We start from the raw sequence: 115,343 nt of genomic DNA, 5'->3' as shown, positions 1-115,343 counted from the left end.
GCACAATGAACTTAAAAGGCGTGTTACCTGGCGATGAAATGTACATGTCTGGTCGTGCACTATTTCCATTATCAATTAATGTTGCTTTAGAGCTTTCTCGTGAATTTAATGGAACTTTACCTATCTCTTACTCAGGTGGTGCCGCAAAATTCAATATCAAAGAGATTTTTGAAACCGGTATTCGTCCAATCACAATGGCGACAGATTTATTGAAGCCTGGCGGTTATTTACGTCTTGTTGATTGTGCTGAAGAGTTAGATAGCAGTGATGATTGGGCTAATAATAAGATTGATTTAGTGAAGCTTGAAGCATTAGCAGCTAAATCACTTTCAATGGAATATACCCAGAAAGAGTGGCGCGGTCCTGAAGAGATTACCGTTAAAGAGAGTGTGCCATTAACAGATTGTTATGTTGCACCTTGTGTCACGGCATGTCCAATTAGTCAGGATATCCCTGAGTATATTCGTTTGATGGGTGAACAGAAGTATGTTCAAGCATTAGAGCTAATCTATGCACGTAACGCATTACCAGCAATTACCGGTGAGATCTGTGACCATCAGTGCCAGTACAACTGTACTCGTCGAGATTATGATGGTGCATTGAATATTCGTGAAATGAAGAAAATTGCTCTTGAAAAAGGTTGGGATGAGTATCAAGCGAAATGGCATCAACCAGCAATAAATGACAAACAACCCGTTGCTGTTATCGGTGCAGGGCCCGCTGGATTATCAGCAGCCTATTTTATGGCTCGCGCAGGTTACCCTGTCACGTTGTTTGAGAAGGAACAAAATGCAGGTGGTGTGGTTAAAAATATCATTCCTCAGTTCCGTATTCCTGCTGAATCGATTGAACATGATATTGAGTTTGTTGCCAATCACGGTGTTCAATTTGAATATGGCTGCAAAGATGACATTACCGTTGATGCATTAAAAGCGAGTGGCTATAAGTATGTTTGCTTAGGTATAGGTGCAAACAAAGGTAATCCAATCCAAATCAGTGGTGAAAACCAGAACATCCATAAATCATTAGAGTTCTTACGTGAATTCAATGATGGAGAAGTGGCATCATTAGGTCGTCATGTTGCGGTTGTTGGTGCGGGTAATACTGCGATGGACAGTGCTCGTGCGGCGCTTAAAGTGCCAGGTGTGGAAGAGGTGACAGTAATTTATCGTCGTACACTAGCTGAAATGCCTGCTTATAAAGAAGAGTATGAAGAAGCGGTTGAAGATGGCGTTAAGTTCATGTTCTTAACTAACCCTGAAAGCTTCGAAACCAATGGCAAGTTAACCGCTCGTGTTATGGAGTTAGGTGAACCCGATCAAGGTGGTCGTCGTCGTCCTGTTGCAACGGATAAGACAGTTGAATTACAAATTGATGCAATGATTACCGCTGTTGGTGAGCAAGCTAACCGTGATGTGTTAACCAAGATGGGTATCCCAATGGGGACTGATGGTTGGCCTGAAGTCAATGCAGAAACCTGTGAAACTGGTGTTGAGAATGTGTTCCTAATGGGGGATGCCGCGACAGGTCCATCATCAATTGTTAGCGCAATTTCAGGTGGTCGTAAAGCCGCTGATACTATTTTAGCGCGCGAGCAAAAAGTGTTTGATCAATTTGATGTGACGTCAGAAGTTAAAGTAGCCGAAGTTTATGCTCGTAAAGGTCAAATCCCAGTGCAACTTATTGCTGCTGATGATAAAGATGCCTTTATTGCACAAGAAGCGGAGCGTTGCTTAGAGTGTTCATATGTATGTAGCAAGTGTGTGGATGTTTGTCCTAACCGCGCTAACATCTCTTTACCAATTCCTGGCTTCCGTGACCCGTATCAAACATTACATTTAGATGCTTACTGTAATGAGTGTGGTAACTGTGCTCGCTTCTGTCCTTGGGATAGCAAGCCTTATAAAGATAAGGTAACTATCTACAGCCTACGTGGTGATTTTGCAGATAGCACAAACCCAGGCTTCTACGTTGAGGATAAAGAGTTATTGGTTCGTCTTGAAGGTGAAACTTATACTTTATCTATTGATAACCAAGGAAAAGTTGCCAATGCGCCAACAGCTTTGGCTGAAATGTGCGACATTATCACTTATGTTCACCAAAACCATCACTATCTATTAGGCGCTGTTGAGGAGTAATCAAATGTTAGTATTGAAAAATGCCACTGCGATTCAATTTGAACCGGCATTGGTACAAGAAGGGGTTGATATCGTTGTTGATAACGATCTTATTGTTGCAGTAGGTTCTAATATTGCGGCTAATTATCCTCAAGCTCAAGTCAAAGATATGAAGGGCAAGTTAGTGATGCCGGGAATCGTCTGTTCTCATAATCACTTTTATTCAGGTTTATCGCGCGGCATCATGGCGGATATCAAGCCAAGCCCTGACTTTATCTCTACCTTGAAAAATTTATGGTGGAAGGTAGATAGATCACTTGATGAAGAAGCACTTTATTACAGCGGTATGGTCTGCTCATTAGAAGCGATTCGTAGCGGGACAACGTCGGTTATCGATCACCATGCATCACCAAACTATATTGGTGGATCTTTAGCGACATTGCGTAAAAGCTTCTTAGATGTAGGTTTACGCGGTATGACTTGTTTTGAAACCACCGATCGTAATGGTGGTGTAGCTGAAATGCAAGCCGGTGTCGAAGAGAATATTGCTTTTGCTCAGTTAATTGATGCTGAAAAAGGAAAAGTGCCACACTTAGTTGAAGCTCATATCGGGGCTCATGCACCATTTACTGTCACAAATGATGGTTTATCTATGTTGCAAGAAGCGATTCAAGCCACAGGGCGTGGTTTGCATATTCATTGTGCTGAAGATCTTTATGATGTTTCTCATAGTCATCACCATTATGGACAAGATATTGTTGAGCGTTTAGATAGCTTTGGCCTAATTAATAATAAGACTTTATTAGCGCATGGTCTGTTCTTATCAGACAACGACATTGATATCTTAAATGATCGTGATGCATTCCTTGTTCATAATGCACGTTCAAATATGAACAATGGTGTGGGATACAACCATAAACTGACTAAGTTTAAAAATGTGGCGCTCGGTACGGATGGTATTGGTGCGGATATGTTTGAAGAGCTGAAGTTTGCATTCTTTAAACATCGTGATGCAAATGGTCCGTTATGGCCAGATAGCTTCTTACGTCACCTATATAATGGTAATGAGCTATTAGCTCGTAACTTTGGTTCACAATTTGGTCGTTTGGAAGCGGGATATAAAGCAGATTTAACGGTCTGCGATTATACCAGTCCAACGCCATTTGTGGCTGACAATTTACCTGGGCACTTTGCTTTTGCATTGAATGCAGGAAATGTAAACTCAGTAATGGTTGAAGGTCGATTTGTATATCAAGATCGTGAATTCCCATTTGATATTGAACCAATTTATGCTGAAGCACGTAAGGTCGCTAAACGTGTATGGCAAAGAATGGATAATTTAGATTAATTTCTAAATATAAAATGGCTGCTATTAGGCAGCCATTTTAAACAGGATAGAAGGTCTTGTTATGGAAAAAATTAATAATAGATTTAAATGGTCAGAAGCAACAGGCGAAGCAAAGTTTATTGCTGATCGCCAATACGACAATTTATTACACGGACGATTTTACCGCTCAACCTCTCCTCGTGCGATAATTAAAAATATTACTCTTCCCACCCTCCCTGATGGGTATTATATCTTCGGTGCCGACGATATACCCGGACAAAATGCACTTCCTATTGTTGAACTCGATTGGCCCGCTTTTGCTGAAAACGAGGTTTTTCATGTCGGACAAGTTATCTTTCTTGTTGTGGGTGAAGAACCTAACGTTATTGACCAAATTTTGCAGCAAATCTCAGTGGAGTATATTGAGAAAACACCCATTTACTCGATTGAAGAGTCAGAAAATTTAATCGGTGGGGCAATACAAGGTGAGAGTAATATTTTTGATACGCATACCATCAATCGAGGTGATATTGATCAAGGTTTTGAATTAGCGGAAACTATTATTGAAGAAGAGTGTACAACAGGGTATCAAGAGCATATTTATCTTGAGACTCAAGGTGTTGTTGGCTTTTATCAACAAGGGAAAGTGGTAATCGAGGGCTCGATGCAATGTCCTTGGTATGTTCATCATTGTATGGCTGTCGTATTAGGTCATGATAATGTTCGAGCAATTCAAACGCCCACTGGTGGCGGGTTTGGTGGTAAAGAAGATTATCCAGATGTATTAGCGGCACCCGTTGCGGTTGCGGTTAATAAACTTAAACGTCCAGTGCGGGTGATATTAGATCGACAAGAAGATATCGCGTTCTCTTCAAAACGACATCCGTCACGTTTTCGTTATCGCACTGGATTAGATAAAAATAATAAAATTATCGCGATGGAAGTGAATCTTGCGGTGAATAGCGGGGCATTTTTTAGTCTTTCAGGCATTGTTATTCAACGAGCGATTACGACTGCAACCAATGTTTATGATATCCCCAATGTTCGAGTAACAGGAACAGCCTATCGAACAAATACGGTACCTACTGGCGCATTTAGAGGCTTTGGTTCTCCACAAACTTGTTTTTCGATGGAAACCCATATTGGACATCTCGCCAAACAAGTCGGGATCGATACGCTGGCATTTAAAAAATCACATCTATTAAGACCTGATTCGATCTCTTTAACTGGTGCACCAATGCATCAAGAGTTAGTGCTGGATAAGATGTTGGCAAGAGCAGAAGAGCTCTCAGATTACTATAAAAAATTAGAAACCTATGGAAAATGTGGAGACGATAGCAATAAAGGGATTGGCTTAGCTGTTTTCCAACATGGTTGTGGTTTTGCGGGGGATCTAGAGGAGACCTTAGTTAAAGCGAGAGTTCGGTTATTAAAGTTAGAGGATGATACGTTACACATTCATGCCTCGAATACCGATATCGGTCAAGGATTAACACTAACCTTTAGAAAAATTGTCGCAGAAGTTTTGAATAAGCCATTGGATGATGTGACGATTTATCTCCCAGATACTGGAATCGTGCCAGATTCTGGGCCAACGGTGGCATCTCGTTCGATTCTAATTGTCGGTTACCTATTAGAAAAAGCAGCAAAGAAATTACAAAAACAATGGGTTTCAGGACAACATCAAGAAATTGAAGAGGTTTATCAAAAGCCTGAATATCATCAATGGGATCAGGAAACCTTTACAGGCAATGCGTATCAAGCAACCAGTTATGGCGTTAATGTGGTTGAAGTTGAAGTTGATCCAATGACGGCGGAAATAGATATTAAAAAAGCTTGGGCATTGTACGATGTCGGTAAAGTGATCGATGAACAGGTTTTTCGTGGCCAAATCGATGGCGGTTTAGTTCAAGCTTTAGGTTATGGCAGTTGTGAGAAAATGGAACTTGATCGTAAAACCGGGATGTTTGCGCAACGAACCATGGCTGATTACGTTATTCCAACCATTTTAGATGTTCCAAGCATCGAAAGTGAACAAATTGAAAACCTTTACCCTTATGGACCATTAGGTGCGAAAGGGGGAGGGGAGCTAACCCATAATGGCGGTGCTGCAGCATTAACTGCCGCGGTAGAATGTGCGGTTAATCGTTCGATTTCATCAATTCCTGTTACGCCCGAGTATTTGATGGAGGTACTCAATGAAGATTAATTTCAATTTAAATGGTCAAGGGACAATGGTTGATGTTGATCCGATGCAACCCTTATTAAGTACATTACGTGATGTATTACAGCAAACGGCAACTAAAGAGGGATGTGGAGAAGGTGAATGTGGAGCTTGCTCAGTATTACTTAATAATGAGTTAGTGAATACGTGTATTTTACCAACGATTCAAGCCGAAGGGCAACATATTGTCACTTTGGAAGGATTGAAAGAGACGGATAAAGGTCGTTGTTTAATTGATGCCATTTTAGAAGCTAAAGGCGTTCAATGTGGTTTCTGTTCTCCAGGAATGATCATCGCGTTATATGCGTTATTAGAACAGAATGCGCAGCCAACCGATGATGAGATTAAAATTGCGTTATCTGGAAACTTATGTCGCTGTACTGGATACGGCATGTTAATTGATGCTGCTCATATCGCAATCAGTAAAGGAGGTGAGTTATGGAAGTAGTCTATCGTCCAGAAACTGTCATCGATGCACTTAAGCAAATGGCGACAAAAAAGTTTACTGTTTTAGCTGGTGGAACGGATTTGATGGTGCAGCATGCTCACCACTCTAGTTTAGTTCCTCAGTTTCCCTACCAACTCTTGGTTACTGATCATCTTCATGAATTGAAGAGCATCACTAAAGATGGTGAATGTCTTCAGATTGGTGCTGGATGTACATTAACGCAAATTATTAACGATCCGTTAGTGCCTGAATTATTAAAAAATGCCATTAAACAGATAGCAGCACCGGCTTTACGAAACCGAGCAACCTTGATTGGAAATATCTGTAATGCATCTCCGGCTGGGGATTCATTGCCTGTTTTATATTTGTTTGATTGCCAAATTCAACTATCAACGATGAAAGGTTGTGAATGGCTTCCTTTGTGTCATTTTATTACGGGGCCTGGAAAAACGACTCGACAACCGGAACAATTGATTACAGCTGTAAAGTTTGTTGTCCCTAAAATAGATTATTCACTTTATCGCAAAGTTGGTACTCGCTCTGCTAATGCATTAACAAAACTATCTGTTGCCGGTTTGGTCTCTTTACATTCAACAGGGGAAATCAGTGATTTTCGTTTAGCCTTTGGTGCGGTAGGGCCAACGGTGATCAGGAATCGCGATATTGAAGCTTTAATTGTAGGGAAACGACCAGAGCAAGTTAATATTAATGAGCTTAGTGAGCAATATAATGAAGTTATTATGCCTATTGATGATCAACGCTCAACGGCTAAATATCGAAGAGCGGCATCTTTAAATATATTAAAAGAGTGGTTAATGCAATTAGAGATAGAAAGCATAGATAATATTGCTTAATAGGTAGTGCTTAATGTAACTAAACTATAATTTAAAGCCAGTAGAAAACTTTATTAATTTTCTTCTGGTTTTTTACTAATAAATAAAACAAAAAAAGAGTATTTTATTTTCTTATAACCAACTGTTTTAAAATGGAATGAAGGATGTTTTTTTAATGATTTTTATACTGGATAGTGATTAAAATAGTTAGTTAGATAATGATATATATAATAAAAATAAATTCATACCATAATTAATTTTTTACATTCCATATTTGCTCGATGCATTATTTAATTAAGACAGGTAGTTTGTTCACATTACAAAAGCTTATGCATTAATCATAAAAAATTAATAGCAAGAAGTTGAAAATGAGATACCTAAACTAAATAGGTATACGATAATACAACGTGTGGATAAACTATGTCAGATCTTAATGTAATGAAACAACCGAAGCAGTTTTACCTGATCTTCTCTATCGAATTCTGGGAGCGTTTCGGCTTCTATGGTATGCAGGCAATTCTAACTGTATACATGGTGAAAATTTTAGGACTTAATGAATCAAGCTCTTTTATCCTTTTTGCTGCCTTCTCTGCCCTTATTTTTGGCTCCGTGGCAATTGGTGGTTGGATCGGAGATAAAGTCATAGGAACAAAACGTACGATCACCCTTGGTGCGATTTTCTTAACTGTTGGTTATTTTCTATTAGGCTTTTCTGCATATTTGGGTAAAGATGGGAGCCCATTGTGGATTTATGTTTCAATGGGTGTTATTACAATGGGAAATGGATTGTTTAAGGCAAATCCATCAAGCTTGTTGTCTAAAGTCTATAAGAAAGATGATCCTCGCTTAGATGGTGCATTTACCATGTATTATATGGCGATAAATTTAGGATCTTTTTTCTCAATGATTTTAACGCCATTAATTGCTGAAAAGTATGGCTATGGTTTAGCATTTGGAGTGAGCGCAATTGGTCTACTTATTACAGTAATAAATTTTGCATTATGTAAAAAAATGGTAGGGGATATCGGTTCTGAACCAGATTTGAAACCAGTTAATAAAAAATATTATAGTGCCGTTGTTTTAGGCTCCGCAGTGTTAAGTTTAGTCAGTGCTTATTTATTACAACATGTATTTTATGCTCATGTTATTTTAGTGGTTGTTGGCGTTACTATTGTTTTCTTATATTTCAAAGAAGCATTTAAAATATCTAGCGCAGAAAGAGCGAAAATGTTTGTTGCGTTTATTTTAATGTTACAAGGTGTGGTTTTCTTTGTTCTTTATTTCCAAATGCCAACTTCATTGAATTTCTTTGCTATTCATAATATTAGTCACGATATTTTTGGCTTTAAAGTTGAACCAGAGCAATTTCAAGCATTGAATCCATTTTGGATTATGTTAGCGAGCCCAGTTTTAGCGGTTATCTATAATAAAATGGGTGACCGATTCTCAATGCCATTTAAGTTTGCTTTAGGTATGGCACTGTGTAGTTTATCTTTCTTAGTGCTCCCAATTGGGGCGAAGTTTGCTAATGCCCATGGGATTATGAATTCTAACTGGCTAGTATTGAGTTATGGTTTTCAGTCTATTGGCGAGTTATTTGTTTCTGGTCTTGGTTTAGCAATGGTTGCTCAGCTTGTCCCACAACGTATGATGGGCTTTGCGATGGGAATGTGGTTCTTAACATCTGCAACAGCTGCTGTAATTGCAGGTTGGGTTGCATCATTAACTGCGGCTCCTGCAAATGCTACCAATCCAACACAAACATTAGCAATTTATAGCCATGTATTTAGTCAAATTGGTATTGCAACAGCCGTTATCGCCTTGATTACTATGATTATCGCCCCGAAACTGACCCGCGTCATTCGAGCTAATTAATTTGTTAACTTAATTTATTTTTACGGTATTTTTTATGCCACCCTCTTGATATGGGTGGCATCTACTGCTAAAATTCTGTCGAAATTGCTTCGTATAATCCCAATGATACGGTTTGGGAGTTTCTACCAAGAGCCATTAACTCTTGATTATGAGGCCTGTAACTTTATTTTACTTATAAAGGTAGAGGCTTATGAACTATTTCAACCTGCCAAAAATCGATCTCCATTGTCATCTTGACGGAAGTGTCCGTCCTCAAACTATTATTGATCTTGCCATTCAGCACAAGATTTCATTACCAAGCTATGATCTTGCTACTGTAACGTCATTGTTGATTGCACCAGAGACATGTCCTGACTTGGATACTTACCTGCAAAAGTTTGATACTCCTTTGTTAGTTATGCAAACCGCTGTTGATCTTGAGAGGATATCTTTTGAGCTTTTCGAAGATGCAGCATTAGAGAATGTAAAGTATCTAGAAGTTCGTTTTGCGCCCCTATTACATTTACAGCAAGGTTTAACTCTAGAGCAGGTTATTTCTAGCGTATTGCAAGGTATGGATCGGGCGACAAAACAATATGATATTGAAGGTAACTACATTCTTTGTGCAGTTAAAAACATGCCGAATGATAATATCAATAAGCTACTTGAAGCAGGTAGTCACTTCTTATCGAAAGGGGTGGTTGCATTTGATCTTGCTGGCAGTGAAGTTGCAGGTTTCGCATCTGAATATATTCCATTTACTCAATATGCAAAAGAGTTAGGCTATAAAATTACAATTCATGCGGGAGAGCAAGGTGTTGGACAAAATGTTTATGATGCTATCACTGAGTTAGGTGCTGAACGCATTGGTCATGGCATTCACATTTCAGGGTATCAACCTGCCTATGATCTTGTTAAGGATAAACGCATCGGTCTAGAAACATGTCCAAGCAGTAATATACAAACTAAAGCCGTTGAATCGTTAGCCTCTCATCCTTGTGCTAACTTTTATAACGATGGTCTTGCGATTACTATCAACAGTGATAATCGGACGGTCTCGAATACTACGATGACTGATGAAGTGAAAAAAGTTTGTGAGCAATTCAGTTTCACACATGAGGATTACCAAATAATTTACACCAATAGTATTGAACAATGCTTTGCTGATGAAAGTGTAAAAAAGCGTTTAAGAACAAAATGGAAATATAGTAACTAATGGATCTGGGTGTTAACATATCATTAACAAATATATTTATTTGAACAAATGTAGTGAGGGTGATTTCATTACAAATAAATGAGATTACCCTCACACAAATCAAAATAAGCTAAATACGTCTAAAATATATCAAGGCTATTTGCTTGTTTAATAAACTTAATGTTTAAAAAATAGCCTGCTAAGGCGGATTTCATCTTAATGATCTTGACTTGGATCAATAAAGTTACTTTTTTATTAATTATTGTTAATGAAATGTTTAAATTGGTACTTGTTAGTGTTATTGTTACTTTAACAGCAATAGGATGGAACAAGATTATGATAACAAATAGTGAACAAAAAAATAGACTTTCCACGATCCAAAGTCAGTTAATTGACCACAGTGTTATTAATCGAGTGCAAGTTGAAACATTAGTTGATGAGAATCGAATTGTTGCAGAGCTTGAGATGAAAGGAATTCTTTTAGATCAATTACCTCAACAAGCAATCAAGGCTAGTTTTAAGGTAAACAATAATCAGTATGGTGTTGTTTTCTTTGAAAGAAGCAATGTCGTTTTAACGTATCGTATTGCTGAAAGTTCAACTAATGATAATATTGAGATGGAAAGTATTGATATTAGCTCATCGCGTCAATTTCTTCGTTGGTTAGATTCTCAACCGAATCTAAATAAATACAATATTTGTACTCATCAGCTTGCTATATAATACCTATATCTAAAATAATTGATGTTACTCGTCGGTGGCAAGCGTGTGAGACCGATGGGTATAGATTGGACGAGTGATAAACCCCAACAGCCTGACTGGTTCAAATATCAATAGTCTAATATAAGCCACTGAACTTATTATTAATATGTAATAAGTTCAGTGGCTTTTTAGTTTGTTTACGAGTTAAATCAATTGAATCTAGTTAATATGGGTATCACCTTGTTACGTGACGTTATTAAGTTATTGGCTGCATTCATTGACTTGTCGGTAGTGACTCCAGTGACGTTAGGTATGCGATTATGAAAACAATGCAGCAATACATCCTACTAACGTCATAATAAACAGGAACCACTTTAAGGTTGAAGGTTTAATTGTAATAGCAATTTTAACTGCAACTGATGCACCTGCCATCGTTCCCATTGCTAAAATTAGACCTGGTAGCCATAAAATCAAGTCGTTATAAATAAAGACAGCAAGAGATACCGTGGTAAAGGTCAGTGCACATAATACTTTTAATGCATTTGCTTTTACTAAATCATAACGAAGAGTTCCAGAAAGGGCAGCTAAAAGAATAAAACCAACACCAGCTTGAACAAATCCGCCATAAAATCCTGCAATCGTTAACCAAATCCAAGAGAGAGGAGTATCTGCAACTTTATTGATTGTAGTTCCTGGATCTGGCGAGATGACAGAGGGTTTTAATAAAATAATTAATGACATGGTTAACATGGTAATCAATAAAGCGGGCTTAACTAACGATGTTGGGAGATAAGATGCTGAAACAGCACCTAATAGGCCACCAACAATCGTCGGTAAGATAATGGCAGGAGCGTCATTCAATGGTAGTTTCTTGGCTCTCTTGAAACCAAATAAAGCCGTTAATGATTGAAGAAAGACACCAACTCGATTCGTCGCATTAGCCACCTCTGCTGGCATACCCATTACCATGAGTGCAGGTAAAGTCAGGTTTGATCCTCCTCCAGCAAGTGTATTAATAATGCCGGCAAAAAATCCAGTAACTAATAGAAGTAGCGCGTAATAAAGAGAGATATCCACAATCAGATCCAATTGAATATACCCATGTTATTTACAGTTGTTCGGCTGTAGGCTTTACTTTATTGCCTTATCTACCATCAACTCCAATAACTTTAAGTATTGGGGGTTAAGAATATTTAATCACTATTATTACATAAAAGAGATATAATGATTAAATTATTATGAATCTTCCTTATCAATCATTGATGAAATTTTATAAAGAGGTAAAAATGGCCGATCCACATATAAAAAGTCAGTTAGATTTTATTGATCTGATTACTGTCATCTTTTATCGCCTTGCGCTAATTAGTGCAGGGGGAGCATTAATCCTATCCTATTGGATGCCAGATTTAAGTGCAATAATTTTAATTGTTTCGGTGGTATTTAGTTCTCGATGTCTGCATATCTATAATAAATTTTTCAGATGGTTACTTGATGGTGCAGGTATTTTTGCCACTGTATTATGGATAAGTGGATTGATGCCTCATTTAGCCATTGGTGCTGCTTTATTTGTTTATAGTGGATTGGCATTTAAAGAGTACTTCTGTTTTAGATTGAAAATATTATTGCTGATCCCAATCGCATTAATTGGTTATTGGTTTTTTTCGGCGATCAATTTTAGTGCAATTCCAAACCAAATAATGGTATCGACAGCTTTTTCAATCATAGGGGGAGGCTTGCTGATCTTGTGTGGTATTTATAAATTCAAAATGCCTTTGCATTATGACATTGGCGATAAAACAGCGTATCAGGTTTGAATCTTAAATTTGGGGCATCACGCTAATAAAAAGAAGGTTACATACTGTTAACGTTGATCGTTAAAAGTATGTAACCCTTATGACTTATTTCGATTTTTATATACCTATACCCGTCATACTTGAAGTCGCTAGGTTGTTGGCTGCACTTACTCGCCCCAATCATAGAGTACACCTATACTCATGGGACCTCACTCACTTGCCGCCTTCTAGCAACGCCAATTATTTTAGGGATATTCATGTAAGAAAGATATAAAATCAGAGTCCACTTATAGGTAACACTTGGCAAGAGCCGTTGGCTCTATTTCAACACCTTCAAGTTGTGCATTCCAATTTAAGCCAAGTAATACACCATCTTCAGAAAGTGTGACTAACCAGTCTTGAACAAAGATATCAAGTGGTATTTCTAATACTTCGAAATCTGACCATTCTTCCACATTATGAGCTGCAGCATCTTCTTTAGAAGACCAAAATGGCATAACTTCACTTTCTTCAAACTCAGTTGAGTCGCAAGTTAACCAACCATCTTCGTTTTTTAGACCCCAAACTAGTTCGTTTGCCGCCGTTTCTTTAATGAATAACTCTTGGTTTGCTTGAATATCTGCTGTTAATTTGCTCATTTTTTATTCCAATTAAAAGTATCTGTGAACCATTGTATACCGTATTTATTCGAGTTGCTTGCTTTTACATTTACTTGGGTCTTGATCTGAAGAAAAGTTAATCACATTTAAACGAATTTACTGCTACTGAAAACTCCAGGCCACAAATCGAGTTACTTTATTGCCTTGTTTCATCTCTTCGTGATGAATCTGAGTGACTTTTAAGCGTTTTAATTGAGTTTCTAATTGTTTAACATTCTCTTTTTTGGATATTAATGTAGAAAACCACCGACATTGTGAGCCATAATCTCGACTCTCTTTTGCCATATTAATAATGAAAGCCTCTTCGCCTCCATCACACCATAATTCGGCTTTCTGTCCACCAAAGTTAAGTTGTGATGTTGATTTTTTAGTTTCAGTCAGTCCCTTTTTATTTCGATTGGCTGATAAGTTATCGATTTTTCGTTGAGTACCTTTAGTGGCATCAGCAAGAGATTTGTGAAAAGGAGGATTACAAACAGTAACATCAAACTTATCTCCTTTTTTAATGATACCGTTGAAAATCTGTTTAGCATTGGTTTGTAATCGACATTCAATTTTATTATTTAACGGCTTATTACTTTTAACGATAAATTGAGCGGTTTTGATTGAAATTGGATCAATATCTGTAGCAACCCAATGCCAATTGTACTCTGTGGTACCGATAATTGGATAGATACAACTTGCGCCGGTACCTATATCCAGTGCAGTTATCTTCTGCTTTACACCTTCAGGGTTGATTAGAGAGGCAAGTCGATGGATATAGTCCGCTCTTCCTGGGATCGGTGGGCATAAATAACCAACAGGAATATCCCAAAATTTAATTTTATAATCAGCGGCTAAAATAGCTTTATTCAACAGTTTAACAGCTTCAGGTTCTGAGAAGTCAATGGTTTGATTACCTGTTGGTGATAATTTTAAATAGTTCGCTAGTTGAGGCTCTTTTTTCACCAGTAGCGGTAGATCGTATCGGCCATGATGTCGATTATTAGGATGTAAACCTTTAACTAATTGATTGTTAGGTAATTGGTCTTTGCTAATATGTTTATTCGATTTCATTATCTACCTATTAAAAGAGAACATTATTTACCTTACGTATATTTGTAACGTTAGATATGTGGTTTGTTGCATGATCTTAATGATTTTAAGCGCGATTACTAGCGTTATATTTCGTTGATACCAAGAATTATTAAGCGTTTAATAGATGACAAGTGAATAAGTACCATGACTATATACCCAAAGTCATTGGAGTGGCTAGTAGGCGGCAAGTGAATGAGGTCCCATGAGTATAGGTGTGCTATATGATTGGGGTGAATGAACATAGCCAACAATCGATTGACTTCAAATAAGAAGGGGATAGCTTCCAGTATGAAGCGTCGATTTGATGTTGGCGTTCATCATCATAATGAGTCACTGGACTAAATAATAAAACTAATCAAGAATATAAAACTCAAAATCGTAGCTAATAAAACTAGAGATGTAATATGAGAATCACTCGCTCGCGTTGCTCGTTTAAAACAGAAAAAGATCAAGAAAAAGTTATAAACAACAAGCAATAATGAGATTGAAATTCCGACTGAAAATCCAATCGTTGTCATTTTTACTAACAGGGCAAGTAGTAAAATATAATCTATTGCAATTAATAATTGGAAAAGTTTTTGTAAACTATCTGCTTTTCTTACTAGGGCCATTGATGATCCTTTATCTTTTATGTATGTCAAATTTACCGTCGATTAGCGGTTCAATGACTTTAAGTATAGACGGCATAACAAAAAAATTGATGTTTTCAGCATTTATCTGTTTAAGTTATTTAACGGATAAATTTAATTAATATTCTGTGGTTAAATATTGGAGTCTTTATTGCAGAACCCTATTTGCTTTTTGAACTCATGCCATAAATTGCTCATTTAAAACTAAAAGAAAGATATGATTGTGATCGACTTCACGATGTTGCGAGATTAAATTTACAATTACTTCGGAAAGTAAAAGAATTAGGCTTAATAAAACTTTTAGTTAAGGATCTGTCGATGCAACAAGCACAACCTGGGCATATTGATCATATAAAAAGAAATAATTTGGGCAGTGTTTATAAGCTTATCGATCTTTTCGGTCCTATTTCTCGAATTGAACTTTCCAAACAAAGTGCATTAGCACCTGCAAGTATTACCAAAATTTCACGTGAGTTAATTGAAGCAAATCTCGTTCAAGAGGCTGAATGTCAAGAGTCGGGCACACGAGGTCGCCCAGCAACAGGACTGGTTGTTAGTGAAAATCAAAAACAAATTTTATCTTTACGATTAGGTCGAGGTTATTTAACCATTGCTCTTCATGAGCTTTCTGGTGCAATTTTAGTCGAGCAGCATCGAGATATAGAACAAATTGAAGAACAGGCTTTACTGACTCGTCTCTGCTACGAAATTAATATGTTCTTTACGCGTTACAATGCAGAAGTAACCGAAGTCTGTGCTATTGCAATTACGCTGCCGGGACAGATAGATAGTCTTCGAGGAATTGTGCATCAGATGCCTCATTATCAAGTCTCTAATTTTCATCTTGCAGAACTCCTTTTTCAAGAGATTAATATTCCTGTATTTATTGATAATGATATTCAAGCTTGGGCATTGGCTGAGCGTCTATTTGGTCATACTAAAGATGTTGATAATACCTTATTGATTTCTGCACATCATGGTGTGGGCGCAGGCATTATTTTAGATGGACGAGTGCTTCGTAGTGGGACTGGCAACTTAGGTGAGCTTGGTCATATGCAGATTGAGCCCAATGGTAAACGTTGCTATTGTGGTAATATCGGATGTTTAGATACCGTTGTAAATTGGGAAAATGTTGAAAATAAAGTAAAAAAAGCGATTAAAGAAGGGCAATCAACCGTACTCACATCAAGATCCATTAATATTGATAATATCTGTTATGCCGCAAAAGAGGGTGATGTGCTTTGTGTTAGTGTTATTCAAGAGTTAGGTGAGTATTTAGGCAAAGCGATTGCTATGATGGTCAATATTTTTAATCCGGATAAGATTTTAATTGGTGGTGAGTACAATATTGCAAAAAAGATATTGTATTCCTCGATTATGAAGAGTGTTAAAGAGCAAGCCTTGCCATTTTTTACCGAAAATCTTGAGATCGCTCAAACAGATTTTTATACTGAATCATCGATGGCGGGAGCTGCACTCGTAAAACAACGTCTTTATGATGGTGATTTGTTAGTCGAACTACTGTAATTCGTTATTGTTTCTGATAGGTAAAAATTAAAAAAGCCGCCTTAAGTCCAAAGAATAAACTTAAGGCGGCTTTTTATTATCAATTAATCATTGAGAGAACAAATCTCTAATCAATTAAAGGGTTGGAGTCTCATCACCACCAGCTGCAATAAACCATTTGTGAAGATACGTTTTTAAATCACCTAATTGGTCGGGACCGATAATGGCTAAACCAAGATCTTCGGCTCGAGTCAAATCATGGTGACGCAGTGGTCTAAAGCTGACTAACATTGCACGAGCTTGTAAGCCACCGAGTAAGTCACGGAGTGATTCAAGTTTATAAAGTGTATCATCACCATCGTGGCTCATACCTTTAGTTTTACATTCGATGATGTGAAGTTTGTTATTCACAATACAAGCGACATCAAGTTCATTTCGTACTTCGCGTTCACCAATTTTACGGTAAACCTGAACGTTTAATGAGCGATCTTGTATGGTTGGCATCTCTTTTTGGATTGCTCTAACGGTGCTATGCACAAGTGTTTCTAACCACTCACCATTGGCAAATCGGCGAGCTTCTTCATGAGCAAACGTTAATACGCCTTGTTGATAAGTAGCAATACCAACTTGCTGAAGATCATCAAGCAACATACCAAGCTCACGATAGCCTTGTTGCTTTTCACTTAATTCAACATCTAGACGCTGCTCTTTACGACAAGTGGTTGCTAAATAGTTCAGAGTTGCAAGGCCAGGACCTAACTCAAGCGCATTACTTGCCCAACGGTGACCTAGTTCACTTAGTTGAAGATCAAGATGTTCAGTAATATTTGTTTCAACGAATTCGCTACGTGCACCAAAGATGGTTAAGTAATCAGAGAGTTTGATACGGTCATGAACTTGTTGTTGTTCTTGGTCGTCAGGGAATAACCAGCAAAGAGCATCACTGTGTGGCTCAATGACATAAATCGGCCAACGATAGCTACGAAAAATCTCATATGTTGATAGCAGACGGTGTCGAAGACCACAACTCGCGTTAAATCGAACGTCACAATTCTCATTTTTTAATCGATCAGCTAGGACTTGTATTCTAGAGCGGATTTGAGTGATATTAATAACATCAGGAATTAAAAAGAATTCAGTAACAATATTCCGCTTTTCAAGTATAGAGGCAAGACGTACATACTGTTCTTGCTGAGATTCTACACCGATAAAAATCATTCTTTCACTCGGGATTGCTTCATCTAGAAGCGGTGTAATCAATCTAACTGGATCTGGGTCTATCAAACCAACATGGGTAATCATATTTCTCTTCTTATAAATAATGAGAATAGTCGCAAAAGAGATCAAAAATGAGGCGCTATTCACTAAAAGGATACTATTTAATAGTATATGGTATTAATGATTAAGAATCTCAAGGTTTTTGTTAAAATAAGTCATGATTATGGATTCAAAGAAATCATTATTGATAGTTACATTATATATAAAATAATAAATTATTAACTATCTTTGCTAAAAACAAGTATACCACTTTATGGTTACTTTGGGTGGTTCTGTTGGAAAACTGGCATTTGTTTTGATTTAAATCATAATTATTTCCAACTTATAAGATAATTACTAATAATGATTATGTTAATATTGTTATTCATACTGTTTTTTTGGATTTTTACTGGGATGTTTTCAAACTTAAAGGGCAGCTCTCATGCTGTTATTGCCTACCTATTATGGGGGTTAATTCCTCTTTATTTTCATTTTCTTTATCAAGCAAATATGAATGAATTAATTTCTCTAAGGATTATTTTTTCTCTTCCATTAGTTTGGTTGGTTAAAAAGTTGTTTAGAGTGAAGAGTGTCTCTTTATCAACAGCTTTAAAAAATAAAAAATCTCTTTTACTCTGTTTTATTGCTGGATCATTAAATATCGTCTCCTTGTATGCTTTTACTTGGGCTTTAACTACCGGACAAGTTTTAGCAGCCAGTCTTGGCTATTTTATGACACCGATATTTACCATTATGTTAGGAATTCTATTTTTAAAAGATAAATTAACAATAATGCAGAAACTTGCTGTTTTACTAGCCATTATTGGATTGAGCTATCAGGTCTTCTCTAATGGAGAATTACCTTGGTTATCATTAATTATGGGGAGTTTCTTTGCTGTTTATGGCTTAGTCAAAAAATACATTAAGTTTGATACATTTACGACCCTCTATTTTGAATTGTTCACTATTTTACCTTTCGCTTTAATTTATATGTTAGTAACGATTTTCAATGGAGACTCAACAGCCTTTAATAGTGATTTAATGACGTTGTTTTTATATATTGGTGCAGCGCCAGTTACGTTACTTCCTTTAATATTTTTTGCGATCGCATTGAAGAAAACAACATTAACTGTTATTGGATTAATTCAATACCTTGAGCCTAGTATCCATTTTGTCTTAGCTGTTGTATTGTTTAATGAACAAATGGAATTAAGTAAATTTATTAGTTTCTCTTTTATTTGGTTAGGATTAATTTTATGTTCACTAGAAGCGTGGCGTAATAGAGCAAAAGTTAAAACCCAAACGTTGACAGAGGCTTATACCGGTTAGTTATACCTAAAGCAATTGGGGTTGTTTGTCGGTAGAAATTGGTAATGCCCTATAAATACAGGTGTACTATACCCTTCATACTTGAAGTTGCTAGGTTGTTGGCGTCACTCATTCGCCCCAATCATATAGTACATCTATACTCATGGGGCCTCATTCACTTGCCGCCTACTAGCAACTCCAATTACTTTGAGTATATATTTATAGGGTAAATAAGCGATGCTAACAATTTGAAGTTTGATGGATGTATCACAACTCGGTGCTTATTAATCTTATTAAGTGTGTAATCCCTAATTATATGCTTTCTCTATCTCTGTCTCTATCTTTCTAAAATTTTATTAATACTGAAAGAGAGATGGTAACCTGATGCTTTCTTCATCTTTATCTTAATTGTATGCCCTTTTTGGGTGGTGTTTTCTCGTAAATAAGTTTCAGGCATTCGCTTGATAGATGACCATATTTTAACTTTTTCTTGTTTTATTTGTTGCCCATCTTCAGTTGATACATATAAGTCAACTGCGATATAGATAATGGATTCATTACTGATATTTTTGACACTGGTCGGTATTACGAGTTGATCTTTATCAAAATGAATATTGTCACTGCTAATGATAATTCGGTCATTTTCTAATAAGATATGCTTTTGTTGTGCAGTATTTGAAACAGTCACTGTATTCATTATTATTGGCGACTTTGTAATAATAATTTGAGGTGGATATGGCTCTGATGGCATCGATTGAGTTGAAGGAAATATAGTCTGTGTTTCTTTCACTGGAGTCGTAACTGTTTCAGATGTTGAGCTTGACGTCATCTTACTTGCTGCTACTGAACTAGCCGTAATCTGAGACAGCGTGTTTGCCGAGTGTTTTGTTGTTTTGTCGCCAGATAAAGAGCTTTTTTTATAGTGCCATGTAAAATCGTCATTAAGAATAACTATTTTACCATTTTTTAAAATGACTGATTGTGATTGCGCATAAGCGACACAAGACAGTATTAAAAAAAGAAATCCTGTTATAAATTTAATCATATTTCACTCCATTTTTGTCCGTTTTATCAGTATATACCTTTCATATACTGCATGGATATAATCTGCTTCTATAGCTATGTTATTATGAATAACTTTTAGAGGTACTGTACTATACAGAGTATTAACTCTACATTACCCCTTGATTTTTAATGTTATTTAAATGTGTGGTTTTTTTAAAAAAACATACAAAACTTGAAATCTTGTGCTAAAGTTATCTCATAAAGCTGTTTTAATAGATTTGAAGGAAGGCTAGGCGAGTATGGATACAAAATTTAAAGAGCAACTACAAAATCTTATGGTAGAAGGTAACAAACTTGGTTATTCATTCGTTGGTGTTGTAGATGTTCCTGGCGATAATGTTTGTCATATTGTCAATATGGTTAATGTCGGTTGTAAGGCGGGTACATTAAATTTACTAGATCTTGTTGCCTCTCAAGAGTGTAATGAACAGAAAAACTGCAGTACTTGCCATAAAAAAGTAAGAAATTTAGTCTTCGAATAATAGTGATAAATTTCTTAAATAGCTGCTTTTTATAAAGTAGCTTTTTTTTTGCCTGAAACTTATTCTGTATAAAAGTAGATAAAAGTAGATAAAAGTAGATAAAATGGAAACTAAGTACTCTTTATTGAGGCGTAATTACCATTTAAATAGTAGCAATAAAACAATAGATAGATTAATCTCATGCTTGCAATTAAGCTCAATGAAATAAAGGAACCATTTCATTATTTTCTTCTACCTATCATAGCTAAACAATTAGTTTGATGTTTGCTTTTTATTCAAAATATGCCTTATCGACACCTCCATTTTCGCAATTACCCCCATGAAAAATCTGTCTTTATTCGACGTGTTATTGTCGCTTTTCTTTTTCTATTGATTTTCACCTCGGCACTTTTGTTTCGAATGTGGTATCTCGAAGTTGATCAATTTACTCATTACTCTTTATTGGCTAAAAATAACCGTATTGAAGTTATACCTGTTGCGCCACGGCGTGGAGAAATATTTGATCGAAATGGTATTCCGTTAGCGATTAATCATTTAGTTTATCATTTATCTATTCGTAAAGATCAAACTGAAAATCTCAATCATGAGCTTGAATTGCTACAACAAAAATTATCATTATCTGATCAGAAAATTGATCAAATTAATAAAAAGTTACAGCATAAATCATCATTTCGAGAAGTGGATGTATTGGATCTATTAAGTGAGACGCAAGTTGCTGAATATGCAGCAAATGAGTTTCACTTCCCGGGTATTAGTATTGCAACCAGTTATATTCGTTACTACCCTTATGGCGAGTATTTTACCCATGTCTTGGGTTATGTGGGTAAAATTAACGATCGTGATATACGTAGACTAAAGAAAGCTGAGTTATATAAAGATTATAGAGCCTCTAAATTTATAGGTAAGTTAGGTATAGAGCGTTCTTATGAGAGAGATCTTCATGGTAAGCCGGGCTACCGAGTTGTTGAAGTCAATAATATTGGCAAGGTGATTCGGACGCTGAACTATCAGGCGCCAATTAAAGGAAAAGATATTGTCACTAATCTTGATGTCCATCTTCAAGAGTATGCCTTCAATTTATTGATTAAAAAGCAAAAAGATACCAAGACAGGATTGGTTACCGTTAAACAACGACCAGGGGCAATTGTTGTTCTTAATCCTCAAGATAACTCGGTATTGGCTATGGTTTCTAGCCCTAGTTATAACCCTAATGATTTTGTATCGGGTATTTCATCGAAAAAGTATAAGGCGTTGCTTAATAATCCAGATCGTCCACTGTTAAATAGAGCCACTTTAGGGGTTTATCCTCCTGGTTCAACCGTCAAACCGCAAATTGCTATCGCGGCTTTAACTGAAGGGGTCATTACACCAAAAACAACCTATAATTTTCCAGGTTGGTGGACAATACCTGATACACACAGTCGAAAATTTCGCGACGATCAACGTTGGGGATATGGCAACGTTAATATCTATAAAGCGATCGAAAAATCAGTTGATACTTTCTTTTATCAGGTCGTTTATGATCTTGGAGTCGATCGATTATCATTATGGATGAATAAGTTTGGTTATGGTCATTCAACCGGGATTGATATTAAAGAAGAGTCTGATGGTAATATGCCCACTAGAAAATGGAAGCATTTAAGATTTGATACACCTTGGTATAAAGGCGACACTATTTCTCTCGGTATTGGACAAGGTTATTGGTCGGCAACGCCTTTGCAGATGGCGAAAGCAGCCTCTGTTATTGCTACTGAAGGACGGATTGGAACCCCACATATTTTTAAACAATTCAAGGATCAACCAGCTAAATCTTACCATGAAGATAGTAAAGCATTTTCTCATGTTCCTAAAAAATATTGGGATATCTCTCGTGAGGGAATGCACCTTGTTGTTACAAAAGGAACAGCTAGATCTGCATTTAAAAATGTGTCTTACAAAGTCGCAGGGAAAACAGGAACAAGCCAAGTTTTTGGGCTTGCTAAAGATCAAACATACAATGCGGAAAAGTTAGCAAAAAATCTTCAAGATCATGCTCTTTTTACTGCATTTGCACCATTGAATAATCCTAAAATCTTGGTCTCTATTGTTTTAGAGCATGCTGGTTGGGGTAAAAATGCCGCACCGTTAGCAAAAGAAATTATGGATTATGAACTTATCGGAAAAGATAACAAACCTAAAAATTAAAGGATAAATCACTGCTCAATCCGATAATAGATCGATATTCATGGGGTTTTATTTGGTGCTGCCTAGCAATTTGGATGACTTTAGATATTGTGAACAGAAATGAATATACTTAAATAATATTTTAAAGCCATTATAAGCCATGATATTGGATACTGAGGACACTTATGTATAGTGAAATAGCGATACTTGCGCTAATAAGTTTCACAACTTCAGCCTTTAATGCGATTGCTGGGGCTGGTGGAGGAATGGTCATGATGGGGGCATTACCTATTTGGCTACCGAGTAATGCCGTTGTTCCTATTCATGGCTTAGTTCAGTTATTTAGTAATGGTAGCCGAGCTTACTTTCTTCGTAAAAATATAGATTACGCTAGTCTTAAAACCTTTGTGATTGGTTGTTTATTAGGTTCTATTCTTGGGGGGCTATTACTACAAGACTTTCCAACAGAGTGGCTTCCTTTAATCATTGGTATTTATATCCTTTTAAATACTTGGGTAAAACCATTTATTAAGGCACTTGCTAGATTTGAACACCCGGTAGTTTTAGGGGCAATACAAGGTGCATTTGGACTATTTGTAGGAGCACCTGGACCATTAATCATATCTGCAATGAAAAAGCGATATTGTAATGACTACGCAAAATTGGTTGCTACTATCGCTGTTTTTAACAGTATTAGTCATTTTAGTAAACTCGTTATCTATATCGTTATTGGTTTTTCTTTTGAAGCATATTGGCAAATCGGTTTAGTGATGATTGGGGCTGCTATTATCGGCTCATTAGTCGGTAAAATGTTACAATCAAAAATACCAACCAGATATCTACAATGGCTACTAACTTCCTTACTAACTTTACTGGCTATCAATATGATTATTAATGTGTTAAAAATTCAATTGTAAAATATAATTGAGCTTGGGGGTTAGGTTACCCAACTCGTCTAACTTGGCAGAAAACAGATTGCCAGTATGGATTGTCTAATCGGGATAAAATAACGCCTTTAGACGTTGAAGCATGTAAAAATTGGTTCTTTCCTGCATAAATACCGACATGACGTTGTTTTATTCCTGTTTTAAAAAATATTAAATCTCCCGGTTTTTTATTTTCATAAGCAATTTTCACTCCACTTTTGGCTTGTTGTGCGGTCGTTCTCGGAAGAGAAACGTTGTAAAGTTCATTGAAAGTAATTTGAGTGAATGCCGAGCAATCAATACCAGAAAATGAATTTCCGCCAAATTGATACGGTACACCACGCCATTTATTATATTGGATAGCGATATCTTTAGAGCGATCGAGTTTGTTTGTTGATCTCATCTGTTTTTCTGAGTTTGAACAACCAGAGATAAATGTGAGTGTAATTATAATCAGAATAAGGTTTTTAATTTTTTTTACGTTCATTATCGTCAATTAACATCCTAGATACATTTTACCTATTGTAGCTTAATCTAATGTAACTATTGTGATATTTAATAAAAAATAAATAGATGATAATTTAGGTGTAAGAGAGAAGTTAAAAAAGACTCATTGAACGTTCACTTTCTAATTAAAAGTATAAATGAGCCTTTTATATTGTTTCGATAAGGTATTAACTTTAACTTGTAGTTAATTTACCTTATTAAACTTGAATTGAGGATTGATTAAAAAGAGGGAGCTAGATTAAGGCGATTGCTGCAATTGTACTTGATTGTTCTGCGGCTTTACCTATCACACCACCAACAACACCACCAACTAATGCACCGACAACACCACCAACTACAGCACCAACAGCTGGTTCTTCTTGTGTCTCGCCAACAACGCCGCCAACAACACCACCAACAACAGCAGCGATAATTGCACCGATCACAACGCCAATGACAATACTTCCAGTAACCATTATTTATCCTTAATTTAAAGTTTGTCTAAGAAACAATATTATTTGTTAAGAGATATAAATATACATTCTGGAAGTTATAAATCAATTTCTATAATGAAGTGAAATGTATGTAAATATTTCAAAATTATACAAAATTAACCTTAGTTTAATTTCTTTAGGTTATTGTTAAATCAATTACCTATTGGTGAATCTGGTTGTATTAATTATGTATATTGTTTTGTTAAGTATGAAACGAAATGTAAATATGATTTCATTGTGTTAATTAATATAATTGATTGTTTTTCAGCCATATTTAAATTGGTTATTTTGGATAAAAAAAACCTTAAAATAGAATATAATTAATTGTAGTTTAATTAATCATATCTATTTTAAGGTTTGATGAAATATTTTTTCTTGAAGTCGTTAGGCTGTTAGCTGTGTTCATTCGCCCCAATCATATATACCCCTCATACTTGAAGCTGCTAGGTTGTTGGCGTTGCTCGTTCACCCCAATCATATAGAACCTCTATACTCATGGGGCCTCACTTACTCGCTACTTCAATGACTTTAGGTATATATCTTATCTTAATGCTAAGGCTAACTGATCTTTATCAGATTGCTTATGAATCCAAAGTAAGCGCTGGCATAACATAACAGCTGCGGAAGTTAATCCTATAATAAAACCAATCCAGAAACCCGATGGTCCCATTGGCGAGACAATCCAATCCGTCATTGCAAGAATGTAGCCAATTGGGAAACCAAGTAACCAATAGGCAATAAAGGTACGAACAAAGATGGCATTCATGTCTTTATATCCACGTAAAGCACCAATGGCAACAACTTGGATAGCGTCGGTGCATTGATAGATTGCCGCAAATATCATTAGATGACTGGCTAATAAAATCACATCAGGCTCTTTGTTATAAAGATAAGCGATCTGTTCATTAAACAACCAAGTGATGATTGCGGTGAACATGGCTAGAAGTAAGCCCATTATGATGCCACAATAAGAGGATATTTTTGCTTTTTCAGCATCATGAGCCCCTAATAAATATCCAACTCGAATACTTAAAGCACTACCTACACTTAATGGGATCATAAAGACCATTGAAGAAAAACTCATCGCAACTTGGTGAGCTGCGACAATAACCGATCCTAGTGGTGCAATAATTAATGCGACAATTGCAAATAGTGTCACTTCAAAAAACATTGCGGATGCCACGGGAAAGCCAAGTGAAAACAGACGCCAGATCTCTTTAAACTTAGGTGGATGAATCACTTTTAATAATTGTACTTTACGTAAACGAGGCGCAATTAGTACATAAGCTAACATTGATAAAAACATCACCCAATAAACAATCGCTGTTGCAACCCCACAACCAACACCACCTAAAGCGGGCGCACCGAATTTACCGTAAACAAAAATCCAGTTTAATGGAATATTGACGATAAGTCCGATAAAGCCAATAACCATAGCGGGTACAGTGAAAGAGAGTCCTTCAGCAAAACTACGCAGTGTTTGAAAAAGCAAAAATGCAGGCGCAGCCCAGATCACAGCATGAAGATAGCCATTTGTCTTTTCTTCAAGTGAAGGTTCAATATCCATCAAGCCAATAATATGTTGTGAGTTATAGAGTAACAACATAATAGGAATCGCAGTTAAAATGGCAAGGTAGGCACCCTGATGAACCTCAAAAGGGACTTTAGACTCTTTACCTGAACCATTTAATTGAGCAATAACGGGCACTAAAGCAATTAATAACCCAATGCCAAATAGAATGGCAGGTAACCAAATACTGGCAGCAATAGCGACGGCTGCCATATCTGTTGGGCTAACACCGCCAGCCATAATCGTATCAACAAAGCCCATCGATGTTTGTGCAACTTGGGCGAGCAGTACCGGTGTTGCTAATTTTGCTAAAGTGCGGAACTCGCGCATGTATCTTTGCAAGGCATATACCTCAAAAAAAGTGGAATAAAAAGAAATCAGTATAACGATTAGTGTTAATAAATACTCGTTATATTTGTTGGTTTTTCTTTAATTGTTTTTTGGATATTGAGTTATAGAAATGAAAAGTTGTAAGATAGTGGCAATACTCTCAACTAAAAAAACTAAAACGCATTAGAGGCTTAAAAATGTTTACAGGCATTGTGCAAGATAAAGTAATGATCATTAAAATAGCAAAGAGAGAACAGTTTCAAACCCATACTCTTGAGTTTCCAAATTCTCTTCTAGAAGGATTAGCAATTGGCGCCTCAGTTGCACACAATGGTTGTTGCTTAACCGTGACAGCAATACAACAAAATCAAGTGACGTTTGACTTAATGCAAGAGACGCTGCGAGTGACGAATCTTGGGTTACTACAAAATGGGGATAGCGTTAATATTGAAAGGGCAGCGAAATTTGGTGATGAGATCGGTGGGCATAGTATGTCTGGACATATCAATGCTATTGCATCTATTTCTGAGCGAATAGAGACTCCAAATAATTGCACGCTCTGGTTTGAGCTTCCTGAATCATTAAGCAAATATGTTTTAACCAAAGGTTACATAGGTATTGATGGGTGTTCTTTAACGATTGGTGAAGTGCGTGATAATCAGTTCTGTGTTCATTTAATTCCTGAGACCTTGCAAAGAACTTTATTCGGCGAACGAAAAGTGGGGGATAAAGTCAACATTGAAGTCGATCCTACGACACAAGCCATTGTTGATACCGTGGAACGAGTATTGGCATCGAAACAGGTTTAATTAATGTTAAAATAATTTTAAAAAAAACAGGATCAAATGTTTATGATACTTTAGAATTTGATCCTGCAAGTTAAATCTTAAATGGGGTCTTTAAATCAACCCTAAGTTCCGTAAATATTGATCCGCTTTATCTAAGTACTTTCCGCCGTATAAATTACATTGATTTAAAATGTAGTAAAGCTGATATAACTCTCTACGATTTTCATAATTGGGATCTAATGGATAAGCCTGTTGATAGCTTTCATAAAAGGTTGCGGGTAGTGAAGCCTCTAGTTCCGTAAAAGCAATGTCACACTCTCTATCCCCCCAATAACTAGCAGGATCATACAGAATTGGGCCAGTCACCGTCATGGCGACATTATGTTTAGATAGCTCGCCATGCAGTAACGCGGGCTTTGGTTGATGACCATGAAGGATTTCGTTACTTCTTTCAATGATAGAGTCAATATCTCCAAACTCGATACCACGCTCCTTAGCTAATTGTAGTTGCCAGCCAATTCGCTGTTCAGAAAAAAATCGACTCCAATGTTTGCGCCACTTATTCGGTTGGATTGATTCGCCAATATAATTGTCACTGTCGAAACCATATTCTAGTTGATCGCCCCATAAATGGAGAGCGGCTAAATCATCGCCTAATTGAGCCGCTGTACGACTATTTAATGGTTTGGTAGGTAAAAAATTAAGGACAAGGAAAGCCATCTCTTTGGCTCGACCAAGATGAATAACGCGAGGGACTTGGATAGAGTTGGATTTAGTCAATTGTTGAAGACTGTCAACCTCAGATTGAAAAAGCTTAATAAAATTTCTGTTATTTACTTTGACAAAAAAACGCTGTTCTTGTTCATCACTGATACAAAAGCAGTCGCAGATTTCACCACCTTTCACCGTCGTGTGTTCTTTTATTGTAAAAGAGTGCTCAAGAACGTCAGATAGTTGGAGAGAGATTGATTGCCACATAATTAACTCCTTGTCAGACTATTGGGGATAGATCAGTCGTTACATTTTATTTCTTCAATTTAAGCCATTAGTTTAAGGTTATGGTACAGATTAATTTTAGTTCATGATGCAGGAAGTTGGCTAATTTTACAGAGCTAATTGTTGAATTATTGATCTTGATTAAGAAATGTAACTCACAATTATTAACAATGTGAGATTAAGCTCTATTGAAACCTCTATTCATTGAAACTGTATTTTTTCTAATAGGTAAGTTAGTTAAGCTGAGTATCTTATAAAGAGAAGGATAAGGTGATGTGATGACGTTGATATCTAATTTTAATATCGAATATGAAAATAACCGTTATATGAAAAAATTTCTCCATCAATATGCTGGGTACAGAGAACTGATTTTTTCAGATATATCGATCCGACTTGAGCAGTTAATTTTATCTAATAGTCCAAAAATCAAAATGGTTCATCGGATGAAACATCATAACTTGTCGATCTATGAGTATAAAATTCCATTAGCGAAGAATTTAGATTGCCGCGTTGCGTACACGTTTACTAACAATATTATTTCAGTATTCTTTATTAGTACAACAATTATTAAGGCACATTTTTGTCGTTTATTAGAAAAAACAGATTTAATCAGTGGTACTCATCGATGAAGATGATGCCGATTAACCAAGCAACAAGACAGTGTGATTGTCTGTTAAAAAAAATGCAACTAGAGGAGGCAATGGTCATGAAAACGTATAAACGAGATCGGGGATTTATTCTATATAGAAATAAAGAAGGAAGTTTTGAGCTGATCCAATTTGGTTTTAAGAATCAGCGTCTAATCGGCACTGGCTTTGAAATGAAACGATGGATTAAAAAAGCATTTAAAAGTGAATTTCCTCGAAGTCATCAAGTATGGGTTAATCATTATATTAATGTGGTCGATCCTACTAACATTTCTTTGCAGAACCAACCACAACTATCACTCTTTTGAGCGTTGATTAATTAGACTATTTCAAATGCTAATCAAGGTGATCAAATCTGAGGGAGAGAATAAGCATTAATTGAACCATCGTTATTCTTCACTTCGATATTATAGCCACTATTCGCAGCTTGTTTAATTGCTACAGGCTGACCATAGCTATTAATCAAATTTCCTTGACTATCTTGAGTTAAAATAATCCCTAATACCGCAGCTGCGATTTTCCATTTATAGTAGTCATTATCGTTCTTAATGATCACCGTGGTGTTATTGGATGGTGGATGTGCATTCGGTGGATAGACAACCACGGGAGGGTAAACAACCGGTGGTTGATTTACATGATGGTGCTCATTATGGTGATGTTTTTTCTTCTTTTTGCACTTTTTATGTTGATGTTTATGAGGGCTCGTATCTTTATAACCGTGATGATAGTGAGACTCAGGATTTTTATAGTAAACGCATTTTTCTTTATTTTTGCCATGATCAGCCATAACTGAGCCAGAAAAGAAAATAACTAAGGTGAAAATTAGAGAAAGGAAAGTAGGCAAGTTTAACGTCCTGTTAATTATAGTATTTATAAGTAGAGGATAATAAGGGCTTCATCGGCTTGAATTGTTTCTTCAACGTCAATTTAACGTCAGTGTTTTATCAAATACGGATGAATTTTGATAGATATACTCAAAATAATTGGAGTGGCTAGTCGGCGGCAAGTGAATGAGACCTCATGAGTATAGGTGTACTCGATGCTTGGGGCGAATGAGCGCAGCCAACAACCTAGCCACTTCAAGTATGAAGGGTATAGATGAAAATTTATTCTCGGGCTTGTTGCTTTCTTCACCAAAGAAACGGTGACAGAAGGTAAAAGGGGAGTTTCACTTTATTTTTTGTATAATTCGGTTAAAATGTTGGTTCGCTCATTTTGAGCGCTATTTAGGTAATGAATTTTATATTAGTGGTTATTCATCAGTATTTGAACAGCCATTATTTTGCGTTAATCTTCATTATTCAAATTTTTCCGTATTTATATACAATACAACTTTAACATGTGCAGCTTGGTATGCGGCACCACTGTAAGGAATTATCATGCCTTTAATTACTCTTCCTGATGGAAGCCAACGTCAATTCGACAACCCTGTATCAACTTATGATGTCGCTGCTGATATCGGTCCTGGCCTTGCGAAAGCTTGTGTTGCTGGTCGTGTTAATGGTGAGCGAGTTGATGCTTGTGATCTTATCGAACAAGATGCAAACCTTGAAATCATTACTGCAAAAGATGTGGATGGTTTAGAGATTATTCGTCATTCTTGTGCGCATTTACTTGGTCATGCAATTAAGCAGCTTTTCCCTGAGACCAAAATGGCGATTGGCCCAACAATCGACAACGGCTTCTATTATGATATCGATCTTGATCGTTCATTGACGCAAGATGACCTTGATGCTTTAGAAAAGCGGATGAAGGCATTAGCGAAAACAAAATATCAAGTTATTAAGAAGAACGTTAGCTGGCAAGAAGCACGTGATACTTTTGAATCTCGTGGTGAAAGTTATAAAGTTGAGATTCTTGATGAGAATGTAAGTAAAGATGACCGCCCTGGTCTTTATCATCATGAAGAATACATTGATATGTGTCGTGGACCTCATGTACCCAACATGAGCTTCTGCCAAAACTTCAAGTTATTAAATGTTGCGGGTGCTTATTGGCGCGGAAATAGCGACAATAAGATGCTACAACGTATTTACGGTACGGCATTCCAAGATAAGAAGTTACTAAAAGCGCACCTAACGCGTTTAGAAGAAGCAGCGAAGCGTGACCATCGTAAACTAGGTAAACAGCTTGACTTATTCCATATGCAGCAAGAAGCGCCGGGTATGGTGTTCTGGCATCATAATGGCTGGTCTATCTTCCGCGATCTTGAAGTATTTGTTCGTGAAAAACTGACTGAATATGATTATCAAGAAGTGAAAGGTCCATTAATGATGGATCGTGTGTTGTGGGAGCGCTCTGGCCATTGGGACAAGTATGCTGAAGCGATGTTCACAACCAATTCTGAAAACCGTGAATACGCGATTAAGCCGATGAACTGTCCTGGGCACGTACAGATCTTTAATCAAGGTCTAAAGTCGTACCGTGATCTTCCATTACGTATGGCAGAATTTGGTTCATGTCACCGTAACGAGCCATCAGGTGCGTTACACGGAATCATGCGTGTTCGTGGTTTTACCCAAGATGATGCACATATTTTCTGTACTGAAGATATGATCATGGATGAAGTGACTGAATGTATCAAAATGGTCTATGATGTTTATAGCACATTCGGTTTTGAAAACATCGCTGTTAAGCTATCAACTCGTCCAGATCAACGAGTTGGCTCTGATGAGATGTGGGATAAGGCGGAAGAAGGTCTTGCTGCAGCCTTGAAGCAAAATGAGCTAGATTTTGAAATCCAAGAGGGCGAAGGTGCCTTCTACGGACCAAAAATTGAATTTACTTTGCATGATTGTCTGGACAGAGCGTGGCAATGTGGTACTATCCAGCTCGACTTTGCTCTACCTGGTCGTTTGGGCGCTACATATGTTGGCGAAGATAACGAACGTCACACACCAGTTATGATCCACCGTGCTATTTTGGGGTCACTTGAGCGTTTCATCGGTATTATTATCGAAGAGTACGCCGGTTTCTTCCCTACTTGGTTGGCTCCAGAGCAAGCCGTAATCATGAATATTACTGATAAACAGGCTGATTACGTCAAAGAAATTGAAAATAAATTGAAAAAAGCGGGTATTAGAGCCAAAGCTGACTTGAGAAATGAGAAGATAGGCTTTAAAATTCGTGAACATACCCTTAAGCGTGTACCATATATGCTAGTCTGCGGTGATAAAGAAGCCGAAGCTGGTGAGATTGCTGTTCGCAGCCGTCGTGGTAAAGACTTAGGAAAAATTAAAGTTGATGACTTCATTGCACAAATCAAGCAAGAAGTTAGCAACCGTGTCCTTAATGTTGTGGAGGAATAAAATATTAAAGGCGCAAGAAAAGCTCCTGCAGCTAAGCAGAACGCACACCGTCTAAACGCAGAAATTCGCGGAGTTCGCGAAGTTCGATTAAATGGCGAAGATGGCGAAGCATTAGGTATTGTTAAAATAGATGACGCTCTAGCCGCTGCGGCTGAAGCTGGTATGGATTTGGTCGAAATTAGTCCAAATGCTGAGCCGCCAGTTTGCCGTGTAATGGACTACGGTAAGTTCATCTATGAAAAGAGCAAGGCTGCAAAAGAGCAAAAGAAAAAGCAAAAACAGATACAGGTGAAGGAAATTAAATTCCGTCCCGGTACAGATATAGGCGACTATCAGGTAAAACTACGCAACCTGGTTCGCTTTATTGAAGAAGGCAACAAAGTCAAAGTAACTATCCGCTTCCGTGGACGTGAAATGGCTCACCAGAGCATCGGTGTTGACGTTCTTAATCGATTGAAAGCAGATACAGCTGAAATTACAGTTGTTGAAAGCTTCCCAACTCGTATTGAAGGTCGCCAGATGATCATGGTACTTGCCCCTAAAAAGAAGTAATTTAAGGCCTACAAGTAATATCTTAGATACTGCTCGTTAGAGTGGTATCTTTTTTATTCGCCTGGATTACTATGTTTATTAACTAACTCAACAATGCGGAGTTACTCATCATGCCAAAGATGAAAACAAACTCTGGTGCTGCTAAGCGTTTCAAGAAAACTGCTGGTGGTATCAAATTTAAGCACGCAACTAAACGTCACATCCTGACTAAGCGTACTACTAAGAACAAACGTCAACTACGTCCTAACTCTCTTCTTCCTAAGTGTGAAGTAGCAGCAGTTATCAAGATGATCGGATAAGTTTTAACTTATCATTCTTAGTTTATTTAACGAATTTAGTTTAGGAGAGATTCATGCCTCGCGTAAAACGTGGTGTACAAGCTCGTGCACGTCATAAGAAAGTTCTAAAGCAAGCAAAAGGTTACTACGGAGCACGTTCACGTGTTTATCGCGTAGCCTTCCAAGCAGTTACTAAAGCTGGTCAATATGCTTACCGTGACCGTCGTCAACGTAAGCGTCAGTTCCGTCAACTGTGGATTGCGCGTATTAACGCTGCTGCACGTCAAAATGGTCTATCTTACAGCCGTTTCATCAACGGTCTTAAGAAAGCATCTATTGAAATCGATCGTAAGATCCTTGCTGACATTGCAGTATTCGACAAAGCGACTTTTACAGTACTAGTTGAAAAAGCAAAAGCTGCTCTATAATTTTTAGACGGTAGTTAATGAAAGGGAGAGCTTTTGCTCTCCCTTTTTCCGTTTATTGGACTGATAACTGTCCTCATCATTTTTTACCTCACTCTCTGCTCGCCGACTCTCCGCGTCAATAACGTTGACTTTCTGTTTATTATTCCTTCTTGTGCCTATCATCTTAAGTTGCTTACCTCTTTATGGTTACTATTGAAAGTGTGATATTACCCACAAATCCAGTTAAAAAAAACACGTTGCGTATTATTTGTCCAAACAGTTCATAGTCAGGCAAATAAAGCTATCAATCGTTTGCGCAATCGTTAAAATGGCGGCGTTAATAGGGTTGCAAATTTAATGGCTTCCATCGTTATCGTCTATGCTGAATAAGACCATCTGTTTTTATTCCATCATTAAGGGCGATAAATGAAGTAAAAACATGGATTGTGATGTTAATCAACTAAACCATATTCAATAATAAGTGAGTTAAGAAATGAAATCGGAAAGCCAGCTAGATAAATATTTTAAAATCTCTGAGCGAGGAAGTTCAGTCAAACAAGAAGTCGTTGCCGGCTTAACAACATTTTTAGCAATGGTGTATTCCATCATTGTTGTTCCTGGAATGCTAGGAACCGCAGGTTTTGATGCGGGTGCTGTTTTTATCGCAACGTGTTTGGTCGCTGCATTTGGTTCGTTACTAATGGGCTTATGGGTTAATTTACCCATGGCTATCGGTTGTGCGATTTCATTAACGGCATTTACTGCATTTAGTCTTGTGCTTGGGCAAGGTGTATCCATCCCTGTCGCTTTAGGTGCCATCTTTTTAATGGGTGCTATTTTTACGCTAATTACCGTAACTGGGTTACGTCAGTGGATCTTAAATAATTTACCATCAGGTATTGCTCATGGTACTGGTATTGGTATTGGTCTTTTCCTACTTCTTATTGCCGCTAACGGAACTGGACTTATCGTTAAAAACCCACATGAAGGACTTCCTGTTGCATTAGGGAATTTTGATTCGTTACCTGTTATTTTATCGGTACTTGGTCTAGCGGCTATTTTTGGCCTAGAACGTAAACGTGTTCCTGGTGGCATTCTAATGGTGATTGTTGCAATCTCTATTATTGGTTTGATTTTTGATCCTAACGTTGTTTATCATGGCTTCTTTGCTATGCCTTCATTTGGTGGAGAGAACTCACTGATTGCAACAATGGACATTAAAGGTGCACTGAATATTGCTGTTCTCCCTGCAGTATTAGCCTTAGTGATGACGGCAATTTTTGATGCGACTGGGACTATCCGAGCGGTTGCTGGCCAAGCGAATCTTTTAGACAAAGACGGTCAAATTATTAACGGTGGCAAAGCATTAACCGCAGATTCAGTTTCTTCTATGTTTTCTGGTTTTGTGGGTGGTTCTCCTGCCGCAGTTTATATTGAATCAGCAGCAGGGACAGCCGCGGGTGGCAAAACTGGTTTAACAGCAACTATTGTTGGTGGCCTGTTTGTTCTGATGATCTTCTTATCGCCATTAAGCTACTTAGTCCCTGTTTATGCCACAGCTCCAGCACTGATGTATGTTGGTCTATTAATGCTAAGTAATGTCACTAAGATTGATTTTGATGACTATGTTGATGCATTAGCAGGTCTAGTTTGTGCCGTGTTTATTGTACTTAGTAGTAATATCGTAACAGGTATCATGTTAGGTTTCTTAACGTTAGTGATTGGTCGTATCTTTGCGGGTGAGATTAAGAAGTTAAACGTTGGTGTCGTACTTATTGCTATCGCTTTAGTTGCTTTCTATGCGGGCGGTTGGGCATTATAAGTGAGTAGAATAAGCGTTATTTTAATTATTTACTAATAACGTTAAGACTCAATTCAATTTGTATTAATAACACCCTCATTGTCTCATCAATATTTGATGAAATAATGGGGGTGTTTTTTTAAGCTGTATTTATTGGAATTAAACGACTACCATAATGTATTAAGCTGTTAATTTTAGAGGCGTTATGAAAATTGCTGTAGATACTCATACTCATACTTATGCCAGCGGCCATGCATATAGCACTATTATTGAAAATGCGAAAAGTGCGAAGGAACATGGTTTAGCGATGTTTTGTACCACCGATCACTCTGAGTCGATGCCAGGCGCACCGCACTTTTGGTTCTTCAGCAATCAACGTGTCTTACCTCGTTTTATTGAAGGGGTCGCTATTATTCGCGGTGTGGAAAGTAACATTATGAATATAGAGGGTGAAATTGATATCCCTGAACGTTTAGATGATGAGCTCGATTGGGTTATTGCAAGTTTTCATGAACCGGTATTTCGTCCTTCAACGAAAGATATCCATACCGAGGCGTTACTCAATGTGATTAAAAGTGGGCGTGTTGATGCACTAGGGCATCTAGGCAATCCAAATTTTGACTTTGATTTTGAAACGGTGATCCAATGTGCTAAAGAGCATCATGTGGCGATTGAAATTAATAACACCTCTTTAGGTGGCAAAAGTCGAGTGGGGAGTGTTGAACGCTGTTATGAGATTGCAAAAGTGGCTAAACAGATAGGTGCTTATGTGACAACAGGAAGTGATGCCCATTTCTGTAGCTACATCGGTAAGTTTGAACGAGTAGAAACATTGTTGGAAAAAGTTGAAATGCCTGTTGAACAGATCATCACTCACACGCCAGGGCAGTTTGTTCAATTCTTACTTCTTCGTGGGCGTCAAAGGATTGAAGAGTTGGCTTGTTATTATTAATTCGTTTAAAACGACTAAAAAGCCACCTATACGTTAAAGGAATTTTCCTAAAAGTGTATAGGTGGCTTTGTTGTTAGGATTAACTTTAATTATTTAGACAATTCTAAGCGGTTTTTAACGATGAATCCTCTTGCTCTGCTGCTTTACATGCTGCTGCTGTAAATAAAACATCGGTAGAGCTATTAAGAGCCGTTTCAGCTGAATCTTGAACAACACCAATAATAAAGCCAACCGCGACGACTTGCATTGCAATATCATTAGAAATACCAAACAGACTACAAGCTAATGGGATCAGTAACAGAGATCCTCCAGCAACACCAGAGGCTCCACATGCTGAAATCGCAGCAACAACACTAAGTAATACTGCAGTTGGTAAATCGACAGAAATCCCTACAGTATGAGCGGCAGCGAGAGTTAATACTGTAATAGTAATTGCAGCTCCAGCCATATTAATCGTTGCACCTAATGGAATTGAAACTGAATAAGTATCTTCATGAAGATCGAGTTTCTTACATAATTCCATATTGACAGGAATATTAGCCGCAGAACTACGGGTAAAGAAGGCCGTTACACCACTTTCTCGTAGACACCTAAAAACTAATGGATATGGATTCTGTTTAAGTTTAATAAACACAATCAGTGGATTGACGATCAAGGCGATAACAAACATAGAACCAAGTAACACAACTAATAAGTGAGAATAGCCTGCGAGAGCATCAAAACCTGTTGTTGCAAATGTGGACGCAACTAAACCAAAGATACCAATCGGAGCCAGACGGATGATCACGCGGACAATCGTCGAAATACCAGTTGATAAATCACTAAATACCTGTTTTGTGGCATCTGATGCATGATGAAGTGCTAAACCTAAACCGATCGCCCAAGCTAAAATACCGATAAAGTTAGCGTTCATTAGTGCACTAATTGGATTATCAACAATCTTAAAGAGTAAGGTATTAATAACCTCGGTAATTCCCTCTGGTGGGTTTGCACTTGCGCTATTTGTTACTAATGTTAATGTAGTAGGGAACATAAAGCTCATTAATACTGCGGTTAAAGCCGCCATAAATGTGCCAATCAAATAAAGAAAGATAATAGGACGCATGTTGGTATGAGTGCCTTTTTTTTGATTAGCAATTGATGATGCGACCAATACAAAAACTAAAATAGGGGCAACAGCCTTCAATGCACTAACAAAAAGTGATCCTAAAAATGAGATGTTTAATGCCGAAGAAGGGGAAATAGTAGCAATACCGATACCAGCAATAATACCTACAATAATTTGTCCAACTAGACTTCCTTTCGTTAAAGCTTGAAAAACAGAGGCTAATTTAGAAACCATAAAAATCCTTATTTTTTATAATTAGTTAACGGAATGGCTATCCTACTCTGGATTTAATTGTTAGACAATGGTTGAATTTTTGTTCTTGATATGAATTGACAGTGTTGCGGAGATAATCATTCATGTTGAATGGATAAAAAATCAACCTTAATGAAAGGAATTTTATAATTATTGTTTAATATTAGATAATTACTGTAAGGTAACTTGGGTTGAGATTGTTAAATATATTTAATAGCTGCGATGGATTTTTTATAGGGATAATATGAGGAGTATCATGATAAAAGCGGATTCACTTGGGTTAACTTATCAAGGAAAACCTTTCTTTAGTGATGTATCATTCGAAGTGAAAAAAATGATAAAATTGCATTAATGGCACCATCAGGTTTGGGAAAAACAAGTTTATTAATGATGATTGCTGCGGTGAACCAGCCAACTTGCGGTAGACTTTATTATCATAATCAACCTTATTCATCTCAGGTAATTCAAACTTTACATCAAAATCTCTGTTGGTTACCACAATCCCCTCAATCGTTAGGTGAAACGGTCAAAGAGGCAATTTACGCCCCTTTTAATTTAGTTATAAATAAACAGAATACACCCACAGATGAACAGTGTTTATCTGCGTTGGCTGATCTCTCTTTAGATAATATCTCATTAACTCAACGCTTTGATTCTTTATCTGGGGGAGAACAGCAACGTTTAGCTATTGCTAGAGGCTTATTATTAAATCGTCCTTTATGGTTAGTCGATGAACCTACCTCGGCCCAAGATAAAACGCGTTCAGACTTAATTGTTGATCTGTTACTAGCTCGAACTGAAACATTGATCATCATCACTCATGACCAAGATATTGCCGAGCAGTTTCCTATTGTTTGGCAACTCGGTGTTAATGGGATATCAGTCATGGAGAAACGGTCGACAGAGGTTGAAAAACATATCGGAGTAAAAGTATGACCACATCAATTAATTGGCTACAATTTTTCTCTTTCTATTTAGTGTTGTTAATTCCCTTTGGTTTGCTTCGTTGGTTGCAATTAAAAGAGACCATAAAAGAGTTTGTTATTGCGGTTATTCGTATGACCGTACAATTATTGTTAGTGGGACTTTATCTAGAATTTGTCTTTAAGCTCGATCTGTTATGGCTTAATTTACTGTGGTTATTATTGATGATATTAGTGGCTTCTTTTTCTGCAATGAGTCGGGCTAAGCTACCATGGCGTGTGTTGTTACCTAAAATCTATCTTGGTTTTTTTATCGCTTTGATTCCCGTTGTATTGTTGTTTTTAACGGTATTATCAAAACCCACACCTTGGTATCAAGCGCAATATTTAATCCCGATTGGTGGTATGTTATTAGGGAATGCAATGGGAGGCGTTGTCATCGGATTAAATAGCTTTTTTAATCAACATAATAATCATCGAATTGAGATCCTACAGTGGTTAACAATGGGAGCGACGCCATTTGAAGCAACACGACGTCATATGGTTCAAGCCGTTAAAGCTTCAGTTAGCCCTCAAATCGCCAGCATTGCGACGCTAGGCTTAGTTTCTTTACCGGGAATGATGACGGGACAGATTTTAGGAGGCAGTAATCCGATGACGGCAATACAGTATCAAATTGCAATCATGGTAGGGATTATTAGTTGTCAAACCATTGCTGTAATTTTAACATTGATCGGTAGTAATCAATATTTGCTTGAGCAGTGTCAATCGTCTGAGTAAGCGGGAGTTTATTCGAAAATGATAACAAGCGCTAAAGTCTTAATTTCGACTTTAGCGCTTTTCTGATTCATGCTCTATTAATAATCAGTCACTAGCAATCAAGGTCTTTTAATTGATTTAATGTACTACCTGATGCAATTTTTTGTATCTCTTGATTTAATTTAAACCAATATAAAGGCTTATCATTAGCGGCGTGATAACTCATTTTGTCATCTTGAATCGCGATCCAAGAGCCTTCTGGTATACCAATAACCGATTGATGTGGATTAACAATTAAATACTCTGCGATACGTTCGTCACGGGTTTCACCCATATGTCCTTCAATTGTCGCGTCAATATAATGCGCATTGATTTGGAATGGGACAAAACCAAGTGAAGGAGTGATAGCCGCGCTAACAATACACATATCATTGGTTGTTCTAATTGTTGGCGCACCAATAACCGCACCAGCACTCCAACCGACATAAGGAACACCGCGTTCTTTAACCGCTTGTTGAATTGGACCAATTAGACCTTGATCGTGCAGGGTTTTATTCAGTACCCAAGTATTCCCACCACTAACAACAATGGCATCGGCTTGACGAATCGCAGCAACAGGATCTTCCGCTCGATGTAGACCAGTTACATTAACATTCAGGTGAGATAAACTATCGGCGACCATCGCGGTGCGGTCATCATGACTGCTGCGAATTACCGCATAAGGAATAACGACAACATTTAATACTTTCTTACGTGTGAATACTTCAGTAATTGCAGGTAATGCAAACTCCATGACTTTGGTGTTACCAGCTACTTTGCCATTACTTAATAATAGTATATCCATGAATATCTCTTTAGTAGTATAAGAATCTGGTGACATATTAATGAAACAGATAAAATAAAAACTTGAGCTGCAGCACAGTTTTGAATTGTAAGTTACCTTAAAACGGGTTTATTAGACAAGAAGTCTGACAAGATTAGAGGTCACAGACAGATATGACTGTTTTCATCGAGCCAGATGATCTTTTTTGATCATCAAAAAACGTTTTAATCACTTTAAAATTACTTTTATCTAACATTTTTTTAGAGGGGATATTCTCCTCATGGCGTTCGACAAAAAGTTGTTGAATGCCGCTTTGTTTAGCTAAGTTTTTTACTTCTTTCATTAACGTAGGCCCGATTCCTTGACCAGTAAAGTTACGATCAACAACAACATCATTGATATAGCCTAAAGATTTCATTTTCTGATTTACGTCTGAAGTAGAGGTCAATGTTTGATATTGTCGATAATGGTGGCTATCTTGTTCAAAGATCAAAACAGCAAGACCGATGATCTTACTCTCTAAAGTTGATGTTGAATTCTCATTAATTTGTTTATTTTTTTCAGCAATAACAATGGCAGCTCTATTTTGAGCGATAAGAGTCAATTGGTGATTAATACTCTCTTCCGTAATGTAATTCCATGGGTTGATAGCATCATGAAATAGAAGCTTTTTAACCTGTTGAATATCACGTGGTGTTAATTTTCGATTGGTTATTTTTAAATTCATGATCTTTCCTTTGTTTTAAATTATTAATTATATCAATGAATTATAATTTATTTTGATTACTGTAAGTCTGAGCTGAATCACAAAGTTATTCACTTATGACATATATTCTCCGTGGTCATATTATAGAGAAAATTTCATTACATTGATGTTTTTATGGAGAGGGTTTCATGACGAAACGGATACTTTTACTATTATTGAGTCTAGTGCTTATCAGTGGTTGTTCATCATGGGTTAGTGGTGATCAAGGCAGTACGACAACCTCCAGCAGTTTGGTGGATTATTTATACCCCAGTGGCGATATACCGACTTATGAAACCGCAGAAAAACCGAAATTAACCTTGCCACTGAGTGTTGGTATTGCATTTGTTCCACCTAATAGTCATTCAGTTAATCAATTAACCTATCAACAACAACAGCAATTATTGAATCAAGTAAAATCTAAATTTATTAGCCATGACTTTATTGCTCGTATTGAACTTATCCCTCAAAGTTATCTAAAGAAAAAGCGTGGGTTTGATACTTTAGAACAAATTGCGCGACTCTATAAAGTCGATACCATGGCACTTATCTCTTACGACCAATTGATACAGCGTCATAATAATAGTGCTTCATTACTCTATTTAACCATTGTTGGTCTGTATACCATTCCAGGCAGTCAAAATTTAACTCAGACCTTTGTTGAAACGACGGTTTTTGATGTGAAATCTAGACAGATGTTAATGAGAGCGGCAGGAGTCAGTGCTCTAAAGAAAACAACGACGGCTATCGGTATTGATAAATCTATCAACAAACAATCTTATAAAGGCTTTGAATTGGCGGTGACTGATATGGCTATCAGTTTGGAGCATGAACTAGAAGCATTTAAATTAAGAGTGAAAGAAGAAAATATTGCAGATATTGAATTTAAATCAGGTTATAGCGGAGGTGGGAGTTTTACTCTGTTATTTTTATTAGCGCTCATCACGTTAATTCTCCATCGGCTTTTTAGTCTTAGGTTGAAGTAGAATTTGCCGTTTTAAGTGTTTGATTTGGTTTCTCAAGGAAGAGTTGCTGATATCGTATTGAATATCGACTCCAATGGTCAATATTTGCTAAAACAGTCGCATCTAGCACTGAGTGAATATCAGACTGCTGGAGTACTTTTCGAAATTTGAATAGTTTGATTAACTGTGACGCACGTTTAGGGGCAATTCCAACATAGTGTTTAAAGAGAAGATTAATGGTTTTGCTACTGATATTTAAATTATCAGCAAGGGTATTTAAGGTTAATAATTGACTTTCATCGTTTTCCATATGATTGAGAACTTTCGGAATTAAATCTTTTCTCGATAATCGACTTGGACCTTTTAATGACTGAGGACGTAATGGTGGAAGTTGCTGAACCAGATCATATAGTAGATTAAGTAACGCTTCTGTTCCGCCAATACCTGGATTTATTGACGGGGTTTGATAAACGATTTTCGCGGCACCTCGTAATTTATTAATATATTGATTATTTATGTTTAGTGGCACCATCGCATCACTAAAACGTGTTAGTTTATTATCCTGAATATTTAGTTCAGCGATCATAATTAAACAGTTTGCAGGAACAATCAAAGAGAAAGGAACATGAGAACGGTTTGAGACTAGTCCAATTTGTGTCTCTTTAAGCCAAAAGCCGTTAAAGCAGATAGGAATATCGTTCAATGCCGTGATGATCAAGGTTGTTTGTCTGTTTTCTTGTGAGGCGTTATAACATTGAAAGTGCTTAGAATATAAAAATAATTTTTTAGTTGTCTGTAAAACGGTATATTGAACATTTGGTCGTGTGAGTTGGATTAAAGTAAAGGCTTTATCCTTCATTGATTTATTTTTGGCCAGATTGACAGAGTTACAGTCATAGTCAAACAACAACATACCATTGACCATCGGTTCAATGGTGTCTCTCAAGGTGTCAAAATTAACTTGATATAAATTGTCACTCTTCAAAGAAACCCCAGCTCTATTCAAATAAATTTCAGCATTATTGATATACCCTTCATACTTGAAGCTGCTAGGTTGTTGGCGTCGCTCGTTCACCCCAATGATATAAAACATCTATACTCATGGGGCCTCACTCCCTTGCCGCCTACTAGCAACTCCAATTATTTTAGGTATAAATAGCCTGCTTTAAGCACACTGATTAATTTAACGCGCTTTAAATTCGCTTTATGATTAATTATATACTTTTCTTACTTGAAGTTACTAGCTAGACTCAGTTTATAAAAGTAATGAGCTGCGTTTGCTCGCCCCAATCATATAACGTACCTATACTTATGGGGCTTTATACCCTTCATACTTGAAGCTGCTAGGTCGTTGGCGTCGCTCGTTCACCCCAATCATATAAAACGCCTATACTCATGGGGCCTCGCTTGCCGCCTAATAGCAACTCCAATTATTTTAGGTATACTCACTTACCTTTGATTCAAAAATCTAATTTATTTGACCATCAAATAGTAATTAAGCCTGCTTTTTAATCTAATTTATTTTCTGTAACTTCAATTAAAACATTCCCGGTTGCACCACTTGGTTGATTAATACCAAGGAAGTTAGATAATGTTGGAGAAATATCATAAGGTGTTATTTCTCGATCAATCATTTTTGAGTCTAAAGATAAACCCGCAAAAATAACCGGTACATGGGTATCATAACGCCAAGGTGAGCCATGAGTAGAGGCAATGGTCAAACCATCCATATCATTAATATATGTGCGTTGAGAGAAGATGACATGAATATCCCCAGAACGTTGAGGGTGGTAGTTCTGAATGATTAACTTCCCAACTCGTGATTCTGGTAGTTGATTGCTTTCAATTTGATGACGAGTTACGGCGGATGAAACACCATAAATCTTCACTAACTCTTCAGCGATTAAATTTTCTATCTGCTCCGGTGCTATCTTTTTCTTTTTTAATATTTCATGATCTAAATAAATATAAGGTTGGCTGTAAAGTTTAATCACATCAGTAGATAGCCCAAACTCTTTCTTTAATCGTATCGCCATTTGTGCGGTAACTAAGGCATTTTTTTGAAAGTAGTGGGCATCATGATCGCCAATTTCATGTGAGACAGGGGCTGCTTCAGGTGTTCCGTGATCGGCCGAAAGCACAATTAATACATTTTTGAGACCAATTGATTTATCGACACTGTTAAAGAGATCTGCAAGTGTTTTATCGAGGCGAACCAAGTTATCTTCCGCTTCTAACGTTGAAGGGCCAAAAATATGGGCAATATAATCGGTAGATGAAAAACTGACGGCTAAGAAGTCGGTAACATTATCTTGTCCTAATTCTTCTTCCTTAATCAGTTGTTTGGCAAAGTCAGAAGTCAATTCATCACCCGCTGGGCTTAATGTTAGTAACGTACCAAAATATTTACCAGATGAATGACCAAAAGAGTGTGGGAAATGCTTATTGAAACCAGCAAGATCGATAATATGATCATTATCTGCTAACGATTGATTACGATTAAAGTATTCTTTATTCGGCAATGATAACTGCCATTGTTGATCGCTATATCGGTCTGGGTATTGTTGTGCATTCCAGGTTTCAACCCAAGTCGGATAAGCATCATAATAATAATTACTGGTGACAAATTGATTTTTAGATTTTGAAAACCAAAAAGCTTTGCCATTATCACCGCCTAAAGAGATTGCGCCGCGATCTTTGACTGAAACAGAGAAAATCTTAGATTGACCATTGGTCGCAATCGATAACTCATCACTAAAAGTAGAAGAGAGCATAGGCAGAGGTGAACGACCATCTCCCTTAGCGATTTTTTGGGTTGGATCCACTTCGGTTTGACTATTTACGCCAGCACCCGACGTTAACATGTGATAATTCGGATCTTCCACGTTATAGACCAGACGATCTAATTTACGGTCAAACCAAACATTACCTACCATGCCATGAACACTTGGCGGAGCACCGGTCGCTAATGAAACATGACCCACGATAGTTTCAGTGTTCGCATGTTCATAATTCGCATTGGTATAATAGACGCCTTGATCCATTAAATATTTAAAACCATCATCTGAAAAATGATGTTTATATCTTTCGATTAAATCAGCTCTTAAACCGTCAACAGTTACTTGTAAAATTAATTTTGGCTGAGTCTCTGCAGCTTGTACATTGATAAAAACACTGCTGGCCAACAGTGAGCTACAAAAAATTAAAGGAAGTTTTTTCATCGTATACCTTTATTGAATATTTATTATTGTCTTTAACTATAATCACCCAAAACAAATTTGAAAAATCTGCAAAAACGGAAATATTAAACAGCTATTCGAGAGCAGATTTGATCAACACTTTAGTTTTAATTTGTTATCTGAAATTTTCACTAAGTTGCTTGTTAATCAATTGATACATAATAATTATCTGTGTTTTGTATTGTCCTATAGATTAGAACAATCTGTTTTATCAATCACGGTTTATCGTTTTTTATGATCGTTTAAGATATTTCACAGCAAAAGAATTCATATCTATAACAATAAGAATGGAAACGTGATGAAAAATAAAATAATAAAATTCTCGATAGCTGCTTCAATTCCTTTTCTTTTAAGTTCCACAACTATGGCTGCAGATAACAGCGGCGAAATGTCATTAGCTCAAGCTGCAAAAAAATCGGCTAACCCAGTATCTGACGCATGGATGTTGGTTGCTCAAAATGATTACACCACGTTAAAAACGCGTGGTGGTGGTCATGAAATGCAAAACCGTTTTAGTTTCCAACCCGTTATGCCAGTGCCAATCATGGATGGTGAATGGAATTTAGTAAACCGTATGGTATTGCAACAATATAGTTCACCAGGTCAAGGTGTAGCTGAAGATTCAACGCCGAGTGACATCTTTGCCGATGGCCGTACAAATGGGTTAGGGGATACTGTCTTTATGTCGTTAGCGGCACCCAACCGTGATGATGGTTGGATCTGGGGAGTGGGTCCAACGATGATCGCGCCAACGGCAACAGAAGATAATTTGGGCCAAGAGAAATGGCAAGTGGGTCCTGCTGCTTTAGTGGCGCGTTTAGGTAGTGAATCTGGTGATATAACCAGTATTGATAGTTGGAATCTGGGTATTTTAGCTCAACAATGGTGGAGTTTTGCAGGAACCAGTAACCGTAAAGATACCAGTCAATCGGATATTCAATATTTTATTAACTATAAAGTTAATGATACAGGGTTAATTGGTATGACGCCAAATATCTCTATTGACTGGAAAAAACACGGTAAAGATCGTTTTAATGTGCCAGTTGGTTTAGGTTATATCGGCATGGCTCGTATTGGCCAAATGCCTGTGCGTTGGGGCGTTGAAGCTCAATATTATGTGATGAGATCTGATACTGATGATATGACTGACCTTGAATCATGGGATGCTGATTCAATCGCATATACACCACAATTTAATCTAAAAGTATTTGTTGCGCCGATTGCAAAAAATCCATTTAAATAATTAAATCTGCCTTAGTGGATAAATTATTAGAAAAAGTCATAACTCAATCTGATTTATGACTTTTTTTTGTATTTTAAAAATATCAAAAAAAACTGACATATACTTATTTTTAAGAGCTAAAGCAACATAACTGTTGCAATATGAATGAGTTAAATAAGGACGATACAGTATGTTGAAAAGGACATTATTAATAGCGATGGGGGCAGCCCTTACACTACCAATACCCACTCTGGCTAATGATCCTTATTCTGAGTGTTTATTGGATGAAATTGATAAAACCAATGAAAATATTACTCTAGAGCAAATAAAAAAATTGTGTCAAGAGAAGAATAATTTTGAAACCGATGAGAACGATAGTCTTGTCGCAAAACGCTTTGTTCACGAAAGTTCGCGAGAGTTTGATCCGTTTGTTATTACGCCTCATAAAATGAACTATATCCTTCCTGCTCGTTATACCAGTGATATTAATAAAGATGTTTATAAAGTATATGGCGATGGTGATATCACGGAAGAGTGGCCTGATGGGTTAAAAAATACGGAGGTTAAATTCCAAGTCAGCTTCAAAGTGCCATTAAATTGGGGTGATATGCTCTTACCTGATGATGGGCTTTACTTTGCCTTTACAATTAAGTCTTGGTGGCAATTATACGCCGATGATATTTCCAGTCCTTTTAGAGAAACCAATTATCAACCGGAAGTTTTTTATATGGCACCCATGCCTTGGAAACCCCTCGATCTTAACTTGTGGGGAAGTGTAGGTTTTGAGCATGAATCTAACGGTCGAACTCAAGGATTATCAAGAAGCTGGAATCGTATCTATCTTGATTTTCTATTTGAGAAAGATAATTATGCCTTCTCTTTTAAACCATGGTGGCGACTTCCTGAGGAGAACAAAAGTGATCCATTTCAGTCGGATGGTGATGATAATCCCGATATTCAAGACTACATGGGACACTTCGAGCTAGCCGGTGCTTATAAAATGGAACATGTAGAATTCAGTGCTTTAGGGCGACAAAATTTTTCTGAAGGCAAGGGTTACGTTGAGTTAGGGATGACCTTCCCATTGTGGGGACATTTACGTGGTTATGTGCAATATACTGGTGGCTATGGTGAAAGTTTGATTGATTATGACCATAATCAACAAACGGTTGGTATAGGTGTAGCATTAACCGATATATTATAACTGATGCTAATTTAAACCACGTATTACACCGCTTTAATTAATTATCTTTAAGGACACCCCTTAACCAATATGGAATTAATTTCATTTGTTAAGGGGTGTTTTTTTGTTAAGTAGCATGTGGAAGATAAAGCTAAAACAGAATTATAAGTAAAAACGATATGTTTCGCATGTATATTATTTAGGTGTCGATGTTGTAAATATGTTAATTTGTGGGTATTATTACTGGACAGAGCTTTAAAATTATTTTTGTATTAGGAAGTCATTTAGACACATGAAAATCTCTCGTTTTACTGTTGAAGCTTTATTTTCTCTTCTCAGTGTTTTGGTTGTTCTCTTATCCACCAATACCACTCACCAGCCTTTTGCTCCTATAGCCTTAGTTTATGGTCTGTTGTCGGCTATATTTTCATTGATCATATTTGTTTTAATCGAGAATATAAAACTATCAATAATTTTATTTGTATTTTTAATCAGTAAGCTACTTTATTCTTTTTATCACTATATAAGTTTTGGTGATCAGCCATTCTTAATTGGGTTTACTATTGGCTTTTTCTATTGTTTAGCGCTTTATTTAAGCGCTAATGATAAAATGAAACGAGTTAAGATAGATAAATACTCAAATGAAAAACTTGCATAGTGGTAAAATTATCAGTTAAATAAACCAATCAAAATAATAACTAACTATATCTAAAGTAATTGGAGTTGCTAGTAGGCGGTAAGTGAATGAGGCCCAGGCGCTCTATATGATTGCGACGAATGAGCACAGCCAACAACCTAGCAACTTCAAGTAACACGGGTATACATTGATAAAGGAATTATCTAATGAACTTAACAACCATTGACTTTCAATCATCTACTGCACCTGAACAATTTGTCAATTCTCTCCGTCACACTGGCTTTGCAGTTCTAACCAATCATCCAATAAAAAAAGAATCTTTAGAATCGATTTATAGTCATTGGCAGCAATTTTTTAATTCAGAGCAAAAAGAGTTATTCCGTTTTAATCCCAAAACACAAGATGGATTTTTTCCTGCAACCGTGTCTGAAACGGCAAAAGGTGCAACGGTCAAAGATATTAAAGAGTTCTATCACTATTATCCTTGGGGACAAGTCCCTAAAGAATTAAAAGAGGAAGTTGATGCCTATTATAAACAAACCTCTCTTTTTGCTGAAACATTACTATCATGGGTTGAAGCTCACTCGCCAATAGAAGTTGCAGAAAAATTTTCAATTCAACTTTCAGAAATGATTGCCAAAAGTGAAGATACTCTGTTACGTATTCTTCATTACCCTCCCATGCTTGGGACAGAAGAGCCGGGCGCGATTCGTGCAGCTGCCCATGAAGATATTAACTTATTAACGATCTTACCAGCGGCTAACGAGCCAGGTTTACAAGTATTGAAAAAAGATGGAACTTGGTTAGATGTCCCTTGTGATTTTGGTAATTTAATTATTAATACCGGTGATATGCTGCAAGAGGCTTCACAAGGTTATTTTCCTTCAACTACGCATCGAGTGATTAATCCAACGGGTGAAGCCCAGCAGAATTCGCGCATTTCATTACCACTTTTTTTACATCCTCACCCAGATGTTCGTCTTTCTGATAATTATACGGCAGGGGAGTACCTTACAGAAAGATTAAAAGAGTTAGGGTTAATTTAATCATCGCGGCTTATTTAATTGATTTGGTGGTACGAATAAGTGTTAGCAATACAAGGATGTTGAAATGAAAAAGTTATTAACACTGATGGCGATATTGTCAATGAACTCTTCTGCTTTTGCGACGACCATTGTTACCAGTAAACATATCATAGAAAGAGAAGACAAAGGGCACCTTAAAAAGAATCAGATGATTCTCCCTTATCTTTTTAGTACCGACTCTATGGGTTTCAATGCAGGCGTTGGTACCGTTATGCAAGGGGTAGGTCAAGAGCAATTAACTATAGGTGGCACGGTCTATGGCGGAGGATCTGATAGTTATGGACTTGGCTTAGGTGTTTGGAATTATCAAGTTCCATATGTGGAGCGATTATTCTTTTCGATTGATGGGATGTATGCCTATTATCCTAATCAGAAAGCTTATGGCGGCGGTGCATTTGAGCCTACCGATAGCAGTCAACCTCTTCCTGGAAGTTCGAATTCAAGTAATGATCAATACATTGAAGGTAAAGGTTACTCCAATTGGTTTAATGTCAAATTAGAGTATTTATTACCGATTGGCGATCGTAAAAACAATGTAATCGAACGTTATAAAATGTCTGATGGATTATTAGTTAATCAATCTACAGAGAGTCAATGGAATCCGTTAGAAAACGGAACAACAACGGTGGTATTTCGCCAGTTTAATCGTTATCAGTCTTTTAAAGACGATGATGGAAAAATTAGCGGTAACCTCCATGCTGTTGAATTAGGGATTCAATATGATAATACCGACTTCACTTCAAACCCCTCAGTTGGTAGCCGTCAATTTTTTAGCTTTTCTCGCGACGGTCAAATATTTGATTCAGAGACTAATTGGAATTTTCTTCAATTAGATACCAGTAAATATCTATCGTTGGGGGAGTCAGATTGGGCTTCTCAACGGATTTTAGCGTTTAACTTTTGGACGGGCTATTCACCTACGTGGGATTTAAAAAGTTATTCAGATGATCAAGTGATCGTCACGAATGGTCCTCCATACAACGAAGGTGCAACACTAGGTGGTTGGGAGAGAATGCGGGGTTATGATATGTATCGTTTTCATGACAAAGCCAGTATTTACTTCGGTGCTGAATACCGCTACACACTGAAATATAATCCGATTGAAGACGTTTCTTGGTTGAAGTTTTTAAATCTGGATTGGTTTCAGTTAGTTGGCTTTTTAGAGCTGGGGGAAGTGGCTAGTGAATATGATATTAAAGATCTAACCTCAAACATGAAATTTGATGGCGGGGTATCATTACGTGCATTTGCTGGTGGTATTGTCGTACGTTCGGATCTTGGGATCTCGAATGAAGGCGCAAATATCTGGTTTATGGTTAATCAACCATTTTAATATCAGTGTTGTTAAGTGATGTTTAAGTTAATGGTATAGTTTATTTGAGATGAGAATGGGTAATTAGGCTTCATTTTCATCTCGAACTGAAATGCAGACTTGCTCTTGCTCATCAATGTTGATTGAGAATACGATCGGCTTACAACAAATCTGACAATCTTCAATATACTCATTACCAATATCACTTGAATCAACGACGACCGTTTGCTCTTCATTACAATAAGGGCAATAGATTGTTTTTTCTGTTAGTGCTTCCATATTGTTCTCATTTTTGTATTTAGTAAAACTTAATGAAGTTGATTATATTATAGTTGAAAATTGTTGCTTGAATTCGGTTTATTAGATAGGAATAAAAACGAGAAGCCATTTAAAAATGGCTTCTCGTTAGATTTTAATAACTAAAGAGTCTTAAAGTTACTCAACGGTGACTGCTTTTGCAAGGTTACGAGGTTGATCGATATCTGTGCCTTTGATCAATGCAATATGGTAAGACAATAACTGCATTGGGACGGTATAGAAGATTGGAGCCGTAATCGGATCAACGTGAGGCATGGTAATAATTTTCATGCCATCACAGGCTTCAAACTGCGCTTGTTCATCTGCAAAGACATACAGTAAACCGCCGCGAGCTCGAACTTCTTCAATGTTCGATTTAAGCTTATCAAGTAAGTCATTGGTTGGCGCGATAACAACGACAGGCATATCGGCATCAATCAATGCCAGTGGACCGTGTTTAAGTTCACCTGCTGCATAAGCTTCAGCATGAATATAAGAGATCTCTTTTAGTTTTAATGCCGCTTCCATTGCGATAGGGTAGTACTCACCACGACCTAAGAACAAAGTATGATGCTTATCAGCAAAATCAATCGCTAAAGCTTCAATCTCTTTATCAAACGTTAATGCGCGCTCAACATGATTAGGAATAGTGTGAAGAGCGTGAACGATCTCTTTTTCTAATTCAGGATTGATATTACTATTTTGTTTACCAATCGCGGTCACTAACAAGAGTAGTGCTGAAAGTTGCGTGGTAAATGCTTTAGTAGAGGCAACGCCAATCTCGGTACCTGCTTTAGTGATAAAAGCAATGTCTGATTCACGCACCATTGAAGAACCTTCAACGTTACATACCGTCATAACTCCCATATAACCAGACTCTTTGGCAATACGAAGTGCTGCTAAAGTATCTGCAGTTTCACCTGATTGTGAAAGGGTAATTAATAAACTGTTTGGACGAGTGACAAACTTACGGTAACGGAACTCAGAGGCAATTTCTACATCACAACTGACACCCGCTAGCGATTCAAACCAGTATTTAGATGCCATACCAGAGTTATAAGACGTACCACATGCAATAATTTGAACGTGTTGAACTTTTGCTAATAATTCGGCCGCGTTAGTACCTAAGCTTTCTAAAATGACTTCACTGTTATTGATTTTTCCAGAAATGGTATTGATTAAGGCTGTCGGTTGTTCAAAAATCTCTTTCTGCATAAAGTGACGATATTGACCTTTTTCACCTGCATCGTGTTCAGCGGTAGATTCAACAACCTCACGCTCGACAGCATCACCTTTAATATCGAAAATATTAATATTGTGACGAGTGATCTCGGCAATATCACCTTCTTCAAGGTAAATGAAACGACGAGTGACATTTAGAAGAGCTAGTTGATCTGACGCTAGGAAGTTCTCATCCATTCCTAAACCAATCACCAAAGGACTGCCTGAACGAGCGGTAACTAGAAGATCTGGGTTTGTGCTGTCCATCGCAACCATACCGTAAGCACCTTCTAATTGAGGTGTCGTCTTTTGTACTGCTTCAGTGAGTGTTTCACTGGTGCGCATTTCCCACTCAATAAGGTGAGCAATAACTTCAGTATCGGTTTGAGAGTTAAATTGATAACCACGCTCGATTAACATTGCGCGTAATGGTTCATGATTTTCGATAATACCGTTATGAACGATAGTAATATTATTGGACACATGAGGATGGGCATTGGCCTCAGAAGGTTCGCCATGCGTTGCCCAACGAGTATGAGCAATACCCGTACCACCAGAAACTGGATTTTCAGCAACAGCATCAGCCAACTCTTGAACTTTGCCTAAACGACGAACACGGGTATACGCTTTATCTTGATTTAATACGGCAATACCGGCTGAATCATAACCACGATACTCTAAACGACGAAGACCTTCGATTAAAATATTAATAACATCTCTTTGAGCCACTGCTCCAACAATACCACACATAGTAAAACCTTATAAAAATGTAAAATAGAAAAAATAAACTGTTTATGCTGTTATTACAGTGACATTGTGAGATTCAATCTCTTGTCGTTGATGTTCGGTAATATCACTGTTAGTAATTAAAATATCGATATTCGACCAAGCCAGTTCGAGATTTGGAATTTTGTAACCGATTTTATCTGACTCAATCATCACAATCACTTGCTTTGCGACTTCAGCCATGACTTGACTTAATCCAATAAGCTCATTGTAAGTAGTGGTACCTCTGGATAAATCCACCCCATCGGCACCAATAAAAAGCTGATCAAAATCATAAGCACGAAGTACAGACTCAGCGACCTTACCCTGGAATGAATTAGATTGACTATCCCAAGTTCCACCTGTCATTAAAAGAGTAGGGGCAGCTGCAAGGTTATCTATCTTATTGGCAACAATTAGCGAGTTTGTCATCACAACTAACCCTTTTTTATTGTTTAATTTATCAATAAGACCTGCTGTGGTATTTCCACTGTCGATAATAATTCGACTTTTTTCTTTAATTAATGAGTTTGCTAAATCTGATAACTCTAGCTTTCGTTTCGAAACCTGTTTTTGTTCTACAATAAAGTTTGCCGATAAAGAAGAGTTTGGAATAGGAATCGCGCCACCATGCTTTCTGATTAATTTATTCTGTTTCTCTAGCTCCGTCAGGTCTTTACGAATTGTTACTTCAGAGGTAGAGAAGTACCGTGTTAAATCAGCAACTGTCGTGTGGTCAGAGCTATTTACCCTTTTGACGATCGCTTCACGTCTCTGATTTGTATTTCTTTTCATCTAAAAGACCTTGATAATTCGAATGAGCACATCTTACGAAAAGAAACTTAGTTTATCAACATGTTTCTTTTCGTAACTTAGGAAATGCGACAAAAGGTACAGATTATCAAATGAAGCGTTTAGGATTTGGTTGTTTTATAGAAGAGAGTAAATTTTTATTAGGTGTGAAAGTTTATTACAAAATTTAATCTACTCTTAATGTGGTTTATGGGAAAATTATTTATAAAAGACTTGAATAAAAATTTGATAAATTACTTTCTCTCATTAAGTGATCTAGATCACAACAAGTAAAACTAAAGCTGACTTTTAATAGTGATCAAGATCACTGTTTTTTCTTTATTTGAGCATAAAACGAACAATGTAGTTTTATGATCAAAAAACAATGTGACATGTATCACATTTGTTTCTCGATTTACTGGCAGTTTATGTGATCATGATCACATAGTTGTGAGTGATTACCTTAAGAGAAAAATATATGCTAATTTTATTAAGAAATAATGACTAACAAATATCATTGATTGCACTTACTAATTGAGGTTCTTATGTCTTCAGATTTAAAGATTAAAGTTCAAAGCTTAGGTCGATTCTTATCGAACATGGTTATGCCTAATCTCGGCGCGTTTATCGCATGGGGTTTGATCACTGCCTTATTTATCCCGACGGGATGGATACCAAATGAAACGCTAGCCAAAATGGTTGGTCCAATGATTACCTACATGTTACCTCTATTGATTGGTTACACGGGTGGTAAAATTGTATTTGGTGAGCGTGGTGCTGTAGTCGGTACTATTGCAACGATGGGTGTTATTGTTGGTACAGACATTCCAATGTTTTTAGGTGCAATGATTGCTGGTCCTCTTGGTAGTTATGCGATTAAAAAGTTTGACCAAGCTATCGATGGTAAAGTAAAAAGTGGTTTTGAGATGTTAGTGAATAACTTCTCAGCAGGTATTATTGGTATGTTCTGTGCCATTATTGCATTCTTTGCAATCGGTCCTGCCGTTGATATCGCTTCTACTGGCCTAGCTGCTGGTGTTAATGCAATGGTTCAATTAGGTGCATTACCTTTAGTTTCAATCTTTGTTGAACCTGCAAAAATCCTATTCTTAAACAATGCAATTAACCACGGTATCTTCACACCGCTTGGTATTCAGCAATCTCAAGAAATTGGTAGTTCAATTTTCTTCCTTATTGAAGCAAACCCTGGTCCAGGTTTAGGTCTTCTTCTTGCTTATATGGCTTTTGGTAAGGGAAGTGCGAAACAGTCGGCGGCTGGTGCATCAATTATCCACTTCTTTGGTGGTATCCATGAAATCTATTTCCCATACGTATTAATGAACCCTCGCCTAATCTTAGCGGTAATTGCTGGTGGTGCGACAGGTGTATTCGTTAACGTATTATTTCATTCAGGCCTAATTGCTCCAGCATCTCCTGGTTCAATTATCGCAATCTTATTAATGACTCCTGGCAAATCAATGCTTGGTGTTTCACTTTCTGTTATCGCTGCAACCGCTGTTTCATTTGGTGTTGCTGCTCTATTAATGAAGACTCAAGCTGATAATGGTGAGGACGAATCATTAGAAGACGCTGCGAATAAAATGAAAGCGATGAAATCTCAATCTAAAGCTAGTGCTGCATTAGATTTAGCCGCAGTGAAAAAAATCATTGTTGCATGTGACGCAGGTATGGGCTCAAGTGCAATGGGAGCAAGCTTGTTACGCAAAAAAGTTCAAGCTGCTGGTTTAGATATTTCAGTCACTAATTTGGCGATTAACAACTTGCCGGGTGATGTTGATATTGTTGTGACTCATCAAGATTTGACTGAGCGTGCACGTCAACATGCGCCATCTGCTCATCATATTTCACTAACTAATTTCCTAGATAGCGGAACTTATGACAGCCTTGTTGCTGAACTTGTTCAAGCTCAAGGTGCAACAGAAGTTAAAACGGTTGAAGCTGCTCCAGAATCTAAAGGAACATTAAAACTGACTGATGACAATATCTTCTTAGGTATGAAGTTAACAAGTAAAGAAGAGGCAATTAAATTTGCAGGTGATCAACTTGTTAAGCTGAATCATGTGAGTCCTGAATATGTCGCAGGAATGCAAGCGAGAGAGAAATTAGTTTCTACTTATTTAGGTGAATCAATTGCAGTACCCCATGGTACGATTGAAGCAAAAGAGTTTGTTAAGAGTACAGGTATTGTATTCTGTCAGTTCCCAGAAGGTATTCAATGGGGCGATGATGAAGATGATGTAGCTAAAATGGTAATGGGTATTGCTGCACAAGGTGATGAACATATTCATGTTATCAGTGCGATTACTAATGCCTTAGATGATGAAGATGCAATTGAGTGCTTAAAATCTACATCGAATAAAGAAGATGTACTTAGAATCCTAAATGGTAAGTAATTTAGGTTAAGACGAGTTATAGGGAGATCAAGTTACGTTTGGTCTCCTTGTTTTTTTGATAGATAAGGTAGTTGATTATGAAAGCTTTACACTTTGGTGCAGGTAATATTGGTCGTGGTTTTATCGGTAAATTACTTTCTGATGCCGGTATTCATGTTACCTTTGCAGATGTTAACGAAACGGTGGTTAGTGCGCTTCAAACGCGTAATGAGTACCCAGTAAAAGTTGTCGGTGAGACTTGTACCACTGATATCGTTACAAATGTCACAGCAATTAGCTCTATCAGTGATGATGTGATTGATGTTATTGCGAATGTTGATCTTTTAACCACGGCTGTTGGACCAAATGTATTAAAAATTATTGCAAAATCAATTGCAGCGGGTTTAGAGAAACGTTTTGAACTAGGCAATGAAAAGCCATTTAATATTATTGCATGTGAAAATATGGTTCGTGGTTCAACACAACTTAAAGAATCTGTTTATTCCTATCTTTCAGATGAATTAAAAGCAAAAGTAGACCTTCATGTTGGTTTTGTTGACTCTGCCGTTGATCGAATTGTTCCGCCAGCAGAAGCGGGTGAAGCGGACCCACTCGCAGTTACGGTTGAAACGTTCAGTGAATGGATTGTTGACGAAACACAATTTCACGGTGAAATACCAGAGATTGCGGGGATGGAACGTACAGATAATTTAATGGCTTATCTTGAGCGAAAATTATTTACCTTAAATACAGGGCACTTAGTCACCGCTTATTTAGGTATTCTTGCTGGTCATGAAACCATTGAACAATCAATCAAAGATCCTTCAGTGCGAGAGAATGTTATTGCGGCAATGCAAGAAAGTGGCGAAGTGCTGATCAAACGTTACGGGTTTGATGCTGATGCTCACGCTGCCTATATTCAAAAGATTATCGGTCGCTTTGAAAACCCATTCTTAGTTGATGAGGTTGATCGTGTTGGTCGTCAACCGATTCGTAAATTAGGGGCACAAGAACGTTTAGTGAAACCATTAAATGGTACTCTTGAATATGGTCTTCCAAATGCTCATATTATCAAAGGCATTGCAGCGGCATTCCGTTATCAAAATAGTGAAGATCCTCAAGCTGTAGAACTTCAAGATATGTTTGCAAAAGAAGGCTTTGCTAAAACACTCGCGCATTATTCTGGTCTAGCTGTTGATTCTGAATCCGTTAAACGAGCAGAACAAGCTTATCTTGCACTGTAATAAATACGTTATCGTTGACTAAAAAAGACCAATATCTCGTTAAACTTAGTGATAAATAATAAGGCGGTGTTGCATTTCCCCTTGGCAACACCGCCTTATTTCTATCTTTTCTCTTATTCATTTATTATAATCAACCAGAAATAATCGATATATTATGCAGTTGTAGATATATTATGGTTAGAGCAGAGACTTAATCTTATAATTAGCAAGTTTGCTCTAAATAGATATAAACAATGATAGGTCTACTATGGCAAAGAAAAAATTAGATGAAGCCCGACTCTTAGAGAGACTGTCTAATGCAGAATCCCCCTCAGATTGCTTAAGTATTTCATATCAAGTCCTTAATGACACCATTGAATTATTGATTCAAAGTATTTTCCACAAAGATGATTATGCTGTGAAGTATGTCGTTGATCCTTTGCTTGATAATCAAGGTCCGCTGGGTGATGTATTCGTGAGGATTAAACTACTATTAGGCCTTGGTGTTATCGGTAAAGAAGATTACGATGATATTGAGATTTTTGTCACGCTACATGAATGGTTAAAGATCCAAGAAGGGAGTATTAGCTTTACTGATCGTGATATTATGTTTGAGTTAAATCGAATTAATGCGATTAACGCAATTATGCCTATCGAGTTGGATACTGAATTTTTAAAAACGTTAGATGATTCATCATTAGAGATGTTCTTGCATCGTCATAATCAACGTGTTATTTCGACAATTGTTCTAGCTGTGACAAATATTGTTACTAAGCTTTGTGAAGATAATGCGTTAATCTAAATTTAATTTTATATTGATAAAAAAGGCGTGGCTACCACTATTAAAATAGTAGTAGCCACGCCTTTTTGTCATTTATATCTTATTTAATCTTTGTGATTACAAGATTAAATGGATAAATAATTTTAAATTATAAGCCTTTGATATTTTCTGCTTCTAATTCAGAAAAATATTTTACGGTCTTAACTTTTAATTCTTGCTGTGCTGGATCATCTGCAACGATAACGGCTTTCTTGTGCATCTGAAGTGCCGTCACAGTCCACATGTGGTTAACTGAACCTTCAATTGCCATTTGTAACGCTTGTGCTTTGTTATGGCCTAGAGAAAGAATCATCACTTCTTCAGCATCAAGTAATGTTGCAACACCAATCGTTAATGCATACTTAGGCACTTGGTTAACGTCGTTATCAAAGAAACGAGAGTTCGCGATACGCGTATCTTCAGTTAGCGTTTTGATACGTGTACGTGAAGATAAAGATGAACCAGGCTCATTAAATGCAATATGACCATCATTACCAACACCACCCATGAATAGGTTAATTTTACCATATGAACGAATTTTCTCTTCATAAGCTTGGCAATGTGCATTGATGTCTTCTGCTTTACCATCTAGAAGATTGATGTTTTGCTCTTGTACATCAACGTGGTTGAAGAAGTTTGTGTACATGAATGTACGGTATGATTCAGGGTGGTTCGGATCAATACCAACATATTCATCCATGTTGAAAGTAACAACATTTTTGAAGCTCACTTTACCTTGATTATAAAGTTCAATTAACTCTTTATAAGTCGTTAGGGGAGTACTACCCGTCGGAAGACCTAGAACAAATGGACGTTCTTCAGTCGGATTAAATGCATTAATTGTGTCAACGATATGACGTGCAGCCCACTTGCCAACTTGCTCAGAATTCGTTAATGGAATCAGTCTCATGATAAGCCTCTAAGTATGTAATTGAATGTGTTACTAGTTATTTTTTATTGTAAATTAAGTGCTTTCATTTGACTAGTGTTTTTCAATAAAAGGTGAAAAAATTAAGACTTAGGTCACATTTACTGTGATAAAAATTTAAATTATAAGTTTTTATGGAAACTTATTGGTAATTTAAAAAAAGAATATGCAATGAAGTTGGTAGCCATTGTTTTATTTTTACCAAATAAAACAATGGCTTGGTTTTAGTTTGGCTGTTCTTGTATTTATGTTAACAAAAAAAAGCCTAAAGAACCATCACCGACTGGATCTTTAGGCTTTAAATTTATTGTAAAAGATAATTAATTCAAAGAAGACCTTAAGAAGCGACTTCTTCCGTTTCATGCTTCTTAGCTGCAGTTAACATTTTCTTAATTACATAAGATGCTAATAGAGCAATACCCACCATGACAACGGCTAGAACAGTTAATAGCTGGAAATAATTACCATATAACGTGTGAACGATCTGCTGGGTAATTTGCTGACCCTTATCTAATGCAATTGTCGTAGAGAAAGCGGCGCCGACGATCCCACTCAGCGCAATTGCAACAGAGAATAAACTGACTGAGAAGTTCTCTATATGTTTTGGAGCAACAGATAGAATGAACGAAACAACCATTGAACCGACAATCACTTCTGCAAATGCTTGGAAGAAGTGAATAAGTAAGAATACTTCTGGGCGAATAACGGCATCTTTACCAACGGTAGTGACGGCCAAAGTTAAAATACCGAAAGCGATGGCTGTTAAAACAAAGGAGAAGGCCACTTTAGTCGCTGTCGTAAAGGTGATATTGCGCTTTTCTAATGCCGCAAACCCTGCGGTTAATAATGGACCTGCAACCATGCACCATAATGGGTTCATAGACATTGAAGCTTCAGGTGCAACAGGGATAAAGCCGAAGAGATCCCCTCGCATGGTATTCATTGCTACCATGGTCATCGACGTCATCATTTGACCATAATAAACAAAGAAGCACGTCGTTAAGAAGGTGACGATTAAGATTGTTCCCATCTTTAATGCCTGCGCTTTGGTTGCTTTAGTCATTAAGTAGATGAAATATACGATTGCTGCGATACCAATAAAGTAGACGATATTTTGGCCGATATCCATGTCTGAAAACATGAAGAATACAAGCGCAATCATCGCAGCAGAAATCGCTAAGAATGAAATCCAGTTTTTTGTACTCACACTGCTTTTATCGATATCGGCACCAACACTCACTAACCCTTTACGGAAGACAATAAGAGTTATTAATGCAGCACAAGCCAATAAGCCTGAAAGTAAGAATCCACCATTAAAACCAACAACTAAAACTAGCATTGGGAAGAGGTACTGTCCTAAAAAGGCACCAATATTATTAACCGAATAGTTAACTGGGTAACATGTTTCGAAGTCTTCGTGAGATTTGAAGGTACGCTTATATAGGCTAGGGTAAGACGGTGACATTAAGCCACGAGCATAACTTGCTAATGCAATCCCAGAAAGAGAAAGTGGTACATTAAGCGTCGTTGCACCTAAAACAAGAAGACCATAACCGGCAGTAAAACCGATATATGCAATGGTTAATGAGCGATATGCACCAAGAAATTTATCTGCAATAAAGCCACCTGCGATTGCAAAAAGTGGCCCAATAGCAGAGAAAGCTCCCACAACCATCATGGTATCTGCTTCGCTGTAATTCAATTCTGTTAAAAAGAATCGAGTTAGAGTGACCATGACTCCGTAAAATGAAAGCCCAAACATCATCTGGCAGAACATCATGGATTTGTTTAACTTATTCCACATAATTATATATCGCCTATTCTTTATATAGCTGGTTTATTATGCCGCATACCTTACCATTGATAATAAACTGAGTTCTAGCTCTATATCACATTATTTATGTAATATTTGTTTTGTCTAAGTAGTAATTGTTGATCTGAATAGATGCTTTTAATGAGATATTACTATTTTAAGTATCAATTAGTGAGTTTTATTGAGTTATAAACAAACTAGGAGGTATGTTTTTTCCAGGTTTGTTCGTTTTTTAGTTAGAATGAATAGGATTTCTTGCGAAAATAAATATAGAGATTTATTTCTCAATACACTGAGATATCGTTATTTTATGCTGACCTTGATCGGGGCCTTTTGCTATCTCCATTTGATTGGTGATGGTATAACAGACTTGATATTTTTTATTATCAATTTTGACAATTGATACGGTACCACTGTTGTTTGACTTTTTATTTGTCCATTGACTTACGGCACCGACTTTATTTAGTTCAATGACGCGGGCGATTGCATCTTTATTCAAGCTTGTATCTTCTTTAGTTAAACTTTGATCTTTCTTCAACCCAAGTTTTTCAGCTGATGCGTTACCTAGTTTATCGACTAATTGAAATGGGGAGCTTAAAATGCCACCAATAACGCCACTTACAGCACCTTTACTTGCTTCTCGTCCTGCAGTTTCGGCATTTGCAACCAAGTTATCAGCTTGAGCGATGATGACGGGGAGTTCCGCTCTTAATGCTTCACTTTCTTTTAGTACTGATGGGATTTGGGTTGTAACACCTTGAATAGATCTATTTGTATTATTTAGCTCATTGGTGATAGTTGGGATCTGCTTTTGCCATTGGTTTGATTGGTCAACGAATGTGGGTACTTGTTGGTTAATATCATCAATTCGCTGTAATAAATCAGGAACAAGCGTATTGATATCATCCACACGTCTTAATATCTGAGGAATAAGCTCTTGATAACCTTCGCTTTGAGCAATCAATTCAGGAAGCTGCATTTGAGCTTGATTAATCTCAGCGATGAGCGGAGTGATTTTATTGGTAGTTCTATCAACTTTATCCAATAGGATCGGAAGTTCTGTTCGAATAGCTTTAAGTTCGACCGTGAAAATTACGATAGCAACTGCAATAGAAAATAGGCTAATACTAAGAGATAGTTTGAGGAAAATTTCAAAAGGGCGCATGGTTAATTTCCAAATAGCATGATAAAAATAAGTGACTTATTAAAGAATAGTGAAGTTTTTTATATTCTCGAATTTTATCTTCAATATTCTTATGATGCCTTGATTGACAGAGACGATTGAAATCAATATTAAATTAAAGTATTCCTATATTGTTGTTAGGTTAAGGTATACTCTCTTTCTATATTCATCATATACCCCTCATACTTGAAGCTGCTAGGTCGTTGGCGTCGCTCGTTCACCCCAATCATATAGAACACCTAGAATCATGGAGCTTTACTCGCTTGCCGCCTACTAGCAACTCCAATTATTTTAGGTATAATGATTTCAAATCATTGATTTATTACTAGTTGGAGCTCTTAATGGCTGATATATGGTGGAGCCATACCACTTTAATGGCAGCAGGATTAATTTTCCTTGGTGCTTTTGTCCAAACTTCCGTTGGTTTTGGTCTTGCTATCGTTTCAGCACCGATATTGTTTCAAATCTCGCCTGAATATGTTCCAGTGCCTGTCAGTATTATTGGTTTACTTATATCCATTCTTTCTGCTCATAAGTATCGTCAAAATATAGAGATTGGTGATTTAAAGATGGCGATTGTTGGTCGAATACCAGGTTCAATTGCGGGTGTTTTTTTACTGCTATATGTCTCAACGCAAACTCTCTCATTGTGGTTGGGCTTGATGGTAGTCTTTGCGGTACTAATTAGTGTTTTACCCTTTAGGCTTGAACCGACTAAAGCCAAACTCTCAATTGCAGGTTTCTTTTCAGGTTTCTTTGGAACCAGTAGTGGAATAGGAGGACCTCCGATGGCTATTTTATTGCAACATCAAGAAGCCAATCAATTAAGGGGGAATTTATCGGCTTTCTTTATGTTTAGCTCTACAATTTCATTAATTATTCTTTATTTTGCAGGATTATTTAATTGGCACCATTTGATCATTACAATTCCACTTATTCCTGCGGCTTGGCTAGGGTACCGTATTGCACTTTTGACGAATAAACGGCTTTCAAAGCAGAAGGTTCGAATCGCTGCTCTTGTACTTTGTTTAGTCAGTGGCTTTTCTGCAATTTATCAAGGATTAAATGTTTAATTGATTTGAGTGACTCTTTGCTATCGAAGCGAGTTATCTCTTTTCTTGTTGAGCTAAAGCTAAAAATGCCGATGCTGAATGAGATAAGTAACGATCTAGTCCCCAAATTAAACCTAAATCCCAATTGAGAGTTGGTGATAAGGTTTTAAACAAAAGCTGATGATGGCTTAATTTATGACAGATAGGTTCAGGTAGAAAAGTAATCCCCATTCCTTTTTCCACCATTGCGGCTAAAAAATCCCATTGGCTTGAGCGGACGCTAACTTGAGGTTTGAAATTTTGTGCTAAACAGTGAGATTCAATGATATCGCTTAAGGCAAACTCGCTATTATGTAGACAGAATGACTCAGCTTTTAATTGTGTCAGCATAATCGTGTCTGATTGTTGCCAATGAGCTTTATTGGGAACCACTAAACGAATAGGATAACTAAAAATTTGGTAACAACTAAAATAATCCGCTTCAGCGAGTGGTAACATTGAAACCCCTAAATCCAACTCTCCATTTTTTAATTCTTGTTCAATTCTTCTACTGCCATATTCTGAAATTTTAAGCTGAATATTAGGGTATTTTTGTCGAAACTGAAAAATTAAATCAGCAAAGAGGTAACCAACCATTGGAGGAATACCGATCGACAATGTACCTGAATTGAGTCCTTTTAAATCGGCTAATTGCTGTTTAAGAGTGTCACTTTGCCGTTGGATAGCCATGGCACGTTGATAAACTAACTCACCAACTGAGGTTAATTCGATTTGACGGCCTGATTTATGAATTAGTTTCTCACCAAATTCATTCTCTAATGATTTAATAGCTTTACTAATGGTCGGTTGTGAGACAAAGCTTAATTCTGATGCTCTAGTGAAGTTTCTTGTTTCAACTAATTGAATAAAATAGTTTAGTGATTTGAGATCCATCTTATGCTCCGTTTTTGTTGTTGAAGCATGCCTAAATAGAATGGTTTTCATGCTTATTATTCATTTATATTATAGATGATTTAAAAATATAATCGTTTATATCATAACAAGTCACTATTAATTTAAGGTTTCAGCATGAATAAGGTCGTTTTACATACTATTGGACAAGTTTGTTTAATTGGTGGATTGACGATATTTTCACATTTTTTCGTTGATGCATTTAGAATCCCTATTCCTGCGAATGTCTTTGGCATGCTTTTATTACTGTTACTCATATCTTGTAGAGTCGTAAAAGTTGAATGGTTTAAATTTGGAGCAAACTGGTTATTGGCTGAGATGTTGCTTTTTTTTATTCCAGCGGTGGAATCGGTAATGAATTACAAAGACCTACTTTTGACTCAAGGAAGTAAAATTATTTTATTACTTTTTATTAGCACCAGTTTAGTGATGGTTTCAACTGCCATCGTGGTGGATCAATTGTTCAAGGTTGAAAAAAAGTTAAAAAGTAAAAAAGGGCATTTAGACGGAACAGTTAAAGTTAAAAAAAACTTATTTCATTTACCACATTAAATCTGTTTTATTGTCAGCTTGATATGTTAATCGATATTTTCTGGAGTCTTTAATCATGACAATTTTTATCACTGTATTCTCTTTTTTTGTCACTATTTTTTGTTATTACCTAAGCAAGTGGCTATACAAGAAGAAAAATATTGTTCTTTTTACCCCATTACTGTTTGCTCCATTACTCTTGCTATTAATTATATATGGTTTAAACATCAGTTATAGTCACTATATTTATGACTCAAAATGGTTACTTTGGATGTTAGGCCCTGCAACGATAGCTTTTGCGGTTCCTGTGTATGAGAATCGTCATATTGTCGTCAAACATTGGCTATCTCTTTCTGTTGGTGTTTTTACTGCTGTGGTCGTTGGTGTAGGAAGTTCGGTACTATTAGCTAAATTATTTCAATTACCAGAGCTGTTGCAACGTAGTTTGTCGGTTCGCTCGATTACAACTCCTTTTGCAATTGAGGCTTCAAAACTTGTCGGTGGAAAACCTGATTTAACGGCACTATTTGTTGTTATTACCGGCGTGATTGGGATATTAATCGGTGATTTGATTTTAAGTTTCTTTTCAATCAAAACCTCGATTGCAAAGGGGGCTGGTTTAGCAGGAAGTTCGCATGGGGCGGGTACAGCACAAGCGTATAAAATTGATTCTGAAGCAGGTGTAGTCGCAAGTTTAGTGATGCTATTTGCAGGAGTTGGCACTATTTCGTTAGCACCATTGATTGCCATCATCTTTTGGTGATATCTTCATAAATAATAATTGAAGCAATAAAGGTATAGTACGTGATGATGGAATTAACGGGTAAACAACAATCGTTATTAACTCAAATATTTGAATTAGATAAAGGGGATGGCGTTTCTTGTCTTGAGCTATCTAATGCTTCGAATACTCAGCAAAATGTGATCCAGCAATTGGTTAAAACGCTGCTAACTAAGCACTGTATTGTTAATGTTAATCAATATGGAATAGGACGCTATTCAGTCGTTTAATTTAGCGTGAGTTTTTCTTAATTACCTGAAAGTTATCAAGTGATTTTCATAAAATAAAAAAGAGTCAATAAATCGACTCTTTTTTATTTGTTATTTTAAATTTCATCATTGAAATTATTTCAGATGAATCTAAATTATTGCCCGATAGCAACACCTTCTCTACGTGGATCAGCCGCGCCTTCTAAACCATCTTTAGTGATTCGAATCGCATGTAGACCTGAATTAAGGTCTCTAATATTGGTTTTGATTCCCATCTCTTGTAAAGGTAAGACAAAAGACTCCGCATTGGTTCCTTTTTCGATATCTAATGTACCAAAACGATTCAATAAGTGAGGCTGTGAAGCGGCTTGTTGAATATCCATATCCCACTGTGTATGAGCAATAATTGCTTGAGCAACATATCCAATGATACGACTGCCACCTGGTGAGCCAATTGCCATATAAGGCGCATCATCTTTCATTACAATCGTTGGAGCCATCGAAGATCTTGGACGTTTCCCGGGTTCGATTCGATTAGCGATTGGGTACCCATTACTATGAGTTTTAAATGAGAAATCAGTCAATTCGTTGTTTAATAAAAAGCCGTTAGTCATTAAACGTGATCCGAAACCATTCTCTATCGTTGTCGTCATTGATATAACATTGCCAAATTGATCAACGACGTTAAAGTGACTGGTCGAAGGTAATTCGATTGATTGATCATCACTTTGACGTTGAGCATGTTGCCAAGGTGGCGTTCCTGGTTCAACGGTTGTTAATGCTTTACCGGCAGTGATTAATTTAGCTCGTTGAGCCATATAGCCACTATCGACAAGTCCTTCTGTTGGCATAGGAACATAATCACTATCTGCCATGTAACGACCTCGATCGGCAAAGGCTAAACGAGAAGCATCTGAAATGACTTGCCAAGATTTTGGATTTAAGGCGCCCCACGATTTCAGATCGAACTTAGCGGTCATTGATAATATTTGGCCGACCGTTAATGCACCAGAACTGGGAGGTCCCATTCCACAAACATCATAAATTTGGTACTCAGAGCAGACAGCTGGACGTTGTTTTATCTGATAATTATCAAAATCCTGTTGACTAAGAACACCCTTGTTATTGGTTTGGTTTTGTACAGTATCAACAATATTGTTGGCTATTTCACCTTTATAAAATGCATCTGCACCACCTTTTGCGATGGCTTGAAGTGTTTTGGCGTATTCTGGGTTCTTTAAGCGTGTACCTGCTTGTTTGGGGTCACCATTTGAATCGAAGAAATAGGCTTTTGTCGTTGAAAAACGGCTTAAACGATCTTTATCTTGAGATATCAATGTCGCAAGACGCGGACTAATTATAAAACCATCATTAGCAAGCTTGATAGTCGGTTGAAGTAACTGTTTCCAATCTGTTTTTCCATATTTTTGATGAGTTTCCCACATGAGCTTAACAGTACCAGGAGTCCCAACAGAACGACCACCGACAACCGCGTCATAAAACTTTAGAGGTTGACCATTTTCATCTAAAAATAGTTGGGGGGTGGCATTGATCGGGGCTGTTTCTCGACCATCAAATGTGGTTAATTGGCTCTTATCTGCATCCCAATACACTAGAAATGCGCCGCCACCAATACCCGACGACTGAGGTTCAACAAGTCCTAAGGTCAACTGAATAGCAATCATTGCATCAATCGCATTACCACCTTTAGCAAGAACATCTGCACCAGCTAGTGAGGCTAAAGGATTTGCTGCGGTGACCATCCATTTCTTGGCATGAACTAACGCTTTTTCTTCAAGACCACTGCTGACTTCAGGTGCAACTGAGTCGGCAATCTGGCCTGTGGCATTATTATTTGCCAATACTGACGTTTGAGGGAGTAAAAGTAGAGAACTAACTATAAGTGTGTTGCGTATTTTTAAATACATATTTAACCTCCGTGTAAATAGGGATTTAATTTAACACTGCAATTACATTATTGCTACTTTCTATTTCTATTCAAAACATTAAAAGACTGTTATTTAGTATTAATATTCTGATAATGCTCATTATATTTTGCTGATGAAAGAGAAATTCACAAAACTAAACTGGCATTTTTTGATAACCAATCAAAATTGTTTTTAAAGCCTTCGCTGACTAATTCTAGTTCAACTTCTTTTTCTGAAAGGTGAGTATATGCATCGCGCTGCCATTGATCACTAATGGCAAAATATTCATCGACACTATCTTGAATAATAAGGGTGTTCGATTCTAACTCTGTGCTGTAAGCTCTTGCAATAAAGGCATTATTTATTTCTATAAAAGCGACGTAGCTTTTATTTTCATCAATATTATAAAGGGTAATATTGGTGATTATAAAAGGGGATTTCATATTATGCTCCTTGCTGAAATGAAATTATTTCCAATTTAGTTATCAAAATAATTTAATGATCTATACTAAAGTGAATCAATTTTTACATCATACCTTGTAAACTTGACTTGTCGTCACTTAACTTAGATTTGATTGTAAAACATTGATCTTCATCAATATAATGGTTTAATTTTTGTTAAATACATATCATACCATTTACATTTTTCGATATTTATTTACTTTAACTGAGTATTTATTCAAATGGTTTAGGGGTATGGTTGAGTATCAAAGTTGATTTGAACTCAAGGCTTAGGGGATTATCGTGAATATTCGACCATGAAAGGCTTTAGAAGATGAGAGTTAAGGAGGTTAAGAGAGGATATAGCCTTACTTCATTATTGCTAAGCGAAAAATGATACGCCTTTGATTTAAATTTTTTAGTTAGGTTATTTGCTGAGTTCAGTTAACCCACAAACTTAATATCGTTACGTCTGTGGGATCTCGTTTGTTATTGTCTAATAATTGAAAATTATTTTACGCTTATAATTATTTTGCTTAGAACTTAATGCTATTGAGTTCGTATTTTTTTATTTTTCGGTAAAGTGTCGCAACACCAATCCCTAATTCAGCGGCTGCCAGCTTTCTATTTTTAACTCTTAATAACGTCTCTTTGATTTTCTCAGCTTCAATATCTTGTAAAGTTTCATCTGTTTGTGAATAGGTTTTGATGATATTAATATTTGATACTGGTTTTTCTTTTACCTCAATAGAACTGATATAAGGAGGAAGTAGATCGGTATCAATAGGTTCACCTTCAGGCACTACATTCGTTAAGTATTCAATTAAATTACTTAACTCTCGGACATTACCTGGCCATTTATAGGCATTAAGAATATTTTCGACCGTTGATGTCATCGGAGGCACTGGGATATTAAGGCGTCGACTATGCGCTTTTAAAAATGCAACAAGGAGTTTGTCTATATCACCTGCACGCTCACGTAGAGGAGGCAAGAAAATAGGGATAACATTTAAGCGATAATAGAGATCTTCACGGAAGTTACCTTCCTCAATCATCTTTGAAAAATCTCTATTGGTGGCCGAAAGAACTCGAATATTAACCGGTACTGACTTATTTGCTCCGATAGGCATGACTTCTCGTTCTTCAAGGACACGCAATAATTTAGCCTGCAACGTCATTGACATATCGCCAATCTCATCAAGAAAAAGGGTGCCACTATTTGCAGCTTGAATCAGACCAATCTTTCCTTTAGATGATGCTCCGGTAAAGGCACCTTTAACATAACCAAATAATTCACTTTCCAATAATTGCTCTGGAATGGCAGCACAGTTGATTGCAATAAATGGATGGTCTTGACGCTCACTATTAATATGAATTGCCTTGGCAATGACTTCTTTACCTGTTCCACTTTCGCCATTGATCAATACGCTTGATGGACTCTTAGCTATTCGACCAATTAAGCGCTTTATTGCCTGCATTTGCTGACATTCACCAATAACAGAATCGAATTTTAACGCTTTTGGCAGGTCAGTTTTAACCGCATTGTTGGGTTGATTAAAAGCCATTAAAAACAACTTTTGACCTTGAATGTTATGAAATAACCCAAGCACTAATTCTTGATGATCATCAAAAGCAATAACGTGTTGCTGGTGGCCTTCAAGATCATGATTGTCTATTGAAGCTGAAGTGATATTAATGGGCGTAGAATTGATTTTCTCCGATGTTAAATTGAGGATATCTAGGGCTTTTTGATTACCAAATTGAACAAAGTTGTTATCATTTAATACTAAAACGCCTTGATCCATATTTTCAATTAAACTGATAAAAAGTGAGTCAATAGGGGTATTTCCTTTGTTATCTTCAATAATATTGGTTACAAATACTTGTGCAATATGACGGACATAACTAGAAAAGGTTTGAACGTTATCTCTAATATGCGCTTGTTGTTTTGCAGTGAAGGCAACAAGACTAATGACGCCGATGCAACGTTCATTCATTAAGATAGGTACACCTAAAAAGGCACTCTCTTTACAACAACCTTGATCTTTACAATCTGTACATAATGCATCAATTCGAGGTTTGATAACGACTTTTTCTTCTTTTGTATCTAACACATAACGAAATAGTCGTGAACTTGTATTGAGTTTTTGACCAAAATTCTTACCATAAGGACCGGTGCCAGCGACTCGAACTAAATCAGAATCTATTATCTCAATATCAACTTTAAGTACCAGAGATAACATCTTTGTGAAGTGTAAGATAGTGGGCTGTAATTTCATTAATTCTGACATGTGGATAACGTCCTATGTTAATTTTTTGACATACTTAGTCATGAATTTTATATCATTAAAAACAATAGCTTATTGTACCTTGGAATGAGGCGGAAAAATTTGATCTCCGTCGAAGAATACCGCAGAGTGATTACTCTAATTTGGCATTTTTTAAAGCTATTACTGGATTATATAAGCAACATTATGTATAAAATTAATTAATTATGAATTATTACAGTCGGTAGTTTTGATTTCCACTGAAGAGTTTTATTATAAAAATGATTAAAAATAAACAAAAATGTAACAAAGAAAATAGTCATCTCCCGACAATCATTTGTGGTCCTTTATTGAGAAAAGTGACCAATTCATCGATCACTCTTTGGTTAGTGACAAGTAAAGAGCTTGAGGCTATGGTCTCCTTATATTATGAGGGTGAGTCGATTGCTTTTTATACTCAATTTGTAAGCCATCAATCTATTCAGGTTGGACAGGCAGCTTGGGTGACGTTGATTCAACTTAGTGGGGAATTTCCCGAGAATATACCTTTGCAATATCAAATAGAAACAAGCTGTGGCGATCTTGGTGCGTTAATTCCTGATTTAATGTATGAAGCTGAATCGCGACCCACTTTTATTATTAAATCTGATGCAGATTATGTTTTACATGGCTCTTGTCGTAATCCACACTTTCCTGGTAAAGATAGTCTCGTTACCGCTGATCTCAAAGTTAAAACTCAAACTATCTCTGAGCGTCCGTCATTATTGATGATGAGTGGCGACCAGATTTATGCTGATCATGTTGCAGGGCCAATGCTTGATGCTATTCAGCAAGTGATTGCTCTATTAGGTTTGTATGATGAAAATTTTGAGAATTCGGAAGGTGTCCAAACTAGTCAACAACTCTATCAAGACTCATTTAATTTCTATCAAAGAGAAAAGTTACTTCCCACTTTTAAAGAAAACAGTGAAACGTTAAGTAATAAATTGGTGCCTAAACGACGTGCTATTTTTACCTCTTCTGAGTGTGAGAATCATCTCATCACCTTTGGTGAATACTTTGCGATGTATTTGTTAGTTTGGTCTCCTACATTATGGCAGTTTATTGATCTTGATCGACTAGAACAGCATGAATTTAAGTGTGGAGATACGATCTTATCTGAAAAATGGCAACAGGTTTATCGTCAAGAAAAAGTGATAATTGAAGAATTTGTTGCTGGTTTACCCTATGTGCGTCGTTTAATGGCGCATATTCCAACCTATATGATTTTTGATGACCATGACATTACGGATGATTGGAATTTAACTGCGGCATGGGAGTATGCCAGTTATCAAAATCTTTTTTCAAGACAGATCATTACTAACGGTTTAGCAAGTTATTGGCTTTGCCAAGGGTGGGGGAATGCACCTGAAAGGTTTGACCCAAATTTTATTCAGCAAGCACAAAATTATATAACTCATCAACAAATAGAGGATAAGAAAGCGTTTATTGACCTATTGTTTCGTTTTGAACGCTGGCATTATACCATCAATACTCACCCTAAAATTGTGGTGTTAGATACGCGTACTCGACGTTGGCGTTCAGAGTCGAAAATGAGTAAACCGTCAGGCTTGATGGATTGGGAAGCGTTAATTGAAATGCAACAGGAGTTATTAGATCAAGATGCTGTGATTATTGTTTCTGCTGCCCCAATGTTTGGGGTGAAGTTTATTGAAATGCTTCAGAAGGGAATGACTATTTTAGGGCAACCTTTATTGATCGATGCTGAAAATTGGATGGCACATCCAGGGTCAGCTAATACGCTATTGAATATCTTCACTCATACTAAAACGCCAACTAATTTTGTCATTTTATCTGGTGATGTCCATTATTCCTTTGCTTATGACATTACGCTGAGAATGAATAAAGGACAATTTAATATCTACCAAATTACTTGCAGTGGCTTTAAAAATGAGTTTCCTAACAAGTTACTAAGAGTGTGCGATTTTATGGATAGAGTGCTTTATTCTGCCTATTCACCATTGAATATTTTAACTAAACGTAAACGTTTGTTAATTAAAAAAAGGGAGCCGAGTACCAAAAACTTTAATCGATTGATTAACCGTTGTGCAATTGGAGAACTTTATCTTGATAAAAAAGGCAAACCTGAACGCGTAGAGATTTTAACCGCGGACGGTGAAAGTGTCAGTTTTAAATAGTTAATTCATTGAATTCTATATATGGCTTAATGACTATTAGTTAACTGTTCAAGTAAATAATATTCAAAAAATGGGTGAATAGTCCCTTTTAACTCATTTTCTGAACCTTGATTATTGATGATGAAATTTATCTTTGAATCATAGTAGCTTGGTATATGTTCTAGGATTTCTTCCTTGAGTTTATCTAATATATCTTTATTCTGAACAAAAGGACCGGATAATATTATTGTATCTGGGAATAGTATTAAGTATGAGTTTGCCATGGATCTAGCAAGATGTTTTATTGCCTTTTTAATGCATGTTAGCTCATTGAGTGATTTGTTTTTTATTAAATCTGCACAAATTTTCTCATTTATAGGCACTTCATTAAGAATACTTGTTAAGTCGGGTTTTAAAGCTTTTAATGATGATTTACTCTCTAGTGTATTGTTATCACTATCTATAATTGTTTGCCCTATTTCTCCAAAAAGCCCTCGATTATTATTATAAATTCTATTATTAATATAACTAGCAGAACCAATGCCTTCACCCCAATGAATATATAATATATCGCTATTTTGTAGCTCATTATATTCTGAAATATAAGATTTTAATTCAGATTGAAGATTCTTTACTAAATAAATGGGTAAAGATAATTTACTTTCCAATGATTTGAAGTCGATCTCTTGTGCTAATGGCCAGCGATTAGAATGTTTCCAAATTTTATTTTTCTTATCTATAACACCGGGAAGAGAGATATTTATGCCTAAGATACCTAATGATGCTTCTTTAAGTGAAAGTAAATCGTTAATAAGGTCATTGATTATATTTAATAAATGATTAGCTGAAATTTTGTTATTATTAATTTCAATGTTAGTTGTATGGGTGGTTAATCCTGAAATGTTCACAATAGATGCTATTATAGTTTGAGCATCAATATGAATATATATCGTATTGAGTCGGTTCATATTGGGAATTAAACATACTTCAGGACGACCAGGTCGCGAAGGATGTGATTTTATATCCTCTTTAATTAAGTCCTTTTCTAAAAGGTCAGTAATCAACTCCGTAACCGTTGCTGCACGATATTTATTAATTATTGTTAAACTCTTTCGTGTATAGAGTTTTTTGTTACAAAAACCCATAACGATCTGATTAAAAAGAGTTATTTTTCTTTGTGTTGATAAGCTAACAGAATGCACGAATGACTACTATAAAAAAGAAACATTTTAAATATAATACCTGTAATTAATAATTATAACAATATATTACCAGTGATTGATTTAAATCAATCACTGGTGATTTTAACTACAAAGTAATGTGAAAGTCTTTACATAGATCACAGAATATAGAGCAAAAAGACACATCCTAGTGATACACGTCAAATTAATTACACCGACTGTAAATAACATTATTTACAGGTGGTGTAATTAATGTAGTCTAATAGTGGAAAGATTGATTATTTGAATGAGTTTGACAGTCAGATAAGTAATTTTAATTTAGATTAAATATAGGGATGTAAAATGCAGTTTCTTGATTGGGTGGCGTTAATCGCGTTTTTTCTAGTTATGGTTGGCATTGGATTCAATGCTTATAAAAGAATTAGTGGTTCAAAAGATTTTTATGTAGCGGGTGGTGGATTACCTTGGTGGTTAGCTGGTGTTTCACATCATGTATCTGGGTACTCAGGTGTTGTGTTTACTGGCTATGCAGCTATAGCTTATGCAACTGGCTTTAACCTTTATATCTGGTGGGCATTAAATGTTGCCCTAGCATGCTTTGTGGGGGCTTGGTTGGTGGTTCCACGTTGGGCTCGATTGCGTAATGCCTTAAATATACAGTCTCCTACTGAATATTTAAAAATGAGATATGATGTTAAAACTCAACAAGTTATAGCTTGGCTGGGTGTTCTGTTGAAATTGCTTGACACTGCGGGTAAGTACGCTGCAATTGGTCTGCTTCTTTATGGGTTTGCTGGTGTGCCAATTCATTACGGCATTATGATTGCTGGTATTGTTGCTATGCTTTATGTAACAGTAGGTGGCTTATGGGCTGATACGATGAATGATTTCTTCCAGTTTATCGTACAAGTTGCAGCTGGTTTAGCGATGTTCTTCATTATTCAAAACCAATTAGGGTCTATAGGTACAGACTATTTCACTATGTGGGATCAGCTACCGATTGGCAATGGTGATTGGTTTAATGATAAATATACGCCTGCTTTCTTTATTTGTTTTAGCTTAGTTATATTTTTAAGTTATACAGGTGGTACATGGAACCTAGCATCTAGATTCATAGCATCTCCAAACGGAAGTCATGCTAGAAAAGCGATGTTCCTTTCATCTGCACTTTATATTATTTGGCCTTTAATTTTATTTGCTCCAATGTGGGCGGCTCCATTATTAATTCCTGATCTTGCTAGTGGTGAGCAAACTCAGATTTATTCAATGCTGACAGTGAAATACTTACCTGCTGGATTTGTAGGTATTGTATTAGCTTCAATGTTTGCAGCAACATTATCAATGGTTGCTTCTGATGCTAATGCCATCAGTTCTGTTTTGTCACGCGATATTTTGCCTCTGTTTAGTAAGAAGTTTAAAAATGAAAATGGTGAAACTCCGTTAAAAGTCGCTCGAATTGTAACCTTTACATTTACCTTGGTTACTATATTCATTGCTTTAAATAAAGATCATTTTGGTGGCATTATTGGTTTAATCCTAGTTTGGTTTGGTGGATTGATTGGACCTGCGTCTATACCGATGGTTCTTGGGTTATTACCGTTCTATAAGCATTGTGGTTCGAAGTCTGCACTAGGTTCAATGGCTGTTGGCTTATCGGTATTTGTTGGTACTAAGTTATTTATTACAGATCCATCGATGGCACTTTCTATTGGTGGTCCAGTTATCTGTTCTCTTATCTTCTTTAGTGTCGCTGCTGTTTATAATCGTCGATTTGCTTTACGCCCTGAAATTGAAGAGTTAATGGTGAAATTAAGTAAAGATGAACCAGAAGCAACGTTAAATTTAGCTGAGAGTAAGTAGTTATGAGTCACTCACAAAACCAACCTAAGCATTTATTTAATATTTGGAATAATGAACTACAAACAAATATTCTTCCGTTTTGGATGAAAGGACTAGATAAAGATTTAGGTGGTATTTTCACTTGTTATAGCAATGATGGTCAAACATTACTAAGTGAAAATAAATTCACCTGGTCACAAGGTCGTTTTCTTTGGAATTGGAGTCGTCAAGCTACACTGGTTCAAAATGGTGTATGTAAAGGTGATGCAGATGCTTTTTTGACTCAAGCAAAAAAGACAGCGAATTTTTTATTGGATAATGCTTTTTTAGAGAATGGACATTGTGCATTTATATTAAGCAAAGAAGGTAAGAAATTAGAACCTGTTGATGGCGAGGGGTTTGATACCTCATTTTACGCTGATTGTTTTGTTGCTATTGGATTTTGTGAGTACTCGCTTGTTTCTAAGGATGGTTCTTTTTTTGAAAAGGCGCTTTCTATGTACAAGCAAATAAGGGGTAGGCTTGCTAATGGTAATATTAGAAGTGAGCCTTACCCAGCACCAGAAGGCTTTGAACCTTATGCTTATGAGATGATCATGCTAGGTTTAGTCGGCGAGCTACTGAGATATGCTCAAATCATGAAGCATAGTGAGCTAGAGTATTTAACGGTTGAGTGTGAGAAGAGCTTAACGCGTATTTTTAATGAGTTTCACCAACAAGATACATTACTTCCCTATGAGATGAGAACAAGTGGGTCTAATAGGGATACGTTATTGGCAAAGCATAAAACGCCAGGACATACATTAGAAAATATGTGGTTTTGTTTTCATGCGGCAGAACTTCTTGGTTGTTTAGATCATTATTTACCTAAAATAACTCTAGTCACAAAAAAAATGTGGCAAATGGGATGGGATAATCAATACGGCGGTATATATCGATATACATCGGTTGATGGCATTCAGCCTGAAGGTGAATTATTAGGTTCTGATCCTTATGAAAAACTCATCATGGATACTTGGGATACAAAAATCTGGTGGGTGCATTCAGAAGCTTTATATATTTTAATTTTACTATATAAATTTACAGGCGATGAAGAACTATTATCAATGTATCAGAAAACAGAGCAATATGTGTTAGATACATTTCCAGACAGAGTGAATGGTGAGTGGATACAAATTCGAGATAGAATGGGTAAACCATTAGATAAAGTCGTTGCTTTACCTGTTAAAGACCCATTTCATATTATGCGTAATTTCCAATTGATAATAGAACGTTTGTATAAGGTGTCATAATGAGGATTGGTGTTAGTAAAGTAAACATTACGCCAACAAAACCCTTGAAACTAGGTGGTTTTGATTTTAGAACTGATAAGTATGAGCGTATTGGGTATCATGTTTATGCACGTTGTTTTGTTCTTAATAACAAGAATGCCATTGTCAGCTTAGAACTTTTATTTGTTGGGGAATACTTAAATAGTCTAATTAAAAAACAGATAGAGGCTGATCAACAATTATCACATTTATCAGTAACTTTAACCGCGACACATACGCACTCTAGTTTTCAAACTTCGAGTGATCACTCTCCTAAATTAGGTGAGTTTAATGTGGATTATTGTAATTTTATTGCTGATAAAGTCATTATTGGTATAAAAAAAGCAATTGATAATTTAACTGACGTCACTATAGAAGAAGCAGATAGTCAGTGTGATATGGCGATTTATCGTAGAGTGGTTAATTCTGATCGAACCGTCTTAATGGCGCCAAACTATGATGAGTATATTGATAAAAAGGTTAAATTACTGAAATTTGTAAATGAAGAAGGAACGACTCAAGCCGTTCTTCTTCATGGACAGTGTCATCCAACCATTTCTGGAGATAACATCCTTTCAGGAGAGTATCCTGGTGTTGTTTGTGATGAATTGGAAAAAGCGTACCCATTATCAGTCTGTCTATATTTACAAGGTTTTTGTGGAGATATAAGACCTAATTTGATAAACGATGGTAAGTTCTATCGAGGATCTTATAGTGATATTATTGAATTAGGTAAGAAAATCGCGATTCAATATTTAAACGCCTTAAATAAATCTCAGAAGATAGAAACTGACGATGTAGAGTACTTTAACCAAAAAAGTGTTGAATTACCTTTTTCGAGATTAATGAATGAAAACGAATTGGTTGAATTTAAATCTAAATTTAAACCAACAGAGATATATTGGGAATGGGCAAATCACCAATTAAGTCAAATTCAAGAAGGAAAAGATCAAACCGAGAATAATAAAGCAACTATATCCTATTTAAATATTGGTAACGTAATAAAATTATTAACGATTAATGCTGAAGTCGTGAATGCATATCAACAATATATTTCAAAGTATATCGACAAAGACATTTTATGTGTGGGGTATAGTAATGGCATGTTGGGGTACATTCCAACTAAAAAACAAATAGAAGAAGGGGGCTATGAACCTAATGATTCAGCCTACTATTTTTATTTGAAATCTACGCTATTGCCAGATGTAGAAAATAGTTTAAAAATACAATTTAAAAATTTAATACTAGAGAGTAAATGATGAGCGAGTTAATAACATTGAAAAAACAGGATAAATTACAATTTGAAGTTTATAACACTCGTTGTTCTATGGGGCATGCAGCGGCTCAGAAAGTCAGAGAAATTCTTGTAGCGTTGCAAAATAAACAAGATACAATTCGAATTATTTTTGCATCAGCACCTTCTCAAAATGAGTTTTTGATGAGTTTAAAAGAGCATCAAGATATCGATTGGTCTAAAGTTGTTGCTTTTCATATGGATGAATATACGGGCTTACCAAGCGAATCGCCACAATCATTCAGCTCTTATATTAAAGAAAATTTATTAGATGACGTTAAACCTAAAGAAGCCCACTTTATTAAAGCAGACTCATCTGATGCCGAAGCGGAATGTATTCGTTATAGTGAACTTTTAAATGAAGCGCCTATTGATTTAGTTTGTCTTGGTGTGGGGGAGAATGGTCATATTGCATTTAATGACCCATGGGTTGCTGATTTCACTGATTCAAAAGTTGTTAAACCGGTTAAACTCGATGAATTATGCCGTCAACAACAAGTTAATGATAAATGTTTTGATGAATTAAGCGAAGTACCGACTCATGCTTTGACCCTAACAATCCCAACATTATTTTCTGCAAAGTATATGGTGTGCATTGTACCTGCAATGACGAAAAGAAATGCGATTACAAGGATGTTGAATGAGGGGATTAATGAGGATCTTCCTGCATCAATTCTAAGAAATCACTCTAATGCTTATTTATATTTAGATGCAGATTCGGGTGCTGATTTTATATGATTTTAACAGGAAAAACATTTAAAGAATTACCCATTAAAATTTATTGTAATGATGGACTAATTACAAAAGTTGAAACTTTTGAAACGGATGATCTAGAAAGCTTACCTATAATTGCGCCAGGAATGGTTGATTTACAAGTTAATGGTTATGCTGGTGTTGATTATAATACATTACCATTAAATGATAATGAATTATTACATAGTGCATACCAATTATTCTCTAAGGGTGTAACGAGTTTTTGCCCAACAATTATTACCAATAGTGATGATAATATTAGCTCGTTGATTTTAGATTTAAATAGAATCAAAAATAGCGATAAAACACTTTCTGATGCTATTGTTGGTTATCATTTAGAAGGACCTTTTATTTCTCCTAAAGATGGTCCTCGTGGTGCACATAATTTAAATTATGTGCAAGCGCCTAATGTTGAATTAATTAAAAAGTGGAATACGTTATCGGAAGGTGCTTTAAAGATATTAACATTATCGCCAGAGTGGGACTTAGGCTTAGATGAGACAATAAACTATTGCACCAATAACAACATAAAAGTTGCAATTGGGCATAGTGCGGCATCACCAGATCAAATTCATCGAGCAGTTAATTTGGGTGCTTCTATGTCTACCCACTTAGGTAATGGTTGTGAATTACAAATTCATAGACATCATAACTATATTTGGCAGCAATTGGCTGAGGATGATTTATGGAGTGGCGTGATTGCAGATGGCTTTCATTTACCTGCAACCTTGTTAAAGGTCATTCTAAGAGCTAAAAAAGGAAAAGTGTTTGTCACTAGTGATACGACCGCATTTGGAGGCATGGATCCAGGCTCTTATATCACGCATATTGGTGGAGAGGTTATCTTAACTGAGGAAGGTAAGTTACATTTAGCTTCAAATCCTGAACTACTTGCCGGATCTGCCCAATCAACATTAGATTGTGTGAATTTTTTAATTGAATCAGAACTTTGCACACCAAGTGAAGCATGGGATCTAGTCAGTTTAAATCCAGCAAAATATATGGGTTTTAATCAAGTAGGTTCAATTGAAAAAGGTAAATTAGCTAATTTAGTCGTTCTAAATAAAAATAAACGACGATTAGAAGTAAAACAAACAATTATTGCAGGAGATGTCGTTTACACGGCTTAATACATCATGAATCTATCAAAACAATACTTAGATAAAATCGTTTCACATTTAGACAGCCTTCATAATAATAATCATGAAAGTGTTCTCAAAGCAGCAAGACTATTAGCTGATGAGATCAAACAAGATAAGTTAATTCATGTTGCAGCATCGGGTGGACACTCAAATTTAGCTACACAAGAAATATTTTTCCGTGCTGGTGGTTTAATGCATATTAATCCAATTATGGATGAGGGTACATTATTAACAAATGGGGCATTACGCTCAATGGCGATTGAACGTTTACCTGATTACGGAAAAATTGTGTTGGATAATAATCCAATGAACAATGGCGATGTGATGGTTCTTATTAATGCTTATGGAATTAATGCGGCAATATTAGATTTAGCGCTGGGAGCTAAAGATAAAGGGGTTACAGTTATTGCTGTAACATCTATTGCTCATGCTGAAGCAACGCCTAAAGACCACCCAGCAAGACACCCTTCAAAGAAAAATTTGTGTGAGGTTGCTGATATTGTCCTTGATTGTAATGTACAAGTGGGTGACGCAGTGATGGAAGTTGAAGGGATTACTCAAAAAATTGCAGCGATGTCGACATTTGCTAATTCATTTATTTTAAATTCACTGGTGATTGAAACGGTCAATATTTTATCAAATGAAGATTTTGAACCACCTATTTGGAAAAGTGGAAATGCAACTGGTGGTGATGATTGGAATCAGCAATTTATAACAAGATTTAAAGATCGCATTCGTTTGTTATAAAACTTATTATTAATAATTTGAAATGATCTAAAGAGTCCATTCTAAACTTTTATTTAAGTGTATAGGTAAGTAAGTTTGAATCGACTCTAATTTTTATTTTAATAGATAGTTGAGAATATATAAAATCGCAGCTTCAGGCGTCGTTATAATAGGTAAATCTGTGTTGAGTTGTTTTGCAGCTCCCGTCATTGATGCTTGAGCAAGAACAATCGCATCAAATTTTAACCTTGTGTCGTTAGGCGTTGTTTTATTTTTCTCAACTTCTTGTTCAATTTTATTTGCAATCATTTGATGGAATGTTGGAATATCCTTAGCTTCAAAATGAGCCCATGCTCCCTCAACAAAAAGGCACTTAAGTTCAGCTTTAGAATTGTAATGTTTGATTAACGCTTCTGTCGGGGAAATTGTACTCTCTAAAGCAACAGCAACTAAGATCTGCTTAAACTCTTTTGTCTTCAGTGCCATTGGCATATCAACTCGAATAACATTCTCTTTTGTAGCTGGTGTAGTGTCATTACGAGAAGCATTATATTGATCTATAATTCCGCCCAAAGTCGAACAAGTACAAACAATAAGGTCATACCCTTGGGTTAACTTATTATCTAAGTATTGATGAATTTGTTGAATTATTTCATCTGTTTCACCTTGTTGACGGACTAAAGCTAAAAACTCAGGCTGTACATCGTGTTCAATTTTAATCTCAGATAGATGCTGATCTATATAAGGTTGAAATACATTAATGCTGGTGGCGAGGGTGTGGCTGAATAATACTTTCATTAGCGTCCTTTATGCATTGCTTCATGTTGTCGATATAATAAGACTATTGTATATAAATTGGTGAGAACAAACAGCCCTTCAATTAACGAACCTCCAATAGAGCTAATTGATAAGTTATGGATAAACCAACAGCTTGAATTAAAGAGAATGAAAAGACGTAATTTTATCCCAGTTGTTGAAAAAAGTGCCCAAGTACAAATCGCAGACCCTAAATAAGGCAAAAATTGATATATATTTTCAATACTAGGTAACATGAATAGAGTGAGTAAAAAAATAAACGCCCACATGACCTTTTTAGATTGAGTTTTTATTGAAATATAGATTCTTGCTGCATTGATAGTCACACCAATAGCCGCGGTTAATGCCCCCATTAATAGGAAATGGACAGACATAATTAAACAGAAAGCCGTCATTAGGTATCTGAATCGAATATCTTTTTTTTGTAAAAAGGCGGCAATACCAATGAAAAAGGCAAGACCGCCGATAACCTGTGCGAGAAACATAATTTACTCTCTACGACGCTCAGATAAAAAGAAACCCCAATAACATGAAGTAATTGGGGTTGAATTATGAATGCAAAAAGAATTAAGCGTTAACTAATTCAACGGCTTCACGAGTAAGGCGTGCTAATTCTTCCCACTCACCAGCTTCAATTAATTTTTGATCTACCATCCATGTACCACCACATGCCAATACGCGTGGGATTGATAAATAATCATGAATATTCTTTGGGTTGATCCCACCTGTTGGCATAATACTTACCGCGGTGTAAGGTGCAAGCAGTGATTTAACCATATTGACACCACCAGATGCCTCAGCAGGGAAAAACTTTAAGGTCGTTAAGCCCATTTCTAATGCCGCTTCAACTGCGCTAGGGTTGTTGACGCCAGGAATGATATCGATTCCAATTTCTTGGCATGCCTTGACTGTGTTTGGGTTAAAACCAGGAGATACCACAAAGGTTGCACCAGCTTCTTTAGCGGCTAATGCTTGCTCTTTGTTCAATACCGTCCCTGCACCAATGAGCATTTCTGGATAAGCTTCGCGTAGTAGACGAATTGCTTCAACAGCAGCATCAGAGCGGAAAGTGATTTCAGCGGCAGGAAGGCCGTTCTCAACTAATACTTTACCAAGCGGAAGAATATCTTGAGCATTTTCAATAGCAATAACCGGGATAACTTTAAGAGATTGTAGTTGTTGATTAATAGTAGACATTTAACTTCCTGAATTATAATTGAGTCACAGTATTTGTGATTTCTTTGTTGATAATAGCGCCACGATGTTGAATGACTAGGCCTGCAAGCATATTACCACGTTGGCAAGATATCTCTAATGTTGAGTCATTAAGATAATAAGCTAAAAATCCACCATTAAATGAATCTCCAGCTGATGTTGTATCAATAACTTTTTTTACTGGTGTCGTAGCAATAAGTTGTGCATTATCTTGATGAGTGAAATCCTGAACTAAGCACCCCTCAGCACCCAGCTTGACCACCGCCTTTTGAACACCCAGCTTCTGTAATCTAGCTAATGTCACTTCAGGTGAGGCATCACCCCAAAGCAGTTGTTCATCATCAAACGTGACTAATGCGAGATCTGTATGACTGTACATGGTTTTATAGATTGATTTTACCGTAAAGTCATGGTCATCTTGAGGCCATAAAGCAGGTCGGAAATTACTATCAAACGCTATTTCAACATTGTGGCTACGTAATCTTTCTAGCAAGGCGAGTAGCTTTATTCTGTCTGCATCAGGCAGAATAGCTAAACTAATACCACTAATAAAGACCATATCCATATTGATGAGTTGGTTGACAATATCTTCAAATTTAGGATGCTGAAGTAAGTAACGAGCGGGTGATTGGTTACGCCAATATAAGAAAGTTCGTTCACCTTCACTGTCTAATTGGATGAGATACAGGCCCGGTGTACGGTGTTGATCTTCTAATACAAGATCAGTTTTAATACCTTCATCCTGCCAACGGGTTAACATCCCTTTACTTATTGGATCTTGCCCCAAAGCAGTGACGTAATTGACTTCAATATCATTGGTTTTAAATTGGCTGTTTTGTAAGCTACGATTTAGGTAGACAGCAGCATTTAGCGTATCACCGCCAAATGTCTGCTGCATTGAGCCAAATGGTTCGCCATTTAGCTCAATCATACATTCACCAATAATGGCGATGCGTTTCATTTAAAATGTTATCCCTTTATATCAAAGTAGCGTTTTGCGTTACCGAAGCTAATATCTTCAATCATAGAACCAAGCAGTGCTAAGTCATTGGGCACTTCGCCTTTTTCTGCCCATTCTCCGACCATATTACATAGAATACGGCGGAAATATTCATGACGAGTGTAAGATAAGAAACTACGTGAATCAGTTAGCATACCTACAAATTGGCTTAATAATCCAAGTTGAGAAAGCTGTTCCATCTGACGCTGCATACCATCTTTTTGATCGTTAAACCACCAACCTGACCCGAATTGCACTTTACCCGCAATACCGCCACCTTGGAAATTACCAATCATTGTCGCCATCATTTCGTTATCACGTGGATTTAGGCAGTAAAGAATCGTTTTTGGTAACTCGTTGCTTTTGTCCATTTCATCTAACAAATGAGCAAGTTCAAAAGCAAATGGGCGGTCACCGATAGAGTCGAAGCCGGCATCAGCACCCAGTAACTTGAACATACGAGTACTGTTATTACGTTGAGCACCAATATGAAGTTGCATAATCCAACCGAGTTTAGCGTATTGCTGACCTAGCCAAACTTGTACTGCGGTTGAGAATTGTGCACACTCTAATTCTGTTAACGTTTCGCCATTTAGTCGACGGTTGATGAAAGAATCAAGCGTAACTTCAGATGGAATAGCGGCATAACGTACAACTTCGATCCCGTGATCAGCCGCTTTACAACCATGTAGGTCAAAGTGTGCTAAGCGTTTATCTAGTGCCACTAAAAGATCGCTAAACTTTGTGATTTCAACATCAGCACTTTGACCAAGTAAGGTCATGTATTCAGCAAAACCTTCAAGCTCAATTTTAAATGCGCGATCTGGACGCCAACTAGGCAGGACTTCGATATCAATTGTCTGATCTTCGGCTATTTTCTTATGATCTTCTAATGAGAAAATAGGGTCATCCGTTGTACCTGCCATAACAACATTCATTTGCTTCATGATGCCACGAGCCGAAAATTCAGGCGTTGCAAGTAACTCTTTGGTTTCATGCCAAACTTTTTCAGCATTATCTGGACCAAAGTTTAAACCAGTAATACCAAATGGACGACGAAGCTCTAAATGCGTCCAATGGTACAGTGGATTACCTAATGTTTTAGGAACGGTATTTGCCCATGCTTGAAATTTTTCATAATCAGATGCATCACCAGTGATGAAACGTTCTTCAATACCTGCAGAACGCATGCCTCGCCATTTATAGTGATCACCTTCAAGCCAAATTTGCGCCATGTTGTCAAATTGACGGTCATTTGCAACTTCAGCCGGATTTAGATGACAGTGATAATCATAGATTGGCTGTGGAGCGGCATATTCATGGTATAGACGACGAGCCGTTTCATTGGTTAATAAGAAGTCTTCACATAGAAAGTTTTTCATATATGTTTCCTTATAATGCAGCAACTGATGCGCGAGCACCATTATCTAATAAAGATTGGTAGGCTTGAGTCACCGCTTCAATAACAATCGCATTTTGACCGATATCTGTAGGGAAAATAGCTTCGATACTCAACAAAGCCGGAACAACTGAGCTATTTAAACCATGTTGGTCACAAATATTACGAAGTTGTTCTGCCATAGGATCGCGTACATCAATCTCATTACCTTGTTCATCTACTGCTGAGACATAGCGCATCCAACCTGCAATACCTAATGCTAACCAAGAGAAGTTTGAGCCATTTTCTAAATGAAAACGCAAGCTACCCCCCATACGCTGAGGGATCTTTTGGCTGCCATCCATCGCAATCTGCCACGTTTTATGCTTCAGGCTTGGATTGGTGTAGCGATCTATCAGCATCTCAGCATAAGATTGTAGATCGGTGCCTTCTGGCATATTCAGTGATGGTGCTTGGGCTTTCATCATCATATCAAAAGCGGCTTTTTTATAGCCACTATCTGTCATCGTATCAGAGATATGTGGGTAGCTACCTAAGTAACCTAAGTAAGCAAGGAATGAGTGAGAGCCATTAAGCATACGGAGTTTCATCTCTTCGTATGGCACAACATCAGCAACAAACTCAGCACCAACAAGGTTCCAATCTGGACGACCAGCGACAAAGTTATCTTCAATCACCCATTGACGGAAGGGTTCACAAGCAATACCACATGGGTCATCAACACTTAAAAGCGTGGTGATTTCGTTTAATGTCTCTTCTGTTGCAGCAGGAACAATACGGTCAACCATGGTGCAAGGGAACGTCACGTTCTCTTTAATCCATAATGCAAGATCAGCGTCTAGAAGTTGAGCAAATTCTAGTATCGCGGCTTTTGCTACATGGCCATTTTCTTGTACGTTATCACAAGACATGACCGTAAAAGGTGCTAAGCCATTATCACGACGTATTTTTAATGCTTGAACAATGTAGCCCAATGCTGAATTTGGTGCTTCAGGGGTTTTTAAATCAGCAATCACAAGTGCATTGTTTTTATCTAATTTACCTGTTGCTGGATCAGCACAATAACCTTTCTCTGTAATTGTCATTGAGACAATGGCAACTTGCTCTTCTGCCATTTTATTTAAGACGGCTTGTTGTCCATCTAAGCTTGGATGAAGTGATTCGGTAACAGAACCACTAATCTTCATTACGGTTGATTCTGCCCCTTTTTCTGCAACAGAATATAAGTGATCTTGCGCTCGAAGATCTTTAATTAGTTGTTCACCACCAAATAAGTTTACTTCGCAAATACCCCAATCACTTTGATTATTATCGGCAAGTTCGCTGGTATATAGCGCTTGATGTGCTCGATGGAAAGCACCAAAACCCAAATGCACAATTTTAGTCTTCAGGTTAGAACGGTCATAACTAGGAACGTTAATAGTAGAGCTAAGTTCAGTATTACTAATATTTTTCATCTTTTCATTCCTATTCATTAAATTTCGTTCAAAGAAAGTACGGTGTTGTTATCACGTTTAATACCATTAACAACTAATTGACGATTATCTTGTTGAGGTAGACGTAACGTTAATGCATTATACGCAGGAGTATAGTTTCCATCTTTCTTAATGGTTAATCTTATTTCTTGGTTATTACAGTTCATTGTAATATCAAGGTTTAAGAATTGGCCATTTTTATAATTATGACTTTCACCATCATCATCAAAAATAGTTGCTTGAGAAGACCCTAGACCCATGTGAGGGTAGATATTTAAACAACGCGTATCATCTTCAGTGATATCAATGTGATCAATTCGCTGACTTGTTGGAATAATACTACCAGCACGTGTCATTAATGGAATCTGTTCTAATGGCGCATCTACGGTAATTGTTTGTCTCGCACTAAACCACTGGTTTGTGTAGTAGTTATACCAGCCTGTTTTATTATTTGGTAAGTAGATCTCACGTTGGCGTTGATGTTCTTCAACAACAGAAGCAACAAGCAGATCCTGACCTAATAAATAATCATCACTTTCTTCAAATGTTTTAGCATCATGCTCATGATCTAAGAAAGTGGGGCGTAGCATAGGTTCTGCCTCGTTATGCGCCTGATAAAGGACATTATATAAATAAGGCATTAATTGATAACGTAACTTCATTGCATCACGAATCATTGGTGTAACAGATGGATACATCCAAGGTTCATTCACACTGCCATCATCATTCCATGAGTGGATAGTAAAGCGTGGGTGCATAACCCCATTTTGTACCCAACGAACGAATAATTCAGGATCAGGTTTATCCCCAGAGAAACCACCAACATCATGACCTAGGTTATAAAGCCCAGAAAGGCTCATACCTAATCCCATGCGAATATTATAACGAAGGCTTGTCCAGTTAGTGCGGTTATCACCACTCCAAGTCTGTACATAGCGATTCATTCCTGGGCAACCAGAACGAGAGATTAAGTATGGACGCAATTCAGGAGCAAACTCTTGTTGAGCTTCGTATGATGCACGCATCATTAATAGAGGTTGCATCGGACGAATTAGGCTAACTGGGATCTCTTTACCAAAACCAAAGCAGCGGGCATCTTTATCCCAAATTTCATACTCATTGTTATCGTTCCAAGTTGAATCGATACCTTTTTCTAATAGCTGTTCTTTAACGTTAGTTTGCCACCAATTCACGGTTTCTGGGTTGGTGAAATCAAGGTGAGAGCCATCAGCATCCCAAAAAACGGAGTTTTCTGGTTGATCAGATTCAGAGTCCTGAATAAATAACCCTTTCTCTTTTACTTCTTCAAATCGTGGGTGATCATGCAGTAAACAAGGTTTAATATTTGCTGCTAGTTTTAAACCATTTTTATGGAAGTGATCCGACATAGCATTCGGATTTGGTACTTTATCGTAGTTCCAATTAAAGACATAACGCTTATCACCAATAGAGGTATAGCCTGAAGATAACTGGAATGAATCACAAGGGATTCCGTTATCTTGACATTGATCGACAAACCCTTCTAGCAGTTCCTGAGCATTATCAGAATCAGTATATTGCATAGTAGAACCACTATAACCAAGGCTCCATTTCGGGCCGAAAATAGTGCCACCAGTTAAGGTTACAAACTGTTTAGTAACACTATTAATGGTCTCGCCATACATGAAGTAGAAGTCAAGATCGCCATCTTCGGCACGGTAACTACGGTATTTGATATGGTAGTTATCTAATTCATTGCCTAGATCAAACCAACAGCTAGCGAGGTTATCATAGTAAAGGCCAAAACTTGCTGTTTCATCATTTTGAGTTGTACGAGTGATATAGAATGGAATGTGCTTGTACAGAGGATCTGTTTTACTTGCATCATAACCCATAGCATCAAGGTTTCGCATCTCAAAACGACGGCCATTACGGTTAAGATCGCCTGTTTTTTCGCCTAGGCCATAGTAAAACTCATCATCGCCACGATTCATGAAGTGAGCAACATTATGGTCAGAAACACCTAATTGGTATGCACCTGTTTTGCGGTCTTTAGTTAAAGGAAGCCATTGGTCATTAACTTTATGTTCCCACTCCATCCATAATGGTTGATGGATAGTTAAACGTAAGGTTTCAGTTGAAATTTGTAATTGGTTTTCTTGTTGATCTAAAGCAAATTCTGGCAGTGTAAATCCAGCTGTTGAAAGACGATCACGACCTTCCCAAGGTGTATCCGCAGCATCTGGAGTCACGGTCCAAGTACGATCAAGTCTAAGTTCATTTTTACGTTTGAAAAGCACCCGAATAAGGTGGTTTTCTAATACAAAGATATGAAGTGAATGCTTATTATCACAAGATAAAATGATCTCATTATTTTTATGATTAATAAATTGCCAATTTTTAACTGATTTCATCTTTTTGTCCTTTTAAACAAAGAGTGAATACAAAGCTGTAATCACTCTTTTTTATTTAACTATAAAGTAACGATTAATAACCTAAAAATAATTGCGGTAAAGTTAAGCTAATTTGTGGAACAAAGGTAACTAACATCAATGCTAGGATTAGCACTGCGTAGAATGGAAGTAGAGGTTTGATGACTTTGTCGATACGAACCTTTGCCACTGAACAACCTATAAATAGAGCACTACCCACTGGTGGAGTACAAATACCAATTGCAAGGTTGAATGTCATCATAATACCAAAATGTACCGGATCCATACCCAAATCCATTGCAATTGGCAAGAAGATAGGAGTAAAGATTAATAGTGCAGGTGTCATATCCATGAATACACCAACAACCAATAAAGCAATGTTGATAATTAATAGGATGATAATAGGGTTTTCAGAAACAGCCAATAATGCGTCGCTGATCATATATGGGATATCAGCATTTGCCATAGCCCAAGACATACCCATAGATGCACCAATTAATAACAATACAATAGACGTGGTGACGACAGATTCTAAAATAATACTTGGAAGTTGCTTAATTGATACTTCACGGTAGAAGAAAACAGCAAGAACCAATGTATAAACAACAGCAATTGCAGAAGCCTCCGTTGCAGTAAAGATACCACCAATAATACCACCCATAATGACAACAATAAGGCCAAGACTTGGTAGAGCATCGAATGTTTTCTTCACAACAACAGCCATGGTTGGCTTAGGATCAACCGGGTAACCGCGTTTCTTGGCAATAAAGCCAGCAACAAACATTAAGCTTAGCCCCATCAGTAGACCAGGGATGTAACCTGCTAAGAAAAGAGCGCCAATAGATGTTCCACCCGAAATTAATGAGTAAACAATGAAGGTATTACTTGGTGGAATCAATAGACCTGTTGGACAAGAGGTAATGTTAACGGCTGCAGAGTATGCAGGATCGTAACCTTCTTTCTTTTGAAGAGGGGACATTGTACCACCTACCGCAGCGGCAGAAGCAACAGCTGAACCAGAAATTGCACCAAACATCATATTTGCGATGATATTAACATGCGCTAAAGAACCTGGAAGGCGACCACCTAGAACTTTTGCAAATTCAATGAGGCGGATAGCGATACCACCTTGGTTCATGATGTTACCAGCTAAGATAAAGAATGGGATTGCAAGAAGAGCAAAACTATCTAAGCCTGACGCCATTTTTTGAGAGATAACTGCAATAGCAGCATCGAACGGTAATGAAAGCAATACGGTAAATAAAGAGGCAATACCAATTGCAAAAGAAATAGGAACACCAAGTCCTAAAAATGTAAAAAAGCTACCAAAGAGTACAATAATTACTTGCCAATCCACGATAATATTCCTTATAAATTAGAGTGATTTATTTTGTAGTGGTTGAAGAAAATGCGGTTGAAATATTCGTTGATAAATCTTGGCATAGATAAATAAGCATAAACAAACCACTTAGGGGGATTGCAGCATATACAAAACCCATTTCAATGCCTAAAGCTGGGGAAACTTGACCAGTTGCAAGTGTTTTCAACATTAATGATCCACCACCATATACCATAATTACGCCAGCGAAGAAGAAGCTGATTACATTGATAATGACTTTAAGTTTTGCATGTTGAGCTGGTTTGTCTTCAAGCTTCATTGCTAATAAATCGATAGCAAGGTGACGTTTTTGTCCCAAGGTATAAGCTGCCCCCATTAAACCAACCCATATGAAGAGAAAACGTGCGACTTCATCGGTTGATGTACTCGGTGCATTCAGCACATAGCGTGAAAACACCTGCCAAACAACACAAGCAACAAGGACGGTACTCAATGATATACAGAACAAAGAAAGACCTTTATTCAAAATCAAAATGAGTTTATTCATATTTTCTCCTTAATCACGAAAATTCGTTTTTATTATTAATTAGATTTATTAATTACCGTGATTATAAGAATTTATACGCATAACACCGTGATGGCGATCACATTTGAATTGGTTCGACCAATTTGTGGGTTATTTTTGTGGCATTGGTCAACCAATTGACCTTTTTTTATTGATTATTGGTTTGCAGTAGGCCAAATTAGATAGGTGTTTAGAGATGTGGTTTACAAATGTTATTTTGGTAAACCGATATGATACATTATTTTAATAAACGTTTACTCATTTGGAGTCTCACAATGTCATGGAATAAAAAAGCTTTAGCAACATTAATTACTTGCACTTTAGCTGCTACCTCATTTTCTGCTGCTGCTGTTACAACTTTAAAATTAAGTCACAACCAAGATAGAAACCATCCGGTTCATAAGTCAATGCAATATATGGCTAAAGAAATGAAAGAGCTAACGGATGGTGAAGTGCGTATCCGTATTTATCCAAATGGACAGCTTGGTACTCAACGTGAATCAATGGAGCTTCTTCAAAATGGTGCTTTAGATATTGCTAAATCAAATGCGAGCGAATTAGAGTCTTTTGAACCAGCATATGGCGCATTCAATATTCCTTATATCTTCCGTGATCGTGACCATTATTATCGTGTTATTGGTGGTGAAGTTGGTGAAGAGATTTTAGAAGCATCAGCAGCTAAAGGTTTTGTTGGTTTAACATACTATGATGCAGGTGCACGTAGTTTCTACGCAAGTAAAGCGATTAATTCTCCAGCGGATCTAAAAGGCATGAAGATTCGTGTTCAACCAAGTCCAACTGCTGTAGAAATGATTAAATTAATGGGTGGTTCACCAACTCCTCTTTCTTATGGCGAACTATACACTGCGTTACAGCAAGGTGTTGTAGATGGTGCTGAAAACAATCCAACTGCATTAACAACCGCTCGTCACGGTGAAGTTGCTAAATTCTTTAGCCAAGATGAGCATACAATGATTCCAGATGTGCTTGTAATTAGTAACAAAGCGCTAGATAAGTTAACTGCAGAACAAAAAGTTGCGCTGAAAAAAGCAGCAAAAGATTCAATGATGTATCATAAAGATCTATGGACTAAGATGACTGATGCTGCAATTGATAAAGCAAAAAACAGCATGGATGTTCAATTTGTCACTGTAGAAAAACAACCATTTGTTGATGCAGTGAAACCTATGCATGATCAAGCATTACAGAATCCAGCGATTGCTGATTATGTTCGTGGCATCGATGCATTAGCGACAACTAAATAATAATAAATAATTAATTAATATCTAGGGCGTATTTACGCCCTAACTTTGGAGTCTGCCTTACAATGTTAGAACGTTCTGAATTAGCTGAAAATGCGATTAATTGTCTTCATGATGAACAGTATGATGTTCCATTCAATTTACAAAATTTAAATCACACTAATATGTTATTTATGGGAGGCCGTGGTACGGAATCTCTAAATGGACATTGGAATTTTGCTGTAGATTTGTTGGACACTGGTCTTCGTCAACGTTGGTATGATATGAAGCCAATGCCAGCTGAGCAACGTATTGAACCTTGGGATTATGATCCACATGTTGGCGAAACAACGCCCATTCCATCTTGCTGGCAGATGCAAAAAGAAAAATGGTATTTCTTTGAAGGAAGTGCATGGTATACACGTGCTTGGGAATTTAAAGAAGGAGATGATGCTGAGCGTCTTTTCCTACGCGTAGGTGCGGCACAATATGACTGTAAAGTCTTCTTAAATGGTGAATTTATTGGTAATCACTATGGTGGTTCTACCCCATTTTTTGCAGAATTTACTGATAAATTAAACGTAGGACAAAACTGGATTATGTTATGTGTTAATAATGCACGTACATTAGACAGAGTTCCTATGCGCAATACAGATTGGTTTAATTACGGTGGTGTTTACCGTGATGTAGAAATTGTTCGTACTCCTAAAAGTTATTTAAAAGATCTTCACGTTTATTTGGTACCAAATAGTCAATACAATCTGATTCATTGTGATGTGGAAGTGGCTGGTGAAGATCAGGATGTTATTGTCAAGATCGATGAACTAAATATCAATCAAACGATTACTACCAAAGATGGTAAAGGTTCGGTAGAAATATCAGTTGAACCTGAGCTTTGGTCTCCTGAAAACCCTAAACTATATGACATCGAAGCAACCTATTTAAATGATCAAATCACTGATCGTGTCGGGTTCCGTCAAATTGAAGTACAAGGTACTGAAATTGTTTTAAATGGAGAAAATATCTTCTTACGTGGTATCAGCGTTCATGAAGATGACAAAGAAATAGGTAAAGTGGTTACTGTTGAAGACCTTAAGCGCCGTTTTGCTCATGCTAAAGAGTTAAATTGTAACTATATGCGTTTTGCTCACTATACTCATCATGAGTTGGCGACCAAAATGGCTGATGAGCTTGGTTTCTTGATTTGGGCTGAAATCCCTGTGTATTGGGCGATCGATTTTGAAAATCAAGCAACATATAAAGATGCGAAGAACCAATTATTAGAAATGGTTATACGTGACCGTAACCGTGCAAGTGTCATTATGTGGTCTGTTGGTAATGAAAATGCAGATACTGATGCACGTTTAGAGTTTATGTCTAATCTTGTTAAAACTGCGAGAGAAGCCGATCCTTGTCGCTTAGTTTCAGCTGCTTGCTTAGTTAACCATGCTAAAAATAAGATTGAAGATCGTCTTGCTGAACATTTAGATATTATCGGTATTAATGAATATTACGGTTGGTATGAAGAAGTCTTTGATGACTTGATTGAAATTGGTGAAAACTCAAACCCAGGTAAACCTGTTGTCATTTCTGAGACAGGGGCAGATGGTTTTATCGGCGCTACAGGACCTAAGACTGGATTATTTAGTGAATCTTACATGTCTGAAGTGTATCGTAAACAGATTCAATATTTAGAAAGACTAGATTATATTAAAGGTATTTCTCCTTGGATCATGTACGATTTTCGAGTAGAGCGTCGTCAGAATGTTTTCCAACAAGGCTGGAATGGCAAAGGACTCATTTCAAACAATAAATCAACCAAGAAAGAAGCATTTGATATTCTAGCGACTTTCTACAAAAAATTAAAAGAACAAAAATAATTAAATTGAAGATTGGTTAACCAATTGGTTGACCAATCAAAATTTGCTGGTAAAATGGATTTCACTCTGTGTGAGGACGGGGATAGCAAAATATGAATAGTTCAACACCACCAAAAAGGCTTTATCAAAAGATTGGTTTTACATTACAAAATCAAATCTGTAATGGTGAAAGAAGTGTTGGAGAGCGATTGCCACCTGAACGTGAAATTGCTGAAGAAATGGAAGTCAGTCGCTCGGTTGTTAGAGAAGCGATTATCATGTTGGAACTAAAAGGTCTCGTAGAGGTAAGAAAAGGTTCTGGTGTTTACGTGATTAGTTCTACTTTAGATAGTCATACTGAAAGCGCCTTTCATGAACCTAGCCATACGGCAGATATCGGTCCTTTTGAGTTGTTACAAGCAAGACAAGTGATTGAGAGCCAAATTGCGAGTTTTGCTGCATTGAATGTGACAAAAAATGATATTTCAAAGTTACGTGAAGCTCTCGATACAGAACGACAACAATTAGAAACAGGTTACAGTGATTATGATGGTGATGAAACATTCCACTTAACAATTGCTGAAGCTTCACAAAATAGTGTATTGAGCGATATTGCTCATGATTTATGGAATCGTCGTACTGATAGCTCAATGTGGCGACAACTACACACACATATTACGAATAAGAATTATCGAATTGCGTGGCTAGATGATCACGAACAAGTATTAAGAGCCTTGCAACGTCGAGATCCGGATGGTGCAAGGGATGCGATGTGGCAACATTTAGAAAATGTAAAACAGACTTTGTTTAAATTATCTGATGTTGATGATCCCAATTTTGATGGTTTTTTATTTAGATAATCGAATTTTATAAAGTGAATTGAGAATAACTCGACTCACAGTCAAAGAAGTAAGGGTATAAAATGGAACAGACATGGCGTTGGTATGGCCCAAATGACAATGTGTCATTAGATGATATTAAACAAGCTGGAGCAACTGGTATTGTTAATGCTTTACACCATATTCCAAATGGTGAAGTGTGGACAAAGGAAGAAATTTTAGCACGTAAAGCGATCATCGAAGCAAAAGGACTGACTTGGTCTGTGGTTGAAAGTGTTCCTGTACATGAAGAGATTAAAACTCGTACTGGCAATTACGCTAAGTGGATTGAAAATTATAATCAATCTCTAATCAACCTTGCTGAATGCGGTATCGATACTGTTTGTTATAACTTTATGCCTGTTCTTGATTGGACTCGTACTGATCTTGAATATCAATTAGAAGATGGTTCAAAAGCATTACGTTTTGATCAAATCGAATTTGCAGCTTTTGAGTTGTTTATTTTAAGACGCCCTGGTGCTGAGCTAGAATATTCTGCCGGTGAGCAAGAAGAAGCACGAGCTTGTTTTGAAGCGATGAGCCCAGCTAATGTTGCTAAATTGACATCAAATATTATTGCTGGTTTACCAGGAGCAGAAGAAGGTTATACACTAGAAGAGTTTCAGGCTCGTTTAGATACTTATCAAGGTATTGATAAAGCTAAATTGCGTGAGCATATGGTATTATTCCTTGAAGTTCTAATTCCAACTTGTGAACAGTATGGATTAAAATTAGCGGTTCATCCGGACGATCCACCCCGTCCAATCTTAGGTTTACCACGTATTGTTTCGACGATTGAAGATATTGAAGCGTTGACTACCGCAGTACCAAGTAAAATGAATGGTATTACTATGTGTACGGGCTCTTACGGCGTTCGTGGTGATAATGACTTAGTTAATATGATTGAAACTTATGGTGACCGTATTTACTTTACACACCTACGTTCAACTCAACGTGAAGAAAATCAAATGAGCTTCCATGAAGCCGCTCATTTAGAAGGTGATGTTGATATGTATAATGTTATCAATGCACTTCTAAAAGAAGAAACACGTCGTATTGATAACGGAGAGACTCGCTTGATCCCAATGCGCCCAGATCATGGCCACCAAATGATCGATGATTTAAATAAGAAAACTAACCCTGGTTATTCTTGTATTGGTCGTTTAAAAGGTCTTGCTGAAATTCGTGGTGTTGAATTAGCATTGAAACGTGCATTTTATAGCTAATATTAATCGTTATTTGATTTATATAAACCGACTCTTGCAGTCGGTTTTTTTATATCTTCCGTTTACTTTAATTGTGATTAGAGTCTCACTTTTACTTTTTCTATGTTGTTATCTAGTTTAATTATCGTTAAATTTTCATTGATTCAGTGGGAGCCATAAATAATTTGTGGCTGAGAGGCGTCAAGCGACCATTATAACCTGATTTGGCTAATACCAACGTAGGGATGATAGATGCAAACAACTTCAATGAAGATCTTATCTTCAACTCTTTTTATTATTTTAATTCTTGTTATTACTCCATTTTTTTCTGGTGGCGCTTTAATTTTTTATCATTATTCGGCTGCTAATGAGTGGGTAATGAGTCAATCAGTACAACACAGCCTTCTTGCTATCAAGCAGTTCTTGGCGAGTGATCTTAGTGTGTTGCTGCATCACTCCTATTATTCTATTGTACTCCTTTTTTCTGGTCTGCTTTGCTCTGTTGTGGTGGCTGTTTTACTTCTCTGGCTAACTTCACTTTCCCGTCGTTGTGATAAAGTGATTTTGCCCGTTGTGATTATGGGGCAGGCGATACCATCTGTTGCATTAGCTCCTATTATTATTAGCTATTTTGGCTTGGGCTTTGTACCTAAAATTTTATTTGTTGCAACGTTTAGCTTCTTTCCCATCTTTTTTTATGCCAATAGTTTTTTAAAATCTCAACCCAAAGAATGGCAAAAGTTTCATTTGTTATTAGGGCTGAATAAAAATCAACGATTTTGGCGAATTGATCTCTGGCATGCGCTCCCTTCATTAGCGACGGGTCTGAGACTTTCATTAACTTACAGTTTTGGTACGGTAATATTTGTTGAGTGGTTGGGGGGAAAGTACGGCTTAGGTATTTATCTTGCTCGGGCACTAAGTAGCTTTTCATCCCTGCGAGTCACGATTATTGCCTGTTATGTCACATTAATGGCGTTGCTGTTAGTCAAGTTTGCCCGTTGGTGTGAAAAGAGAATTATTTACTGGCAATAAACTTTTATCTTTATCTCTACTCATTTAGTTGAGGGAGCGTTTACATCTGTACATTATAAGGAAATAATATGTCTTACTCACTTTCATTAAAATATATCACTCAAAAATCCGAAAAATATTCAGCTTATGATAGCGTGGATCAAGTTTTAGCCTGTATAGCAAAAAGTGGCTTGACCCATACTATTGGCGTCAGTGAAACGACCGTCACGTCTGATAATTTTGATCTGATTTTACAATTACTCAAAGAGGTAGAATCGATTTCTCGTGCTGAATCACCAACCGGATTTATGTTGTTGGCAAATGTGACTTATGCCAGCTATGAACAGGATATGGTTGAAAAAATGCAACGTGTTGAAAGATTTTCAGGAGAGTAATAATGAAAATTTATCAAAAAGTTGGCCTGTTATTATTCTCGAGTTTAACGTTATTTGGTTGTGATAAATCGTCTGAAACCAGGGAAGATAACCATATAGTATTAAGCTTAGATTGGACGCCGAATACCAATCATACGGGATTCTATGTTGCTAAAGAGCTTGGATATTATCATGATGTTGGGATTGATTTAGAAATTGTTCAGCCGCATCAAAGTAGTGCTAATCAATTAGTTGACTCAAAACAAGTCGATTTTGGAATAACAACGGGCTATTCACATCTTCGTTCTGTCGACAATGGTCTAGCGGTAGTTAATATTGCCACGATTCTTCCGGTTCATACGTCCAGCTTTTACTCTCTAGCTGAAACGCCATTAAACAAGGTTGAGGATTTTGAAGGTAAAACTTACGTTGGCTGGTCTAGTCCGCTGGTGGATGGGATTTTTAATACTATGATGACATCTTTAGGTAAAAAGGGGACAGATATTCAACAAGTGGTCTCATCAAATGGTGACATCATCTCGTTATTAGAGCAGCAACAAGGGGACTTTGTTTGGGGATATGACGGCTGGCAAGGGGTTGAAGCCAAATTGCGCGGTATCGATATTGTAACCTTCTCGTTGAATGATGTTTTGGGAGGAGAGGCGAATATTGGATTTTCTCCGCCAGAACCCATTATTATCACCCATTCTGATACGCTTAAATCAAATGCTGAATTAGTGAATACGTTTATTTCTGCTACCCGAAAAGGGTTTGAGTATGCAGTCAACCACCCCAAGAAAGCAGCCGATTTATTGTTAAAGCAAGCCCCTGAGTTGCGTGCTGATTTAGTTTATGCGAGCCAAGAATATCTATCACCACTCTACTTGGCGGATAATCAATGGGGTCATAATGATAAAGTACGTTGGCAACAATTCTCTGACTGGATGTATAACGAAAATATGATTGATAAACTTCTGACTACAGAACAATTTATCTGGTCAGAAAGTTATCCAGATAAGGCTCAATAACAATTAACGGCAATCACAATCGTAAGCGCTAATTTACTCATTAAGGAGAGTGAATGACCACTTTGGTATTTAAAATGGATAACGTCAGCTTTTCTTATGATAAATATCCTTTAATCAAAAAATTCAGTTTAGCTGTCAATGAAGGGGAGTGGTTGTCGATTGTTGGTCGTTCGGGCATTGGGAAAACGACATTACTGAACTTGATTAACCAAGAGTTGATTCCAAGCAATGGTGTGATTAATGTGACAGAAGCCATTGCTTATTTAACCCAACACCCCCTGTTATTGCCTTGGTTGAATGTTGAACAAAATATTAATTTTGTGCAGAAACCGGTTTATCCTTGGAGTAAAAAAAGCCAATTAATCGTCATAAACAGCTGAATCAATTATTAAAAGATCTCGAGCTTGATGATGCAAAGGATAAATTACCCAATAGTTTATCGGGTGGCATGGCGCAGAGGGTTGCGATTGGGCGAACACTTTTTCTAAATCGCAAGTTTTGGGTGTTAGATGAACCCTTTAGTCAGCTCGATGCGATGACCAAAAGAAAACTTCATCGATTGATAAAAACGATTGTGAAAGAGTACCAAGTGACTGTTGTTTTAGTGACGCATGATATTAATGAAGCGGTACAGCTTTCTGGGCGTGTGATAGCGTTAAACTCGACACCCATTAAGGAGCCTCCCATTGTTGAAATTGAAAGAGAAGGGTTAAGTTATCAAGACTTTGAGTTTAGTGAATTAAAGCAACAACAGGTTAAACAGATTTTAGATCTTATCAGTGAATAAAGAATTAGTTCTATATCCCCTTCATACTTGAAGTCGCTAGGTTGTTGGCGTCGCACATTCGCCCCAATCATATAGTATACTTATACTCACGGGGCTTCACTCACTTGCCGCCTACTAGCAACTTCAATAACGATAATTAAGAGATCTCCTCTCGTTACTACAGTTTATTTATTACAGTCTATGAAGGTAATTTTAAATCATTCAATGCTGAATACGTTGAAGGCTCTTTAAGTAATCTAAATAGGTTCTCTTTTACGGCAACTCGTTGATTTTCTGAGAGTGGTTTTGCACGACCAGAGAACTTATTAATAATATCACGAAGGAGTTTGTTGCCAGTGCCACTAATCTTGATGGTAATTGCTGCCAGGTCGAGTAATTCTTGCTGTTTTAGTGCATAGACCTCCATTTCTAAAGATAAACTGTCCATTGATAATAGCTCTCTAAGCTTAGCAGCACCTTGAACGATAGAACGCTCCTCTGCAACGAGACTATTCAATTTAGCTTGCATTTGCTCTTCAAAATGAGCCGGGAATTCCATGGTAACTGTCTTAGCCATGATAAAAATACCTCTTGTTTTAAATCATCTGTTTTATAACTGAGAAATCTAACCCGAAATGTTAGATTACACCAGTTAAACACACCTATTATCATAATTGTAGTATTACCTGACAATCATTTCTGCTTTTCTTACTTTCTCTCTTCTTCTTCGATAGGTTTTATATTAAAAATGACTGATTTCAAGCTAGTGATGGAGTGGGGTATGATTATTCTTGAATGAAGCTTTAGCTATTTATGCCTTTCATACTTGAAGTCGCTAGGTTATTGGCGTCGCTCATTCGCTCCAATCATAGAGTACACCTATACTCATGGGGCCATATTCACTTGCCGCCGACGAGCAACTTCAATGAACACCGGTATATACCTAAATAAATTGAACTACGAGGGGCTAGAAGGGAATGTGGCTAAATGAGTATCTGAAGACGATATAATTAAAAAAAGATGGCTATTTGAGTAAAGAGTCTCTCGACTGTTATTACAAAAATAGACAATCGAGAGAGGGGTTTAATGGCTTGCTAGTAGTTTGTTCTAATATCAATATAGTGTTTATTTGGTTGAGGAATTTGAGCAGACATATCTTGCTCCCATGCTTTTATTTTGTCCAACATTTTATTGACTCGCTCTGGATGAAATTTAGCAATATTGTTAGCTTCTGATATGTCATCGGTTAAGTTGAATAGCATGGTAGCGTTATCTTCATAAAAGAAAACCAGCTTCCAATCATGTTCACGAAGCGCAATAGAGGGGGTTCCACCTTGATTTGAATAGTGAGGATACTGCCAAAACAGTGGACCTCTTTCAAAGTTCTCATCCGGGGAATCGGAAAGTAAGCCAGCAAAACTGATACCATCTAGATGAGCACTTGGCATAGGTGGAAGACCGGCACATTGTAACAGGGTTGGAAAAAAATCCATGGTGGTTAGCAGTGAGGTTTCAATACGAGGTTGCTTGATCTTTTCTGGCCAACTAATAATCAGTGGCTCTCTGATCCCACCATCAGCAAGCCAACCTTTTCCTTCAGCTAATGGCGCATTGGAGGTTGGTGATCCTTCGGCAGTCGCTAAGCCTCCATTATCACTGTAAAATATCACAATGGTATTATCTCGTTGACCATTTAACTCCAATGCTTCTAGGGTTCGACCAATATTCCAGTCTAAATTTTCAATCATTGCCGCATAAGTTGGATCACTTTGCATCACCCTTCGAACAATTCGTTCATCTTGTTTATGTTGGCAAGGGAAATGGTCGCCAACAACAAAGGCATTACCTTCGTTTCTGCCTAACCTTTTCGCCTTTTTTTGATATTTAGTTATCAATGCTTGATGGCATTGAATTGGTGTGTGAACCGCATAATGCGATAATTGCATAAACCAAGGCTGATCATTAACCGTTTGGATCAGGTTAATTGCCTCATCGGTTAATCTGTCTGTTAAATATTCACCTTTGGGTCCATCTTGTAATGTTTCTATCCCATATGGTGAAAAATATCCTTGCTTAGGATGCCCCCAATCACAACCTCCAATATTAAGATCAAAACCGTGTTTGTCTGGGTAGTATTTAAACCGATGTTTATCATGAGTACTTAAATGCCATTTACCGACATGCCAAGTTTTATAACCGCCATCCTTTAATGCTTGAGCTAAAGATGTATGGGACGTGGCAAGATGATCAACCGTGGGAACATCACATAAACGACCTTGAGATGTTCCACCTAACCACTGAGTAATCCCAAGTCTAGTTGGGTGTTTCCCCGTTAAAAATGCAGCGCGGGTTGGAGAGCAAACAGGACTTGCTGCATAACCATTGGTAAACCTAATGCTCTTTTTAGCCAATGCATCTAAATAAGGCGTTTCATAAAAATCACTGCCAAAACAGCCAAGATCTTTATAACCCATATCATCAATTAAGATAAATAATATATTAGGTTGAGTGATGGTTGTCATACGCAATCCTCATCTAATGACGTTTGTGTATTCAGTTCAACAGAATCAGATGAACTCTCTCTATCAACATAATTTCTAATGATATAAGCAGCATATTTAGGTTGTACATATCGATGGGCAACAAAGCAAAGGGCGACACAGATAATTAACGCTGGTGCAAACCAAGTATGGAATGTCGGAGATAATACCGCATCAGAATAAGCGAGACCAACGGGTGATAATAGGATAAATATCAAGATAGCCAGAGAGATAAGGATCATACTGGTTAGCATGGCATATTTCCAAGGCAACATGTTCACTTTGGGCTTATATTCAGCCAGAGAACGTTTTTGTGCTGGTGCGACAAGAGCCCAAATAGTCAGGGTTGAAACTTCAATACAGAAAAGTAGTGCAAAAATGTGCATCCAATGGATATTCACTTCAATACCTACATATTTGGCTCCCCAGACTAAGAACCAGTAGGTAATAACGTGAAAACAAATAACCGTATTTGCAGCCACAGCAGGAATACGTAATTTCTTAGTAAATAATCCCATTAAGACCAAAGTACAAATGGGGACAGCAATAAAGCCGGTGAATTTTTGCAAGAAGATAAATAATCCATCGGGCGCATTTAATAACATGGGTGCAGCAATGATCGTAAATACGGCACAGATAATTGCAAAAATCTTAGAGACTCTAATTAGTTTCTCATCACTGACTTTCTCTTTTTTAAGAGGAAGGTAAATATCCATCGCAAAGAGAGTAGCCGCAGAATTGAGTAATGAGTTATAGGTTGAGAAAATCGCGCCTAAAAGCACGGCAATAAATAGCCCTAAAAGCGGAGCTGGTAATACATCACTCACTAAAGTGGGGTAGGCAATATCTCGTGGTGAAAGCCCATCACCATACATGTGAAATGCAAGAATGCCTGGGAACATTGCAATAATAGGGACAATCATTTTAAAGAAGCCAGAAGTAAGTAAACCACGCTGCCCTGATTTTAAGCTTTCAGCCCCTAATGCTCGTTGAATGACAAATTGGTTGGTCGCCCAATAGAATGTTGCCATGACCATTAAGCCGGTAAATACCGCCGAGATTGGAATTGCATCGGCTTCAGCACCTAATCCTATGGCGTTGAGTTTTTCGGTATTTGTTGTCGCGATACGGTGTAATACATCTATAACGGGCATATTAAATTGATCACTGGCAGCCATTAAACCAAAAATAGGAACCAGTAAGCCAATAATCAATAAACCAATACCATTTAAGGTGTCAGAGATTGCAACGGCACGTAAACCTCCAGTGACCGCATAAATAGCACCAATAAAACCAACAATAATGGTGACTAACCATAAAGCTTGAATTTGTGATAAGCCTAACCAAATCTCAATATTTAATATTTTCATTAGCGCCAAGGAGCCCCCGTACAGGACGGTTGGCGACCATACAAAAATGTAGCCGAACATAAATAGACTGCTCACCATTTTACGTGTGCTTTCACCATAACGTGATTGTAAAAAAGAAGGTACGGTAGAAAATGCCCCACCTAAATACATAGGTAAAAAAAGACAGGCTAATAAAATAATTCCTCTTATTGCCCAAACTTCGAAAGCAATGACGGTCAAGTTACCGTGATAAGTCGCCCCCGATTGTCCGATTAACTGTTCTGTAGATATATTGGTTAGTAATAATGAGCCTGCAATGAATAAGCTGGTTAAGCCATTTCCAGCTAAAAAATAGCCATTAGCGGTATCAACTTGACCTTTTGTTTTTTTCCAACTGTAGTAGGCAACAAAGGCCATAAATGCAACCGCACTTATAAATGTGAACATGTCATCTCCTTAGACATTATTCTTGTCGTCATAAATAAAGGGAAATATAGATATCGGCAAGGTATGAACCTTATGGTATCCATACAGTAAGGCTAAGTTTATGCTTTGGAGAAATTGATTCTGTGATTAAAATCTAGGTTGATAATTAAACAATAAAGAATAAGGTTTTATAAATAATCTTGTTAGTTTAATTTGAATGTGATTAAGCGTTTTAAATAGTGATGGAAGGAGAGTGTTGATTTATTGTTAGTGATTCTCTTGTTTTGTGAGGTTAAGCATTTATTTTGTTTTTTAGATGATAAAACTTTGACATGTGTCACACTTTTACGTATATTACACCCATAGAATAAATCCACTTAACTGACTGAAGAGTAACGATGAATAACACAACAACAATGAATAATACAGCAATAAACGAAATTAACATTGATGATGCTAAAGTAAACTCAGTAATATCTGCAACGGTAGAATTCACCAAAGAAGCACTTTCTCTTTTAGCCCTATTTGCCTTTGCTGCTGTTCCAACATTTTTTATAGCTCTACAGTGGGCTCGTTAATCAAACATTTTATATTTTGAAAAATTAATCGCTTAGTAAGACGATATTATGGGTAAGGAATAACCCTATTATTAGATGTTCGTGGTTATAGATAGCGGACAATCAAAGGTGGTAACATTTAATGTTACAAGCAAAAGAAAGCCTTATTACAATCATTTTAAAAGTGATTTGTAATAAGGCTTTTTTGTTTTCCAAGTCTATTAAAAACGAAAGTAGACTTGAGATATTATTAGTAAGCTAACGGCTTAACAATATTAAGCTTTACCTGCAGAACCGAATAGACGAATCTTTTGCTTAACAGTTTCTTTCATTGCTTCAAGTCCAGCACCTAGAGAGTCAGCTAGGATAAAGTCTTCGCTATCCGCTGCCCAATGTGCTTGAACGCCTTTAGTGAATGCTTGACGAAGCTCAGTATCTACGTTGATCTTAGCAACACCACACGTTACCGCTTCCATGATTTGGTCATCAGGAACACCAGAACCACCGTGAAGTACGATAGGCTTCTTAACCGCTTCACGGATCTCTTTTAGACGCTGGAAGTTAAGTTGAGGTGTTGTTTTATAAACGCCGTGTGCAGTACCGATAGATACAGCAAGGTAGTCAACTGTTGTACGGTTAGAGAAGTCTAATGCTTCTTCAACGGTAGTAATCATTGCATCAGCTTCATCAACAGTGATGTCATCTTCCGTTCCACCGATCTTACCGATTTCACCTTCACAACCGATTTGTAGTGCATGTGCAACGTCACATACTGTTTTAGTGATTCGAACGTTATCTTCAAATGGAAGACCTGAGCCGTCAAACATGACTGAATCAAAACCAGCGCGAACCGCTTCCATTGTTTGATCAAAGTTACGGCTGTGGTCAAGGTGAATACAGACTGGAACGGTAATATTTTCTTGAGTCATGAAAGTATCAATCATATCTTTCATTGGCTTAAGACCCATAGTTTGGATAACTTTTTGGCCAACTTGAATCATGATAGGAGCACGTTCTTCTTGTGCTGCTACTAAAATAGCTTTGATTGATTCTGCATTGTGTGCGCTGAAAGCACCAATTGAGTAGTTGTTGTTCCATGCAGTGTGAATCATTGTGTTACCAGATACGTATGGCATTTGTAGTCCCTTTTATTTGGTTATCTGTTCTTTTGTAGTAATGTGTAAATTATACGACAATTTCTGTCAATTTCTGTAAGTTTAGTCACATAATTACGATTTAATTTTTATTTTCTTGCATTATTTGTCAATTTTATTATTTTTTATTGCTGTTTAGATATTTTTAACGATAAGTAGAATACCGATTGCGAATAACATGCTGTGTACAATTTTGTGATAATCGATTTTAAATTTATGAAGTAAGTAATACCCAAGCATTCCCATTGATGTTCCAATAATGAAAGCTGGCATTGCTTTGACAACTAACCCCGTGACATCCTCAGTAATTAACCCATGACTCCAGAATCCAGCAATAGCGCCAATCATTTGTAACATGAAGATGAAAACTAGTGTTGATTTCGTCTGATCTGAAGTCCAAGGCATCATTGATGTATAAGCAATAACTGGTGGTCCTGGTTCCCCAACACTTGCACCTAGTACACCAGAAGTAAAGCCTGCGCCCAAACTTACAGGTGTAGATGCTTTATTCAAAAGCGCCTTTGAATTACGTAAAGATTGAATACTGGACAGTACTAATGTAATACCCATTGCAATTAAGATATAAGTTGAAGGTAGAACCGCAAGAAGTCTTGCACCAATGAAAGAAGCGGGTACAGAACCTGCTACAACAATTAAAGCTGTTTTAAATTGAATATGTTGGCGCATTTTCCAAACAACTGGAAAGGTCACTAACCAACCAAAAATCCCAGCTACTGGAATGGCTAGTTTTGCATCAACAACCAAAGAGAGTAGTGGAACAGAGACAAGTGCTAGTCCAAATCCTGTCAAACCTTGTGTAAACCCGCCGAGTAAAATAATTAGCGAAACTAAAATTACAACATTATCCATGTTTTTGCCTATTTTGTGATGTACCTACTTAACTTGTTGTTACTGTTTTTTCGTTTCCTACAAGCAACAGCAATTTCTAGGTATATCTAGTTATTTGATTTTAAATTCGTATTATTAGATGATTTTTCGGTAATATTTTTAAATATAGATATAACAAAATGGTTTATTACTGTTAATAATCTAATAAATTATGCTTTATATTTGAAGCTGCTAGGTTATTGGCTGTATTCGTTCGCCCCAATCATAGAGTAAACCAATACTCATGGGGCCTCACTCACTTGCCGCCTACTAGCAACTCCAATTATTTTTGTTCTATCTCACCACACTATTTTATAGCTCAGACTAGAGGTAGAACGATGATATTAACCAATAAAAAATTGATGAATCGTTTTCTCTTCAAATATCTCATTAGGATTTAAACGAGTTGAAGGGAAATGAGGTTGATTAGGGCTATCTGGATAGTGCTGTGTTTCCAAGCAGATACCAGAGAGTGATTCATACTTATAGCCACCTTTGCCAATCCAATGTTTATTTGAAAGTTTTGCACCATTATAAAACTGAAAAGCAGGCTGAGTTGTTAACACCCTCATTCTTCGCCCTGATTCAGGGTCAAACATTTCAGCTGCAAGTGCATATTGATCTTCCATAACTTTTTTATTAATAATAAAGTTATGGTCAATGAGTTTATTTTCTGCTTGCAGGCTGTTTTCACCAATTGTTTTACTTGAAGTGAAATCAAAATAAGTGCCAACAACCGCTTTGATTTCACCGGTTGGAATATTATTTGTTTTTACTGGAGTGTAAAAGTCCGCATTCAATTTCAATTCTTGGTTTTCAGTTGAACCCGAATTATGACCCGCTAAGTTATAATAACTGTGGTTGACTAAATTAATAACTGTTGGAGCATCTGTCACTGATTTAAAGTTGTAGTGAACTTGGTTCTTTTCATCAAGACCGATGGTGTGTGTTACCATTAGATTACCCGGATAACCAGACTCACCATCTCTAGATAGACGAGTAAAGTGAATATAAGTTGCTTCACTTCTCTCTTCAATAACATAATCCCAAACGAATTTATCAAAACCTTGCTTCCCACCATGAAGATGCTGACTAGTCGGTAGTTCATTGGTTTCTAATTGGAATTTAACGCCATCTAATTGGAATTGACCATCACTAATTCGATTTGCGTATCGACCAGCAACCGCACCAAAAAAAGGATGGCCATTTAAATATTGTTCTAATGTTTCATAACCTAAAACGATATCTTCACAATGACCATTTCGGTCTGGAACGATAATAGATGTGACAATACAGCCAAAATTTGAAACAGAAATGGAAATTCCGTGACTGTTTGTCATTGTGATCAGTGATACATCTATAGCTTGCTGAGGAATATGTCCCCAAGGTTGAATTGAATGCTTCATCATTTCCGCTTACTTAATTTTAGCTTCTAGACCAGAAAGAACACGTAATTGTTCAAATACCGAACTCCAATCTTGACGGCCACGGCCAGCAGCTGAGGTCATGCTATAAAGCTCTCGTGATGCTGCACCACATGGCATTGGTACTTTCACTTGGTTAGCTAAGTCTAATGCGATACCTAAGTCTTTATGGGCTAAATCAACCATAAAGGCAGGTGTTAAATCACCAGAAAGTACTTTATTCGGCCATGTTGTCGTAAAGTGGCCATTATTGGCAGGCGTTCCTTTCATGACACTCAACGATGTTTCAAAGTCTAAACCAATCGCTTCTGATAATGTCGCTGCTTCAGCAGATAGGGCATTAAGTGCAATACTCATGTAGTTGTTAATGATTTTAACGCGAATACCTTTACCTGGACCGCCAGCATCAACCGTTTCTGAGCCCATACAGTCGAAAAGAGGTTGTGCAAGAGCAATTTGTTCCTTTGTGCCGCCGGCTAGGATAAGTAGTTCGCCACGAACTGCATGATCAGAAGTTCGTCCAACTGGCGCTTCCATCATTGAATAACCATTTGAAGTTAGTTCGCTAATTAAAGCATCAGTTTCAAATGGATGAATTGTTGACATGTCAATAAGTAAAGAGCTCTTACTCATTGTTGATAAAATCCCATTATCTGCATGGATAACATTTTTGACAAGTGAACCATTTGGCAGCATCGTAATAATAAACTCTGAGTCTAAAGATGCTTTTGCTGGCGATTCTGCTGCAGTTGCCCCAAGAGCAACAAGTTGATTGACTGCGTCTTGATTGATATCAAAAACTTTTACTTCATGGCCACCTTTAATAAGGTTAGTTGCCATTGGTGTTCCCATCTGACCAAGGCCAATAAAACCAATACTAGACATTATATATTCCTTTAGATATGTATTTGATTGCTGATAAGTATACTTATTTTATCAATCATAAAGATGAGCTGTGTCACATTTTGTTTATTTGTGTTGTTTTGTGTCTGTTTGTGAGTGCGATCATAGAAAAAAAGGCAAAAAATAGGTAAATTAGTCATCATTGAGTTAGCGTACTTAAATTATAATTAATAATGGTAAAGCTAAATAATCAACGACTTAGCAATTAAAAGAATAATTAGGGATAAAAATGACAATCGCATGTGTTGGTATTACTGTTTTAGATCGTGTATTTCAAGTGAATAACTTACCTGATCATGGTGGTAAGTTTGTTGCGAATAACTACTTTGAAGTTGGTGGAGGACCTGCGGCAACTGCGGCTGTTGCAGTTAAACGCCTTGGGCATGATGTTGAATTTATAGGTCGTTTTGGTGGTGATTCCGTTGCTGATGCTATGTCAGCTGAATTTGAACAATATGGTGTTGGGCTAAATCATAAAGTTGTTATTCCTGATGCTTCATCTGCATTCTCTGCTGTTGTGGTAGATGATTCTGGTGAAAGAATGATTATAAACTACCAAGATTCAACACTGTCTACATCTATTGAAGCATTAAAAGATATCGATTTTTCTAAATTTAGCGCGATTTTATGTGATGTTCGTTGGGTTGCAGGTGCGAAATATGCCCTAGAACAAGGGCGTAAATTTAATATACCAACTATACTTGATGCAGATATTACACCTGAGCCAATGGATGAACTTGTTGCACTCGCTGATCATGTTGCATTCTCAGAAGTAGGATTAGTCAACTTTAGTGGTGAAACAGACCCTGAAGCTGGACTTTTAATTGCTCAAGCTAAAACAGATGGTCAAGTTTATGTTACAGTAGGTTCAAAAGGCTGTTATTGGTTGGAAAGTGGTAATTTATGTCATAAAGCTGGCAAGAAAATTACAGTTGTGGATACAACAGGTGCTGGCGATACTTTCCATGGTGCTTTAGCAGTGGCTGTGGCTGAAAATATGGAAAATGAATATGCTGTTAACTTCTCTAACAGTGTTGCTGCATTAAAATGTACTAAATTAGGTGGAAGGGAAGGAATCCCGACACGTACTCAAGTTGAACAATATATAAAAGATGACTTATGATTAGAAACCCAAGACAAGAACATCTATATAAACTCGTTAATAAGCAAGGATATTGCTCTGTTGATGAGTTAGCTGAAGAGTTAGATGTATCAACTCAGACAATTCGTCGTGATATCAAAAAAATGAGCGATGTTGAAATGATCATTCGCCATCATGGTGGCGCTAGTTCAATTTCCTCAACCGTTAATCTTGATTTTGATATCAGAAAGAATACTGATGTTAGTAAAAAAGATGCTATCGGAAAAATGGTCGCTGACTCTATTCCTGAAGGTGCTTCCTTATTCTTAACAATAGGAACAACAACCGAGGCGATAGCCCAACACCTTGTAAATAAAAAGAATTTGCAGATAATGACCAACAGTGTTCGTATTGCAAATCTTCTTTATAAACACCATGATGTTGTAACGCCGAGTGGAAAAATTAAGGCCTTCAATGGGGGGATTGTGGGTAGTGAGGCAATGAACTTTATTTCAAAGTTTCGCTTTGACTACTTAATTACAAGTGCTGGTTCTATTGATTCAGATGGCTCATTTCTTGATTATGATATGAATGAAGTCGAAGTCGTACAAATGGTTAAACAAAATTCACGTCAAACCATTGTTGCACTTGATTCGACTAAGTTTATTCCTAAAGGATCGATTGAATTGTTTAATATTGGCGATATAACAACATTTTTTAGTGATGTTGAACCGCCTAGTTCAGTCTCTTTGGTTGCAAAAGAACATGATGTAGAAGTTAAAGTATTTTAAATTAGATTAATATCTGAACACTTAATCAGGTCTTAGTCCCGTTACTTCAGTCAATTAATTTGACAGTAATGGGTCTAAGGCCTTTTTTATCTACAATATAACAGATACCTATAACTGATGGTCTTGATTTGTCAAATTAATAGCTGTTTTGTTTATATCTTTATTTGTGTAAATAACAGCTGCTTACTTTATAAGCGTCTGACTGTTATTAAACACAATGCACGTCACACTTTTTACATTAAAATACACAAGTGGACATAAATAGACAGAAAGTAGAGGGGGGTCACAGATCAGATTAGACTTGATTGTTAGGATTTGGTCATAGGAAAAATACATTATAAATAGGAATTAATTATGGCTACCATTTTTGAGCCTCGTACCAATAAAAATATTTTAGGGTATCCCACTTTTGATGTTCCTTCTTTGAAGCGATAAGGGAACTATCATGTTTAACAAAATTGCAGATACGCTAAATATAATCAATGCGCCCCTTGCTAAACTTACCTCTAAAATTAGTGGTGTTTTGCTTTTAATTATGACGGTTATCGTACTCCTTCAGGTGGGGTGTCGTTATATCTTCAACTTACCATTGAGTTGGACCGATGAAGCCTCCCGTTTTTTAATGATCTACATGACGTATCTCTGTCTGCCGATTATCTATCTTCAAGATAAAAATATCGCCATGACCTTTATTACTGACAAAGTGAAAGGCTCTCGCGTTTATCACTTGATGATGATCTTTACCCATGTGCTTAGCTTAATCTTATTCTTTGTTTGGATTAAATTTGGCATGGTGTTTTTTGAAACCGGTGCGGTGAGTGCCAACAGTTTACCTATCCCAATGTACGTGGTGTATATCATTCCACCGGTGATGTTAGGGGTGTCATGCCTGTACGCAGTTCAAAAACTGTGTATTTCTCTCGATTTATTTATTCATTTTAATAAATCAAAAGAACAATTTGTTGCTAACGTCGCTAAGTAGGGTTTTATTATGGTTTCTCCAATTTTCATTCTTTATTTTTTATTCTTTTTACTTGTCGGTGTGCCGGTTATTTTTGCACTGGGTTTATCCCCGATTATTACCTTTTTCCAGAATGACCAAGTGCTCTTTATTAACATGCTTTACCAGCGTTTATATTCTGGTTTAGATAACTTCTTATTACTGGCCTTGCCGTTCTTTATGTTGGCGGGTGAGTGCATGTCAAGCGGCGGTATTACGCCTCGTATCATTAGTTTTGCCCAGACCCGTGTTCAACACATGAAAGGGGGATTGGGTCATGTGGTTATCTTGGCATCGACCCTGTTTGGTGCACTGACAGGCTCCGCGGTGGCCGCAACGTCAGCGATTGGTAATATGTTGATCCCAGAGATGACAAAGTATAAGTATGACACGGCTTACTCTGCGGCATTAACGGCGGCGGCAACGGTACTGGGAACGATTATTCCTCCATCGGGTATCATGCTGATTTATGCCTTTGTGATGAACACCTCGGTGGCGGCGATGTTCATGGCCGGTATCGTCCCGGGACTGATTTTCTGTCTCGGTCTGATGGTGGTGAACCGTATTCAAATTACCAAATTCCCGGATGTTCAGCCAATTGAGCGTGCCACCAAGCTTGAGCGTAAGCAGAGTTTGCAGATGGCTATTTTACCTCTTATGACGCCTGTGATTATTTTGGGTGGCATTTATGGTGGTATCTTTACGCCGACAGAAGCCGCTGCGGTTGCTGTGCTGTACGCCATCTTCTTGTCTGTTTTTGTTTTAAAAGTGACCAACTTAAAAGCAACGTACGCCCTATTTGCAAAAGTGGCGGTCAATGCGGCCGCGGTACTGATTATCGTGGCGGCGGCGAGTGGGTTTGCATCGGCGATTAGTTTCTCGGGTATCTCGAAAGACGTGGCTGACTTCTTTAATGGCATTACTGATAACCCATACTTACTGTTCTTCATCATCAACATCTTCTTGTTTGTGGTGGGCATGTTCTTGGATGCGGGCCCAGCGATCTTAATCTTCGCCCCAATCATTGCCCCAATCATGATCAATGCCGGGATTGACCCTGTGCACTTTGGTGTGGTGATGGTCTCTAACTTATCAATCGGTTTAGCAACCCCTCCGATGGGCTTGGTGTTGTTTGTTGCCTCGGGGGTCTCCGGTGTCTCACTGCAGAAGATATCGAAAGCGATTATCCCGTTCTTAATTGTCGAGTTTTTAATTATCTTCCTACTTTCATTCTTCCCTCAATTAGTGATTGGGCTGCCGAAGTTGTTAGGTGTGATGTAATCAATTTAATTTTCAATCGTGATACGGATTTTTTTTAAAGGACAATAAAAATGAAAAAGACATTATTAGCCGTTGCAGCCACCACCCTGTTAATGGCAGGCGCGGCCAATGCAGCCAAATATAAGCTAACGGTTCCCCACGTGACCAACTTAGATGGGTATAACCACCAGTCGCTGCTTGTGTTTAAAAACTATGTAGAAAACCGCTCAAACGGTCAGATCCAAGTGGATATTTACCCATCAGGCCAGCTTTGTGGTACCGCCAAAGAGTGTTTAGCGGGTGTGCAAGCGGGGATGTTTGATTACTTCCAAACCACGGTGCCAGAGCTCGCGTACTACTGGGAGCCAATGAGTGCATTGGATTTACCTTATATTTTACCCAACGATCGCGTTGCTGAGTGTGTTTATAACAACGATGAGTTTGTCGGTGAAATGCGTGGCAAGTTACTGCAAAAAATGCCGAATGTTCGTCTAATGATGGTCTCTAACTCAGGCGGCTGGCGTAACATTGCCACCACCAAAAAAGAGATCCACTCTCCTGCGGATGTGGAAGGCCTGAAGTTACGTACCGTGCCGGCACCCATCCAACAAGAGCTTGTGAAGCAGTTGGGCGGCGCACCAACCCCTATCGCGTGGCCAGAAGTGTATACCGCATTGTCAACGGGTGTCGTGGATGGCACCAAAAATGGCATTACAGACATCGTGATGAACCGTTTCCAAGAAAGCTTAAACTACATCGTGCTTGATGGCCATGCCTACATGGGCGGGGCATGGGTCTTCAATAACGCGAAATTTAACGCTTTCCCGGATGAGTTGAAAAAAGTGGTTATCGACGGCGCAGCGGCACAGAACCAGTACCTGCGTGCTTACCCTAAACACCAAGAATTTGAAGCTTACGAAGAGTTCCGTAAAGCCGGGGGTAAAGTCTATAACCCAACAGCCGAAGAGCGTGAAGCCTTTAAAACGGCGGCAAAACCGGTTCGTGATTTCTTCTTAGAAGAGTCGGGTGCTGAAGGCGCGGCATGGTTACAACGCGTTGAAGATCAAATTGGCTTGTGTGAAGCGAAAATCCAAACCTCATACGATATCCAAACAAAATAGCGACGTGTTATTCGTCCTGTAACAATAAAAATAATAAGCAATAGGGCGCCATCACACAGCGAGGGTGCCCACTTTATACTCAGGTTAAACGAGTAGAGTGACTAAGGAATAAACAGTGAAACTATCTTATAGCGACAACCACCTCACCATCACCCATAAAAATAACACCGTATTTAGCCACTCAATTGACGCGCCAGCGATCTTCTTGGGTGTCGGTGAAGGTAATTTCGATATGTATCGTGGTAACTTTGATATCACAGACTACGTGGTTGAGCGTACCGCTTTGCGTCAATTTAAAGTGGAAGAAATTGAGAATGATGGCAAAGTAAGCTACAGCATTTCATTTTTTGCAAACTCAAACGTTGCGTTGAATCTTCTGGTGTCTGAAACCAAAGAAGAGCGCCTAAAAGTGGCGTTTGAAGCGGCTGATAAGACCTTTAACCGTTTTTGGTTCCGTGTTGCTGCAACAGAAGAGGAAAAAGTCTTCGGTTGTGGTGAGCAGTTAACGTATTTCAACCTGCGCGGTAAAAACTTCCCACTGTGGTCTTCTGAGCCGGGTGTGGGTCGTAATAAAAATAGCTATGTGACATGGCAAGCGGACGTTCATGATAAAGCGGGCGGTGATTACTACAATACTAACTACCCACAGCCGACCTTTGTGTCCGATAAGAAGTATTTCTGTCATTTAGAAACCACCGCCTATGCCGACTTTAACTTCACCAATGACGGCTTCCATGAGCTGCAGTGTTGGGACATTCCACAATACTTATTGCTTGGCAGTGAAGAGACCTTTGTTGATTTAATGACCAATATTACTGACCACTTTGGTCGCCAACCTGCGTTGCCAGATTGGGTCTATAATGGCGTCATCCTTGGTATTCAAGGGGGCACTGACCTGACCTTTGAAAAGATCCAACAAGCAAAAGACGCGGATATTGAGCTAGCTGCAGTGTGGAACCAAGACTGGCAAGGGATCAAGATGACGTCGTTCGGTAAGCGTCTTCAGTGGGATTGGCAGTGGAACAAAGCGTTGTACCCTGAGCTTGATACGAAGATCCACCAACTTAAAGAAGACGGTGTCCGTTTCTTAGGTTACATCAACCCGTATGTACTGGAAGATTTCCCACTTTATAACGAAGCCAAAGCCTTAGGGTATTTAGCGACCAAAGAAGATGGCTCGAAATATGTGGTCGATTTTGGTGAGTTCTACTGTGGCGTGGTTGATTTTACCAACCCGGATGCATGTGAGTGGTATAAAGGGGTGATAAAAACCAACATGATCGATTTCGGCCTAGACGGTTGGATGGGTGATTTTGGGGAATATCTGCCAACAGATTGTTCATTAAGCAACGGCGTGAGTGCAGAAATTGAACATAATAAATGGCCATACCGTTGGGCAAAAGTACAGCACGAAGCGATTGAAGAGTCAGGTAAAACCGACGATATTCTGTTCTTCATGCGTGCAGGCGGTGCGGGCATTCAAGGTTACTGTCACACGTTATGGGCGGGCGATCAGTCTGTTGACTGGTGCATTGATGATGGGTTAGCGTCAGTGATCCCAGCTGCGCTCTCTTCAGGCCTAATGGGGAATGGTATTCACCACAGTGACATCGGTGGTTATACCACACTGCACGGCATGAAGCGTGATAAAGAGTTGTTGCAACGTTGGTTCGAGATGGCGGCATTTACCCCGATCATGCGTACCCATGAAGGTAACCGTCCGGGTGATAACCACCAGTATGATACCGATGCAGAGACGTTGGCGCACACGTCACGCATGAGTAAAATGTATAAGCACCTTAAGCCTTACATTAAAGCTG

103 protein-coding genes, 1 pseudogene and 2 riboswitches (2 of these 106 only partly in view) are annotated in these 115,343 nt (G+C 37.3%); of the genes and pseudogenes, 61 read left to right on the top strand and 43 right to left on the bottom strand.

What is annotated here, in order from left to right; all coding sequences use genetic code 11:
• The 8 genes from ygfK to L0B53_RS15075 all read left to right on the top strand — a co-directional run.
• Positions 1-2,138 carry the 3' portion of a putative selenate reductase subunit YgfK gene (gene ygfK / locus L0B53_RS15110; RefSeq protein ID WP_235060433.1) on the top strand. The gene continues 964 nt to the left of window position 1, outside the view, so the window shows 2,138 of its 3,102 coding nt (coding positions 965-3,102); its start codon lies off the left edge, out of view; it ends in the stop codon at positions 2,136-2,138.
• A gap of 4 nt (positions 2,139-2,142) precedes the next feature.
• Positions 2,143-3,465: a putative aminohydrolase SsnA gene (gene ssnA, locus L0B53_RS15105; protein ID WP_235060432.1), complete on the top strand. Its 1,323-nt coding sequence runs from the start codon at positions 2,143-2,145 to the stop codon at positions 3,463-3,465.
• A gap of 61 nt (positions 3,466-3,526) precedes the next feature.
• Entirely contained in the window at positions 3,527-5,653 is a 2,127-nt protein-coding gene (locus L0B53_RS15100; RefSeq protein WP_235060431.1) for a xanthine dehydrogenase family protein molybdopterin-binding subunit, read from the top strand.
• Positions 5,643-6,116, top strand: coding sequence for a (2Fe-2S)-binding protein (locus L0B53_RS15095; protein WP_235060430.1), 474 nt, complete (start codon positions 5,643-5,645; stop codon positions 6,114-6,116). The genes L0B53_RS15100 and L0B53_RS15095 overlap by 11 nt, the downstream gene beginning before the upstream one ends.
• Positions 6,107-6,970: a xanthine dehydrogenase family protein subunit M gene (locus L0B53_RS15090; RefSeq protein ID WP_235060429.1), complete on the top strand. Its 864-nt coding sequence runs from the start codon at positions 6,107-6,109 to the stop codon at positions 6,968-6,970. The genes L0B53_RS15095 and L0B53_RS15090 overlap by 10 nt, the downstream gene beginning before the upstream one ends.
• 399 nt (positions 6,971-7,369) lie before the next feature.
• Positions 7,370-8,824, top strand: coding sequence for a dipeptide/tripeptide permease DtpA (gene dtpA, locus L0B53_RS15085; protein WP_235060428.1), 1,455 nt, complete (start codon positions 7,370-7,372; stop codon positions 8,822-8,824).
• Between the two features lie 69 nt (positions 8,825-8,893).
• A riboswitch (purine riboswitch) is annotated at positions 8,894-8,993 on the top strand.
• Between the two features lie 21 nt (positions 8,994-9,014).
• Positions 9,015-10,019, top strand: a complete 1,005-nt coding sequence (gene add, locus L0B53_RS15080) for an adenosine deaminase (protein ID WP_235060427.1) — start codon at positions 9,015-9,017, stop codon at positions 10,017-10,019.
• Positions 10,020-10,334: 315 nt separating this feature from the next.
• Complete coding sequence (locus tag L0B53_RS15075) at positions 10,335-10,721, top strand: hypothetical protein (protein ID WP_235060426.1); 387 nt, start codon at positions 10,335-10,337, stop codon at positions 10,719-10,721.
• A gap of 297 nt (positions 10,722-11,018) precedes the next feature.
• Here the strand turns inward: L0B53_RS15075 and L0B53_RS15070 are convergent, their stop codons facing one another.
• Entirely contained in the window at positions 11,019-11,777 is a 759-nt protein-coding gene (locus L0B53_RS15070; protein ID WP_235060425.1) for a sulfite exporter TauE/SafE family protein, read from the bottom strand.
• Positions 11,778-11,986: 209 nt separating this feature from the next.
• On the opposite strand from L0B53_RS15070, the gene L0B53_RS15065 reads away from it, so the two are divergent.
• Positions 11,987-12,514: a DUF2301 domain-containing membrane protein gene (locus tag L0B53_RS15065; protein WP_235060424.1), complete on the top strand. Its 528-nt coding sequence runs from the start codon at positions 11,987-11,989 to the stop codon at positions 12,512-12,514.
• A gap of 266 nt (positions 12,515-12,780) precedes the next feature.
• Here the strand turns inward: L0B53_RS15065 and L0B53_RS15060 are convergent, their stop codons facing one another.
• The 3 genes from L0B53_RS15060 to L0B53_RS15050 all read right to left on the bottom strand — a co-directional run bounded on the left by L0B53_RS15060 (position 12,781) and on the right by L0B53_RS15050 (position 14,840).
• On the bottom strand, positions 12,781-13,131 hold the full coding sequence (locus L0B53_RS15060) for a DUF2750 domain-containing protein (protein WP_235060423.1): 351 nt from the start codon (positions 13,129-13,131) through the stop codon (positions 12,781-12,783).
• Between the two features lie 123 nt (positions 13,132-13,254).
• Positions 13,255-14,208 carry a 23S rRNA (adenine(1618)-N(6))-methyltransferase RlmF gene (gene rlmF / locus L0B53_RS15055; protein WP_235060422.1) on the bottom strand — a complete coding sequence of 318 codons (954 nt, stop codon included), beginning with the start codon at positions 14,206-14,208 and terminating at the stop codon, positions 13,255-13,257.
• 359 nt (positions 14,209-14,567) lie between these two features.
• Positions 14,568-14,840 carry a hypothetical protein gene (locus L0B53_RS15050; protein WP_235060421.1) on the bottom strand — a complete coding sequence of 91 codons (273 nt, stop codon included), beginning with the start codon at positions 14,838-14,840 and terminating at the stop codon, positions 14,568-14,570.
• A 336-nt stretch (positions 14,841-15,176) separates the two neighbouring features.
• Between L0B53_RS15050 and L0B53_RS15045 the strand changes: the two genes are divergently transcribed.
• On the top strand, positions 15,177-16,385 hold the full coding sequence (locus L0B53_RS15045; protein ID WP_235060420.1) for an ROK family protein: 1,209 nt from the start codon (positions 15,177-15,179) through the stop codon (positions 16,383-16,385).
• 114 nt (positions 16,386-16,499) lie between these two features.
• Here the strand turns inward: L0B53_RS15045 and L0B53_RS15040 are convergent, their stop codons facing one another.
• Positions 16,500-17,666 carry a Card1-like endonuclease domain-containing protein gene (locus L0B53_RS15040; protein WP_235060419.1) on the bottom strand — a complete coding sequence of 389 codons (1,167 nt, stop codon included), beginning with the start codon at positions 17,664-17,666 and terminating at the stop codon, positions 16,500-16,502.
• A gap of 369 nt (positions 17,667-18,035) precedes the next feature.
• Between L0B53_RS15040 and rarD the strand changes: the two genes are divergently transcribed.
• Entirely contained in the window at positions 18,036-18,950 is a 915-nt protein-coding gene (gene rarD, locus L0B53_RS15035; protein WP_235060418.1) for an EamA family transporter RarD, read from the top strand.
• 316 nt (positions 18,951-19,266) lie between these two features.
• Here rarD and L0B53_RS15030 read toward each other — a convergent pair whose 3' ends face one another.
• Positions 19,267-19,974 (bottom strand): DUF3157 family protein, encoded by a 708-nt coding sequence (locus L0B53_RS15030; RefSeq protein ID WP_235060417.1) that lies wholly within the window; start codon positions 19,972-19,974, stop codon positions 19,267-19,269.
• 259 nt (positions 19,975-20,233) lie between these two features.
• Between L0B53_RS15030 and L0B53_RS15025 the strand changes: the two genes are divergently transcribed.
• The 3 genes from L0B53_RS15025 (at position 20,234) to L0B53_RS15015 (ending at position 23,556) form a co-directional block, all read left to right on the top strand.
• On the top strand, positions 20,234-20,476 hold the full coding sequence (locus tag L0B53_RS15025; protein ID WP_235060416.1) for a hypothetical protein: 243 nt from the start codon (positions 20,234-20,236) through the stop codon (positions 20,474-20,476).
• Between the two features lie 282 nt (positions 20,477-20,758).
• Positions 20,759-22,660 carry a penicillin-binding protein 2 gene (gene mrdA / locus L0B53_RS15020; RefSeq protein WP_260115592.1) on the top strand — a complete coding sequence of 634 codons (1,902 nt, stop codon included), beginning with the start codon at positions 20,759-20,761 and terminating at the stop codon, positions 22,658-22,660.
• Positions 22,661-22,824: 164 nt separating this feature from the next.
• Positions 22,825-23,556, top strand: coding sequence for a sulfite exporter TauE/SafE family protein (locus L0B53_RS15015; protein ID WP_235060414.1), 732 nt, complete (start codon positions 22,825-22,827; stop codon positions 23,554-23,556).
• 25 nt (positions 23,557-23,581) lie between these two features.
• On the opposite strand, the gene L0B53_RS15010 is transcribed toward L0B53_RS15015, so the two are convergent.
• The 3 genes from L0B53_RS15010 to L0B53_RS15000 form a co-directional block, all read right to left on the bottom strand.
• Positions 23,582-24,052, bottom strand: coding sequence for a C40 family peptidase (locus tag L0B53_RS15010; protein ID WP_235060413.1), 471 nt, complete (start codon positions 24,050-24,052; stop codon positions 23,582-23,584).
• Between the two features lie 253 nt (positions 24,053-24,305).
• Entirely contained in the window at positions 24,306-24,527 is a 222-nt protein-coding gene (locus L0B53_RS15005) for a hypothetical protein (RefSeq protein ID WP_235060412.1), read from the bottom strand.
• Positions 24,528-25,086: 559 nt separating this feature from the next.
• Positions 25,087-26,457, bottom strand: coding sequence for an MATE family efflux transporter (locus L0B53_RS15000; RefSeq protein ID WP_235060411.1), 1,371 nt, complete (start codon positions 26,455-26,457; stop codon positions 25,087-25,089).
• 185 nt (positions 26,458-26,642) lie between these two features.
• On the opposite strand from L0B53_RS15000, the gene L0B53_RS14995 reads away from it, so the two are divergent.
• Positions 26,643-27,254 carry a riboflavin synthase subunit alpha gene (locus tag L0B53_RS14995; RefSeq protein WP_235060410.1) on the top strand — a complete coding sequence of 204 codons (612 nt, stop codon included), beginning with the start codon at positions 26,643-26,645 and terminating at the stop codon, positions 27,252-27,254.
• A 90-nt stretch (positions 27,255-27,344) separates the two neighbouring features.
• Here the strand turns inward: L0B53_RS14995 and L0B53_RS14990 are convergent, their stop codons facing one another.
• Positions 27,345-28,211, bottom strand: coding sequence for a fructosamine kinase family protein (locus L0B53_RS14990; protein WP_235060409.1), 867 nt, complete (start codon positions 28,209-28,211; stop codon positions 27,345-27,347).
• 296 nt (positions 28,212-28,507) lie between these two features.
• Here L0B53_RS14990 and L0B53_RS14985 point away from each other — a divergent pair, with 296 nt between their 5' ends.
• Positions 28,508-28,858: a hypothetical protein gene (locus L0B53_RS14985; RefSeq protein ID WP_235060408.1), complete on the top strand. Its 351-nt coding sequence runs from the start codon at positions 28,508-28,510 to the stop codon at positions 28,856-28,858.
• Positions 28,859-28,935: 77 nt separating this feature from the next.
• Positions 28,936-29,184, top strand: coding sequence for a hypothetical protein (locus L0B53_RS14980; protein ID WP_235060407.1), 249 nt, complete (start codon positions 28,936-28,938; stop codon positions 29,182-29,184).
• A gap of 41 nt (positions 29,185-29,225) precedes the next feature.
• Here the strand turns inward: L0B53_RS14980 and L0B53_RS14975 are convergent, their stop codons facing one another.
• Positions 29,226-29,663 carry a hypothetical protein gene (locus L0B53_RS14975; protein ID WP_235060406.1) on the bottom strand — a complete coding sequence of 146 codons (438 nt, stop codon included), beginning with the start codon at positions 29,661-29,663 and terminating at the stop codon, positions 29,226-29,228.
• A gap of 592 nt (positions 29,664-30,255) precedes the next feature.
• Between L0B53_RS14975 and thrS the strand changes: the two genes are divergently transcribed.
• The 6 genes from thrS (at position 30,256) to L0B53_RS14945 (ending at position 36,174) form a co-directional block, all read left to right on the top strand.
• On the top strand, positions 30,256-32,184 hold the full coding sequence (thrS, locus tag L0B53_RS14970; protein ID WP_235060405.1) for a threonine--tRNA ligase: 1,929 nt from the start codon (positions 30,256-30,258) through the stop codon (positions 32,182-32,184).
• A gap of 3 nt (positions 32,185-32,187) precedes the next feature.
• Positions 32,188-32,736 (top strand): translation initiation factor IF-3, encoded by a 549-nt coding sequence (gene infC, locus L0B53_RS14965; protein WP_235062267.1) that lies wholly within the window; start codon positions 32,188-32,190, stop codon positions 32,734-32,736.
• Positions 32,737-32,846: 110 nt separating this feature from the next.
• Positions 32,847-33,035: a 50S ribosomal protein L35 gene (gene rpmI / locus L0B53_RS14960; RefSeq protein WP_235060404.1), complete on the top strand. Its 189-nt coding sequence runs from the start codon at positions 32,847-32,849 to the stop codon at positions 33,033-33,035.
• Between the two features lie 53 nt (positions 33,036-33,088).
• Positions 33,089-33,442 carry a 50S ribosomal protein L20 gene (gene rplT, locus L0B53_RS14955; protein ID WP_235060403.1) on the top strand — a complete coding sequence of 118 codons (354 nt, stop codon included), beginning with the start codon at positions 33,089-33,091 and terminating at the stop codon, positions 33,440-33,442.
• A gap of 472 nt (positions 33,443-33,914) precedes the next feature.
• The gene (locus tag L0B53_RS14950) at positions 33,915-35,243 is read left to right on the top strand and encodes an NCS2 family permease (RefSeq protein ID WP_235060402.1); all 1,329 of its coding nucleotides are present in this window, start codon (positions 33,915-33,917) and stop codon (positions 35,241-35,243) included.
• 184 nt (positions 35,244-35,427) lie between these two features.
• A complete protein-coding gene (locus L0B53_RS14945; protein ID WP_235060401.1) occupies positions 35,428-36,174 on the top strand; it encodes a phosphatase in 747 nt (248 codons plus the stop codon).
• A 103-nt stretch (positions 36,175-36,277) separates the two neighbouring features.
• Here the strand turns inward: L0B53_RS14945 and sstT are convergent, their stop codons facing one another.
• Positions 36,278-37,516, bottom strand: coding sequence for a serine/threonine transporter SstT (sstT, locus tag L0B53_RS14940; RefSeq protein ID WP_235060400.1), 1,239 nt, complete (start codon positions 37,514-37,516; stop codon positions 36,278-36,280).
• 333 nt (positions 37,517-37,849) lie between these two features.
• Between sstT and L0B53_RS14935 the strand changes: the two genes are divergently transcribed.
• A complete protein-coding gene (locus L0B53_RS14935) occupies positions 37,850-38,470 on the top strand; it encodes an ATP-binding cassette domain-containing protein (RefSeq protein WP_311197323.1) in 621 nt (206 codons plus the stop codon).
• Positions 38,467-39,237, top strand: a complete 771-nt coding sequence (locus L0B53_RS14930) for an ABC transporter permease (RefSeq protein WP_235060398.1) — start codon at positions 38,467-38,469, stop codon at positions 39,235-39,237. Before L0B53_RS14935 ends, L0B53_RS14930 begins: the two co-directional genes overlap by 4 nt.
• Positions 39,238-39,328: 91 nt before the next feature.
• Here the strand turns inward: L0B53_RS14930 and pepE are convergent, their stop codons facing one another.
• Positions 39,329-40,060 carry a dipeptidase PepE gene (gene pepE / locus L0B53_RS14925; RefSeq protein WP_235060397.1) on the bottom strand — a complete coding sequence of 244 codons (732 nt, stop codon included), beginning with the start codon at positions 40,058-40,060 and terminating at the stop codon, positions 39,329-39,331.
• 133 nt (positions 40,061-40,193) lie between these two features.
• Entirely contained in the window at positions 40,194-40,766 is a 573-nt protein-coding gene (locus tag L0B53_RS14920; RefSeq protein WP_235060396.1) for a GNAT family N-acetyltransferase, read from the bottom strand.
• 167 nt (positions 40,767-40,933) lie between these two features.
• Between L0B53_RS14920 and rhlP the strand changes: the two genes are divergently transcribed.
• Positions 40,934-41,770 (top strand): rhombotarget lipoprotein, encoded by an 837-nt coding sequence (gene rhlP, locus L0B53_RS14915; protein WP_235060395.1) that lies wholly within the window; start codon positions 40,934-40,936, stop codon positions 41,768-41,770.
• On the opposite strand, the gene L0B53_RS14910 is transcribed toward rhlP, so the two are convergent.
• Positions 41,757-42,842, bottom strand: coding sequence for a hypothetical protein (locus L0B53_RS14910; protein WP_235060394.1), 1,086 nt, complete (start codon positions 42,840-42,842; stop codon positions 41,757-41,759). The genes rhlP and L0B53_RS14910 overlap by 14 nt on opposite strands.
• 415 nt (positions 42,843-43,257) lie before the next feature.
• Positions 43,258-44,970 carry an alkaline phosphatase family protein gene (locus tag L0B53_RS14905; protein ID WP_235060393.1) on the bottom strand — a complete coding sequence of 571 codons (1,713 nt, stop codon included), beginning with the start codon at positions 44,968-44,970 and terminating at the stop codon, positions 43,258-43,260.
• A 316-nt stretch (positions 44,971-45,286) separates the two neighbouring features.
• Between L0B53_RS14905 and L0B53_RS14900 the strand changes: the two genes are divergently transcribed.
• From L0B53_RS14900 to L0B53_RS14880, 5 genes are all read left to right on the top strand, one after another.
• Positions 45,287-46,231, top strand: coding sequence for a hypothetical protein (locus L0B53_RS14900; RefSeq protein ID WP_235060392.1), 945 nt, complete (start codon positions 45,287-45,289; stop codon positions 46,229-46,231).
• 169 nt (positions 46,232-46,400) lie between these two features.
• Positions 46,401-47,414: a phospholipase A gene (locus L0B53_RS14895; RefSeq protein ID WP_235060391.1), complete on the top strand. Its 1,014-nt coding sequence runs from the start codon at positions 46,401-46,403 to the stop codon at positions 47,412-47,414.
• 271 nt (positions 47,415-47,685) lie between these two features.
• A complete protein-coding gene (locus L0B53_RS14890; RefSeq protein ID WP_235060390.1) occupies positions 47,686-48,051 on the top strand; it encodes a hypothetical protein in 366 nt (121 codons plus the stop codon).
• 185 nt (positions 48,052-48,236) lie between these two features.
• Positions 48,237-49,076 carry an isopenicillin N synthase family oxygenase gene (locus L0B53_RS14885; protein WP_235060389.1) on the top strand — a complete coding sequence of 280 codons (840 nt, stop codon included), beginning with the start codon at positions 48,237-48,239 and terminating at the stop codon, positions 49,074-49,076.
• A 64-nt stretch (positions 49,077-49,140) separates the two neighbouring features.
• The gene (locus L0B53_RS14880; protein WP_235060388.1) at positions 49,141-50,448 is read left to right on the top strand and encodes a BamA/TamA family outer membrane protein; all 1,308 of its coding nucleotides are present in this window, start codon (positions 49,141-49,143) and stop codon (positions 50,446-50,448) included.
• A gap of 63 nt (positions 50,449-50,511) precedes the next feature.
• Here L0B53_RS14880 and L0B53_RS14875 read toward each other — a convergent pair whose 3' ends face one another.
• The 3 genes from L0B53_RS14875 to L0B53_RS14865 form a co-directional block, all read right to left on the bottom strand.
• On the bottom strand, positions 50,512-50,706 hold the full coding sequence (locus L0B53_RS14875) for a CPXCG motif-containing cysteine-rich protein (protein ID WP_235060387.1): 195 nt from the start codon (positions 50,704-50,706) through the stop codon (positions 50,512-50,514).
• Positions 50,707-50,862: 156 nt separating this feature from the next.
• Positions 50,863-52,695 carry a glutamine--fructose-6-phosphate transaminase (isomerizing) gene (gene glmS, locus L0B53_RS14870; RefSeq protein WP_235060386.1) on the bottom strand — a complete coding sequence of 611 codons (1,833 nt, stop codon included), beginning with the start codon at positions 52,693-52,695 and terminating at the stop codon, positions 50,863-50,865.
• A 42-nt stretch (positions 52,696-52,737) separates the two neighbouring features.
• A complete protein-coding gene (locus tag L0B53_RS14865; RefSeq protein ID WP_235060385.1) occupies positions 52,738-53,505 on the bottom strand; it encodes a DeoR/GlpR family DNA-binding transcription regulator in 768 nt (255 codons plus the stop codon).
• A 542-nt stretch (positions 53,506-54,047) separates the two neighbouring features.
• Here L0B53_RS14865 and L0B53_RS14860 point away from each other — a divergent pair.
• The 3 genes from L0B53_RS14860 (at position 54,048) to L0B53_RS14850 (ending at position 57,920) form a co-directional block, all read left to right on the top strand.
• Entirely contained in the window at positions 54,048-55,916 is a 1,869-nt protein-coding gene (locus tag L0B53_RS14860) for a PTS mannitol transporter subunit IICBA (protein ID WP_235060384.1), read from the top strand.
• Between the two features lie 77 nt (positions 55,917-55,993).
• On the top strand, positions 55,994-57,139 hold the full coding sequence (locus L0B53_RS14855) for a mannitol-1-phosphate 5-dehydrogenase (protein ID WP_235060383.1): 1,146 nt from the start codon (positions 55,994-55,996) through the stop codon (positions 57,137-57,139).
• Positions 57,140-57,386: 247 nt separating this feature from the next.
• Positions 57,387-57,920: an MltR family transcriptional regulator gene (locus L0B53_RS14850; RefSeq protein WP_235060382.1), complete on the top strand. Its 534-nt coding sequence runs from the start codon at positions 57,387-57,389 to the stop codon at positions 57,918-57,920.
• A 127-nt stretch (positions 57,921-58,047) separates the two neighbouring features.
• Here the strand turns inward: L0B53_RS14850 and nagB are convergent, their stop codons facing one another.
• The 3 genes from nagB to L0B53_RS14835 form a co-directional block, all read right to left on the bottom strand.
• Positions 58,048-58,848, bottom strand: coding sequence for a glucosamine-6-phosphate deaminase (gene nagB, locus L0B53_RS14845; RefSeq protein ID WP_235060381.1), 801 nt, complete (start codon positions 58,846-58,848; stop codon positions 58,048-58,050).
• Between the two features lie 355 nt (positions 58,849-59,203).
• On the bottom strand, positions 59,204-60,670 hold the full coding sequence (locus L0B53_RS14840) for a peptide MFS transporter (protein WP_235060380.1): 1,467 nt from the start codon (positions 60,668-60,670) through the stop codon (positions 59,204-59,206).
• Positions 60,671-60,956: 286 nt separating this feature from the next.
• Complete coding sequence (locus L0B53_RS14835) at positions 60,957-61,844, bottom strand: hypothetical protein (protein WP_235060379.1); 888 nt, start codon at positions 61,842-61,844, stop codon at positions 60,957-60,959.
• A gap of 359 nt (positions 61,845-62,203) precedes the next feature.
• On the opposite strand from L0B53_RS14835, the gene L0B53_RS14830 reads away from it, so the two are divergent.
• Positions 62,204-62,935, top strand: coding sequence for a sulfite exporter TauE/SafE family protein (locus L0B53_RS14830; RefSeq protein ID WP_235060378.1), 732 nt, complete (start codon positions 62,204-62,206; stop codon positions 62,933-62,935).
• A 33-nt stretch (positions 62,936-62,968) separates the two neighbouring features.
• Here L0B53_RS14830 and L0B53_RS14825 read toward each other — a convergent pair whose 3' ends face one another.
• Positions 62,969-63,898: a LysR family transcriptional regulator gene (locus tag L0B53_RS14825; protein WP_235060377.1), complete on the bottom strand. Its 930-nt coding sequence runs from the start codon at positions 63,896-63,898 to the stop codon at positions 62,969-62,971.
• Positions 63,899-63,982: 84 nt separating this feature from the next.
• Here L0B53_RS14825 and L0B53_RS14820 point away from each other — a divergent pair, with 84 nt between their 5' ends.
• Genes L0B53_RS14820 through L0B53_RS14810 form a run of 3 tightly spaced genes read left to right on the top strand, consistent with a single transcriptional unit; the run spans position 63,983 to position 65,407 of the window.
• Positions 63,983-64,417 (top strand): CidA/LrgA family protein, encoded by a 435-nt coding sequence (locus L0B53_RS14820; protein ID WP_235060376.1) that lies wholly within the window; start codon positions 63,983-63,985, stop codon positions 64,415-64,417.
• Between the two features lie 52 nt (positions 64,418-64,469).
• A complete protein-coding gene (locus L0B53_RS14815; protein ID WP_235062266.1) occupies positions 64,470-65,159 on the top strand; it encodes an LrgB family protein in 690 nt (229 codons plus the stop codon).
• Positions 65,160-65,203: 44 nt separating this feature from the next.
• The gene (locus L0B53_RS14810) at positions 65,204-65,407 is read left to right on the top strand and encodes a hypothetical protein (protein WP_235060375.1); all 204 of its coding nucleotides are present in this window, start codon (positions 65,204-65,206) and stop codon (positions 65,405-65,407) included.
• Positions 65,408-65,541: 134 nt separating this feature from the next.
• On the opposite strand, the gene ggt is transcribed toward L0B53_RS14810, so the two are convergent.
• From ggt to L0B53_RS14795, 3 genes are all read right to left on the bottom strand, one after another.
• The gene (gene ggt / locus L0B53_RS14805) at positions 65,542-67,314 is read right to left on the bottom strand and encodes a gamma-glutamyltransferase (RefSeq protein WP_235060374.1); all 1,773 of its coding nucleotides are present in this window, start codon (positions 67,312-67,314) and stop codon (positions 65,542-65,544) included.
• Between the two features lie 146 nt (positions 67,315-67,460).
• Positions 67,461-67,757 (bottom strand): hypothetical protein, encoded by a 297-nt coding sequence (locus L0B53_RS14800; protein WP_235060373.1) that lies wholly within the window; start codon positions 67,755-67,757, stop codon positions 67,461-67,463.
• A gap of 534 nt (positions 67,758-68,291) precedes the next feature.
• On the bottom strand, positions 68,292-70,046 hold the full coding sequence (locus L0B53_RS14795) for a sigma-54-dependent Fis family transcriptional regulator (protein ID WP_235060372.1): 1,755 nt from the start codon (positions 70,044-70,046) through the stop codon (positions 68,292-68,294).
• A gap of 257 nt (positions 70,047-70,303) precedes the next feature.
• Here L0B53_RS14795 and L0B53_RS14790 point away from each other — a divergent pair, with 257 nt between their 5' ends.
• Positions 70,304-72,220: an alkaline phosphatase D family protein gene (locus L0B53_RS14790; RefSeq protein WP_235060371.1), complete on the top strand. Its 1,917-nt coding sequence runs from the start codon at positions 70,304-70,306 to the stop codon at positions 72,218-72,220.
• A gap of 26 nt (positions 72,221-72,246) precedes the next feature.
• Here the strand turns inward: L0B53_RS14790 and L0B53_RS14785 are convergent, their stop codons facing one another.
• Entirely contained in the window at positions 72,247-73,401 is a 1,155-nt protein-coding gene (locus L0B53_RS14785) for an ROK family protein (RefSeq protein WP_235060370.1), read from the bottom strand.
• Positions 73,402-73,722: 321 nt separating this feature from the next.
• Here L0B53_RS14785 and L0B53_RS14780 point away from each other — a divergent pair, with 321 nt between their 5' ends.
• From L0B53_RS14780 to L0B53_RS14755, 6 genes are read left to right on the top strand one after another with little or no spacing between them, the layout of a single operon-like run.
• A complete protein-coding gene (locus tag L0B53_RS14780; protein WP_235060369.1) occupies positions 73,723-75,240 on the top strand; it encodes a sodium:solute symporter family protein in 1,518 nt (505 codons plus the stop codon).
• Between the two features lie 2 nt (positions 75,241-75,242).
• Positions 75,243-76,511 carry an AGE family epimerase/isomerase gene (locus L0B53_RS14775; RefSeq protein WP_235060368.1) on the top strand — a complete coding sequence of 423 codons (1,269 nt, stop codon included), beginning with the start codon at positions 75,243-75,245 and terminating at the stop codon, positions 76,509-76,511.
• Positions 76,511-77,788, top strand: coding sequence for a neutral/alkaline non-lysosomal ceramidase N-terminal domain-containing protein (locus L0B53_RS14770; protein ID WP_235060367.1), 1,278 nt, complete (start codon positions 76,511-76,513; stop codon positions 77,786-77,788). The genes L0B53_RS14775 and L0B53_RS14770 overlap by 1 nt, the downstream gene beginning before the upstream one ends.
• Positions 77,785-78,561 carry a glucosamine-6-phosphate deaminase gene (locus tag L0B53_RS14765; RefSeq protein ID WP_235060366.1) on the top strand — a complete coding sequence of 259 codons (777 nt, stop codon included), beginning with the start codon at positions 77,785-77,787 and terminating at the stop codon, positions 78,559-78,561. The genes L0B53_RS14770 and L0B53_RS14765 overlap by 4 nt, the downstream gene beginning before the upstream one ends.
• Positions 78,558-79,706 carry an N-acetylglucosamine-6-phosphate deacetylase gene (locus L0B53_RS14760; RefSeq protein ID WP_235060365.1) on the top strand — a complete coding sequence of 383 codons (1,149 nt, stop codon included), beginning with the start codon at positions 78,558-78,560 and terminating at the stop codon, positions 79,704-79,706. The genes L0B53_RS14765 and L0B53_RS14760 overlap by 4 nt, the downstream gene beginning before the upstream one ends.
• Before the next feature lie 6 nt (positions 79,707-79,712).
• On the top strand, positions 79,713-80,465 hold the full coding sequence (locus L0B53_RS14755; RefSeq protein ID WP_235060364.1) for a sugar isomerase domain-containing protein: 753 nt from the start codon (positions 79,713-79,715) through the stop codon (positions 80,463-80,465).
• A 93-nt stretch (positions 80,466-80,558) separates the two neighbouring features.
• Here L0B53_RS14755 and L0B53_RS14750 read toward each other — a convergent pair whose 3' ends face one another.
• The 9 genes from L0B53_RS14750 to L0B53_RS14710 form a co-directional block, all read right to left on the bottom strand.
• The gene (locus L0B53_RS14750; RefSeq protein WP_235060363.1) at positions 80,559-81,242 is read right to left on the bottom strand and encodes a hypothetical protein; all 684 of its coding nucleotides are present in this window, start codon (positions 81,240-81,242) and stop codon (positions 80,559-80,561) included.
• Positions 81,242-81,745, bottom strand: a complete 504-nt coding sequence (locus L0B53_RS14745; protein ID WP_235060362.1) for a YgjV family protein — start codon at positions 81,743-81,745, stop codon at positions 81,242-81,244. The genes L0B53_RS14750 and L0B53_RS14745 overlap by 1 nt, the downstream gene beginning before the upstream one ends.
• An 82-nt stretch (positions 81,746-81,827) precedes the next feature.
• Positions 81,828-82,457, bottom strand: a complete 630-nt coding sequence (locus tag L0B53_RS14740) for a bifunctional 4-hydroxy-2-oxoglutarate aldolase/2-dehydro-3-deoxy-phosphogluconate aldolase (RefSeq protein WP_235060361.1) — start codon at positions 82,455-82,457, stop codon at positions 81,828-81,830.
• Between the two features lie 13 nt (positions 82,458-82,470).
• Positions 82,471-83,436 (bottom strand): sugar kinase, encoded by a 966-nt coding sequence (locus L0B53_RS14735; protein ID WP_235060360.1) that lies wholly within the window; start codon positions 83,434-83,436, stop codon positions 82,471-82,473.
• A gap of 8 nt (positions 83,437-83,444) precedes the next feature.
• Positions 83,445-84,857, bottom strand: coding sequence for a glucuronate isomerase (gene uxaC, locus L0B53_RS14730; protein ID WP_235060359.1), 1,413 nt, complete (start codon positions 84,855-84,857; stop codon positions 83,445-83,447).
• 10 nt (positions 84,858-84,867) lie between these two features.
• Positions 84,868-86,331, bottom strand: a complete 1,464-nt coding sequence (locus L0B53_RS14725; protein ID WP_235060358.1) for a fructuronate reductase — start codon at positions 86,329-86,331, stop codon at positions 84,868-84,870.
• A gap of 17 nt (positions 86,332-86,348) precedes the next feature.
• Positions 86,349-88,742 (bottom strand): TIM-barrel domain-containing protein, encoded by a 2,394-nt coding sequence (locus tag L0B53_RS14720; protein ID WP_235060357.1) that lies wholly within the window; start codon positions 88,740-88,742, stop codon positions 86,349-86,351.
• A 73-nt stretch (positions 88,743-88,815) separates the two neighbouring features.
• On the bottom strand, positions 88,816-90,117 hold the full coding sequence (locus tag L0B53_RS14715; protein WP_235060356.1) for a TRAP transporter large permease: 1,302 nt from the start codon (positions 90,115-90,117) through the stop codon (positions 88,816-88,818).
• A gap of 28 nt (positions 90,118-90,145) precedes the next feature.
• Positions 90,146-90,646: a TRAP transporter small permease gene (locus L0B53_RS14710; RefSeq protein ID WP_235060355.1), complete on the bottom strand. Its 501-nt coding sequence runs from the start codon at positions 90,644-90,646 to the stop codon at positions 90,146-90,148.
• Between the two features lie 293 nt (positions 90,647-90,939).
• Between L0B53_RS14710 and L0B53_RS14705 the strand changes: the two genes are divergently transcribed.
• The 9 genes from L0B53_RS14705 (at position 90,940) to L0B53_RS19420 (ending at position 99,050) form a co-directional block, all read left to right on the top strand.
• Complete coding sequence (locus tag L0B53_RS14705) at positions 90,940-91,929, top strand: TRAP transporter substrate-binding protein (protein WP_235060354.1); 990 nt, start codon at positions 90,940-90,942, stop codon at positions 91,927-91,929.
• 62 nt (positions 91,930-91,991) lie between these two features.
• Positions 91,992-93,785, top strand: coding sequence for a glycoside hydrolase family 2 protein (locus L0B53_RS14700; protein ID WP_235060353.1), 1,794 nt, complete (start codon positions 91,992-91,994; stop codon positions 93,783-93,785).
• A gap of 92 nt (positions 93,786-93,877) precedes the next feature.
• Positions 93,878-94,624: an FCD domain-containing protein gene (locus L0B53_RS14695; RefSeq protein WP_235060352.1), complete on the top strand. Its 747-nt coding sequence runs from the start codon at positions 93,878-93,880 to the stop codon at positions 94,622-94,624.
• A 62-nt stretch (positions 94,625-94,686) separates the two neighbouring features.
• A complete protein-coding gene (uxuA, locus tag L0B53_RS14690) occupies positions 94,687-95,868 on the top strand; it encodes a mannonate dehydratase (protein ID WP_235060351.1) in 1,182 nt (393 codons plus the stop codon).
• A 136-nt stretch (positions 95,869-96,004) separates the two neighbouring features.
• A riboswitch (TPP riboswitch) is annotated at positions 96,005-96,110 on the top strand.
• A complete protein-coding gene (locus tag L0B53_RS14685; RefSeq protein ID WP_235060350.1) occupies positions 96,100-96,882 on the top strand; it encodes an ABC transporter permease in 783 nt (260 codons plus the stop codon). (Overlaps the previous riboswitch by 11 nt.)
• A gap of 68 nt (positions 96,883-96,950) precedes the next feature.
• A complete protein-coding gene (locus tag L0B53_RS14680) occupies positions 96,951-97,256 on the top strand; it encodes a thiamine-binding protein (protein WP_235060349.1) in 306 nt (101 codons plus the stop codon).
• A 2-nt stretch (positions 97,257-97,258) separates the two neighbouring features.
• Positions 97,259-98,263 carry an ABC transporter substrate-binding protein gene (locus L0B53_RS14675; RefSeq protein ID WP_235060348.1) on the top strand — a complete coding sequence of 335 codons (1,005 nt, stop codon included), beginning with the start codon at positions 97,259-97,261 and terminating at the stop codon, positions 98,261-98,263.
• A gap of 53 nt (positions 98,264-98,316) precedes the next feature.
• The gene (locus tag L0B53_RS19425; RefSeq protein WP_260115551.1) at positions 98,317-98,643 is read left to right on the top strand and encodes an ATP-binding cassette domain-containing protein; all 327 of its coding nucleotides are present in this window, start codon (positions 98,317-98,319) and stop codon (positions 98,641-98,643) included.
• On the top strand, positions 98,622-99,050 hold the full coding sequence (locus L0B53_RS19420) for an ATP-binding cassette domain-containing protein (RefSeq protein WP_311197322.1): 429 nt from the start codon (positions 98,622-98,624) through the stop codon (positions 99,048-99,050). The genes L0B53_RS19425 and L0B53_RS19420 overlap by 22 nt, the downstream gene beginning before the upstream one ends.
• 178 nt (positions 99,051-99,228) lie before the next feature.
• Here L0B53_RS19420 and L0B53_RS14665 read toward each other — a convergent pair whose 3' ends face one another.
• The 3 genes from L0B53_RS14665 to L0B53_RS14655 form a co-directional block, all read right to left on the bottom strand.
• Positions 99,229-99,606: a hypothetical protein gene (locus L0B53_RS14665; RefSeq protein WP_235060347.1), complete on the bottom strand. Its 378-nt coding sequence runs from the start codon at positions 99,604-99,606 to the stop codon at positions 99,229-99,231.
• A gap of 517 nt (positions 99,607-100,123) precedes the next feature.
• The gene (locus L0B53_RS14660) at positions 100,124-101,551 is read right to left on the bottom strand and encodes a sulfatase (protein ID WP_235060346.1); all 1,428 of its coding nucleotides are present in this window, start codon (positions 101,549-101,551) and stop codon (positions 100,124-100,126) included.
• Entirely contained in the window at positions 101,548-103,365 is a 1,818-nt protein-coding gene (locus L0B53_RS14655) for a solute:sodium symporter family transporter (protein WP_235060345.1), read from the bottom strand. Before L0B53_RS14655 ends, L0B53_RS14660 begins: the two co-directional genes overlap by 4 nt.
• Before the next feature lie 377 nt (positions 103,366-103,742).
• On the opposite strand from L0B53_RS14655, the gene L0B53_RS14650 reads away from it, so the two are divergent.
• Positions 103,743-103,922, top strand: coding sequence for a hypothetical protein (locus tag L0B53_RS14650; RefSeq protein WP_235060344.1), 180 nt, complete (start codon positions 103,743-103,745; stop codon positions 103,920-103,922).
• A 254-nt stretch (positions 103,923-104,176) separates the two neighbouring features.
• Here the strand turns inward: L0B53_RS14650 and L0B53_RS14645 are convergent, their stop codons facing one another.
• The 4 genes and pseudogenes from L0B53_RS14645 to yihU form a co-directional block, all read right to left on the bottom strand.
• Positions 104,177-105,037: a class II fructose-bisphosphate aldolase gene (locus L0B53_RS14645; protein WP_235060343.1), complete on the bottom strand. Its 861-nt coding sequence runs from the start codon at positions 105,035-105,037 to the stop codon at positions 104,177-104,179.
• Positions 105,038-105,190: 153 nt separating this feature from the next.
• Entirely contained in the window at positions 105,191-105,925 is a 735-nt protein-coding gene (locus tag L0B53_RS14640) for a sulfite exporter TauE/SafE family protein (RefSeq protein WP_235060342.1), read from the bottom strand.
• Positions 105,926-106,287: 362 nt separating this feature from the next.
• Entirely contained in the window at positions 106,288-107,352 is a 1,065-nt protein-coding gene (locus L0B53_RS14635; RefSeq protein WP_235060341.1) for an aldose epimerase family protein, read from the bottom strand.
• Between the two features lie 6 nt (positions 107,353-107,358).
• Positions 107,359-108,273: pseudogene (gene yihU / locus L0B53_RS14630) on the bottom strand (sulfolactaldehyde 3-reductase); the annotation flags it as partial.
• A gap of 226 nt (positions 108,274-108,499) precedes the next feature.
• On the opposite strand from yihU, the gene L0B53_RS14625 reads away from it, so the two are divergent.
• The 6 genes from L0B53_RS14625 to L0B53_RS14600 form a co-directional block, all read left to right on the top strand.
• Positions 108,500-109,393 (top strand): PfkB family carbohydrate kinase, encoded by an 894-nt coding sequence (locus L0B53_RS14625; RefSeq protein WP_235060339.1) that lies wholly within the window; start codon positions 108,500-108,502, stop codon positions 109,391-109,393.
• Positions 109,390-110,142, top strand: coding sequence for a DeoR/GlpR family DNA-binding transcription regulator (locus L0B53_RS14620; RefSeq protein WP_235060338.1), 753 nt, complete (start codon positions 109,390-109,392; stop codon positions 110,140-110,142). The genes L0B53_RS14625 and L0B53_RS14620 overlap by 4 nt, the downstream gene beginning before the upstream one ends.
• 445 nt (positions 110,143-110,587) lie before the next feature.
• On the top strand, positions 110,588-111,124 hold the full coding sequence (locus tag L0B53_RS14615; RefSeq protein ID WP_235060337.1) for a TRAP transporter small permease: 537 nt from the start codon (positions 110,588-110,590) through the stop codon (positions 111,122-111,124).
• Positions 111,125-111,133: 9 nt separating this feature from the next.
• The gene (locus L0B53_RS14610; protein ID WP_235060336.1) at positions 111,134-112,423 is read left to right on the top strand and encodes a TRAP transporter large permease; all 1,290 of its coding nucleotides are present in this window, start codon (positions 111,134-111,136) and stop codon (positions 112,421-112,423) included.
• Between the two features lie 50 nt (positions 112,424-112,473).
• Entirely contained in the window at positions 112,474-113,523 is a 1,050-nt protein-coding gene (gene dctP, locus L0B53_RS14605; protein WP_235060335.1) for a TRAP transporter substrate-binding protein DctP, read from the top strand.
• Between the two features lie 115 nt (positions 113,524-113,638).
• Positions 113,639-115,343, top strand: the 5' portion of a protein-coding gene (locus tag L0B53_RS14600) for an alpha-glucosidase (protein WP_235060334.1). 314 nt of this gene lie beyond the right edge of the window; only the first 1,705 of its 2,019 coding nucleotides appear in the window; the start codon lies at positions 113,639-113,641; its stop codon lies beyond the right edge, outside the window.

Origin of the sequence: Vibrio sp. SS-MA-C1-2 (assembly GCF_021513135.1) — a bacterium.
Classification (GTDB): Bacteria; Pseudomonadota; Gammaproteobacteria; order Enterobacterales; family Vibrionaceae.
This window is presented reverse-complemented; position numbering and strand designations above follow the sequence as displayed.

What these genes read in the sequence shown, in the direction of transcription:
- ggt (WP_235060374.1), bottom strand. Translation starts at nt 67,314, where the DNA reads ATGTATTTAAAAATACGCAACACACTTATAGTTAGTTCTCTACTTTTA.
- L0B53_RS14835 (WP_235060379.1), bottom strand. Translation starts at nt 61,844, where the DNA reads ATGCGCCCTTTTGAAATTTTCCTCAAACTATCTCTTAGTATTAGCCTA.
- L0B53_RS14920 (WP_235060396.1), bottom strand. Translation starts at nt 40,766, where the DNA reads ATGAATTTAAAAATAACCAATCGAAAATTAACACCACGTGATATTCAA.
- L0B53_RS14720 (WP_235060357.1), bottom strand. Translation starts at nt 88,742, where the DNA reads ATGAAATCAGTTAAAAATTGGCAATTTATTAATCATAAAAATAATGAG.
- L0B53_RS14710 (WP_235060355.1), bottom strand. Translation starts at nt 90,646, where the DNA reads ATGAATAAACTCATTTTGATTTTGAATAAAGGTCTTTCTTTGTTCTGT.
- L0B53_RS15060 (WP_235060423.1), bottom strand. Translation starts at nt 13,131, where the DNA reads ATGAGCAAATTAACAGCAGATATTCAAGCAAACCAAGAGTTATTCATT.
- L0B53_RS15025 (WP_235060416.1), top strand. Translation starts at nt 20,234, where the DNA reads ATGGATACAAAATTTAAAGAGCAACTACAAAATCTTATGGTAGAAGGT.
- L0B53_RS14905 (WP_235060393.1), bottom strand. Translation starts at nt 44,970, where the DNA reads ATGAAAAAACTTCCTTTAATTTTTTGTAGCTCACTGTTGGCCAGCAGT.
- L0B53_RS14855 (WP_235060383.1), top strand. Translation starts at nt 55,994, where the DNA reads ATGAAAGCTTTACACTTTGGTGCAGGTAATATTGGTCGTGGTTTTATC.
- sstT (WP_235060400.1), bottom strand. Translation starts at nt 37,516, where the DNA reads ATGGTTTCTAAATTAGCCTCTGTTTTTCAAGCTTTAACGAAAGGAAGT.
- L0B53_RS14645 (WP_235060343.1), bottom strand. Translation starts at nt 105,037, where the DNA reads ATGCCATACGTATCTGGTAACACAATGATTCACACTGCATGGAACAAC.
- L0B53_RS14875 (WP_235060387.1), bottom strand. Translation starts at nt 50,706, where the DNA reads ATGGAAGCACTAACAGAAAAAACAATCTATTGCCCTTATTGTAATGAA.
- L0B53_RS15005 (WP_235060412.1), bottom strand. Translation starts at nt 24,527, where the DNA reads ATGGTTACTGGAAGTATTGTCATTGGCGTTGTGATCGGTGCAATTATC.
- L0B53_RS14930 (WP_235060398.1), top strand. Translation starts at nt 38,467, where the DNA reads ATGACCACATCAATTAATTGGCTACAATTTTTCTCTTTCTATTTAGTG.
- L0B53_RS14655 (WP_235060345.1), bottom strand. Translation starts at nt 103,365, where the DNA reads ATGTTCACATTTATAAGTGCGGTTGCATTTATGGCCTTTGTTGCCTAC.
- L0B53_RS14985 (WP_235060408.1), top strand. Translation starts at nt 28,508, where the DNA reads ATGACGTTGATATCTAATTTTAATATCGAATATGAAAATAACCGTTAT.
- L0B53_RS14750 (WP_235060363.1), bottom strand. Translation starts at nt 81,242, where the DNA reads ATGAAAGTATTATTCAGCCACACCCTCGCCACCAGCATTAATGTATTT.
- L0B53_RS19425 (WP_260115551.1), top strand. Translation starts at nt 98,317, where the DNA reads ATGACCACTTTGGTATTTAAAATGGATAACGTCAGCTTTTCTTATGAT.
- L0B53_RS14660 (WP_235060346.1), bottom strand. Translation starts at nt 101,551, where the DNA reads ATGACAACCATCACTCAACCTAATATATTATTTATCTTAATTGATGAT.
- L0B53_RS14825 (WP_235060377.1), bottom strand. Translation starts at nt 63,898, where the DNA reads ATGAAAACCATTCTATTTAGGCATGCTTCAACAACAAAAACGGAGCAT.
- L0B53_RS14975 (WP_235060406.1), bottom strand. Translation starts at nt 29,663, where the DNA reads ATGGCTGATCATGGCAAAAATAAAGAAAAATGCGTTTACTATAAAAAT.
- L0B53_RS15050 (WP_235060421.1), bottom strand. Translation starts at nt 14,840, where the DNA reads ATGGCCCTAGTAAGAAAAGCAGATAGTTTACAAAAACTTTTCCAATTA.
- L0B53_RS14740 (WP_235060361.1), bottom strand. Translation starts at nt 82,457, where the DNA reads ATGTCTACTATTAATCAACAACTACAATCTCTTAAAGTTATCCCGGTT.
- L0B53_RS15075 (WP_235060426.1), top strand. Translation starts at nt 10,335, where the DNA reads ATGATAACAAATAGTGAACAAAAAAATAGACTTTCCACGATCCAAAGT.
- L0B53_RS14890 (WP_235060390.1), top strand. Translation starts at nt 47,686, where the DNA reads ATGAAAATCTCTCGTTTTACTGTTGAAGCTTTATTTTCTCTTCTCAGT.
- L0B53_RS14865 (WP_235060385.1), bottom strand. Translation starts at nt 53,505, where the DNA reads ATGAAAAGAAATACAAATCAGAGACGTGAAGCGATCGTCAAAAGGGTA.
- L0B53_RS15095 (WP_235060430.1), top strand. Translation starts at nt 5,643, where the DNA reads ATGAAGATTAATTTCAATTTAAATGGTCAAGGGACAATGGTTGATGTT.
- L0B53_RS14980 (WP_235060407.1), top strand. Translation starts at nt 28,936, where the DNA reads ATGAAAACGTATAAACGAGATCGGGGATTTATTCTATATAGAAATAAA.
- L0B53_RS14665 (WP_235060347.1), bottom strand. Translation starts at nt 99,606, where the DNA reads ATGGCTAAGACAGTTACCATGGAATTCCCGGCTCATTTTGAAGAGCAA.
- L0B53_RS15040 (WP_235060419.1), bottom strand. Translation starts at nt 17,666, where the DNA reads ATGATTACCCATGTTGGTTTGATAGACCCAGATCCAGTTAGATTGATT.
- L0B53_RS15100 (WP_235060431.1), top strand. Translation starts at nt 3,527, where the DNA reads ATGGAAAAAATTAATAATAGATTTAAATGGTCAGAAGCAACAGGCGAA.
- L0B53_RS14640 (WP_235060342.1), bottom strand. Translation starts at nt 105,925, where the DNA reads ATGGATAATGTTGTAATTTTAGTTTCGCTAATTATTTTACTCGGCGGG.
- pepE (WP_235060397.1), bottom strand. Translation starts at nt 40,060, where the DNA reads ATGGATATACTATTATTAAGTAATGGCAAAGTAGCTGGTAACACCAAA.
- add (WP_235060427.1), top strand. Translation starts at nt 9,015, where the DNA reads ATGAACTATTTCAACCTGCCAAAAATCGATCTCCATTGTCATCTTGAC.
- L0B53_RS14945 (WP_235060401.1), top strand. Translation starts at nt 35,428, where the DNA reads ATGAAAATTGCTGTAGATACTCATACTCATACTTATGCCAGCGGCCAT.
- L0B53_RS15045 (WP_235060420.1), top strand. Translation starts at nt 15,177, where the DNA reads ATGCAACAAGCACAACCTGGGCATATTGATCATATAAAAAGAAATAAT.
- L0B53_RS14780 (WP_235060369.1), top strand. Translation starts at nt 73,723, where the DNA reads ATGCAGTTTCTTGATTGGGTGGCGTTAATCGCGTTTTTTCTAGTTATG.
- L0B53_RS14790 (WP_235060371.1), top strand. Translation starts at nt 70,304, where the DNA reads ATGATTAAAAATAAACAAAAATGTAACAAAGAAAATAGTCATCTCCCG.
- L0B53_RS14910 (WP_235060394.1), bottom strand. Translation starts at nt 42,842, where the DNA reads ATGTTTTATATCATTGGGGTGAACGAGCGACGCCAACAACCTAGCAGC.
- L0B53_RS14995 (WP_235060410.1), top strand. Translation starts at nt 26,643, where the DNA reads ATGTTTACAGGCATTGTGCAAGATAAAGTAATGATCATTAAAATAGCA.
- L0B53_RS14795 (WP_235060372.1), bottom strand. Translation starts at nt 70,046, where the DNA reads ATGTCAGAATTAATGAAATTACAGCCCACTATCTTACACTTCACAAAG.
- L0B53_RS14685 (WP_235060350.1), top strand. Translation starts at nt 96,100, where the DNA reads ATGCAAACAACTTCAATGAAGATCTTATCTTCAACTCTTTTTATTATT.
- L0B53_RS14700 (WP_235060353.1), top strand. Translation starts at nt 91,992, where the DNA reads ATGTTAGAACGTTCTGAATTAGCTGAAAATGCGATTAATTGTCTTCAT.
- glmS (WP_235060386.1), bottom strand. Translation starts at nt 52,695, where the DNA reads ATGTGTGGTATTGTTGGAGCAGTGGCTCAAAGAGATGTTATTAATATT.
- mrdA (WP_260115592.1), top strand. Translation starts at nt 20,759, where the DNA reads ATGCCTTATCGACACCTCCATTTTCGCAATTACCCCCATGAAAAATCT.
- L0B53_RS15010 (WP_235060413.1), bottom strand. Translation starts at nt 24,052, where the DNA reads ATGAACGTAAAAAAAATTAAAAACCTTATTCTGATTATAATTACACTC.
- L0B53_RS14820 (WP_235060376.1), top strand. Translation starts at nt 63,983, where the DNA reads ATGAATAAGGTCGTTTTACATACTATTGGACAAGTTTGTTTAATTGGT.
- dtpA (WP_235060428.1), top strand. Translation starts at nt 7,370, where the DNA reads ATGTCAGATCTTAATGTAATGAAACAACCGAAGCAGTTTTACCTGATC.
- L0B53_RS14760 (WP_235060365.1), top strand. Translation starts at nt 78,558, where the DNA reads ATGATTTTAACAGGAAAAACATTTAAAGAATTACCCATTAAAATTTAT.
- L0B53_RS14900 (WP_235060392.1), top strand. Translation starts at nt 45,287, where the DNA reads ATGAAAAATAAAATAATAAAATTCTCGATAGCTGCTTCAATTCCTTTT.
- L0B53_RS14615 (WP_235060337.1), top strand. Translation starts at nt 110,588, where the DNA reads ATGTTTAACAAAATTGCAGATACGCTAAATATAATCAATGCGCCCCTT.
- ssnA (WP_235060432.1), top strand. Translation starts at nt 2,143, where the DNA reads ATGTTAGTATTGAAAAATGCCACTGCGATTCAATTTGAACCGGCATTG.
- L0B53_RS14830 (WP_235060378.1), top strand. Translation starts at nt 62,204, where the DNA reads ATGGCTGATATATGGTGGAGCCATACCACTTTAATGGCAGCAGGATTA.
- L0B53_RS15065 (WP_235060424.1), top strand. Translation starts at nt 11,987, where the DNA reads ATGGCCGATCCACATATAAAAAGTCAGTTAGATTTTATTGATCTGATT.
- L0B53_RS14625 (WP_235060339.1), top strand. Translation starts at nt 108,500, where the DNA reads ATGACAATCGCATGTGTTGGTATTACTGTTTTAGATCGTGTATTTCAA.
- L0B53_RS14735 (WP_235060360.1), bottom strand. Translation starts at nt 83,436, where the DNA reads ATGAAACGCATCGCCATTATTGGTGAATGTATGATTGAGCTAAATGGC.
- L0B53_RS14765 (WP_235060366.1), top strand. Translation starts at nt 77,785, where the DNA reads ATGATGAGCGAGTTAATAACATTGAAAAAACAGGATAAATTACAATTT.
- L0B53_RS14860 (WP_235060384.1), top strand. Translation starts at nt 54,048, where the DNA reads ATGTCTTCAGATTTAAAGATTAAAGTTCAAAGCTTAGGTCGATTCTTA.
- rplT (WP_235060403.1), top strand. Translation starts at nt 33,089, where the DNA reads ATGCCTCGCGTAAAACGTGGTGTACAAGCTCGTGCACGTCATAAGAAA.
- L0B53_RS15015 (WP_235060414.1), top strand. Translation starts at nt 22,825, where the DNA reads ATGTATAGTGAAATAGCGATACTTGCGCTAATAAGTTTCACAACTTCA.
- L0B53_RS14635 (WP_235060341.1), bottom strand. Translation starts at nt 107,352, where the DNA reads ATGATGAAGCATTCAATTCAACCTTGGGGACATATTCCTCAGCAAGCT.
- rhlP (WP_235060395.1), top strand. Translation starts at nt 40,934, where the DNA reads ATGACGAAACGGATACTTTTACTATTATTGAGTCTAGTGCTTATCAGT.
- L0B53_RS14620 (WP_235060338.1), top strand. Translation starts at nt 109,390, where the DNA reads ATGATTAGAAACCCAAGACAAGAACATCTATATAAACTCGTTAATAAG.
- L0B53_RS14895 (WP_235060391.1), top strand. Translation starts at nt 46,401, where the DNA reads ATGTTGAAAAGGACATTATTAATAGCGATGGGGGCAGCCCTTACACTA.
- L0B53_RS15090 (WP_235060429.1), top strand. Translation starts at nt 6,107, where the DNA reads ATGGAAGTAGTCTATCGTCCAGAAACTGTCATCGATGCACTTAAGCAA.
- L0B53_RS14745 (WP_235060362.1), bottom strand. Translation starts at nt 81,745, where the DNA reads ATGTTTCTCGCACAGGTTATCGGCGGTCTTGCCTTTTTCATTGGTATT.
- L0B53_RS14840 (WP_235060380.1), bottom strand. Translation starts at nt 60,670, where the DNA reads ATGTGGAATAAGTTAAACAAATCCATGATGTTCTGCCAGATGATGTTT.
- uxaC (WP_235060359.1), bottom strand. Translation starts at nt 84,857, where the DNA reads ATGAAAAACTTTCTATGTGAAGACTTCTTATTAACCAATGAAACGGCT.
- L0B53_RS14725 (WP_235060358.1), bottom strand. Translation starts at nt 86,331, where the DNA reads ATGAAAAATATTAGTAATACTGAACTTAGCTCTACTATTAACGTTCCT.
- L0B53_RS14950 (WP_235060402.1), top strand. Translation starts at nt 33,915, where the DNA reads ATGAAATCGGAAAGCCAGCTAGATAAATATTTTAAAATCTCTGAGCGA.
- rlmF (WP_235060422.1), bottom strand. Translation starts at nt 14,208, where the DNA reads ATGAAATCGAATAAACATATTAGCAAAGACCAATTACCTAACAATCAA.
- L0B53_RS14800 (WP_235060373.1), bottom strand. Translation starts at nt 67,757, where the DNA reads ATGAAATCCCCTTTTATAATCACCAATATTACCCTTTATAATATTGAT.
- L0B53_RS14885 (WP_235060389.1), top strand. Translation starts at nt 48,237, where the DNA reads ATGAACTTAACAACCATTGACTTTCAATCATCTACTGCACCTGAACAA.
- L0B53_RS14675 (WP_235060348.1), top strand. Translation starts at nt 97,259, where the DNA reads ATGAAAATTTATCAAAAAGTTGGCCTGTTATTATTCTCGAGTTTAACG.
- L0B53_RS14810 (WP_235060375.1), top strand. Translation starts at nt 65,204, where the DNA reads ATGATGGAATTAACGGGTAAACAACAATCGTTATTAACTCAAATATTT.
- uxuA (WP_235060351.1), top strand. Translation starts at nt 94,687, where the DNA reads ATGGAACAGACATGGCGTTGGTATGGCCCAAATGACAATGTGTCATTA.
- L0B53_RS14880 (WP_235060388.1), top strand. Translation starts at nt 49,141, where the DNA reads ATGAAAAAGTTATTAACACTGATGGCGATATTGTCAATGAACTCTTCT.
- thrS (WP_235060405.1), top strand. Translation starts at nt 30,256, where the DNA reads ATGCCTTTAATTACTCTTCCTGATGGAAGCCAACGTCAATTCGACAAC.
- L0B53_RS15030 (WP_235060417.1), bottom strand. Translation starts at nt 19,974, where the DNA reads ATGATTAAATTTATAACAGGATTTCTTTTTTTAATACTGTCTTGTGTC.
- L0B53_RS14650 (WP_235060344.1), top strand. Translation starts at nt 103,743, where the DNA reads ATGAATAACACAACAACAATGAATAATACAGCAATAAACGAAATTAAC.
- L0B53_RS14850 (WP_235060382.1), top strand. Translation starts at nt 57,387, where the DNA reads ATGGCAAAGAAAAAATTAGATGAAGCCCGACTCTTAGAGAGACTGTCT.
- L0B53_RS14770 (WP_235060367.1), top strand. Translation starts at nt 76,511, where the DNA reads ATGAGGATTGGTGTTAGTAAAGTAAACATTACGCCAACAAAACCCTTG.
- L0B53_RS14705 (WP_235060354.1), top strand. Translation starts at nt 90,940, where the DNA reads ATGTCATGGAATAAAAAAGCTTTAGCAACATTAATTACTTGCACTTTA.
- L0B53_RS14990 (WP_235060409.1), bottom strand. Translation starts at nt 28,211, where the DNA reads ATGTGGCAATCAATCTCTCTCCAACTATCTGACGTTCTTGAGCACTCT.
- rpmI (WP_235060404.1), top strand. Translation starts at nt 32,847, where the DNA reads ATGCCAAAGATGAAAACAAACTCTGGTGCTGCTAAGCGTTTCAAGAAA.
- L0B53_RS14755 (WP_235060364.1), top strand. Translation starts at nt 79,713, where the DNA reads ATGAATCTATCAAAACAATACTTAGATAAAATCGTTTCACATTTAGAC.
- dctP (WP_235060335.1), top strand. Translation starts at nt 112,474, where the DNA reads ATGAAAAAGACATTATTAGCCGTTGCAGCCACCACCCTGTTAATGGCA.
- L0B53_RS14775 (WP_235060368.1), top strand. Translation starts at nt 75,243, where the DNA reads ATGAGTCACTCACAAAACCAACCTAAGCATTTATTTAATATTTGGAAT.
- nagB (WP_235060381.1), bottom strand. Translation starts at nt 58,848, where the DNA reads ATGAGACTGATTCCATTAACGAATTCTGAGCAAGTTGGCAAGTGGGCT.
- rarD (WP_235060418.1), top strand. Translation starts at nt 18,036, where the DNA reads ATGTTTTCAAACTTAAAGGGCAGCTCTCATGCTGTTATTGCCTACCTA.
- L0B53_RS14610 (WP_235060336.1), top strand. Translation starts at nt 111,134, where the DNA reads ATGGTTTCTCCAATTTTCATTCTTTATTTTTTATTCTTTTTACTTGTC.
- L0B53_RS14680 (WP_235060349.1), top strand. Translation starts at nt 96,951, where the DNA reads ATGTCTTACTCACTTTCATTAAAATATATCACTCAAAAATCCGAAAAA.
- L0B53_RS14695 (WP_235060352.1), top strand. Translation starts at nt 93,878, where the DNA reads ATGAATAGTTCAACACCACCAAAAAGGCTTTATCAAAAGATTGGTTTT.